The organism is Bradyrhizobium barranii subsp. apii, from assembly GCF_011516635.5.
In the GTDB taxonomy this organism is placed as follows: domain Bacteria; phylum Pseudomonadota; class Alphaproteobacteria; order Rhizobiales; family Xanthobacteraceae; genus Bradyrhizobium; species Bradyrhizobium barranii.
In genome coordinates, this window is record NZ_CP096255.1 from 2,691,236 (window position 1) to 2,806,578 (window position 115,343).

Genomic DNA, 115,343 nt, shown 5'->3' on the forward strand with positions numbered 1-115,343 from the left:
CATCAGCTCTCCGGCGGCATGGCGCAACGCGTCGCGCTCGCCCGCGCGCTCGTGAACGATCCAAAGATCCTGATCCTCGACGAGCCGCTCGGCAAGCTCGACTCGCTGACCCGCATCACCATGCAGGCCGAGCTCGTCTCGCTCTGGCAGCGCAAGGGCTTTACCACGCTGCTGGTGACGCATGACGCCGAGGAGGCGCTGGTGCTCGCCAACCGCGTCATCGTGTTCAGCGACCGCCCGGCGCGGGTGAAGGCCGACATCCGTGTCGACCGGCCCTATCCGCGCCATCGCGGCGATCCATATCTGGCGGATCTGCGCCGCCAGATCTTAGGTCTCTTGGGATTAGATGCCACATGGTGACTTCTGTAGCCAAAGGGCTCACCGCCTATAGTGAGCCAGACTACATTGCGCGCGCCGAGGCATTGGCCGAAGGCTTTGCCGCGCGTGCGGCGGAGCATGATCGCACCGGCAGCTTCGCCTTCGAGAATTTTCGCGAGCTGTCCGAGGCGGGCCTGCTGTCGCTGACGGTGCCGGCGGTCCATGGCGGAGCCGGCGCAGGCGCAAGATACACCGCGCGGGTCATCGGCATCATCGGCAAGGCCGACCCCTCGACCGCGCTGGTGCTGGCGATGCACTATATCAATCATCTCGTGATGGGGCGGAGCCCGACCTGGCCGGCGAAGCTGGCACGCAAGCTCGCGCGCGAGACGGTCGAGGGCCTCGCGCTCGTCAACGCGCTCCGCGTCGAGCCGGAGCTTGGCTCGCCCGCGCGCGGCGGCCTGCCGGCGACGATCGCGCGCCGCACCGAGACCGGCTGGCGCCTCACGGGTCACAAGATCTATTCGACGGGATCGCCGATCCTCGAATGGTATCTGGTCTGGGCCCGGACCGACGAAGCCGAGCCGCGCGTCGGGCAGTTCCTGGTACCGGCGGGACTGCCGGGCACCCGCATCGTCGAGACCTGGGATCATCACGGCCTGCGCGCCAGCGGCAGCCATGATGTCATCTTCGACGACGTCGTGATCCCGCTCGATGCCGAGGTCGATGTCCGCAATCCCCAGGAGTGGCGTGCGCCCGACATCGCGCAGGCGACGGTCCACACGGTGTTCGTCGCCGCGATCTATGACGGCATCGCCCGCGCCGCGCGCGACTGGTTCGTCCAGTTCCTGAAGCAGCGCGTGCCCGCCAGCCTCGGCGCGCCGCTTGCCACCTTGCCGCGCGCGCAGGAGATCCTCGGTGCCATCGAGGCCAGGCTCGCGGTCAATGCGCGGCTGATCGAGACGTTCGCCCGCGACTTCGATGACGGCGTCGCTCTCTCCACCGGCGAATCCAACGTGATCAAGCTGACGGTGACCAACAACGCCGTCGCCGTGGTCGAGGAAGCCTTGTCTCTGACCGGTAATCACGGCCTGTCCCGCACCAATCCGCTGGAGCGGCACTATCGCGACGTGCTGTGCGGCCGCGTGCACACGCCGCAGGACGATGCCACCCGCACCGGCCTCGGCCGCGCCGCATTGGGCCTCTAGCTTTCAGGAAAACAAACAGGGAGACGATCATGTCGATCGAGTTCATCGGCTTCATCAGCAACAACAATTCGTCCGAGACCGTCGTTCGCGAAGGGCCGGTCCTCAACCCCACCCATATCGAGACGGTGGCGAAGGCGCACGAAAATGCCGGCTTCGACCGCGCGCTGCTGGCGTTTCATTCGACGACGCCGGACGCGCTCCAGATTGCCCAGCACGTGCTGGGCGTCACCAACCGCCTCAATGTGCTGATCGCGCAGCGGCCGGGCTTCACCGCGCCGACGCTGCTGGCGCGCCAGTTCGCCGTGCTCGACCAGTTTTCCCGCGGCAGGGTCGCGCTGCATGTCATCACCGGCGGCAACGCGACCGAGCTTCGGCAGGATGGCAACACGCTCGACGACAAGGACGAGCGCTACGCCCGCACCTCCGAATTCCTCGATGTCCTCAAGCTCGAATGGACCAGCGACAAGCCGTTCACCTACAAGGGCAAGCACTACCAGGTCGAGAACGCGTTCTCGCAGGTGAAGCCGTATCGTCCCGAGGGCATCCGGATCTATTTCGGCGGCGCTTCGGATGCGGCGATCGAGGTCGCCGGCAAGCATGCCGACACCTTTGCGCTGTGGGGTGAATCCTATGCCCAGGTGCGCGACGTCACTTCCCGCGTCCACAACGCGGCGGTTCGTCAGGGACGGCCGACGCCGCGTTTCAGCCTCTCGGTGCGGCCGATCATTGCCCCGACCGAGAAGCAGGCCTGGGAGAAGGCGGAGGAGATTCTGGCACGCGCCACCGCGCTCCAGGACAAGACCGGCTACCGCAAGCCTGCCGACGGCCATGCCACGGCCGGCGCGCGGCGCCTGCTCTCGCTTGCCGACCAGGGCAGCCGCATCGACAAGCGGCTCTGGACCGAGATCGCAAAGCTGACCGGCGCCAACAGCAACACCACCGCATTGGTCGGCACGCCCGAGCAGGTCGCCGAAGTGTTCGGCGACTATTACGATCTCGGTATCAGCCACTTCCTGATCCGCGGCTTCGATCCCCTGATCGATGCCATCGAGTATGGCCGCGAGCTGATCCCGCTGACGCGCGAGCTGGTCGCCAAGCGTCAGGCCGTTCGCGGCGAGGCGGCGGAATGATCCGCCTCATGCTGGCCGGTGCGCTGCTGTTCGGCTCGTTCGAACTCGTGGCGGCGCAAACCACCTTGCGCGTTGGCGACCAGAAGGGCAATTCGCAGGCCGTGATGGAAGCGGCAGGTGTGCTCGAGGACGTGCCTTACAAGATCGAGTGGAAGGAGTTTCCGGCGGCGGCACCGCTGCTGGAGGCGCTCAGCGCCGGCGCGATCGAGACCGGTATCGTGGGCGATGCACCCTTCACCTTCGCCGCCGCCTCCGGCGCGCCGGTGAAGGCGATCGCCGCGATCCGTCAGACCCGCGAAGGACTGGCCATCCTCGTGCCCGAGAATTCGCCGATCAAGAGCTTCGCGGACCTGCGCGGCAAGAAGATCGCGACGGGGCGCGGCTCGATCGGTCATCAATTGATCCTCGCTGCGCTCGAGAAGAACGGCTGGGCTGCGTCCGACGTGCAGATCGCGTTCCTCGCGCCGTCCGATGCCAAGATCGCCTATACCCAAGGCTCGGTCGATGCATGGTCGACGTGGGAGCCTTATGTCAGCCAGGAAGAGGTGCTGTTCAAATCGCGCCGCGTCATCACCTCGGAGGGCCTGACGCCGGGGCTGAGCTTCCAGGTCGCGCGGCCCGACGCGATCCGCGACAAGCGCGCGGAGCTGACGGACTTCATCCGGCGCCTTACGGCGGCGCGGGCGTGGTCGCTGAGCAACGTCGACAGCTATGCCGCGACCTGGGGCAAGCTGATGAACATCCCGACCGCCGTGCCGCAGAACTGGCTGTCGCGCGCAAAGATCCGCATCGCGCCCATCGACGACGGCGTCGTCGCGGACGAGCAGAGCACGATCGACCTCTACTTCCGCTGGGGCCTGATCAAGCAGAAGCTCGATGCGGCCGAGATCGTGGACCGTTCGTTTGCGGACGCAATCGCCAAGGCGGGGCTGTAGTGCGCGCTTTCCCTCTCCCCTTGTGGGAGAGGGTGGCTCGCCGCGTAGCGGCGAGACGGGTGAGGGGTCTCTCTCCGCGTACCACCTCTCGCGATGGAGCTCGCGGATAGATACCCCTCATCCGGCGCTTCGCGCCACCTTCTCCCACAAGGGGAGAAGGAAGAACGCTCTCACGGGCGCTTCAAGGGATCGTGAGAAAAGGAGGACGTTTCCAGCGCAATCGCCTTCCTCGAAACATTCCTTCTGCATTTCGAACTGACGACAACACCCTCATTGCTATTTGTACCACCTCCCTTGCGGCACGCCGCACTCCGTCAAAGATCAGACAGACGACCACATCGGGAGACCGGCCATGGGCCTGCAAGAAACAAAAATCGAATCGCTTCCCTTCGTCACTGCCGAACTCAACTACCTCGCGCCGGTTTCCGGCAAGCCGCGCACCTATGCTTTCGATCCGCCGCCGGGCGAGCCCAAGAGCACGTCGTTGCCGGAGCCGCATCAGGTCCCGATCTTCGATGCGCGCCTGATCGCGGATAATTTCTCGCTCGATCGCGAGGGCTTTGCGCTCGTGCGTCACCCGACGCAGGTGAAGGATTTTTACAACGACGAGGAAATACGGGCGGTCTATTATCCCGCCGTCGAGGCGTTCTTGCGCGCGACGCTGAAGGCCGACCGGGTCGTCATCTTCGATCATACCGTGCGCAGGCGTGTCGAGGGGGCGGCGGATATTCGCGACGGCGGCCCGCGTCAGCCTGCGACGCGCGTCCATGTCGACCAGACCGCCGTCTCCGGCGCCAACCGCGTGCGCGAGCATCTGCCCGACGAAGCCGACGCGCTGTTGAAGGGGCGTGTGCAGGTGATCAACCTGTGGCGGCCGATCCGCGGACCCTTGCGGGACTCACCGCTGGCGATGGCCGACGGCACGACGGTTGCGCCCGACGATCTCGTCGCCTCCGATCTGATCTATCCCAATCGCCGCGGCGAGACCTATTCGGTGAAATACAATCCGAACCACCGCTGGTTCTATTTTCCGGAGATGACGCCGGACGAGGCGCTGCTGCTCAAGTGCTACGATTCCGCAACCGACGGCCGGACGCGTTTCGGGCCGCATACGGCCTTCGTCGATCCGACCACGCCGGCCGATGCGGCGCCGCGCGAAAGCATCGAGGTCCGCACGCTGGTGTTCCATAAACAGTAACAATGTGTGATGGCACTGCCGGGCGCGCCCGGCAGTGTTCCTGGAACTTACCGGAACAAATCGACGTTTGCAGCGCCGGGCAGGGCAACCGGGAGCGGTGCCGTGCGAACGCAGACGACGCTTTTCTTCAGTCTGGCCACTTTTTCGCTTTCTGCATTTTCTGTCGCGCAAGCCGAAAGCGGGCTTGCCTCATACTACGGCTACGGAAACGCCGGTAAGGGCAGCGAGTTGACCTGCGCTCACCGCACGCGTCCGTTCGGCACCGTGCTGAGGGTGTCCTACGGCAGCCGGTCGATCCAGTGCCGCGTCAATGATCGCGGCCCCTTCATCCGCGGCCGGATCGTCGATCTCTCGGTGCCGGCGGCCAAGGCGCTGGGCATGATGAGCGCCGGCGTGGTGCGGGTCTCGGTGGAATAGGCTGGCCGTCGCGCTATAGTGCCGCCCAACGCAAGGGTATGGGGGGTGCTATGGCCAGGATTCGGGTGGGACTTGTCGGCTGCGGCTTCGTCTCGGAGCTGCACATGTATGCGTTCCGCCGCGTCTACGGTGTGGATGTCGAGGTCGCGGCGGTCGCGGCGCGCGGCGATCATGTCGTCGAATTCGCCGGCCGCCACGGGATTCCGCGAGTCTATCGCAGCTTCGCCGAACTGATCGCGGACCGCGAGCTCGATGTCATCGACATCTGCACGCCGCCCAATCTCCATGCCGACATGATCGTCGCCAGCATGCAGGCCGGCAAGCACGTGATCTGCGAAAAGCCGTTCGCCGGCTATTTCGGCCGTGCAGGCGACGCGCAGCCGATCGGCAAGCATGTGCCGAAGGCGCTGATGTATGAGCGGGTGCTGGAGGAGATGGAGGCGACCCGCGCCGCGATCGAGCGCACCGGAAAACTCTTCATGTATGCCGAGGACTGGATCTACGCACCGGCGGTGACCAAGACCGCCGAGATCATCAGGGCGACCAAGGACAAGATCCTGTTCATGAAGGGCGAGGAGAGTCATTCCGGCTCGCACGCGGCGCATGCCGCGCAATGGGCGATGACCGGCGGCGGTTCGCTGATCCGCATGGGCTGCCATCCGCTCTCGGCTGTGCTTTATCTCAAGCAGGTGGAGGCCAGGGCGCGCGGCGAAACCATCCGCGTCGCCAGCGTCACCGGCGATGTCGGCAACGTCACGGCCGTCCTGAAGCCCGAGGAGCGCACCTACATCAAGGCCAATCCGGTCGATGTCGAGGATTGGGGCACGCTGACGGCGACCTTCTCCGACGGCACCAAGGCGACCGTGTTTTCCGGCGACATGATCATGGGCGGCGTCCGCAATCTGATCGAGACCTACACCTCGGGCGGTTCGCTGTTCGCCAACATCACCCCGAACACGCATCTGATGAGCTACCAGACCAGCGAAGAGAAGCTCGCCAGTGTCTACATCACCGAGAAGGTCGATCGTAAAACCGGCTGGCAATATGTCTGCCTCGAGGAGGAGTGGACACGCGGCTATCTCCAGGAGATCCAGGATTTCATGGAATGCGCCGCGAGCGGGAGGCAGCCGCTGTCGGACCTGGCGCTGGCGTATGAGACGATCAAGGTGAACTACGCGTGCTACTGGGCCGCGGAGGAGGGACGGCGGGTGGTGTTGTAGGGCCGCTGAAGAGACCGCAGGCACGCTGCCATCCCTTCTCCCCTTGTGGGAGAAGGTGGCGCGGAGCGCCGGATGAGGGGTCTCTCTCCACGAGTTCGAACGTAAGAGATTTGCTTGCGGAGATAACCCCTCACCCGCCTCGCCGTTACGCGGCGAGCCACCCTCTCCCACAAGGGGAGAGGGGAAGAGACCGTCCGCATCACCTCACGCCCCGTAGGTCGAACCCTTGGGCAGCGGAAACACCGGGTCCTGCGTGCGGATGTTCGTCGGCCACACCACCGAGATGCGCTCGCCGGCGTTCTGCATCACGACCGGCGTCGAGCGTTCGTTCTGGCCGGACAGCGGCGTGCCCGGCGGGAAGAATTTGACGCCGTAGCCCTGGATGGTGCCGCCGGCTGGAATGTCGACGTCGAGCGCGGCCTTGCGGATGGCCTCGGGATCGAAGCTGCCGTATTTCTCCTTGGCGACCGGCAGCACGTTGTTGAGCAGCACCCAGGTCTGGTTGAAGCCCATCGAGCAATGCGGCGGCACTTCGGTTGCACCGGTCTTGGCCTTGTAGCGCGTGACCATGGCGTTGGTCAGATCGCCGATGCCCGGCGCGAGCTTTGCGGGATCGAGCAATTGCGCGGGGACCGGATCGATGTTGCAGAAATTGTCGATGTCGGCGCCGAAGGTGGCGCGCAGCTTGTCGATCTGGCTGTAGCCGGCGCCGAACAGCATCTTGAAGCGCAATCCGCTCTCGCGCGCCTGGCGCAGGAACAGGGTGATGTCGGGGTTGTAACCGGCATGCGAGATCACGTCGGCCTTGGCGCGCTTGATTTTCGTAACGAGCACCGAGAGGTCGGGCGCCGAGGCGGAGTAGCCCTCGCGCAGCACCACCTGGATGCCGGCCTGCTTGGCGTAGGCCTCGTCGGCCGCCGCGACGCCGACGCCATACGGGCCGTCCTCGTGGATCAGCGCGACCTTGACGTCCTTCGGATCCATACCGAGCTTGCCTTGCGCATGCTCGGCGAGGAAGCTCGCGAAGGCCTGGCCATACTGGTCGGAATGGATCTGCGCGCGAAACACGTATTGCAGATTCTTGTCCTTGAACACGGCGGTCGAGACCGCGGTCGTGATCCAGAGGATCTTCTTCTGCTGCTCGACCTTGGCCGCGAGCGGCACCGCATGCGAGCTCGCATAGACGCCGTTGATGATGTCGATCTTCTCCTGACTGATCAGGCGTTCGGCCTCGTTGATCGCAACGTCGGGTTTGCTCTGGGAATCCGCGGCGACCGGAGCAATCTTGGTCTTGCCGCCGACACCGCCTTTTTCGTTGACGAGATCGATCGCGATCTGCGCACGATGACGTAATTGCGGTCGGCGCCCGCGGCTCGAAAGGTCCGCTATCTTCAAGCCTTCCCGCAATCTCGCGAATCGGAGGGGGCTATGAAGCAATATGTTGGGCTGGATGTCTCGCAAAGAGAAACGTCAGTATGTGTGGTCGACGAAGTGGGTCAGGTCTTGTTCGAGGGAAAGGCCAAGTCCGACCCCGGGGGCGCTCACGGCACTGCTTCGCAAGCGGGCGCCACAGGCGGAGCGCATCGGATTTGAGACCGGGGCGATGGCGAGTTGGCTATGGCATGAACTTCGTAGGGTTGATCTTCCGGTGGTCTGCATCGACGCGCGGCATGCCCACGCGGCTTTGTCCGTACGCATGAACAAGAGCGATCGGAATGATGCTCGAGGTCTGGCCGAATTGGTGCGGGTTGGCTGGTATCGAGAAGTCAAAGTCAAGAGTGAGGAAAGTCAGAAGATCCGCGCGATACTCATCGCGAGATCTCGGCTCGTGGCCATTCGTCGAGATATCGAGAACCAGGTCCGCAGTCTAATCAAAGAATACGGCTTGCTCTTCCCACGCGCGATCGGACTGAAGTTTCGCAATCAGGTCTGCGAGCTATTGGGCGAAGATCATCAACTCCTCGGTGTGATCGCGCCGCTTCTGTCGATCCATGAGCAGATCTGCAAGCAGCAAAGCAAGTTCGACGACGAAGTCCGCCAGTTGGCGAAGTCGGATGAGACGACGCGCCGCCTGATGACGGTTCCTGGTGTCGGCGTGGTGACCGCCTTGGCCTTCCGCCATACGATCGACGACCCATCGCGCTTCCGATCGGCATCAAGCGTCGGCGCCTATCTGGGTCTTACGCCCCGACGAAACCAGTCTGGTGAAACTGACATCAATGGCAAGATATCACGATGGGGCGACCGTCTTCTCCGAACGTACCTGTACGAGGCGGCGACCGTCCTGCTTTATCGAACGAAGAAATGGTCCTCTCTCAAGGCTTGGGGCATGAAGCTCGCCAATCGGATTGGCATGCGAAAGGCAAAGGTCGCCATCGCGCGCAAAATCGCCATCGTTCTTCACTGTATCTGGGTCGACGGCACATCGTTCGACTGGGGCCAGGCGAAGGAAGCCTGATCCGATCTTGTAAAGTTCCTGGTCCGGGCTGCCGGACTGGCGATGTCCCGCTGGGACGGTGTTGTGGCGACCTCGGTCAATCGGCTGGTGGCGGCTCGTCCGCACTCCGCTGCAAACGTTGAGGCGCCCGACCCGGACATCATCATGAGGCGCTGCGCGACCTCGGAAAGGACCGTGACCCCAGCGAAGACATCAACCAGCCCCGGCGATCCAATGCCTGGCCGGCAAAGCACGTATCAGCCGCGCCCGCGCCGTCTCCGCAACCCGGACCAGCTCCGACGGCGCGAGCACTACCTCCGTGCCGTGGGCGAGTTCAGAAATGTAAGCTTGACAACAAACCGCAATTAAAGGGCCGATTGACGAGGCGACCGAGCCGCCCGCCGCGAACGGGCCGGTGAGGTCGTAGATCAGGCCGATGCGCAAATTCTCGGCTTGCGCCTGGGCCCGGGTCCAATCGAGGCTGAGTGCGGCGGCGGCAGCCGCCGAGCTCTTCAGCAACTGCCTGCGTGAAGTCGGCATCCTATCCTCCCTCAGAACCCGTCTGTTGATTGGTCTTGTTTTTTTTACGAATTATGGGGAGCGGGACGATGGAAAGTCAACATGGCGAAAGGTCGATAGGCGGGTCATGGCGCAGAACGCAACTGCGAAGACGGACTGCATCGAGCGATCTGCCCGATCTCAGTTCGTGTCGGAGCGCATGGCCTCGAATACCGCAAAGCCTGCGCCGTCGAGCAACGGCACCACCCTCGCCAATCGGAATCCGGCCTGCTCCAGCAGGGATCGATATTCGGCGTCGGTGCGCTCCATGCCGGAAACATTGACCAGCATCTCCATGTCGATATGGAGCACGCGCATGGCGTCGCGATGATCTGGCTCGATCCGTCGTTCGATCAGCAGAACCCGAGCATGTCCTGGCATTGCCGCGCGAACATTTCGCAGGATCGCCAGCGATTGATCGTCGTCCCAGTCATGGATGATCTGCTTCAGGATGTAGGCGTCTGCGTCTGCTGGAACGGTTTCGAAGAAGCTCCCGCCGATGATCTCACATCGGTTCGTGCCTCCAATCGCCTCCAGAGACGCGCCGGCTACGACATCGGGAAGGTCGAACAGCACGCCTTGCATGGTCGGGTGGTTGGCCAGAATCGTTGTGAGCGTGAAGCCATGTCCGCCGCCTATGTCGACGATGCGGCCGATCCCGTGAAAATCGTAGTGCTTGAGAAGCGCGGTGGCCAACCGGGCGGAGCTGGTTGTCATCGTCGCGTTGAAAATCGCGGAGAGCTCTGCGTCCTCGCGCAAATAGTCGAAGACCCCCGTCCCGTGTGCGTGATCGAAGGCATGCTGGCCGGTCTGTACGGCGTGCAGAAGATGACTCCAGGATTGCCAGTGCGACTCGCTGAGCCATAGCCGCACCACAGGACAGATCGAAGCCGGGATATCGGCGCGGAGGGTAGACCCAAGCGGTGTCAGCGCAAATTGCCTTGGAGACGTCTCGTCGAGCAGGCCGGCACCGGCCAGGAAGCGAAGCAGCCGGTAAAGGGTCGGAGCATGGCTCCCGGTCGTTGTCGCCAGATCGTCGCAATGGCGCGGGCCTGCCGCCAGGTGATCCGGAATGCCAAGCTCGACGGCAACGCGCAGGGCCTGCGAAATGCGGTACCCACCGATCAGCCTGAAGATCTGGGCGAAATCTTGAGGTGCGGGAGATTGTCCGGGAGAGATGCCTGCGTCCATCTGAGATGCTCCGCTTCATCACCGGCGGGGTACATGGCGGAGGTTGCGGCAAAACGTCAACGTGACCCAAGGTCGCTACGGGCCGGCCGCGGCGCAGCATGTTTCCTGAAGGACAAAGATTCTTGAAGAACAAAGAAAAAGCCCACCGCTCGCGAACGAGCGGTGGGCCTGATGCCGGGACGAGCCGGTTACTGCGACAGCTTCACGAAGGCTGGAAACTTCAGCTTGCCTTCCGCGATCTTCTCGGGCCAGACCACGACCTGCTTGCTGTCCTGCCACTGGAAGACGAGGCCGGACACGGTCGTGGGACCGGACTTGATGCCGTGGGTGAACTCGTCGTCCTTGCCGTAGAACTGGATGCGGCCGATCGTGCCCTCGTAGTCGGTCTTCTCCAGTTCAGCGACCATCTTGTCGGGATCGGTCGAGCCCGCGCGCTTGATCGCTTCGGTGATGAAGTAGACCTCGTCATAGGCGGTGTAGCCGGTATAGGCCGGCGGCGTGCCGAACTTGGCCTTGAAGGCGGCCGCGAACGGCTTCGTCTTGGCGGTCACGGCGACATCGGGCGTCGCCACCGCGAGCGACGGCACGCCGTCGGCGGCGCCATTGGTGTCCTTCCAGAAGGTCGGGCTCAGCGCCTGCGCGCTGATGCCGAACATCGGGATCGGCACCTGCTGGTTCTTCCACTGCACCGTCGGCTGCACGCCGACATGCGAGATGCCGGTCACGATCACGTCAGGCTTCTTGCCCTCGATGTTGTTGAAGATCGGCGTGAAGTCGGTGGTATCGGGCGAGAAGCGCACATGCTCCACGACCTTCAGGCCCGCCTTGGGCAGGCAGGCCTCGTAGCCGACGTCGAGCGGCTTCGTCCAGGCGGCGTCCTCGCTCATGATCGCGACGGTCTTGAACTTGAGCTTGTCGACCAGCAGATCCTTGGCGGCATCACAGACGAGCTGGGCTTGCGCCGCCGACGTCAGATAGCCGTGGAAAGTGTACTTGTTCTTCTCGTAGTCGTTGTGGATCGCCTTGGTGATCTCGTTCGAGGCGGCGCCCGGCGTGATCAGCGGCATCTTCAGCCGCGCCGCCCAGGGTTCGAGCGCCAGCACGACCTCGCTGATATAGCTAGCGATCACGGCCGACACCTTGTCCTCGCTCACCGCGCGCTGGAAGGCTCGCACCGAGTCGGCCGACGAGCTCTTGTTGTCATAGGTGACGATCTCGACCTTGCGGCCGAGAATGCCGCCCTTGGCGTTAATCTCGTCGGCAGCGATCTGCGCGCCGCCCGGGGTCGCAGCGCCCGCGATCGACTGCACTTCGGCGATGACACCGATCTTGATCGGATCGTTCGACTGCGCGTAGGCGGGGGCGGCGAGGCACAGCGCCAGCGCGGAGGTGAGGAGGCTGCTGCCGAGGATTGAAGGTCGCATGGTCGTTTCCCTTTCTATGTTTTTTATTGATGTTGACGGACTTAAAGAAAATCGGCGCCGGCTTCGCTCGCGAAGCGGCCGGGATCGCCCTCCCAGACGATGCGGGCGTGCTCCAGCACATAGACGCGGTCGGCATGCGGCAGCGCGAAGGTGACGTTCTGCTCGCCGAGCAGCACCGTGATCGCGGTGGTCTGCCGCAGCTTCGTCAGCGCCTTGGACAATTGCTCGAGGATGACGGGAGCGAGGCCCAGCGTCGGCTCGTCCAGGATCAGGATCTGCGGCTGCATCATCAACGCGCGGCCGATCGCGAGCATCTGCTGCTCGCCGCCGGAGAGCGTTTGTGCCATCTGGCCCTGACGCTCCTTCAGGATCGGGAACAGCTCGAACAGCCAGGCGAGCTGCGCGGCGCGCTTGTCGTCGGAGAGATGCTGGCCGCCGAGATCGAGGTTTTCGCGCACGCTCATCTCGCCGAACAGCTCGCGCGATTCCGGGCATTGCACGAGGCCACTGCGCGCGATCTTCGCCGGGCTCGTGCCGCGCAGTCTGTCGCCGCCGCGCACGATCTCGCCGCTATAGGGCAGGAAGCCGGAGATGGTGTTGAACAGCGTGGTCTTGCCGGCGCCGTTGAGGCCGACGACGGAGACGAACTCGCCCTCGTGGACGTGGATTGAGACGTTCTCCAGCGCCTGCGCCTTGCCGTAGAACACGCTGACATTCTCGACCTGGAGCAGCGGCACCTTGTCCTTGAAGCTGGTCTCGGGCCGCGCATGGGTCTCGATGGCGCCGCCGAGATAGACCCGGCGCACCGTCTCGTTCTTCATGACGTCGTCGGCCTTGCCGGTGACGATCTCCTCGCCGAGATACATCGCGAGCACGCGGTCGACCAGCGCGGCGACGCTCTTGACGTTGTGGTCGACCAGCATCACGGCGCGGCCCTCGTCGCGAAAGCTGCGGATCAGGTCGGAGAAGACGTCGACCTCCGCCCGCGTCAGCCCGGCAAAGGGCTCGTCCACCAGCACGACTTTTGGGTCACGCGCGATCGCTTTCGCAAGCTCCAGCCGGCGGAGGTCGGCGAAAGGCAGCGTCGGCGGTCGGCGGTTCATCACGCTGCCCAACCCGACGCGGTCGGCGATCCATTTGGCGCGCTCGACCAGCGCCTTGTCCGGGAACAGCATGAACAGGCTGTCCGGCAGCAGCGCGACCATGATGTTCTCCAGCACTGTCTGCCGGTTCAGCGGCCGCGAGTGCTGGAACACCATGCCAAAGCCTTTGCGCGCGATCTTGTGCGCGGGCAGGCCGGCGACGTTCTCGCCCTCGAAGATGACCTCGCCCGATGTCGGGCGTTCGATGCCCATCACGCTCTTCATCGCGGTCGACTTGCCGGAGCCGTTCGGCCCGATCAGGCCGAAGATCTCGCCGGCGTTCACCTGGAAGCCGAGGTTCTTCACCGCCGTCAATCCACCAAAGCGTTTTGTCAGGCCGCGGACGTCGAGCACGGCCCGGTTTGCGATCATATCCATCACGAACGCGCCTCACGCGAGAGGGCCGCTCCGAGGAAGCCGCCGGGGAAGAACAGCACGACGAGCAAGGCAACCGCCGAGACGATGAAGGTCGCGAGCTCGCCAGTTGGCCTTAAGAATTCGCCGGCGACGATCAGGAAGATCGCGCCGAGCGCGGCGCCAAGCACGGTGCGCCGGCCGCCGAGCACGGCCGAGACGATCACGTTCACACCGACCGCGACGTCGACGACGGTGCCGACCGAGGCGGTGCCGAAATAGAACACCAGCAGCGCTCCGGATAAACCAGAGAAGAACGCGCTGACGATGAAGGCGGCAAGCTTGTGCTTGATGATGTTGAAGCCGAGCGCGCCGGCCTGCACCGGATCCTGGCCGCTGGCCTGGAGCACGAGGCCAATCGGGGATTGCGACAGGCCGTAGAGGATCGCCGCCGAGATCGTCATGAAGCCGAGCGCGATCCAGTAATTGGCGCCGGCGTTGATGGTGATGACGTCGGGGATGGTCAGGCCGATCTCGCCGCCGGTGAGATCGGCGAACACCACGATGAAATTCTGCAACATCAACACCGCGACCAGCGTGGTCAGGCCGAAATACGGCCCGCGCACGCGCAAAGCCGGCAACGCCAGCACGAGGCCGGCGATGACGGAGGCCAGCGCCCCCAGCACGATGCAGAGATAGACCGACCAGCCGAACTGTGCGTTGAGAATGCCGGCGGTGTAGGCGCCGACGCCGATCAGGAAAGTGGGCCCGAAATTGACCTCGCCCGCGAAGCCGAACAGCAGGTCCCAGGCCATCGCGAACACGCCGAAATAGAACGCGACGGTGAGCAGGCCGAGTACGTAGCCGGAGACGTAGAGCGGCAGCGTCGCCGCGACGATGACGAGTGCGACCGAGATGAAGAACAGGCGGGAGGTGAAGAAGGTGGACATCTCAGCGCCTCCCCAGAAGGCCCTGGGGCCGGATATACATCACGAACACGAGCAGCAGCAGCGCCGGAATGGTGCGGTAGGCCGGCGAGACCAGGTAGGCCGTCAGCGTCTCGAGATAGCCGACCACGAAGGCCGCGATCAGCGAGCCGGAGACGCTGCCGAGGCCGCCGAGCACCACGATCGAGAACGCGCTCGCGGTCAGGGGGCCGACGCTGTAGGAGCTGACGCCCAGAAACATCCCGAGCAGCACGCCGGCGATGCCGGCGAGGATCCCGTAGATTCCCCACACCACGATGTAGATGTTGGTGAGCTCGAGGCCGAGTAGCGTCACGCCGCGCGGGTTCATCGACGCCGCCAGCACCGCCTTGCCGGTGCGGGTGCGATTCACCAGCAACCACAGCAGTGCGATCACGAGGCAGCACACGATGGCGGTGAAGATCTCGTTCTTCGGCGTACGGACGCCGAGGATCTCGACCACGCCCTCGACGATCGGCAGCACGGTCTTGGCGTTGTTGGTGAAGAAATAGGCGATCAGCTCCTGGATCATGATGCCCCAGAGCAGCGTTCCCGTGAGGACGAAGATCTCCTTCTCCTCATTGGGGATGCGCCGGGAGTCCTGAATGGGCTTCACCACCGCGAAATAGGTCGCAAAGGCGGTGAGGAGGGCGACGGCGACCCCGACCAGCGCACCGGCATAGGTGCCGACGTTGAGGATGCTGGCAGCGGCCCAGGCCGCCACCGCTGCGGCCACCATGATGGCACCGTGGGAGAGGTTGAGCACGCCGGAGACGCCGAAGATCAGGGTGAAGCCGGTGGCACCGAGAGCGTAGAGAGCGCTGATGGCAAAGCCATCGATCAATATCTGGAAAGCTCGCATCTATGATTGGCCGGGTGGCAGCCGAGCTGCCGCTTTGAGGAAAGGTGCTGCGGAGAGCCGCATGTGGAAGCTCCCGGGAGGTGGTCCCGGGAGCATGTCCTGCTAGTTGCTGAGCTTGATGAAGCTCGGGAACTTGACGTCGACCTTGGCGACGTCCTTGGGCCAGACCGCGCTCTGCTTGCCGTCCTGCCATTGCAGCATCAGCCCGGTGATCAGGCCCTTGCCATATTTGATCGAGTGGGTGAACGGATCGTCCTTGCCGTAGAACTGGACGCGGCCGATCGTGCCTTCCCAGTCGGTCTTCTCCAGCGCGGCGACGAGCTTGTCGGCGTCGGTCGAGCCGGCGCGCTTCACCGCGTCGGCGATGTAGTAGACCTCGTCATAGGCGGTGTAGCCGGCATAGGAGGGATAATTGCCGAACTTCTTCTTGAAGTTCTCCGCGAACGGCACCGATTTCGGCGTCACCGCGACGCCTGGCCCGGAGACGCCCTGATAGAGCACGCCTTCGGCCGCCTGGTTGGTGTCCTTGCCGAAGGTCTCGTTGGTTGCCTGCGAGGAGATGCCGAACATCGGGATCGGCACCTGCTGGTTCTTCCACTGCACCGTCGGCTGCACGCCCACATGGGAGATGCCGGTGATGATCACATCGGGCTTGGAGCCCTCGATCTTGTTGAAGATCGGCGTGAAGTCGGTCGTATCGGGCGAGAAGCGGATGTGGTCGAGCACCTTCAGCCCGATCTTGGGCAGGCATTCCTCGTAGCCGACGTCGAGCGGCTTGGTCCAGGCGGCGTCCTCGCTCATGATGACCGCGGTCTTCATGTGCATCCTGTCGACGAGCAGGTCCTTGGCGCCGTCGCAGACCGAGAGCGCCAGCGCGGCGGAGGTCAGATAGCCGTGGAAGGTGTACTTGTTCTTCTCGTAATCGGCGTGGACGCTCTTGCTGATCTCGTTGGAGGCGGCACCCGGCGTGACGAACGGCGTCTTCAGCCGTGAGGCCCAGGGCTCCAGCGCCACCTCGCTGATATAGCTGGCGATGACCGCGTTGACCTTGTCCTCGTTCACCGCGCGCTGGAACGCACGCACTGAATCCGCCGACGAGGAGTGATTGTCGTAAGAGATGATCTCGATCTTGCGGCCGTCGACGCCGCCATTGGCGTTGATCTCGTCGGCGGCAAGCTGCGCCGCCTGTGGAATGGAGGCGCCGGCAATCGCCTGCGCTTCCGCGATCACGCCGATCCTGAGGGGATCGGCTGCAAGTGCCGCGCCTGACGCTGCCATCATCGCGCCTGTCGCGGCCGCACCGAGCGCTATTCGCAATGCAACAGAGAGTCGTTTTTTCATGTTGTTCTCTCCCTTTGAACAGGCCTCTTGCGAGCCATTATGTCGCAACTATAACGGCGACGGCATTCTCGGCAAGTGAAACCGCGTTCAGGATTGGGAGAGACGGACTAAAGTCTAGCGCTGCGCAAATTGCGGGCAGGATAGGTGCGAGACACTCATGACGCGCGCAGGCATGCAGATTCTGTCGGCGGGCATGCGTGAGCGTCGAAGCCTTGGAGTCGAAGCCTTGGAGCGTGCAGTAGCCTACAAGACGAGCACCGATGCCGGTTCAGCGCGCTTGCAGCAGTGATGGATCGAGCGGCCTCAATCGGGCCGGATCGAATGGCGACAAGTCTACACGCGTCGCATCCTTGGCGATCAGCTGCGCCAGCGCTTCGCCGGTGGCGGGCGCATTGAGGATGCCCCAGACATTGTGCCCGGTCGCAACATAGAGGCCTTCGCTCTGCGGCATCTTGCCGATCAACGGCAGGCCGTCCTCAGTCACCGGTCGAAAGCAGGCCTGCTGCGAGATGATCTTTTCGGGACGAAACAGTGGCGACAGCCGTTCGCACATGATTTGCAGGCGCGCGATCGCATCGACGTCCGGCGTTACGGCCGCCGGATCGAGCGGCAGCGGCGCGATGTCCGAGAGTGCGGTGATATGCGTGCTGCCGTCGGCGCGTGGAAAGACTTCGATCGAGACGACGCTGCCGTCCTCGTCATACTCCAGGAACAACGCATCGGCCGGCACGTGGGTGCCGACGTCGTACACGATGCTCGGGCTGCGCTGGCCATAGACAGCGGGCAAGCGCATCCATTGCGCGGCGAGCAATGACCATGGCCCCATCGCGATCACGACGGCATCCGCCTCAACGAGGCCGCCTTCGACCTCGACACCCTTCGCGGTCGTCCCATTCGCGTCGCGCACGATGCCCGTGATGCGGCCGATGCGAAGCTCGGCGCCTTGCGCGACTGCCGCGTTCATCACGGCCGACGTAAATTTGCGGGGATGAACGATCGCAGTCGTCTCAGTCGTACCGATGCGCTGCGCGATGACGACGCCGTTGGCGAGCCAGCCGAGCGCGGATGGTGCATTCCGGCGCGGATCCCCGTCGGACGCAACAAAGCCGCTATACGCGGTCATCGGGCGATAACCCCAATCGCCGGCGATCTCCTGCGCCAACTGCGCGTGAAGCGCAAAGCTTCGCCGCGCGAGTGCGTCGAGCGGCAAGCCGGCGCACCAGTCACGCGCCAGAAAGCCGCCGGCCTTGCCGGAGGCGGCGGCCGCGACCTCGGTCCGTTCGACCACGATGACCTCGATGCCGTGGCGCCGCAGGAAATAAGCGGTGCAGGCCCCGATCACGCCGCCGCCGCAGATCACAACGCGCATGGCTTGTTCCTTGGATAGTGCTGCGCTGATGTGCGCAACATCGCCTGTTCGGCACGATCGTTCAGGCCAAGATTGCCGCTTCGCCGCTAGAGGTGCAATTCTGTCGTATATCGAATGTCGTCACTCAACGATCATGCGAGCGTCATAAAGAATCACAAAAGCGTCATGCCGCAAGCGGCCAATGGAGCAGGCGCTGGGGCGGACACTCTACGGGGAGGGTAAACCATGGCGCTCAGATTCCGCAGCATCGACGGCTCCAACAACAATCGTGCGGATCCCACCTTGAACCAGGCCGACACCGACTTTGCTCGGCTGCGGCCGGCAAATTTCGTCGATGGGGTCAATGAAATGACGCCAGGTCCGAATCCGCGCGAGATCAGCAACATTGTCGTGGCGCAGACGGATATTGGCGATGGCGAGGAAGGCCCGCATCTGGTGGATGACGCCGGCGTCGCGCTGTCAGGCATGATGTATGCGTGGGGCCAGTTCATCGATCACGATCTGGATCTGCAGAAGGAGGGCACAGGCACGGATGATATCTCGATCAAGGTCCCGGCTGATGATGAGTTTCTGCCGCCCGGCAGCATGATCGCGTTGACGCGGGTGGCGATCGATCCTGCGACGGGGGTCACCGGGCATCCGGCAGCCGCGATCAATACGGTGACGGGTTGGCTGGACGGATCGCAGATCTACGGTTCCGACGCCGCCACCGCAGCGAGCCTGCGAACGGCCGACGGCCATATGAAGGTGTCGGCGGGAGACAATCTCCCGATCGTCGAGACCGAGCACGGCAACGTCTTTGCGGCCGGTGACGTCCGGGCGCAGGAGAATCCCGACCTGACCGCCTTGCAAGTCTTGTTTGTGCGCGAGCAAAATTACCAGGTCGATCGACTGCACGAGGACCATCCGAACTGGAGCGGCGACAAGCTATACCAGACGGCCAAGGCCATCACCACGGCCGAGATGGTCAACATCACCTACAACGAGTTCCTGCCGCATCTGTTGGGCGAGGACGCCATCAAGCCGTACCAAGGCTATGACCGCACGGCGGACGCGCGGATCACCGAAGAGTTTGCCGGTGCGGCCTTTCGCTTCGGTCACTCCATCGTCTCCGACGAGATCAGTGCGACCAGCAATCTGGGTGCCTTTACGTCGGAGCAGACGCTGGCGCAATCGTTCTTCGAAGACACGGCGACTTTCAAGGCGACTGGTGCGGATGGCCTGCTGCGGCATCTGTCGGGGGACCTGGCCAACCCGCTGGACGCTCACATTGTCGATGGCTTGCGAAACCTCCTGTTCGATCCTCCGGACGGCATGGATCTGGCAGCGATCAATATCCAACGCGGCCATGATCTTGGGCTGGGTACACTGAACCAAACCCGGGAGGCGCTGGGGCTTGCGCCTTACACCAGCTTCGATCAGCTCAGCTCTGATCCGGCGACGGCAGCAGCGTTCGAGAAAGCCTATGGTTCGATCGATGCCGTCGATTTGTGGGCCGGTGGATTGGCCGAGGATCATGCGTCAGGAGCCGTCATCGGGCCCACCTTCGTCATAATCATCGCCGACCAGTTCGCCGCTTTGCGCGATGGCGATCGCTACTACTTCGAGAACCAGGGCTTCGATAAGCAGACCCTGAATGAGATAAAGAACACCACGCTGTCGGACCTCATTCTGCGCGACACCGATACCACTGCGATGCAGAGCGATGCCTTCGTCGCCACCGAGCGGCACAGCGGCACGCTGGGTGGCGTAGACCCGACCGGAGAAGGCGCTGCAGCAGGCATGGCGCAGCTTGTGGTCGGATCTCCCGGCAGGGATACCCTGACCGGCGGAGATCTGGATGACACGCTGGTCGCCGCGGCCGGCCGCATGACCATGACCGGAGGTGCCGGTGCCGACACATTCGAATTCGACCTTGGTGTTCTCGCAGGTAAGCACAACACCGCGGTCATCACCGACTTCGATCCCAAACAGGACAAACTGCAATTTTCGAACGACGTTCACGTCACGAAATCATCTGACCATCATGGCGGAACGCTGTTGCAGGTCGGCTCCGAGACCATCGACCTGCTGGGCGTAAAGCAGCATGAGATGCATCTTCACGAATGGGGATAATGCTGGGTCGCTTCAAACGAGCAATACAGCATCATTCGGCGCCGGCGGGGCACGCCGGCGCCGTGTCGTGATCCTGCTCGTCCCGCGTCAGCCTGGGCCGGCGCCTTGCGTCGCCGTATACACCGCGTAGAGCGACTGGCTCGCGGCCATGAACAGGCGGTTGCGCTTGGGGCCGCCGAAGCAGACGTTGCCGCACACTTCCGGCAGGCGGATGCGGCCGAGCAGCTTGCCCGCCGGCGACCACACCGTCACACCGCTGTAGCCGACGGCGCGCCCGGCGTTGCTGGAGGACCAGACATTGCCGTTGACGTCGCAGCGCAGGCCGTCGGGCCCGCACTTCACCCCGTCGATCACGCAGTCGCTGAACTTCTTTCCATTGGAGAGCTTGTTGTCGGCGCCGACGTCGAACACGAAGATCTCGCCCTTGCCGCCGGGCCCGGTGTCACCCGGTCCCTTGCCGGTCGAGGCGACGTAGAGCTTCTTGTAGTCCGGTGAGAAGCACAGGCCGTTGGGATCGGGCACCTGGTCCTCGGTGACGACGAGGTCGATGCGGCCACTTGGATCGATGCGATAGCAGTTGGTCGGCAGCTCGCGCTTGCCCGGCACGAAGCCGGCCGGCTGTCCGATCCGCGGATTGAGCTTGCCGCCTGCATTGCTCGGGCCGCCCGCCACGTCGGGCTCGCCTTCATAGAGCTGGCCGCCATAGGGCGGGTCGGTGAACCAGTAGCTGCCGTCGGGATGCGCGGCGACGTCGTTCGGCGAGTTCAGGCGCTTGCCCTGATAGGAGTCCGCGAGCACCGTGGCCGTGCCGTCATGTTCGTACCGCGTGACCCGCCGGGTCAGATGTTCGCAGGAAAGCTGCCGGCCCTGGAAGTCGAACGAGTTGCCGTTGGAATTGTTGGAGGGCGTGCGGAACACGCTGACGCGGCCGTCGTCCTCGGTCCAGCGCATCTGCCGGTTGTTGGGGATGTCGCTCCACAACAGATACCGGCCCTGCGCGCTCCAGGCCGGGCCTTCGGCCCACAACAGTCCGGTGTAGAGGCGCTTGATCGCGGTGTTGGGCTGCGCCAGATCGTCGAAGGACGGATCGACGGTGATGATGTCGGGGTCCGAGAAATAAGTCGTCGGCGCGCCGTTGGGGCCGAAATCGCGCGGCGGGGTGGTGATCGTCGTTGGCGGTGCGGCAGGTCCGGTCTGGGCCAGCGCGGGGCCGGCTACGGTCGCCGCAGCGCCGAGCGCAAGTCCCCGCACGAGTGTTCGTCGTGAAAGCGCAGCATCCTGGTCACGCTGCTCTGGGCGTTTCATCGCGTCCTCCCGGTTATGTTCGGCTGGCCGGTTGATCCGGCCGAGCGGGCGAAGGTTAGTCCGGTCCGCGGCCGGTTGCGAGGGGCAGGTACGCATCCTCGGCGCGATGCCGCGAGAACGCCGCAACATCGCCGCATTGCGGCGTGCAAGGCGACAATTCGTCCCGCGCGGTTAACCGGACGCGGTTTTAGGGCCTGTCAAGCCTTGACCTCGCCCGCGATGCTGGCAGAACGTCGTCCGGGGAAGAAGGCCGGATCTCATGGTGCTAGGTGTCGTCGTCCTGATCATACTGCTCGCGATCGCGTTTGCGGCCGGCTATTTCACGCGCGACCACGTCTCCCGCAAACGACGCGCGGAGGCCCGCCGCTGGCGCGAATATTCCGAGCCGGATTGGCTTCGCGCCGCTGCACCTGCCAATACCAACGAGATCGCAAACACCAACGCGGCTGCCACCGGCGAGCTCGGCCAGATGCTGGACCGTTGGGAAAGCCGGGCGCGCGCCCGCCGCGCGGGATAGCCTGACCGCAACGCGGGCGACCTTCCCGCATATCGCTCCGGTCTCGCTTCCAGCCTACGTAATTCGGATTTGCCGTATGAGCCGTGCGATGACGGACCGGTCGTCGCGCCGCACATTGCAGATCTGGCGGCAGGTCAGTCCTCCTGACCATCTTTTGGCGTTGCGGTTGCTGCCATTTCTCGTCTAGAAACGGCGCATCGAGCCTCCCGGCAACCAACCGTCAACGGTTTTGACCGAGGATTTGAGGGCTCAAAAGGGTCTGGCAATGCTGATTCGCGGCCAAATCGATGGGATTTCGGGGGAGGTGGCTCTGGCCGCCGCCACGATCCCGGCCGCGCTGCTGCCCACCCTCCTGATTGGCGGCCTTCTTCTTACTTGCCCCTGAGGGCCGGCTGGGCGCCATGCGCCTGGGCGCTCAGGGGGTGGTCGAGATCACCGGACACCTCAAGCGCCCAGCAGACTGACGGCGCAAAAAAGCTCAAAAGGAATTTTGCAATGGCCCCCGTGAACAAGTCCGATAAGGACCGCGTCATCATTTTCGACACCACGCTGCGCGACGGCGAGCAGTGCCCCGGCGCCACCATGACGTTCGAGGAGAAGATCGAGATCGCCGAGATGCTCGACGACATGGGCGTCGACGTCATCGAGGCCGGTTTCCCGATCACCTCCGAAGGCGACTTCCAGGCCGTCAGCGAGATCGCCCGCCGCTCCAAGAACTCGGTGATCGCCGGCCTGTCGCGTGCCAACCCGAAGGACATCGACCGCTGCGCCGAAGCGGTGAAATTCGCCAGGCGCGGCCGCGTCCACACCGTGATCGCGACCTCGCCGCTGCACATGCGCGTCAAGCTGAACATGACGCCGGAGCAGGTGATGGAGCTCTCGATCGCCAACGTGACCCGCGCCCGCAACCAGATCGACGACGTCGAATGGTCGGCCGAGGACGCCACCCGCAGCGAGATGGACTATCTCTGCCGCATCGTCGAGGCCGTGATCAAGGCCGGCGCGACCACCGTCAATATCCCCGATACCGTCGGCTACACCACGCCCGAGGAATATGCCCGTTTCATGCGCACGCTGATCGAGCGCGTGCCGAACTCCGACAAGGCGGTATTCTCGGTTCATTGCCATAACGACCTCGGGATGGCCGTGGCGAATTCGCTGGCCGGCATTGCCGGCGGCGCGCGGCAGATCGAGTGCACCGTCAACGGCATCGGCGAGCGGGCTGGCAACGCTTCCCTCGAGGAAGTCGTGATGGCCATCAACGTCCGCAACGACGTGTTTCCGTGGTGGAACAAGATCGACACCACGCAGCTGACGCGCGCCTCGAAGGTCGTGTCGGCCGCAACCTCGTTCCCGGTCCAGTACAACAAGGCGATCGTCGGCCGCAACGCCTTCGCCCATGAGAGCGGCATCCATCAGGATGGCGTGCTGAAGGACGCCTCGACCTACGAGATCATGCGGCCCGAGATGGTCGGGTTGAAGCAGTCGTCGCTGGTGCTCGGCAAGCATTCCGGCCGCCACGCCTTCGTGCACAAGCTGGAGGAGATGGGCTACAAGCTCGGCGCCAACCAGCTGGAGGATGCGTTCACGCGGATGAAGGCACTGGCCGACCGCAAGAAGGACATCTACGACGAGGACATCGAGGCGCTGGTCGACGAGGAGATGGCGGCGTCGCACGACCGCATCAAGCTGACCTCGCTGACCGTGATCGCCGGCACCCATGGCCCGCAGCGCGCGACCATGAAGCTCGACGTCGACGGCCAGATCAGGATCGAGGAGGCCGAAGGAAACGGGCCGGTCGACGCGGTGTTCAACTGCATCAAGGCGCTGGTGCCGCATGAGGCAAAGCTCGAGCTGTATCAGGTCCATGCGGTGACCGAAGGCACCGACGCGCAGGCCGAAGTCTCGGTGCGGCTGTCCCATGACGGCCGTTCCATGACGGCACGCGCAGCGGATCCGGATACGCTGGTGGCCTCGGCAAAGGCCTATCTCGGCGCGCTCAACAAGATCGTCATGAAGCGCCAGCGCGATACGGTGACGACGGCAGCGGCGAGCTGACGCTTCATCCTCTCCAGTTCATCGGCAAACGCGGCGCCCTCGGCGCCGCGTTTTTCGTTTGGCACACGATCCCGTCATGTGGGGGTGCATCGCAATAAATATGTTATTAACATGTCATGTTAACATTCCATTAACCGGCAGCGTCGCGCGCCCTTGCTGCTGGAGAATTTGGAATGCCCCTTTCCGCTGGTTCGATCGCCTTCACCGGTTTCAACGGTGACGGCAACGATAATTTGTCCTTTGTCGCCCTGACCGACATCCCGCAGGGCACTGTCATCAATTTCACCGACAGCAACTGGAACGGCTCCGCCTTCGCAACCGGCAGCAACGCCGAAAGCACGATCGCCTGGACCGCGACCGGCGCGATTCCCGCCGGCACCGTCATCGACATCAACAACATCGGCAAGGGCACGTTCGGCACCAGCGCCGGCTCGGCCACCTTCACCAACGCCAACAATACCGGCCTGTCCAACGACAGCGAGGTCGTCTACGCCTATGTCGGCACCTCGACGGCGCCGACCTTCCTCGCCGCGATCTCCAATGTCGGCTATGCGACCTCAGACGGCACGCTGACCGGCACCGGCCTCGTTGCCGGCCAGACCGCGGTCAGCTTCACCGGCGGCCTCGACATCGTCGGCTATAACGGACCGCGCTCGGGCTTCGCCAGCTTCGCCGACTACCTCGCCGCGATCGGCAACACCGCCAACTGGGCCACCCAGAACGGCAGCGGCGACCAGAGCACCGACGGCACCACGCCCGACGCGCCGTTCCCGACCACCGCCTTCACCGTGGCCGCGCCCGCCACGCAGACGATCTCGTTCTCGTCGCCGAGCGTGTCGGTTGCCGAGGGGCAGAGCGGCACCAAGACCATGACTTTCACCATTGCGCGCACCGGCGGCACCACCGGCGTGCTCAGCTTCTCCGGCAGCTTCGCCGCTGGCACCACCGATGCGGCCGATTTCGGCGGCACGCTGCCGGCCTCGACCTTCAGCGGCAGCTTCGCCGACGGTGCGTCCTCGGCGACAATCACCATCACGATCTCTGGCGACACCACCGCAGAGCCCGACGAGAGTTTTGCGCTCACGCTCACCAGCGCCAGCAATCCGGGCGCGGCGGTTACGATCGGCACCGCGACGGCGACCGGCACCATCGCCAATGACGACGGCACCCTGGTCTCCGGCAACTCGTCGAACCCGATCACGCTGGCGAACAACGATCATCTGACCGTCCTCGCCGGCGCGACCCTGTCGGGCTCGACCCCGGTCACCTGGATCGGCGGCAGCACCTCGCCCGGCGCGCTGGTCGACAATTCCGGCACCATCACCGGCACCAGCCGCGCGATCGCCACCAGCGGTTCGACCAGCGGCAGCCTCACCATCAACAACAAGGCCGGCGCCACCATCACCGCGACCAAGGATGCGGTGAAGATCTCGAACCTGGTCTCGGGCAAGAGCGGCACCTTCACCGTCAACAACGAGGGCACGATCTCGTCGACGGGGACCGGCAGCAATGCCGGCCAGGCGCTCGATCTCGACGACATCAATTCGAGCGGCGCCAATACCGTCATCAACAACGCGGCAACCGGAATGATCTCGGCGGCCGATGCCGACGCGATCCGGCCCGGCGCCAACGCCACCATCAACAATTACGGCCAGATCGTCAGCCATAACGCTTCGGCGGCCTCGGACGGCAACGACGCGATCGACTTCCAGTCGGTCAACACCGGCGGCGTGGTCAACAACTACGCCGGCGGAATCATCGACGGCGCCCGCCACGCGATCACCGGCGACCAGCCGATCACCGTCAACAATGACGGCACGATCACCGGCCGCAGCGGCTCCGGCATCAACATGGACAGCGCGGCTAACACGACGACAACAGTGACCAACCGCGGCACCATCACCGGCACGGCGGTCGGCGGTGCTGACGCCGCGGCGTCGATGTCGACGGTCTGGTCTCGATCGACAATTTCGGGACGATCGCAGCGGTCGGCCTGACCAGCGGCGCCAACGGCCTCAACGAGGCGCTCGCGATCGGCGGCGGCTTCGTCCACAACGAGGTGGGCGGCCTCATCATCAGCGATCAGCGCGCGATCACCGTGGACGACAGCAATGACGGTAGCGCCTTCGGCGTCATGACCATCATCAATGACGGCACGATCCGCGGCAACAACGGCGAGGCGATCTCGATCGTCGGCACCTTCGGCGACACCGTTACCAACACGGGCGGCATTTTCGGCAGCATCGCCACCGACGGTGGCAACGATACGCTCACCAACAGCGGCTCCATCATCGGCGACGTCTCGATGGGCGCAGGCGACGACAGCATCAATCTCGCCACTGCTTCGATCGTCACCGGCACGATCGACGGCGGCGACGGCGTCGACACGCTGGTGCTGTCGGGAAGTGGCTCCGGTTCGCTCCTTGGCACCGTCGTCAATGTCGAGAAGCTCGACGTCCAGAGCGGCGTCTGGCGGATCAAGGATGCGTCCGGCTATTCCGACATCCAGGTCGAGAGCGGCGCGGCGGTCGTGCTGGAGGGCTCGGCCAATGGAATGGTGGTTGCCGCGGGCGCCGCGCAGCTGGTGTTCGGTCTGGCCTCGAACTCCGTGATCTCGGGCAATCAGTACATCCAGATTGGCGGCTCGGCCGACGGCACGACGATCGAAGCCGGCGGCGACCAGGATATCCTTGGCGGTGGTATCGCGACCAACACCACCGTGGACGGCGGTACCCAGAACGTCTTCGGCGTTGCGATCCAGACCACGGTCGCGAATGGCGGCTTCCAGCACGTTCACAACAATGCTTTCAACACCATCGTCAATGCCGGGGGTGAGCAGAACGTCTACATCGACGGCAGTGCGACCGGATCCACCATCAATGCCGGCGGCATCCAGATCGATTGGGGCTTCACGATCATCACGACGATCAGCGGCGGCGGTCAGTACGTGTTCGGCTCGGCGAGCCTCACGACGATCAATTCGGGCCTGCAGGCCGTCGAGAGCGGCGGCACGGCCTCGGACACGACGATCCATGGCGGCACGGTGGTCCAGACCACGATCAGCAATGGTGCCCTCCAGTCTCTCCACGGCAACGCGTCGATCACGACGGTCAACGCCGGCAGCCAGCAGAGCGTCTACGCCGACGGCACGGCGACCGGTACCACGATCAATGCCGGCGGAGTCCAGGTCGATTGGGGCGCCGCCAGCGCCACCATCGTCAACGGCGGCGTGCAATATGTGTATGGCAGCGCGATCGGCACGACGGTCCTGTCCGGCACGCAGTACGTGCAGGCCGGCGGCAGCGCTGACGACACCACGATCGGCTCGGGCGCGCTTGCCTTTGTCCATGCGGGCGGCACGATCGACGATGTGATCTTCGCCGGTCCCAATGCCTCGCTGGTCCTGGCCCAGGCGTCGGCCTTCACGGGAACGATCTCCGGCTGGCAGGACCATGACAGTCTCGATCTCGGCGACATCCTGTTCAGCGACGGTCTGACCTCGATGGCCTATGCGCAGAATGGCGACAACACCGGCGGCACGCTGACGGTCTCCGACGGCACCCACGTCGCGACGCTGCACTTGCTCGGTCAGTACAGCGCGGCCGATTTCGCGCTGTCCTCGGACGGGCACGGCGGCACCCTGATCACCGATCCGGCGGTCGCGCAGCAGGCCCAGCTCGCGCCGGCGCTGCACGGCTGAGGTTGCGAGAGGCGGCAGCGGCGATGGCAGGGTTTCCCTGCCATCGTCCAGCGTGAGCCAGTCCGGCAGATTTCCCCTCCGGATACCGCATTTTTGCAAACCGCCCCCTGCTAAGGGGCAATGGCGCCTGTGCCCGCTTCCCTATAATCCTGCCTTCAAGTCTTGAATCTAGGGCTTGGGGGCGACGGTTCGTCGCCCCACCAAAAAACGTGCGGGAGGAAGCATGCGGAAACTCATTTGGGCTGCGGCATCGGTTGCGGTCTTGACCGGGGCGTTGGCCCTGACCGGGCCGGCATCGGCCCAATCGCCGATCATCATCAAGTTCAGTCACGTCGTCGCCACCGACACGCCGAAGGGCAAGGCGTCGGAGAAGTTCAAGGAGCTTGCCGAGAAGTACACCGGCGGCAAGGTCAAGATCGAAGTCTACCCGAACTCGACGCTCTACAAGGACAAGGAAGAGCTCGAGGCGCTCCAGCTCGGCAGTGTGCAGATGCTGGCGCCGTCCAACTCGAAGTTCGGCCCGCTCGGCATCCGCGAATTCGAGGTGTTCGATCTGCCTTACATCCTTCCGGACCTGAAGACGCTGCGGAAGGTGACGGAAGGCCCGCTCGGCCTCCGGCTGCTCAAGCTGCTGGACTCCAAGGGCATCACCGGCCTTGCCTATTGGGACAACGGCTTCAAGCAGATGAGCGCGAACAAGAAGCTGGTCACGCCCGCCGACTACCAGGGCGTCAAGTTCCGCATCCAGTCCTCGCGCGTGCTGCAGGCCCAGTTCAAGTCGCTCGGCTCGCTGCCGCAGGTGATGGCGTTCTCGGAAGTCTATCAGGCGCTGCAGACCGGCGTGGTCGACGGCCAGGAGAACACCTGGTCGAACATCTATACGCAGAAGATGCACGAGGTGCAGAAGTACATCACCGAGACCAATCACGGCTACATCGGCTACGTCGTGATCGTGAACAAGAAGTTCTGGGACGATCTGCCGGCCGACATCCGCGACCAGCTGTCGAAGGCGATGAAGGAGGCGACCGACTTCAACAACGCGCAGTCGCAGAAGGAGAACGACGACGCGCTGGCCGAGATCAAGAAGAGCGGCAAGAGCGAGATCATCAAGCTCACGCCGCAGCAGGACGAGGCGATGCGCAAGGCGATGGAGCCGGTCTACAAGGACGCCGCAGGCCGCGTCGGCCAGCCGCTGATCGACGAGTTCCTCAAGGAATCGAAGAGCACGACGAACTGATCCGGATCGACCATCAATGAAGGGGCTTCCGTGCAGCCTGCGCGGAGGCCCTTTTTGTTGCAAAACATTTCAGTCTGCATCTGAATGGACATTCAGGGGAGTTACATCTTCGTAAGAACGCTCTCTCTGTCCAAGTTGTAAGTTGCGCGTCAGCCGTCCGGCGCTCATCCTCACCGGCATCCTTCCAGAGGAGGTCCGTATGAGGAAGTTCACCATCGCCGCCATCGCCGTGCTCAGCATCGCCGGCTCGGGCGCGGTCTATGCCCAATTTCATCGCCCGTGGATGGAGCACTTCCGCCACGTCCGCATGAACCCGGAGGACCGTGCCGCCTTCGTCGACGCGCGGATCGCCGCCGTCCATGCCGGGCTGAAGCTCAACGCCGACCAGGAGAAGCTCTGGCCGCCGGTCGAAGCTGCCGTGCGCGACTTCGCCAAGCTGCGCATCGACCGCGCCAACGCACGGATGAACGCCGGCCCCGGTGACGCCGGCAAGAACGCCGACAAGCCCGAGGATCCGGTCGCCCGCCTGCGCCAGCGCGCCGAGGACATGGGCGCGACCTCCGCCGCCCTGAAGAAGATCGCCGATGCCGCCGATCCGCTCTACAAGACGCTCGACGAGGGCCAGAAGCGGCGCCTTGCCGTGCTGACCCGCCACCGTGGCCCGTTTGGCGGCGGTGGGGACGGCCCGTCCCGACACTTCATGGAACGGGGCATGGACCGCATGATGGAGCGCGGCATGGACCGCTTCCACGGCGACCGTTTCGACCGTGACGGCGGCCCGGACCGGGATCGCGAGGGCCGGCTCTGAGCCACCCCGTATTTCCCGAGGAATTAACCCCGGGATTGGCCTTGGCGAAGCCGCTGGAATCCAGCGGCTTTTCGCATTTTCGGGCCTGTGGAAGAACCTTGGAAAACATGCGCCACATCGCTTGCCATACCCGGATCGCTTTGCTAAACGACCGGCCTCGCAAGGCATTGACCGCCTTTCGGGCGCATAGCTCAGTTGGTAGAGCAGCTGACTCTTAATCAGCGGGTCCCAGGTTCGAGCCCTGGTGCGCCCACCACCCTTAAGAGATTGGCCCGCAAGGGCTTTTTTAAATTCCGCGACAGAACAAACCGGGTCTCGTGCGACGCTTTTGATGGTCGTACGTCGTACGTCGTACGTCGCACGCCGTGCGACGAGTCGGATAATTGGGGCCGAAGCTCATCCACCGCTGAAACGCGCAGCAAAATGGAGACCTAATGGTCTGCGTTCAGCTCCCCATGCCTTCCTTCCGCACCTGCAATTCAAGCCTGTCGATACCGGAATCGGCACGAGCCGCATTGCGGGCGCGGTAGTGCTTCACGATAGTCTGCGCGCTTCGGTATGAATGCCCAGTGATGTCGCAGATCGTCAGCAAGTCGCAGCCAGCTCGATCCAGAAGCATGACGCAGGTATCATGTAGGTCTTGGTCGTGCTTTTGGTCGAGTTCGCCGGCGCCGTTGACGAACATCAGCGCGGGGCAAGGCCTTAGACGCCATGCCGTCTCATGGCCGTTGCTGTCGCGTGTGGTCTGCGCATCCAGCCACTCCGATAATGCGCTCTTGCGCTGATCGACCGCTCGAGCACGCTGCGCCCTATTCTCCTCATCGAGAGGAAAGGGGGCGAACAGCTTGTCGACGTTTTTAATCAGTTCGGCGTTCAGTCGCTCTGCACGTACAATTGCCTGGCGCGCGTTGTCGCGCGCGAGATAGCCGAAGGTAGCGACGGCCCTTGCCGTCGACACCCAATGGCGATAGGTACTCTCGTCGTAAGGCTCACCATTGTCCTCGTTGACCACGAGTTCGGGTGGGACCTTATCCAGTTGAAGCCGAAGCTTGAGTTCCTTTATTCGTGCACGCGAGGCATTTAGCCGTGCGCTGAGTTGTGGCGCCTCTTTGATATCGACAAGCTCGCCGGTCTTGCTCTGCCGGAACGCGTGCCGGCCCTCGACGTCGCTCTCATTGCGCATAATTAGACGGTCGGTCTGGCGTTGCCCGGTGAACAAAGCCAGATGGAAGCTGTCTCCGACCGAAGGCCGGTCGATGGCATCGGCCGCTGCGACCCACGCGGAAAATTCGGACATCGTCACCTGCACGATGCGTCCGTCTGGATGATCGAACTCCATGCCTTCTCGCGGGTTGGGTCCGAGGCGCCACAAGACGCTTTCCTGTCCCCAAGTGAATGCCGCTGAGAGTGTGGCTATCATCGAGAGCGCCATATGATGGCCGCGAGCCGATTTCGCATAATTATAGGAGGCGCGGAATTCCGGTTTGCCGATTGATGTCGGAGTGGCAGTTGCAATCGCCTCGAGTTCTCGTACGGGCTCGGCCACACCGAGCAGCTTGGCGGCACGGATCTCGGCACGCATCCTAGCCGCGGATTCACGTGATTGCGGTCGGTACAAGATGGCTGAGATACATTTGCGATAGGAAGATTGCGAGGCGGACGACAGCGCCTTGAATTCAACCGACTTACTCCAATCGTCCAATAGGTCTTCGATCGTAGAACGCTTCCGGATCGTAATTTTCTTCGGCAGCTTGCCGGCGCGGCGCGCCGCCTCGATTTCTGACTTTCGTTTGTCTGAAAAGTCTGATGCTTCTTGGAGATTGAACCACGCACCGACCGGACGTCCTTTTTCATCGTACGGCGGATGGCGCAAGTCAGCATCGACAAAGCCGAGAGCTCTGGCATAAGCGCCGTGCGACGAGCGAGGACGGCCATCACGCCACTTCACATGGGGAAACTTGGGATCGGCCATAAAGAGCCTCAGTGCCAGTAAGAGATGGCACCCATTGGAATCTAGCGCGATCTAGTCTGTCAAGAGTCGTGCTGGCCGTAAGCTCTCCGCAGCCGCTCGCGGTGATCCTGGTCGCTTGCTGCAGGCGGCGGCGCGAATGCGTCATTAGCAATCGTCTTTGGGCGCATAGGATGATGTCGGGTAACCCAAGCATCGAAGCCGGTGCGTTCCCATTTCAGCGGTCCTCGCTCGCTGATCGGCGAAGGCAAGCCATCGCGCTCGTGCCTGAGGCGGCGCGTGCGATAGAATGTATCCAAAGAGACGCCAATCCGCCGCGACCTCGGTCGAAGAATAGGGTGGCTGCATGCTCCCGGGGCGCAAATGCATATTGCCTCGCTGCTCCTGGCCTTTTGACGGAAGTCTTGGTGAAGCAAAATGAGCAGAAAAGACTACAGGCGAAAAGCATTCCCCTTCGCGCGGAGGGAATTCGGCTTCTTTGGAGTACGAATAGGATGCCCCGGTGCAACATGTCCGACATTCGTCGCCGCTTTCGGGGATTCGCGTAACTGGTGCGGTGAACGAACCCGCGCATCACGAGGGTGTAGATTTCACCGGCCGGTCAGCGGACTCGAACCTGCAACTAGACCGTTATGAGCGGCAGATCATTGATCAGCTTCGTTGATCTTGCTGCTTTTTCGTTTGGATTTGATCGTGTTCGCCCTGGTTTGTTCCGGCCGTTTCTGGTGCGAAACTGGTGCGGTTGCTTGGTTTGTGGTTCATGATGATGAACCACCGCGTTCGGCCGTGCTGACCACCTAAACTTGGCGAACTGTTGCAGGAGGTTGGATTCTGGAATCCTAAAGAGCGCTTGGCTTCAACGCAGTGATCTGCCCCTGGCCGCCAACAGAATAATACCATAACCGCATGAATTTACAGTGACTTTTATCGCCGATTGTTGCCGATACCGACAGAAATACCGACAAGCCGAGAAGCAGTATTCGCGACAAAAAAATAAAACAGCGGACCCCTCGGTCGCAGGCCAGGCCTTTGCCGCTCCGCCCTCTTCAAAGTTCCGAGCGGAATCAAACCCGGCTGAAAATCGAAATCCCAGGGGCGGGTGGCGACAATTTCGGGGAGACCACTGCGTTGCGCTAGGCGTCAGTCCGACGCAAAAAGGCGCCTATCGCCGCTGGACGTCCAACGTCCGATCGCGCGCATCAACATCGGGGCGCGATGAGGTGGTGCGGCACCAATTTGGGAAGGGCGATAAGGATAAGATCCACGGCGTCTATAATCGTGAGGCCTATCGGCCCACGTTCAATGCAACATCGGTCTAATTAGCTTAGCGCGACCGCGTGCATATCGTTTCGCTACGCAGACCGGCGGCTTAGTTTACTCTCGCTTCGACCCTCGGCAGCGAAGCATGATATTCGTCCACACTGTCGAGGTCGATCATGGTCTTGCCTCCCATCTTGTAGGCCCTGATCCTGTCCTGGCTGATCAGCTCATAAGCCTTAGTCCTTCCGAATTTGCCGTAGCGGCAGCCGTCCTTGAACTCGACCAACCGGCGCCGGTTGCTTTTTTCATTGTCAACCATGGTTCTCGCATGTGCCTCGATGATCTCCACGACAATCAATTAGAGCAGCTCTGAACGAGAAAGGATGGCCACGGCGCGATCTGCGTACCCTGGCGTGCAAATCGGATGAACTGGAAGCGCGGTTGGTAGGATAGTGCTCACCATTCCCAGAGCTCAATTGGCCTCATTGGGCGGCGCCGCCGGAAAGTGCAAGAGTTGGTGCTGCGACTATTCTCGATTTGAATTCGCTGCTGCGTCGCTCCGGGGATGCCAATGTACCCCGCTTTCACTTCCGTTCTCGGGCGAGACCAACATGTGGCCGGGCAGTGGCCAACGTGTTCGATGATGACCGATCTTGTACGGCACCATCGTCTCGGTGATCGCCCATGTCTCGTTCTCTCGCGTGGTTGCTTCGGGAACAAAATAGTTTGCGTAAACCCATCTGAGGCGTGAGGTCGTCGGCGCAAATGTTCTGGCTTGCATCGTGTTGAAGAAGTGACGGGCGAAATCAACTTCCGCCCCCGCCGAGCTCTCGATGCCAACGTGAATCACTCCCGGCCGGTCGCTCGGAAGCTGCCCCTCAGCTTTGGCGATGGTGCTGCGAAAGTGACGCGCTTTTTGACGTACGGCGGCATCTGATTTACTGACCCAGCTGACCACGCTGGCCTGGTAGACAGCGTCCGCATATGTGGGCCTCAAAGGGGCCGGACGCCACTTGGCTGCCATGCTGTGATCGGCCGTATGAACGTAGTGTCCGGCCAGAAGTTCGATCATTCGACTTCCATCAAAATAAATGTAGTCTTTTGCGAGAATTCGCCGAAGCAACGTCCAATCTATGGGACGCACTCGTCCGGTCGCCACCTCGTCCTTCCAAGGCGACAGCGATCGCCGCTCGATAGCCTGTCTCACATGTCGCACGAGATAGTCGTCCGCGATTTCGCGAAGCTCGACTTGGTACTTCACCTCGACAATGACGGATTCGCCAAGCTCCAGGCATAGTTCATGGATAGGTTGTGCGAGCCGCGTGCCCCGCGCCTTTTCGTGCGTGGCGTAAGTTGAAGGCACCAAGCGCTTGCACTCTGCCGCCCAGCTGCTTCCTGTCCGGAAGACGTGCATGTCCGGGGTTCGTCCGCGCCCGGGTGTTTCCGGAACGAACTCGACCCGTCTCCAACCTCTGCGTCGGTAGGCAAGTGCGACGAGCATCTCGAAAATGCTGCTGTCCGGCTGGCGTCTCTCCTGCAACATCATGCGAGCCGCTCGCTCTTCGACTCCCTTCACGCTGAGAAGAAGTTTCAGCTCTTTGCCGATACGCGTAAGGAAAGGCACAACTCGCATTGTGCCCTCTGGCGTCCACAGAGCCCGGTCGGTGGCAAAGGTCTCAGCCTGCAGTATGTACCAAGCGGCCGTATCCGCCGGGTCAAACAACGGTCCCATTATGCCGGCCCGCATGCGGTCTTGGGCAGTAAGAAGATTGGTCTTCGCGACGTCTAGCCTCTGCTCCATCTCCTTGCGAGGAACGAATGACTTTAGCCAGGCAACTGCCAGCATCAATTCGTCGTCGCGCCAATCCTGGTTAGTGCGCGGCGCGGTCCAATCTGGATTGTTCGCTTTCATGCTGCGGAATTCATCATTGCCACTACACTACGGTCGGCCATTTGCCCGGCAACTGTGACCGCGCAAATCGCGTGGCTTTTCATGGTCGGAATACGTGGAACTCCTAGAGCGATACTTATTGCACGTTTAACTTACAATGGTCTGGTCAATGGAGGAGAGCAAATGGATTTCGGTGGGGGCGCACGGAGAGATACTGCCGTCCATGAGTCCGGCCATGCTGTTGCCCGCGTTCTGTCGATAGGTCGCGTAGGCATCACCAATGAAAACGCCATTCGCTGGATAGAAATGAACGAGGACACTCCACACTGCTCCGTGTTCGAGCTGCCGCTTGGTATGCCCGAGCTTATGGAATTCGGGGAGCGCGAAGGCATCAGGGAAGGCATGCCATGGACGGCGGAGCAATGGCGCAAGCTATTTTGGTTTATGGGCATCGATCCACTGGAATAGGCGAGCGTGCGAGTTTTTGAGCTTACTGCCGGAGCAGCGGCACAAGCAAAATTTATGGACACTACCTTTGGCTCGGTTTGGCATGATTACGGGTGCAGCGATGATCGTCAGAACGTCATTGAGACTTGTCAAAGGATCGGCTTGAACGGATCAGAGGCAACAAGGCTCTTCGCAGGGCGGGCCGAAGAAGCATGCATCGCAATGGATAAGACCGACGTGTGGCGGGCGGTGCTAGCTTTGGCTGAACGATACCAACCACCGGCCGAATGCCGGGCAACAGGGTTGTTTCGATCGTTCAAAATGCATTGCGGGCCTTTTGAGTAAGAGGCATCCCCCAGCCAATCCCACTAGCAACTGCTGTCTGCTCTTGGCGGCCTTGAACTGAAGCCGGCTCGAAGGCGAAGCGGACAGAGGTTTCGCGCAAATGTGATAGCCGCGATTTGACCCTTAGTTGGCGAGGCAATTCCGCTTAATCTTCAGGCGGCCACGGTTCCGGCAGTTCAAGGATGTCGGCGAGCCGCGTCCCTTCTACGGGTGCGAACTCGCCTTCCTCGTTCAACTTCCAGCCCGGAAGTGGGAGTACTTCGTCCGGTAACGGGTGCGCCGCCCAAGGGTGTCGCATGATGAGTGGCTGCCATCGATCCTCTCGCAAGTCCCAGAGGTGCGGGCGCGGCAGAAGAATGGCGGCGCTCACGTTCGGATGGCGAGGACTGTCGGGACGGCCCCAGTAGCCGTTGTTGCGTCTCTTGTCTTCCGTCTCAATGGCTCCATCAGCAAAGGTACGGAACTCAGTGTAAACCGTGCCGTGAACGGCTTCGATAAAGTTGTCGGCGTTAGAGTCCCCTCCTGCTAGCTCGCCCTTGCAGTCGACGACAACGACGACATAGGGGTGAGCAAAGTCTCCGTATCGACTTCCTTTCTTTTTAAGCGCTGCGCGGATTTCCTCCTCCGCCTGCACCTGACGAGCGTCACCCATCGCGCTCCCGATCGAACGCTTGACGGGGATGTCCTTTTTAAAACCACCGACCAAGGTGAGTTCGATCTGCCAGTCGTCAGCCACGAACGTCTTGGCAGGCATGATTTCTGGGTCTTCCTGGGCGTTCTCGGCCGACCACTTCTCGATCTCTGCACATAGATTGTTCAGGTTCGGACTGCTGGCTCCGCGAGCAATCGCATCATAGCTCAATCTGAACCCGGCGGGCAGCTTGACTTTGTCGATCGCGTTGTAGATCGCCGCTTCGCGATTACTCATTCCAACAGCTTCGAGCGTTGGGCCGAACGTCGTGACCTCAACATAGGCGACGGGAGCGCCGTCTTGGGTTTTCACCAAAAAATCCGGCTTGCGGGTCGGATGCGGGCAGTCGGGGTGAATTTCGATCTGATAACCAAGCTTCGACAACGCGGCGTGGAGCGTCAATTCAGCGAGCGCAGCTTGATAGTGGGCGCTGTCGCTATCCTTCATTCGGGCGACCATCTCGGCCTGCTCTGCTTCCGGTAGCCCCGCGATCCAGCCGTTGACCAACTGGCGGTAGGTTTCCATCGAATGCCAAGCGCACGAATCGTAAAACGCGAAGTCGGCTTCGCCCTGCTTTTTCGGTTCCTGCCGTGTTCGCTCCTTGTCTTCGAACAGCTTCATGATCAGACCGTTTTCCAAGCTGGGCGTTCATCATATTAAGATGCCGAATAGCCAAAAGCAGTGGGAAGAAAGCACTTGCGCCAGACGTCTTCGTGCGTCTTTGGCAGTACGGACAGATGCCTCCACAACTCGAAAACGTCTCGCAAAGTGCTTTGCTGTTTCGTCCGGATGAAACCGGACGGCAGTGCTGCAGGCAATCTTCATGAAAACCGGGCTATCCGGTCTCGATAAACCGCCGCAACCCGGCTGTATCGTAAGGAATAAGGACGCCGGGGCAAGGAGCGCTGCCACCCCAGAGACCTACAGCAAGGTCGCGGACCAGTGTTCTCTCTCGGAGTCCGACCCCGGACGACCAAAGATCACGGGACAATTCACGCTCATTCTTGAAAAGACGGGCGAACGGCTCTAGATTCGACTCGCGCCGCCTTCGTCGGCTAGGCCGCTGCCCTGGCAAAGGACTCTTGGTCCAACGACTACTCCATCACCCAGCTCTCGCGACCGATTCCCCATCATTCGGCCGATGAGACGAGCAGCGCGTCTTGACCCGGCCGAGATGAAGGACGCTCGCATGTTCTCGACGCTCGAAGGGGCGAAGAAATTCGCTAAGAATCTCAAATCATTATTCGACGACAGCGGGATCATTTTTCCGCTTAATCGCTGCCAGAAAGCCGCTGCGATCGCAGGCGGCTTTCGAGATTGGCACGACCTCAGCAGATCATTGGCAGGGTCGGATCGACCTGTCGATCCTGGCGCATTTCGCCGCAGGCTGATCGCGTTTTTGCCCCAGCCGTGCTGGATACCCGCATTGTTTTGGTTGGATGAGGGGAAATTGGAGACAACGGGCGGCGACGGACTCTCGCACAACTACTACCGTGCCGTCGTGCCCTACGTCCTTTCGTCCTCTGTCATTCACCGAAGCAGGTCCGCTCTGCTTCGGCCTGGCTCCGGTCCGGGACAGCGGTTGCGGGAATCAATGGTCGTCTCTCTCCTACTCGGAGGAAAAGGCAGCAAGAAATTGATCCCGCAGCTCGAGCCAGACACCTTGGCGTTCGTCGTTTCCGGCGACACGGCAAGTCTTTTCGGCGTCGATGCAGAACATCCTCGATTCGAGAAGGATTTCGCCGCTCTCGTGGCGGCCGGCATATTCGAATGCGAAGATGGCATCCTGCGGGTCCTGCCTGCGGACAAGGACGAGGTCGCTGCGCACGCGGCGAGAGGGTTCACCGACCGCGCACAGTATTTTGCTGGCGTCGGAGGCGACGAGGCGATCGAAGCGCTCGCCGTGGCGCTCTCCGCAGCCGGAGTCGAGCAGGCTACGCATGTAGCGGAAGCCATCGTCGGCGAAGTTTCGGAGACACACGTCATCCCGTCGGCGCCAATTCTCGAACTATTGTCCAAGCTCGCAGAAGATGGACAACTGGTTGCCGTTGCCCGGGCTTGGCGCGTGTTTGCTATGATCCATCCAAAGAGCGCCAAGTTAGTGCACGACTCGGTGCCCGCGAAGATCTTGTCGCTCTATCTTGCCCGAAACCGTGGGATCGATGTCGATAGGACGGTCGGGTGGATGTCGACGAAATCAGAATGGGCAGAAGCGGTGAAGGCCGCCTTGAACGATCCTGCGCGCTTCAAAAAGACCGTCGACGAGATGGCTGACGCGATAGCGGTGACGGGTTAGACGGCGGGAATGCGTCGCCTTTAAGATTCGCGATTCCGGCAGCGATCGGGTATCGCTGCCTTCAGTCCGGCGATAGGGCGCGATATGCTAATTCATACTGTAGTCGTCGATGGGCCTTTAGCGCTGCGAATGCGGCGCCTCGATGCGGCTCGAGAAGGGGCCACTGGTCGGCAGGTCATGACGCTGCCGCTTCTCGCCGCGCGCCTTGCCGGCGGCTTTGTGTCACCAGCCTCGCAAGAGGTCTTGTATCTGGCAATAAGGCAGGCGCTCGAGGCGGGCGGATACGAGGACATTGGCAAGGTTTCCGAACTGCCGGGGATGCCCGCGGCTGCGCCGCTCCGAGACTGGTGGAACATGGATGCGCCGGCTTCTTTTCCCGATAATGCCCGGCTAAGGGACTTTGTGTTGCTCGAACGCCGCGTCCGAGACGAACTGCCGTCTGGAATGCTTACGCCTCCCGATTTGGTCAAAGCTGCTCTGGCGCGAATTCGTTTCGCTCCAAAAGTACTCGGCGCCGTCACTATTCAAGACGTCCCCAACATCCAGGCCGTTTGGCATCCACTCGTCCAGGCGCTCTGCGATGTCGTGCCAGTACGATGGATTGCATCGAAGCACAGTCGTCGCGACTGGTTCTCTGGGGACGCCCAAACGCGCCCATCGGGCACAGCATTGCTTGGCTCCGCAGATCTCTGTGCCGATCCGCGTAACGAAGTGCGGGAATCACTGCGCTGGGCGCGCGCGCTTGTGGCGGACGGAAAAGCCGCTCCCCACGAGGTCGCCATTTCGGCCGCCTCGCCTTCGGCTTGGGACGATGCGTTTCTGGTTCTATCGCGCGAAGCAGGGATGCCCGTGCATTTCACGCACGGCATTCCGGCGCTAGCGACCCGTGAAGGGCAGGCCTGCGCTGCACTCGCGGACATCCTGCTACGCGGGCTGTCTCAGGAACGTGTTAGGCTCCTATTTGCCAGGCTGCCGCGCAGCCCAGCCAAAGAAAATCTGCCCAGCGACTGGGCCAAAGGCTTGCGGCGAAGCGCGGCGCTGACCAGTCCGACGCTTTGGCGGCATGCTTTGGAGCAGACTCGAGACGAGCGGGCGAATGGTGACCTTGCGGAACGGGCATTGTTGCCGATTCTCGAAGACTTGGCCGGCGGGATTGCGTCGGCAGAAGGAGTAGGGCGGCGTCTTTTGATGGGGCCGGCGCTGAGCCTGTGGCGGGATGCTTTGCGCATGGCCCCCCCACAGGCAATTGAGCTCTCCTTGCAGGCTCTGCGCGTTGCCGACGGACGCGACCCGGGAAATTCTATCGCGTGGGGATCTGCCCGTCATGTGGCGGCGGCGCCGCGCGCATATGTTCGCCTCATCGGGCTCGATGCGAACGCATGGCCGAGACGGTCGAGCGAGAGCCCATTGCTGCCGCAGCACCTGATAGGGCAATTGCAACTTCCGTCCGCTGAAGCAGCCGAAAGTGACCAGACGATGCATGACATCATCGTCGGCCAATCGGCCAACTACACGCTGTCACGCGCCTACAGGAGTGCGACTGGATCGCTGCAAGCAGCCAGCACGTTGTGGCCGAAAAAAGAAGAGCGCGTGGTCGGGCGGAGCGCGATACCCTCTCACGCCTTCAGCGAAAGCGATCGTCTCTACGCCCGGCCCGTCGACGCGGGCAAAGACCCCCAAGTGCGGGCAAGTCGTGCCTGTTGGCGCGCGTGGTGGGATGGTGAGCAACACACCGCTCATGACGGGAAGGTTCGTGCCGACCACCCGCTGGTTGTCGATGCCCTTGTGGAAGTTCAATCCACGACCTCTCTCCATCGTCTTCTATGCGATCCGTTGGGATTCGTCTGGGAATATGCCCTTCACTGGCGCGAGCCGAATCTAGACTCTCAACCCCTCGCGCTCGATCACCGAGCGTTCGGCGAACTCGTTCACGCTCTCATCGGGGGCGTGTTGCGCAATGGCGCACCCAAAAATATCGATGAGATTAGCCTTGCACTCGATCGAGAGGTAGCCCGCCTCAACGAAAGTTGGCCGATCACCAGAGCCGTTCCACCCGGCCTTCTCTGGCGTCATACACTGGAGATGGCACGCGAACGAGCACTGCGAGGTCTCGGAGATGCACTAGGCGAACCGCGCGGTAGGAGCTGGACAGAGCTTTCCTTTGGCGAGCCTAGTGACGGACCTCATCCGTGGACCACGCTCTCGCCGGTCCCCATCGGAAAGACCGGAGTTGTCTTCCGTGGACGGATTGATCGCCTTGACGAAGACGCGGCACGCGGCGCGGCAGTCGTCACGGATTACAAAGTCGGCATGGCGCCCGAGCGGAAGAAGCCAGTCGTGTTTGATCGCGGCGCCGAACTCCAGCGGGTCTTCTACGGCCTCGCCGTACGATTCCTCCTTTCTGATGTTCGGAGCGTCAGCTCACAGCTAACGTATCTAAAGCACGACCCCGCGCGGACGTTAAGCCTTGCCAATGAGGAGCTTGAGAAGGCCATTGATCTTGCGGCCGCATTCACGGCGGCCGGCGTTCACCTGCAACGAAATGGGCAGATTGCGCCGGGGCCAGCGCCTGTATTCTTCGATCCGCTTGCTGTCGCCCTACCTGCGGACCTCGATTCTTACCGTCGCGTAAAGCGTCGTTTATTTGCTCAGGCGAACAGTGCACTAGACAAACTTTGGAGTAGCCCGTGAGCGTGCCTGACCTGGATGCCCGCCGACGCGCGCTCACTGATTGTGAGACTAACATGCTGGTCGAAGCTGCGGCTGGCACTGGCAAAACGTCGTTGATGGCCGCGCGCGTCGCGATGATGATAGCAAGTGGGATCGATCCTTCCAGGATCGCAGCGATTACCTTTACCGAACCTGCAGCGAGCGAGCTCGAGGCGCGGATACGCTGGACCGTTGAGGAGCTTCGCCACGGACGGCTGCCGCCGGCACTCGCTGGGATTCTCTCGCTGCCATTAGGTCCAGCAGAGCGCACGCATCTGGACGAGGCGGCGCCACGCGTCGGAGAAATCACTGCCACTACGATCCACGGCTTTTGCCAAGGCATTATTCGTGCGCACCGGATCGACGCTGGCCTTGATCCTGGTTCACGCGTCGTTGACGAAACCGTTGCCGATGCCCTTTTTGATGAAGTGCTTGCGAACTGGCTGAAGGAGGTGCTGACCGGGAACGACGAACAGGACGGTCCGATTTCTGTTCTTGCAAAGGACGACCCTCTGGGGGTGGTCAAGCGTGTGCGCGAGATTGCCATCCTCCGGCGAGACTATCGCAGCGCGACCGTGCCCGCGCCGGATTTCTCGACTCGTCCGGACCGGACCTTCGCAGACGCCGTCACTGCGTTTTCCCGCTGGCATGCCGCCGGACCAGGAGAGACGTGGACTGCGGGCCTCATCGCTGATCTTGAGCGTCTGTCTGCGTTCTTCGCGGGCGATCACGCGAGTGCTGGCTTTTCCGCGTTGTGGCGGCTGACCCAGCCGCCCCGTATCAGCATGATGCGGCAGAGAAGTATCGACTTGCTGCCCTATGACAGGATGCGCGCTTGGAAGCAGAGTCTTGGCGAGGCGGATGGACGGCGTCGCGCAGATGAAGCGGTCGAACACTTCGAGACGGTTCGCGAAGCCTATCGAGCGATGATTGGCTGCATTGCCCAAAGCCTAGCGCATAAACTCGCTGCGCACCTGAACGGGGTAATCGAGGCTTACGATCTGCGTAAACGCCAGGCGGCCGTCCTCGACTTCGATGACTTGCTTCGGCAAGCGCGAGCGCTTGTTTGCGAGAATCCCGACATTCGCGCCTGGCTTGGTAGCCGGTATCCCTACCTTCTCGTCGATGAATTCCAGGATACGGACCCCGTGCAGGCGGAGATCGTATTCTGCATAGCCGCGCAATCGCAGCCCTCGACTTGGAGCAGTGCAGTCTTGCGCCCCGGGGCGCTGTTCCTGGTGGGAGATCCCAAACAGGCGATCTATCGCTTTCGCGGCGCTGACGTAGAGTCTTACGCGCTCGCGAAGTCTACGATTGCGGAATCCCAAAACGGCTGCCTGCTTGCTATTATCGCGAACTTTAGATCCCGACCCGAGGTCATCGCGCACGTCAACCACGTGTTTCAGGACGTCCTTGCAAAGGCGGGACAACCGGGCTTCGTACCGCTCGCTCCGACGCTTACGCTGCCGCCGCTGCCGTTCAGTGCAGCAGCGAAGCTCACAATCGACGTTCCGCGTGACGCGAGCGCCGAGGACCAGCGCGAAGCGGAAGCGGCAGCCGTTGCCAAGCTGTGCGCGCGCCTGATTGGCGCCTTGAAAATCCACGGTCCTGACGGAACGGAACGATACTTGCGCGCAGGCGATATAGCGCTGCTTGCTCCGACGCACACCGATCTTTGGCGTTACGAACGCGCCCTAGAGGCGCAACGCATCGCGGTCGCCTCCCAGGCAGGCCACGCGCTGTTTCGGCGCCAAGAGCTTCAGGACATCCTCGTCCTGGTCCGTGCGCTGGCCGACCCGCTCGATACTCTGGCTTTTGGCGCGCTCATGCGAGGTCCCGTCGTCGGACTCACCGACGAAGACCTTCTTGATATTACGGCGGCACTCTCGCCCGACCAAGATGGGCGCCGGCGCTTCCAGTTGCGGACCTCAGCGGACGAGGTAATCAACCCCCTCGCAAAGGATGTTCTGTTAAAGCTCCAGGCGCTGCATCGACTTGCCGCCGAACTCACGCCGATGCAGCTCGTCGCCTTCGCAATCGAGCGCCTGAACCTGAGAGTGATCATGGCAGCTCGGCACAGCCAGCGCAACGCGCGCGCGCGCGCCAACCTTGACGCCATCGTCGAACTCGCCAGACCCTACAATGTTGCCGGGCTGCGTGCGTTCGCGCTCGATCTCCAGCGCGGATGGCAGAGCAAGCGCCGGCATCCGGAAGGGAGGGGCGACGCGTCCGAAGACTCGGTGGAGATCGTCACCATGCATAGCGCCAAGGGTCTCGAATGGCCTGTGGTCATCACCGTGAATTCGTCGACCCAGTTCAAACCTCAAGATCAGTTCGTCTACAGGCAGTCAGACAATACGATTCACTGGATCGTTGGAGGTATCGAGCCGCCGGCACTTGTCGCTGCCCGTGAGGAGGAGGAGTTTCGCGAGGCGCGGCAGCGCGAGCGGCTTTGGTACGTCGCAACGACGCGTGCCCGAGACCTCTTGGTGATTCCTGATCTGCCTGGCGCTCCCTCACGGTCCTGGTCACGGGTGATGGATCTGGGGCAAAAGCGACTTTCCGAGATCCGAGCTGACGTGCTGCCCGAGCCAATCGTAACCGCTCCGCAGCCCTTCGCAAACGATCAGACGGTGGCGGTCTTTGCTGCCGAAGGCGAGCGACTGGCCGCCGCTTCGCCGCCGATCGCATGGGACCGTCCGAGCGACCGCGATGCTGATCGGAGCGCCGACCTTGTTGATGCGTTCGTAGTTGATGCGGGGGCCGTTGTGACGGCACGGATTGTAGGAGCGGGCGCCCTCCGGGGCACGATCCTGCACAAGCTCATGGAAGAGCTTCTCACCGGCGAACTTGAGCACTTTCGTGAAGAGGCCATCCATCGCGCGACCGAATTGCTTGCTCAACTGCAATCCGATGACCCGACGGATGCTGCAAAGCCCGACGCGGTCGAGATGGCCGAAACGGCGCTGCGCACATTAGCCCTGCCGGAGCTCGCGCCCTTCCTAGCGAAACTGGTGCCAGAAGTTCCGCTCTGGGCGGCAAATCCGCCGTGTTTTCTTGCGGGGCGTGCGGATGCTGCCGCAATTGAGGGAGAGCGCATCGCACTCGTTGTCGACTGGAAGTCTGACGTGAATCCTGCGGCGACGACACACAGTGCGCATGTGGCGCAACTGCGCGACTATCTGCGCGTCACGGGTGCCGAGCGGGGCGCTATCGTCTATATGTCGGCCGCGCAAGTGTCTTGGGTCGAACGGCCGTAACCCGCCTTACCAGGGTGAGTTGAGGATTGGCGTTGGCGAGCATACCGAGACCCGGCACGATCCACGGCCCATCGCGACGTAGAGATTGCGTGCGTTGAGAGCGCCGGCATTGAGAACGACCGAGATGTCTGCTTCAAGACCTTTCAGTATCAGGGTGCTTCCGACGGAACGCTTGGCGAGCGGCCGGCCGATGAGCCGCGAATATTCTCGGATCGTCACCGTCGCCTCTCGAAACGATGGTCCCTCCGGTGAGGCTGCAAGTGGCAGAGCGCGCTGTGCTGCTGCCAGAACTGCAGGACGGTGTCCGTCGAATATGCGTCGACGAATGTTGGCGAACACCGCCGCCCTATCAAAAATCTCAACTGCTGCTCATGCCTCCTTCCATCGCTGCCTAAAGTGCGTCGTCTCCGACACGCTGATTGCCCGTTTGCTTGCGCGGGCTGTCGCGCATGTGAGAAGGCAATCTCCGCGATCGGCGCAGTTGAACGTTATTCGAACGGGGGCGCTCCACGCGAGGCGGACCAGCGCAAGCGGACTCAGAGCTCCGCATCATAGAGCTCATGCGCGAACATGCGGATCTCGTTCGACGCAGCATCGCCCAGCGCTGTGAGATAATGCAGAAATTCATTAGGATTGTTCATCGAGAAAATGTGCGCGCGGTAGTTCAGCTTGGAACGGAGCCGGCCTTGCCGTAACAAGGACGCGCATTGCCGATCGACGAACATGGCGTCGACATAGGGCGCATAGGTCGCGATCGCGGTAAAGTCGTTGAGGATGCCCGCACTCAATTTTGGGCTTTGCCCGGAGGAGACGCGCCAGCCGAGTGCAGCCATGAGATAGGCGAATATTTTGTGCGCCGGTTGCTGCTCGTTGCCTTTCCAATCAAGGAAGGTAGACACGTCCTTGCCGGGCACAGCTCGCTTGGCGAATAGGGCCGCTAGCTCCTTGTACCTGTTTTGCAGGCCGAAGCTCATATCTAGCACGCTGGATGGATCGTCGGATGCAAAAGCCGTATAGCTTCGCTTCACTTCCTCCTGGAGCGCATAGCGCATGGCGGGGCCGTAGCTTGTGAGTTCGTGCTTCAAGATCTGGTCAAAGGTCGCTCGGTTCTTCACCCAGCCTTCCGCCAGCTGTTTCAGGCTGTCCTCAGCCGTTGCCTTGCTCTTCCGCAAGCCCGGCGCGAACATCGAAAAATCGGAGTTCACTCCGATGTGATAGATCGGTAGCCAAACATTGCGATCGCCGGACAACACGTCGTCCACGTTGAAGGAAAGGGAAGGTGGTTCTTCTCCGTGGAGATAGGCCTCGGCAAAGATCCACTCCTGCAGCCGGGCGATGCTGTCGCTGTTCTCGAATCGCGTCACTCCGCTGAACATCTCGTGCGCGAGACGTAGTTCCTCCGGCGAATGGAAAACAATCGTCTCGTCGGAATGAAGGTTCGAGAAGGGAAAGATGACCTGTTGCCTCAAATACGCGCGGTTGGCGAACGCGTAGCAGTCTTGCCAGAATTGTTCACTAGGTGCGCCGGCGCGCCGTGTCCTTGTTTTGATCTTGTAGAGCTCACTGACGGCGAACTGGTCGAGGTAGACAACGCGCTTGTCCAGATCAGGAAGAATCTCTCCGTGCGAGTAGCGGCATTCTGCACAGCGCTTCTCCGCTACGGTGCCGCCGACGGAAAGCGTGCCAAACGCTTCTGCTTTGCATTTCGGGCATTTTCGATATGGCGGCAATTCAAACATGCGACGGTGCCAGGATCAAAAGCATCAATATAGTAGGAAAAGGCGTATGTCCGTCACGCGGCTGCTGCGACACTGCCGGGATTGAAAGCCTGCAGCGTGGGTCCCTCGATCGCAGTGAAATCTCGTGGATCACGCAGGTGAATAGATACGAGTTCGTAGGATTGTCCGCCCACACAGAGCCTCACAAGTTCACTGATGGCGAGCGCTGCGGCCACTGAACCGACAAACGGAGCGCCGATCGAGCGGCCAGCAAGCCTTATCGTCCCGCAGCGATCACCCGACTCCTCCAACATTGCGCGATAGGCAGGGAGGGTGATGTCCGCATCTGATGCTCCAGCCTGAGACCACACCTCTCGGGCGGGTCTGGACGACGGAAATGTATGCAGGTCGATCCCGAGGAAATCCTGCGGCCCTCGCCCCAGACCTGTTTCGATAACCCGGCCGAATCCCACGTCCTCGATCGCTTGCCGTGCAAGTGCCTTGTCCACGCCGATCAATGCTAGGCTGGGGTCCCGAGGCCCGACCACAAAATTGGGCGCAAAGTCTCGCTCGACAATTGAGGTCTCGAAGCCTCGGGCTTCAGCCCATTTTGCCATGGCACGAGTCTTCTTTGTGCGAAGCATGATGCGTGTGGTCAGCATAGACGTGCTCAGATTTGAAGGTGCGACAACATCAGTGTCTTGTAGGACCACGCGCAGGGCCTTGTGACCGTAGGGTAGAAGCCCGAGCGTCCAAAGGTAGGCCTGCCCGAGGTTACCCATACCCACCATCCAAATATCGGATGGAAGTCGATCCAGCGAAGGTCCGCTTGCTCCCGTCAGCCAGTCACGACGCAGGTCCCAAAGATCGAGTCCTACAGCTCGGCGGCAAGCGATCGGCGTACCGCCGCGCGCACGTTGGAACAACTCAGCAACACCCAGTGATCCCGCTAAAACTCCGGCCGGTGTGAACACACCCGTTTCAGCAAGGCGCAGTCCGCTACTTGCCGGCACGACCCCACCGCACCAGTCTGCAAATGTGATGCGCAACGCAAGGGGCTCGAGGTCGGCGCTGCCAATGGTCCCTATCACCAGCGTTGGCAGATCCTTGCGGACATCATTCGCTACGCGCCCGCCCAAGCCCGCAACCGCGCTCTCGATGCTGTCGAAGCCCGGGATCAAAACCAATAGGCCGCCTCGCGCCCCGACGACGCTGACGCCGCCGAGAAATGCACGTGCTCCGGAATTCACGGCAGTTAGCAGGGCGGCTTGCAATACCACGCTGTCCGCGATGTCTGGCCGCACGACGATTTGCATGCGATACCCGGTGAAGATGCGTTCGGCTTCCTCGATGGTGGAAGCCTCGCCGGTGTCGAGTGCGATCTTGACTAGACGGTTGAGCCCATCAGCCATCGCTTCGAGTTCAGTCATGCCGTTCATGTTATTCTCCAATCTTGAGGGTCGAACCGCGGCAGCCGCCGCGAGGCTGCCAACGATGATCACCCAGATATTCGTAAACCCCGACGCTCCATCGTCGGATAGGCGGCTTGGCCATGCGAGGCAGAATGATCGCTATGTGACCGGGGCGCGCAATCATCGGATTTTGGCGATCGGAGCTGCTTTGGTCGGCTCCAAGCGGATGAACGTGCGCGTCGGCTATGACCGTCATTTCCAGCTCTGAGCATCTGTCCCACAGCCTTGAGAAGGCGTCGGCGTGCAAAATGCAGACGCCCGAATCGTATGCGGCGCGATCGAGCTCGTCGTAGTAGAGGAGCTTCAAAGCTCGACGCTCACCTTCTGTACGATGACCAAGGAGAAATGCTCCGGACTCGTGTCGATTCTCCGTTTTGCGATGAAGCTCAAATGTGAGTTCGTTCCACAGGGGGCGTGCGATATGCAGAGTCATGTCAAGCCGCGTGCCCCAAATAGTCGCCGGAATTGAGCAAGTCGTGAACGATGCGCAGGTAGTGCACGATGCCGACCGACGGATCCCAAATCAGGCTGGGATGTTCGCCGTACCAGTTTGCATGGCCCTCGATGGATTGACGGTCGCACGGGAGGTAAAGACACGATCCGTTCTTCCATCCTGGATTGAAGGCCAACGGAATGCGGCTCCTTCCTTTGGGCCATTGATTGTTGGCCAAGGGCGCATCACGAGCGATGTCCCAAGGCCGTGCCGTTGGCGGCGTTCGCGGGTAGCCGCAACATTCAAAGCGAAGGCCGTATTCTACGCCGTCCGCGGCCCGTACGCCGAAGACAGCGTACGGCCAATTTACGGCGACCAGGCGCCATCTTCCTGACGAGGCGCCGAGCAGGAAGCTTCCGCTCGCGAGATGCGCGCGGAAGACATTTTCGTCCGGTGCTGCGACCGCCATGCGTCAGCCCTCCACCCGCTTCCGCGGCACAAGATCGAGCTCAACAGAACACGCCTTGCCACTAGTGAGAGCACCGATATGCACGTCTCGGTCAGGACGCTTTTGGGTGCCGCGGATTTCCAGCACATGTTCCGCAGCGTCGCGCGGGGAAAGGCCGAACTTTCGTCGCGCCGCCCAGTGATGGACCCGCCCGATCGTGGCGCTCGGCGGGAATTTGCGCTTGGCGACTTCCCCGTTGAACCGCACCGATACCTCGACATGACGGCATCGCGTCACGTGGAGCTTGAGCGGGATGAGGATCGCGTCCTCATCGGTGCAGAGGGGGAGCAGCTCCTCCACGATGGTCTCCAGACCGAGCGGCGCGTGCGCGTCCTCGACGAAGACCAGGAGTTCCTCGGGATTGCCGAGAGAAGGCTCAAAGTTCGCAAGAAGCTCGGCGATCGAGTGGATCGGAGCCGCCTGGCCGACCAGGATCTCGGCAATCTCTCCACCCTGGATAAACACGTCGATTGACTTCATTGTATGTCCCTTTGTTTCGCGCCGCCCGGCGATCGGAACAGCTGCTCAAAGGGTAAGTCGCGGCGTATTGGAAAAACCGGAAGTCGGGACGGTCAGTCTGGGACCGCGCTGCAAATGAAATAATGAGGGCAGCGCGGGCAGTCGTCAGACGGCTTAGCGGGGTAGGCTCCTTGGCCCAAGCCCAACATTGCAGCGGACGCTCGCTCCAATCGGTCGGGCATAACGCCATCCAGCTTAACAGGCATTTCATCGTCGGTGGACAGATAGCGAATCCGGAAGCTGCCCTTTCCACCGAGCGTTTGTTCCGAGGCTTCCAGCATCAGAGCATGCAGCAGCCGCTGGTCAGGCGTCGATGGCGCTCGCCCCGTTCGCAACCGTCGGACGATTAGATTGCGGCCGGTCTGTTCGATCTCATCGATTTCCAACCGTACCGAATGCCCACCAATGTTGACGGACACGGTTTCCGCGATGCGCATTCCCGCGCGCGGCCTATGCCGTTCGCGCTCAAGCATCTGCTCGGCCGAGGTCCGATAAACCAGTTCCAGCGGATTTCCCACGGGACCAGTCTCGGCCCAGCGCGCGTCGAACTCTGCCTTGATCTGTGCGGAATCAACCGCGCCGGTTTGCTGCGAGAGCCAGCGCAGCACTCGATAGACAGTGCGGTGAAAATGGACGAAGCCGTTGTCTTGGCGCGACCGGCTCACGATCTGCTTTCGCGAGCGGTAGTTTATGGCGAGCGCCTTTCGCTTGGCGTTCGGGTAATCTTTCTCGAAGTTGGTGGTGTTTGTCGGCGCGGCGCCGCGGAACCGGTAGATCGACTGCCGCGCATCTCCTACGACCCAAAGGGTCTTGCCTTCGCCTGCCAGCTCTTTCAGGAGCAACGCACTGGCGCGGTTTACATCCTGATATTCGTCGACCAGGATGTGCAGATATTGACCCCGGACTTCATCGCGAATCTCCGGATGGTTCCGAAGGATTTCGATCGGGCGGTTGATCAGGTCTGCAAAGTCAACAATACCCTCTGCGCGCAGGCGATCCTCATAGTGACGGTATTCGCCGAGGTGAGGGACACCCTAACGGCCGAGTACGCCCCTCTATTAGGAGACTTCAGTTTCGGCTCGAAGACCGACTTACCCCTCGCTATTTCGGATTCGCTAGCTTATGCAATTTTCAGACTTTCGGCGGGCTATTCAATCCATCCAACCGAGCCGAATGCCGCCGTGGTAGGACCCGCCGACCCTCCATACTACGTATCAAAGATCCCGCTGTCGCGAACGCTGATCGACGGGGGATGTCCCGGGTTCTGTTGAATTTCTGAAGAGGTCGGCGTTGCCCACCTTGAGCCGGTAGGCTCGGGGTGCTGATTCCACAAAGGAGAGCAACGCCATGACGAGAGATATCACACCGGCTGGTTGGCCGGCGACCGGGGCTGTGGAGAAATCATTTGCGGAAGTGCGAGCGAGCTTCGATCGGTTCTGCCTTGCGGCAGGAATCGAGGCGCTCGGCACGATGATGGAGGCGGATGTGACAGCGGCCTGCGGGCCGCGCCACGGTCGTGATGCGGCGCGGCGGGCGCACCGTTGGGGCCGAACGCGGGGGCGGATCGGTTTCCACGGCGGCAAGATCGAGGTCGGTCGCCCGCGGGTCCGGGGCATGGACGGCCGCGAGGTCACGATCCCGAGCTGGGAAACGGCGGCGCAGGAGGACTGGCTCGGTCGCTGGGCGATGAACCTGATGCTGATCAATGTGTCGACGCGCCGGTTCGGCCGCGCCGTCCGGCTGCCCGAGGGTGACGTGCCGGCACCGCCCGGATCGGGGATTTCGAAGTCGGCGGCCTCGCGGAGGTTCGTGGCTCTGTCGGCGGCGCGGCTGGCCGACTTCATGGCTGCCGATCTGTCCGCGCTCGACCTTCTGGTGGTCCAAATCGACGGGCTGCATCTCGACGACGATCTCGTGCTGGTGGCCGCGATCGGGGTTGACGGCGAAGGCAACAAGCATCCGCTGGCGCTGGTGGAAGGGGCGACCGAGAATGCAGCAACGGTTCAGGCCCTGCTGGACAACCTGGTCTCGCGCGGGCTCGACCCGACGGTGCCAAGACTGTTCATCGCCGACGGCGCGAAGGCGTTGTCGAAGGCGATCCGCCGCACCTTCGGTTCGGCCGCTGCGATCCAGCGCTGCCAGATCCACAAGGCGCGCAACATCATGGAACGCCTGCCGAAAGAGCATCATGCGGCCACCCGCCGGGTGCTGCGCCAGGCCTGGGAGCTCGATGACGCCGACAAGGCTGAAAAATTGATCCGCAATCTCGCGCGTCGACTCGACCAGCAATGGCCCGGCGTTGCGGCCAGTATCCTCGAAGGCCTCGACGAAATCCTGACTGTCGTCCGGTTGAAGTTGCCGAAGGAGCTTCGCCGATCGCTCGCCTGTACCAATATCGCCGAGAACATGATGGGCACCATTCGCCGCGTCACGCGCAACGTTAAACGCTGGCGGGATGCCGGTATGGCCTTGCGATGGGTCGCGGCCGGTATGATCGAGGCCAACAAGGGCTTCCGACGATTGAAGGCGCATAAGCAATTGTCGGTTCTGCGTGCGGCCCTTCAAGCTCACCACGATCGCATGACAATCAAGTCCGTTGCCCACGTCACGAGGGCTGCGTAATATTCATTCCGGCAACGTCGACCCGACGTAGTTCAACAGCGATCGGGACATCCCCGATCGACGAGAACACCCTGGCTAGGCTGCGCGATGAGCTTTGCATCCAGCTTCGCTAACCGCTTTGCGGGTCCGAAAATGAGCTAAGTGAAAGTGCCGATGCCACAGTACTAAAGGCTCTCTTGGGCGCGGAGCGGCGACCCGCGCGCAGCAGGCAATCTCATTATTTCTCGACGATCGAGATTTGGAGGATCGTTAGCGCTCAGCTTCAAAACTGGTCCGCCGTAAAAAATCCCCGGTGCTGACATTCCATAATCGGCTTTTCGAGAGGATGAGCCGGCGAGCTAGACTCTGCACGTTAAACACCTCATACGGGCCTAAGAGTCTGTCCGGAAAGATTACCTTGGATTGCATAGCTTTCGCAGCATGAGTCGGATGGAGGCCAGCTTGAGAAAGGCGAGCGCCCTGTGATTGAAGCATTCCCAATCTTTGGACAGTCTTCGGCATCGCCCGAGCCAGGCAAAGGTACGCTCGACGATCCAGCGTTTGGGCAAGACGACGAAACGGTGAGCCTGATCGGAGCGTTTGACGATTTCGAGGTTCACGCGCTTCAGAGCGCTACGCAGCCCCTTCTGGAAATGTGGCCCTTGATATCCGCCGTCGGCGTAGAGCTTCAGAAGAAAGGGATAGAGGCCGAACAACGTTGCCATCAGGAGCACGCCGCCGTCGCGATCCTGGATGTCCGCCGCATGCACGATGGCGTGCATCAAGAGGCCTTGCGTGTCGACGAGAATGTGCCGCTTCTTGCCCTTGATCTTCTTGCCCGCGTCGTAGCCATGGAGATCATGAGGCCCCCTTTTTCAGCGCTTTTCACGCTCTGGCTATCGATGATGGCGGCGGTGGGAGAAGCCTCGCGCTCGGCCCTTTCGCGACATTCGTAAGCGCGAATTTCTCCGCACCTTTTGCTTTTGAGTGCCCTGATGCATGAGGTGTCCACCAAAATAAGTGGACACCTTGTGATGAGCGACGATGATCAGAAACTGCGGGTCAGGCTTGTTGGCCGGAACGGTCGGCGGCGCTACGAGGCAGCATCGAAAGAGCGTCTTGTCACGGCCTGTCTTGAGCCTGGGGTTTCGGTATCGAGGCTTGCACTCGAATATGGGGTCAACGCGAACCTCCTTCGGAAATGGATCAAGAAGCACACCGCGACCAGGTCGCTGCCGCCGTCCTCACGCCCGGCGTTCATCCCGGTTCAGCTTGAGGGGTCCGCCGATCGGGCCTTGTCGCGGCAAGGCAGCGTGGCGGCGGTGGAGTTGCCGTCGACTTGCGATGAAGTGCGAGGGTCGGAACCCAAGGGAGCGCCAGCTTTTTGTTCTCCCGCCAAAGTGAGCGTGTCCTTGCCGAACGGCGTGAAACTCGCACTGGAATGCGGCGATGTGGATGCCTTGACGGCGATCATCGGAGCCCTTGGCCATGTTCAGACTGGGCGGTGACCTGCAGGTCTATCTGCACCGTGAGCCGATCGACTTCCGGGCTGGCATCAACAGCCTTGCGGTTCTGGTCCAGGAGACGATGGCACTCGATCCGTTCGCTCCGGCGGTTTTTGCGTTTTGCAATCGCCGTTGCGACCGGATGAAGCTGCTGTTCTTCGATCGGTCCGGCTTTGTGCTGGTCCTGAAGCGGCTGACCGAGGACAAGTTCCGATGGCCGCGCCGCCAAGAGGCGGTTGTCACGCTGACGACCGAGCAATTGCATTGGATTCTTGACGGCATCGATATCGATGCGATGGTCCGCCATCCGGTGCGGCAATATCAGGTTGCCGGCTGAGCTCTCGAGTTGAGCGGTTGACGCGTCGGTACGGTTCAGATTCAAGAATCCGATGAATCGAACCGGCGATCCGAGTGTTGAGGTGCTGTTGGCGCGCATTGCTGCGCTGCAGGCGGAGAACTGTCAGCTCACGGAGCGCGTCGTCAAGCTCGAGGAAGAACTGGCGCTGGCACGCCTGCATCGTTTTGCGCCGCGCAGCGAAAAGCACGTCGATCGTCTCTTCAATGAAGCCGAGCAGGCCGCCGATGAGGATGACGCCGGCAGTGAAACGAACGATATCGCGGAACTTCCGGACACGGGCTTGCCATCCGTCGAAAGCGCGCCGGGAAAGAAGCGCGGCCGCAGGCCGCTGCCGGCGAACCTGCCGCGCGAGCGCGTCGAGTATGACCTGCTCGACGATCAGAAGGCGTGTCCTTGCTGCCGTGGCCAGATGCATCGCATGGGCGAGGCTGTCACCGAGCAACTCCATATCGAGGTGAAGGCGAAGGTTTTACAGAATGTGCGCTTCAAATATGCGTGTCGCCATTGCGATCGCACCGGGATCAACGCACCTGTCGTGACCGCGCCGATGCCGACGCAGCCCTTGCCGGGCAGCGTTGCCACGGCCTCAACGCTGGCGTTTGCGCTGGTTCATAAATATGTCGATGGGACGCCGCTCTACCGCCTGGCGCAGGCCTTCGGACGCGCTGGAGTTCCTGTCAGCCGTGGCGCTTTGGGCCACTGGGTGATCGGCTCGAGCGAGAAGCATCTGCATCGCATCTACGACGCCCTGAAGCTGCGGCTCAGATCACAACCTCTCATCCATGGCGACGAGACGACGGTTCAGGTCCTCAAGGAGAAGGACAAAGAGGCCACCAGCACATCATACATGTGGGCTTATCGCAGCGGCAGGGACAGTCGCGAGCCGATCGTTCTTCTGGATTATCAGCAGGGCCGCGGTCAAATCCACCCGCAGACCTTCCTTGGCGATTACCGCGGCATCGTGATGAGTGACGGCTATACCGCATGGCGCACGCTGGAAGGGGCCACCCACATTGGATGCATGGCCCACTCCCGGCGGCGCTTTGTCGATGCCCTCAGGGCGAGGAAGAAGGGCGGCGGTCCGCCTGAGCAGGCGCTGCGGTTCTTCGACCAGCTCTACCGGGTTGAAAGGCAGGCGCGGGACGGAATACCGGAGAAGGGTAAAACACAGGCCGACTGCATTCGCCGCTTCCGCCAGCAACATAGTGTCCCCATCCTCAATGCTCTCAAGGTATGGCTCGATGACATGGCCCCGAAGGTCTTGCCTGACAGCAAGCTCGGCGACGCCGTATCCTACACCCGAAACCAATGGGAATATTTGACGCGCTACACCGGGGACGGCAGCATGCCGGTCGACAACAATCTTCTGGAGCGCGACATCAGGGTTTTTGCAACTGGCAGGAAGAGTTGGTTGTTCAGCGATACCGTGGACGGAGCCAAGGCCAGTGCCGTCGTCTACAGCCTGATGCTGACCTGCCGCGCCTCACGTGTCGAGCCGTTAGCATGGTTGCGCCACGTCCTCACCGAATTGCCTCAGCGCGCCGGCAACGCCGATATTACCGACCTGCTGCCCTTCAACTTCCACAAAACCGCCACTGCCTGAACGGCCCGGTATCGCCCGATACGAGGGCAATCCATCAAAAACGCCGCGTCAACGTGCGGGGAAAATCGCGCTTGCCGACATTCGACATAGAGGGCGTGATGAATTTTATCGAGCGTGCCGTTCCAGCTCCACAGATCGAAGTAGCCATACAGCGTCGAGCGCGGCGGCAGGTCCTTGGGGATCGCGCGCCACTGGCAACCTGTGCTCAGGATGTACATCAGCCCGTTGGCAATCTCGCGCAGGTCCACCGTACGCTTGTTGCCGCCGCGCTTGGCCGGCGGGATGCGAGGCGCGATCAGCGCCCACTCCTCGTCGGTCAAGTCGCTCGGATAGCGCAGGCAGCTGCGGTCGTAGCGTGCACGGTTCTCGGTAGTCCACATTGGCGGCGCGTCCCCATCGAATCAGGCCGCTCACCTTGAATCACAACCGATTCATTCGACTCAACATGTTTTGGAACAGACACTAAGAATGCTGAAACTTCACTGAAACCGTGTGCCGTCATGAAATTTCGAATGAAGCTGCTGAAGTGGAGTGCTTCAGGTATACTCAATTCCACATCACGAACGACTTGACCGTCGCTATACGGAGCCGGCGCCCCAAGTGTTGGTTTGATGCTTTCTTCCAGTATGGATTTATCACCCCTTACGATCCAATTCATCTTTTGACCAACGTCTATCCCCTCATTCTGTAGCCTCTCTTGCACATCTTTTAGCACAGCGGGGTTCCAGTCGCCGGCCAGAAACCGCGCTTTGGTAGCGCTTGATTTCACTTGAAGCTTAAGTTCTTCAATCGCTGAGAAAGCAAGGTTTATTGCTATCGAGGTGCTAACGTGGCTCGAGTAGAGTTCGGAATGCTTGTCAAAAATCTGTCCGTACCTTGGATGGGTTGACCACCACGTGATGCTTTCCGTTTCGAGGCTTCTCGATAGTTTGTGGATTGCATACACAAAAGCTTTGTCGGGCCACGCTGTTGCCGCCAACGCCACCGCAAGTGGGAAATCGAAGCTGTGGCTGAATTGCTCGAAGAAGCCACGACTTCGAAACACGTCGCGGAAAACGCCCAATTGCTCAGTTGGGTTTTCAGGCAGTTCAAAGGCTCTACGGAGCGTAGTCTCTCGCATAGGAATCCCTTCGATGATGTTGCTAGCCGCGCAGATGAGGCCAACAACATTGTTGGCCGTCGTCTCGTCCGCGTCGATCACCATCAATTGACCGGCAATAGAGTCCTCCGGCGGCGTGATGCGCGCAGCAGGATGCGAGATCTCCGTCAATCCACTTTTGTGAAACCAAAATCGTTCCGACGGATCGGGAATGAAGCGAATTGTGCTTCCAGTAGCGGAGCGCAACGAGTCGATCGCTTGGACGTGAGTCGGATCGAACACAAGGAAAGTACAGTACGATGTCATTCTAGTTTGGTCCGATTAAGATCAGGGGCCATGGAACGGATTGAGAAGGCTCACCCCGCGTCCCCCTTCAGTGGTTGGTAGTAGATGGCATCAAGCATGGCGACACGGATGTCCCACAGCTCCATTTCCCAGCCCGTCGGCCGCGACGCGTTGTACCACGGCGCCTGTTGGATAGGCTCGATCACCCGCTCCCAGTAGTTTTCGAGCTTGATGGTGGTGCGCGCAAACGCAAGTGCATCGGCGAGACCTGCCATGTTGCCACCATTCACGCAGACGAAGAAGTCGGGGCGTTTCATCGCGAGGAGCCGGGTTGCTGGAGCAAGTCGCGCGGTGCGCGACGACTGCGAGAACGCAGCCGTGAATGTTGCGACGTAATCGTTGAACTGCGCCTCGGTAACATTCCCACGCTTTGGAATTGCATCGAGGGCTGCAGCTAGCGTCAAGTTCTCTCGGCCAATCAGCTTGGCAAAGGTGCCCGCGCCGCCCATCGTACCGAACCAGCCCCAATCTAGATCGTTGAGGCCTGCACCCTCAGCTTCTACATGGCCAAGGACGCCTGCGACGCCCTTTGCTTCGGCTGTTGATAGGTCGGCGAACGAAGGAGTCTTTGCAAAGAGTTGTTGGATCGCGCGTACCAGTTTCAAACGCTTCTTGTAGTCATGAAATAGGTCCTGCCGGGCCTGCTTGGCAAATTCCTTCCATGACATAATGGCGAGGGGCGAATTGAAGCGTTTCCAGTGCCGTCTTTCGCCCGGCAGCACTGGATTGTTGGGCCTCGGTGAGCCGCCAGCGGCCCTAGATTGTCGGCGATAGCTGTCGGCCAACGGTTGGGCGATTGGAAGGCACAATGGCTTGTACCGATCGAGCTGGTTCCTGATTTGCTCGAAAAAGGAATCTTCAGCCGCACCTCTAACGTGCACGCCTGCCTCGAGGTTCGGTCCGAGGCCTCCCTTCGTGAAGTTAGCGCTGCCGACGATTGCTTCGGCATTGGTGCCCGTCTGGAAATAGAAGATCTTGGGGTGGAAGCAACCAGGCCGATTCCTGGCCACGAAGGCATTCGGAATATCAACTAGGCGATCAATGAGATCAGGATCTGTCGCGGAAAAATCGACACCTGGAAGGACGAATTCAAATTTAGCTCTGTTCGCGAGAAGTGTGTCCGCTACCGACATGATGCCGCCCCAGGCAACAGCGATAGAAATACGATTATGCTTCTGGATGAGCGCCGAGAGCCGGCGCGCAGTCGATTTCGCGTCCAACAGTGATACTTGCATGCCCCACGTTGCCCCTTGGTCTATTTGATATGACCCATCTTGGAAATTTCGCACAAGCGAGTACTCGCCTCATGGTGGCTGGTATCTTCGCGTTGATTGTTAATGCCAAGGGAATCGCATACAGGTAAGAAAGGCTGGCTGGCTATCTCGACTCGGTCAAGGAGACTTGAGAATGGGTGAGCTTTTAGCCAAGCGGTCCGGCGTGGCCATGTCCCACGAGACCGTTCCTGTCGCTGGCGTCGCACGGGGGCGGCGTAAGTTTTCCTTGTTGTTTCTTTTGCCGAGCCGGTTTCTTTCGCTGGCTTTGCTGTTCTTGCTTGGAGCCAGCGGCCTTGTTTTGATTGGGTATGCTGCGGCCTGGATCATGCCAGGCTTGGTGGATTCGGCAGACCAACGAGCTTCGCACCGAGCCTCACTTCATTCGGATCATACGGCGCTGACGACGCATGTGGTGCGAGTGTTCCCGACGCCAAAGACGCTTATCTATCGAGATCGAAACGGCAGTGTCTATCGCGCACTCGTCGACGAGACCGAACTTGATCGTTTCGTGAATGACACGCTCGCTTATCTCAAAATTGAACGCGCGAAGACTTTGGCCGAGCTACACGAGAACGTCGATGTTCTACTCTCGAATGCTTTTTCCGACAGACAGGACAGCATTGCGCGCTATGCCGATTGGTATTTTGGATGGGGGCAGTCCTACTATCTGCTTAAAGAGGCGAGCGTCGGTGCCTTGAAAGGCCTTGGCCCCAATAACGTCCAAGGGTTTGCCGAAGGAGCCCGAAACGAGGTCGCGGCATATCTTATTCGTAATTATCAGGACCACGTCCTCAAGCCTGACTTGCGCGAACCAGTCATCGAAGCTGGCGTTGCTCAGATTTTTGCCAAGGCCCACCAGCACTACTTGCAGACGCTGACGTCGCTGGACGACCGGCTGCAAACGTTTCTGAGCCAGTACACGCGGCATCTGGAAGTCGTCGACCCGCTTCAAAAGCCTGATCTCTCGATCGACTGGGACGCTCAGAAGTGGAAGGTGTCGCGCTACTCAGCAGAAAACGAAGCGTTCCAGGCGGTCATTCGAGGAACCGGCGGCATTGTTATCTCTGGGTTGATCGCTCGAGCGGTCGGACCCGCGGTCGAGCGCGCTCTAGCTCAGAGTTTCATGGAGATTGCTGGCCGAGCCGTTGCGAGCATGCAGCCCGAAATCTACGGCGCCGTCGCCGGATCATTTGCCGAACCCGGAGTTGGGACAGCCATCGGCTGGGCCGTCGGAGCCGGCGGTGGCGTTCTATTCGATTATGCGATCAATCGCGCGCGCGAACATCTCGGTCGGGCAGAGTTTGAGCAAGCCAGCAGAGACGCGTTGGAGGCGACAACCGGAGAATTGTCGCGCGCACTTCAACGTGATCTGTCTCAAGCTGTTGATGTATGGTTCGATGATACGAGAGCAATTGTCGCCGAGCAGAAGTTGCGCAAAAAGTAATGCCTTTGGCGATTGCGCGTGCGAAATGGTTTCATATTCAGCCGAGCTGGCCCAGCCACGCCTGCATCGCTGGCGGTCGTTTGTACTAGGTGACCGGTACCTGGTCTTCTTTGACGCCACGGGCGACGATCCTTAGAGTCTGTCCGGAAAGATTACCTTGGATTGCATAGCTTTCGCAGCATGAGTCGGATGGAGGCCAGCTTGAGAAAGGCGAGCGCCCTGTGATTGAAGCATTCCCAATCTTTGGACAGTCTTCGGCATCGCCCGAGCCAGGCAAAGGTACGCTCGACGATCCAGCGTTTGGGCAAGACGACGAAACGGTGAGCCTGATCGGAGCGTTTGACGATTTCGAGGTTCACGCGCTTCAGAGCGCTACGCAGCCCCTTCTGGAAATGTGGCCCTTGATATCCGCCGTCGGCGTAGAGCTTCAGAAGAAAGGGATAGAGGCCGAACAACGTTGCCATCAGGAGCACGCCGCCGTCGCGATCCTGGATGTCCGCCGCATGCACGATGGCGTGCATCAAGAGGCCTTGCGTGTCGACGAGAATGTGCCGCTTCTTGCCCTTGATCTTCTTGCCCGCGTCGTAGCCATGGAGATCATGAGGCCCCCTTTTTCAGCGCTTTTCACGCTCTGGCTATCGATGATGGCGGCGGTGGGAGAAGCCTCGCGCTCGGCCCTTTCGCGACATTCGACATAGAGGGCGTGATGAATTTTATCGAGCGTGCCGTTCCAGCTCCACAGATCGAAGTAGCCATACAGCGTCGAGCGCGGCGGCAGGTCCTTGGGGATCGCGCGCCACTGGCAACCTGTGCTCAGGATGTACATCAGCCCGTTGGCAATCTCGCGCAGGTCCACCGTACGCTTGTTGCCGCCGCGCTTGGCCGGCGGGATGCGAGGCGCGATCAGCGCCCACTCCTCGTCGGTCAAGTCGCTCGGATAGCGCAGGCGGCTGCGGTCGTAGCGTGCACGGTTCTCGGTAGTCCACATTGGCGGCGCGTCCCCATCGAATCAGGCCGCTCACCTTGAATCACAACCGATTCATTCGACTCAACATGTTTTGGAACAGACACTTAGTGATCCGTCCGGCAGGGGCCGCTGCAGCTTCAGGGCGTTGTCCGGAGGAGCGGTCATCCAGGTCTCGACTTCCTCCGGCGTTGTCAGGATGACCGGCATCGCTTTGGGGTGGATGGCGCCAACTTCGGCGTTCGGCTCCGTCGTGAGGAACGCGTAGAGGTCGTTGGTGGTCTCGCCTTCCTTGACCTTCCGGACCGACGTCCAGTTGGTCCAGATGCCTGCGAAGCAGGCGAGGGGGCGGGTCTCGTCGAGCGCGAACCAAATGTCGCCGCCTTCGGCATTGTTGAACTCGCTAAAGGAGTTGAACGGCACCACGCAGCGGTTCGCCGTTTCCAGCCATCGCGTCCAGTGCTTGCTCTTCACATTGCGGATGTTTGTCGTGCCGCCGTCCGGCTCCAGCCGCAGCAATTCCTTGAAATCGACCGACTTGCCCTTGGCCTGGAGCTTCTCGGCCCGCTTCTTCGTGGCGTCCATCAGCGCCTTCGACGACGACGGCATCCCCCACCGCGCCGTGGCGAGCTCGCGGCCCCCGGCTCCGTTGCGCGCGATCGGCGCCTGGTAGTCCGGAAACACACCGGGCATGGGTGCCAGATTGCCGACGTATCGGTTCACGACGCGAAACAGCGCGCTGATCGCCGCCTGGTTTGTCGTGATCGAATAGAGATTGCAGATGTGGACGGCCCCCACTTGTCAGGATGTTAGCAGACTTCTGACCTGATCGCTTGCTATCAGATGTCCGGCCTGTTTGCGCGGACAAGGTCCGCTGGCCGAGATGGTGTTCGCTACGCACGCTCCAAGCACATAGGCGACATCGATGATGCCAGTGTAATCTACGGAAGCTCGCGCGTATCGACCGATCGGTCCTTCCATCTACTGCGTCCTGCAAGTTCGTGGGCTATCCGCTGAGCAACCTCGCTCGCGGCGCCGATTTCAGATCAGATAGGCATAGCGGCTACCGGCCGGTTGTACACTCCGCCCGATATCATCAAGCGCCAAGCGATGCGGGCGAACTTGTTAGCCAACGCCACCGCGACCAACTTCGGCGGTTTTCGCTCCAGCAGCGAAGCGAGCCAGGGTGTGGGCTTATGACGACCCTTTCGGATATGCCTCAGCAGCGCGGTCGCACCGACGATTAACGTCGATCGTCGCGCTGAATCTCCGGCCTTTGTGATGCCGCCATGTCTTTGCCGGCCTCCAGTTGAATGATCCTTGGGCGTCAGTCCGAGCCAAGCCGCAAAGTCACGGCCTGATCTGAATGTCTCTGGCGGCGGTGCCTTCATGCTTAGCATGGAAGACCCAATCGGACCGACGCCGGGAATCGTCGCAATACGCCTGCTGACGTCATCCTCGCGGTGCCACATCATCAGCTTGGCCTCAATCTTTGCCAGACGAGCTTGGACCGCGGCATACTCTTCCGCCTGAAGGCGAAAGAGGTCTCGCGCCATTTCCGGCAAGCTGTCATCCTCGAGCACCCGCTTGATGAGTGCCGTGACGTTCTGCCGGCCGGCGGGGCCGACGATGCCAAACTCAGCTGCATAGCTCCTAAAAGCATTGGAGAGCTGCGACTTCACGCTGACCAAGCGTTCCCGCACGGTCATCAACATGCAGGCCGCTTGCCGTTCCTTCGACTTCACCGGTACAAACCGCATACTCGGCCGGGTGACCGCCTCGCACAATGCCTCGGCGTCGGCCGCGTCGTTCTTACCGCGCTTTACGTAAGCCTTCACGTACTGAGGTGGGATCAGCTTCACCTCGTGACCGAACGACTGCAGCAGGCGCGCCCAATGATGCGAGCTGCCGCAGGACTCGATGGCGACGAGAACCGGTGGAAGCCGCTCGAAGTAGCGGATCATCTCGGCTCGCCGGAACTGGCGACGGACAACCACCACCTCGTTCTCGTCAACACCGTGAAGCTGGAAAACCGACTTAGAAGTATCCATGCCGATGCGAACAGGAAGATTCATCAGACTTTCCTCTCATCTAGCTGTGACGCCGAGAGCGCCATAGAACCGTGGGGATGAGAGGCCGTCCACACCAGCACATCAGTCAGGCTTCGGTTCGAGGGTGGCGAGGCTGCCAAGCCAATTGTAGCAGAGTCGCGGATGGACGCCGGCCGGCCTTGGCGCATTTGCGGCAGCGTAGCCGGCTTGCGAGATCATGCACGAAGGTAGTCGGCGGGTGCTTCATCGCCGCGAGGTCGACGTCGCTCGGCGTCTTGCAGCGCGTGCACCTGATCTCGAGCCAAGGGAAGCCACCGTTCACGGCCTGGTCGATGGTGGGCGACGGATCGATCGGTTCGCCGTCTGACCACATGCGTTCGTTCCAGCTTTCGCAAAGCAGCCTGTCAGCTTGCTGGATTATCGCCTCGCCCTTGGCCCGCATCTCCACCGATTGGGCGGCCAGGATATTGGCCATCGCCCGTGCCTTGCCGAGCTCCTTTGCCAGAGCCTTGCGATCACCGCCCGACAAGGGCGTGGGGTGATACTTCGGGGCCATCCAGATATCCAGGCGCTAAGAGATCGGATCGGCAAGCTGCCATCGTTCTTGAAGATCTCGGCGCAATACACGACGCGAACGCCGTTCATCTTGCACAGGAACTCGTAGTAGGCGCTCTCGTCGGTGTCCTGAAAGCGTCCCCACCGGCTGACGTCATAGACGAGGATCTGATCGAAGTCGGCCTCGCCCGATTGGACGTCTTCGATCAGCTCGATAAGACCGGGCCGGCCTTTGATCCGCAGGCCGCTCCGGCCTTGATCCTCATAGGTCCGGACGACCGTGAGGCCGTTAGCTGCCGCATAAGCGGCAATGGCCGCGCGCTGGTTCTCGATCGAATAGCGCTGAAGCTCTCTCGACATCCGGACATATTGCGCGGCACGCTGCGTCCGCAGGCGCCTAGCCAGGTTCGTCCCCTTGCGCACGACCAATTCGTTGGCCATGACCCGCTCGCCTCAGAGCAGTACCTTGGTGGGATTACACCGCTAAGTCTCAGGTATTGCAAGTGAAAGGTAGCGCAGGTACCTCGTGAGCGCTCGTCACGATTTTCCAAGACCGCAATCCAGGTTGCGATACTGCGCCGTCGAAGGATGAAGAGAACGCCGAATATCCGCAACGGGGTCATTCGCGACTAGGCAAGCCGGCAGCGAGTCCAGTGACGTCCGCTGCGTCGCCGAAAGTGCCAATTCAGTCCTAGTTAGCCGATCTTGGTTCGCAGCGCATACGCGTGAAGCCCGCCGTCTCTCTGTGCATCGCTTGTATTCTGTGCGTGCGCTGCGGCTTGGTTGACCGCCGCGCGGCTGTGCCGGTCTTCAGGCGCGAGCTCCATGACGGCTCTGTGTAGTTCAGCCGGGATCGTCAGCGTACTTTCCCGTGGCTTGTCGGCCCATTGCCAAAAGCGATCGAATGCATCCATCACAGGTCCTCCCGCAGGCCCCGGAAAAACGGGTGCCTGACCTTTCCCTCGGCCGACTTCGCGCGATACTCGATCTCGGCCAGAAGCTTGGGTTCAACCCAGATGCCCTTGTGGTTGATGCGCTTGGCATAGGGCTGGGTCTTTCGGATCAGGGGTTTAAGCCGCTTCTGCAGATCGGCGGCCGAGACCTTGTCGAAGCCGTGGTCGACTTTGCCAGCGTAGACCAGATCGTCGCCCTTGCGCCGGCCCACATAGAGCCCGTCCCACTTCGTGCCATCGAGTGCGAAACCGGCAATGGTCAGCGTCTCCCGCTGCACGCAGGTCTTCTTGACCCAGTCGTTCGTGCGTCCCTTCGGATAGGCACTGTCCCGTACCTTAGTGTCTGTTCCAAAACATGTTGAGTCGAATGAATCGGTTGTGATTCAAGGTGAGCGGCCTGATTCGATGGGGACGCGCCGCCAATGTGGACTACCGAGAACCGTGCACGCTACGACCGCAGCCGCCTGCGCTATCCGAGCGACTTGACCGACGAGGAGTGGGCGCTGATCGCGCCTCGCATCCCGCCGGCCAAGCGCGGCGGCAACAAGCGTACGGTGGACCTGCGCGAGATTGCCAACGGGCTGATGTACATCCTGAGCACAGGTTGCCAGTGGCGCGCGATCCCCAAGGACCTGCCGCCGCGCTCGACGCTGTATGGCTACTTCGATCTGTGGAGCTGGAACGGCACGCTCGATAAAATTCATCACGCCCTCTATGTCGAATGTCGCGAAAGGGCCGAGCGCGAGGCTTCTCCCACCGCCGCCATCATCGATAGCCAGAGCGTGAAAAGCGCTGAAAAAGGGGGCCTCATGATCTCCATGGCTACGACGCGGGCAAGAAGATCAAGGGCAAGAAGCGGCACATTCTCGTCGACACGCAAGGCCTCTTGATGCACGCCATCGTGCATGCGGCGGACATCCAGGATCGCGACGGCGGCGTGCTCCTGATGGCAACGTTGTTCGGCCTCTATCCCTTTCTTCTGAAGCTCTACGCCGACGGCGGATATCAAGGGCCACATTTCCAGAAGGGGCTGCGTAGCGCTCTGAAGCGCGTGAACCTCGAAATCGTCAAACGCTCCGATCAGGCTCACCGTTTCGTCGTCTTGCCCAAACGCTGGATCGTCGAGCGTACCTTTGCCTGGCTCGGGCGATGCCGAAGACTGTCCAAAGATTGGGAATGCTTCAATCACAGGGCGCTCGCCTTTCTCAAGCTGGCCTCCATCCGACTCATGCTGCGAAAGCTATGCAATCCAAGGTAATCTTTCCGGACAGACTCTTAGTCTTACTGCGTCACAAACGGTGGTCTGTGAAATGGGCGAACTTGATTGCACAACAAGGACATCTCGACAACGTTCGGACCAGCCCTTGTTCGAGTCGCCGTCGCATCGTCGTGATCGAATTTGGAATGTGACGTTGGGTCCGTAGCGGCAGAACCGCGGGGTCTGTAATCCGCGGAAACGCGAGCGAGCGGGATCGGCCGGGCGCGCCGAGCGCCTGAGGGGGGAAACGCCTCCCGCTCGGAGATCAGGAATCCGAAGGCTGCAATGCACATCGTTGCGTGATGATGAAAGCCGCGCCAGCCGCGTCCCTCGAAGTGGCCAAGCCCGACCTCCTGCTTGAGTTCCTGATAGTCGCGTTCGATGCGCCAGCGCAATTTAGCCGTCTCTACGAGAGTCCGGAATGCCACATCCTCCGGCAATGTCGAGAGCCAGTATTTGGTAGGCTGGTCCTCGCCTTTCGGCCATTCGATCAGCAACCATTCCTCCAACCGCTGGGTGGTTTGCCAATAATCACGGTGCGCGGCACGGACCCGCACGCGGGCAAAGCGCGAGCTCAGCTTTTCGTTCGTTCCTTGCCGCCACGTGATGGTGCGCCAAGCTTTGGCCGGCAGGCCGATCGCGAGCGCTTTAACGGCGGCCGGCCGACGCTGACGGTTGCGGCGCATCAGTTTCGGGGGACGGCCGCGGCCCGACCATGGCTTCGGCGGCAAGGGACCGGTGCCGGGCGCCCATACCGTTGTGCTCGACAGAAGACCCGCCACATAGGTCAATCCCAGCGCCGTGATCTCCGTGCGCAGATCGCTGTTGTTGCCATAGCCCGCGTCCATCAGCACGACACCACGCGGAAGGCCGGTCGCACAGGCCCACCGCAACTGCTCCAGCGCGATCTCCGGCTTGGTCCGGAAGCCGACTTCGGCAGGAATGCCCACCTTGCGCCGCCGATCGCAATCCTCAGTCCATTCCTTCGGAAGATAAAGGCGGTAGGCAACAGGCAGGCTGGCGTGGTGATTGGCAATCGATAATGACACCGCCACCTGGCAATTATCCTGCTTGCCGAGCTGCCCGCAATATTGCCGTGCAACTCCAACCGAATGTCGCCCCTGCTTGGGAAATCCGGTGTCATCGATGATCCAAGCTTCGATCGGGCCCTGGCGTTCGATCGCCGGCAGGACCATCTCTCGTACCTTGCCCAGCACCTTCTCATCCGACCAGGCGCCGCTGCCGACGAAATGCAGCAGCGATTGATGTTGGGCGGCCGTCCGTTCCGGAGCCGTCATCGCCGCCATTGGCTCCACGCTCTTACGACCGCCACAGGCCATGAGGCCGACGCAATAGTCGCGCAGCGGTGCCTTCCGATCAGCATGACCGATGACGCTGGCAAGCCCTTCCAAATACGTCGCAAATCGCATCTCACTGGTCTTGGTGCCACGCCCGCTCATGTAGCCTCCTCGGCTGATGGTCCATGCTTCAACCATCGCTGATTCCGGCCGGATAAAGCCTGCGGTTTTGTGACTCAGTCGTTCTAGTCTTACTGAGTCAGAGTGTCGCGGCCCTTGTCGACAGGAATCATATATTTGAGAAGACTCACTTTTCGTCATGCGGGGGCTGAGATGAGTCTGACAAAATCGGGAGACGTAGCGTCGCGGTTTTCGGCATATATTGAGGGCCTTGCGAGTGTGATCGGCCATGCAGGACGCGCCAAACCGCTGCGCGACTACTGTACCGGGCTGATGATGCCATGCGATCGCAAGAGCGTCGAGCCGATGGCGGCAATCACGGCACCTGAGCGGACAGCAGCGCAACATCAGTCGTTGTTGCATTTAGTCGGTCAAGGTGACTGGTCGGATCAGCAGGTGTTGGCCAAGGTCCGTGAGTTAGTGCTGCCGGGCATCGAACGCTGCGGGCCGATCGAAGCGTGGATCATTGATGATACGGGCTTTCCCAAGAAGGGGCGGCATTCAGTCGGCGTTGCGCGGCAATATTGCGGCCAGTTGGGCAAGCAAGACAATTGTCAGGTGGCCGTATCTCTTTCGCTTGCGAACCATCATGCGAGCTTGCCGGTGGCCTATCGGCTCTATCTCCCAAAGGAGTGGGTGACGGACCGTACACGTCGGCGCAAAGCCGGAGTCCCCAAGGAAATCACCTTCAAGACCAAGCCGGCAATTGCACTTGATCATTTGCGCTGGGCCTGTGCGGTGGGCTTGCCGCGCGGCGTGGTCCTGATGGACGCCGGCTACGGCACCGACACCGCTCTGCGTGGGAGTATTACCGAACTGGGCCTGAGCTACGTGGCCGGCATCTTGCCACAAACCTCGGTATGGGCGCCCGGAACCGGACCGCGGCCGCCGAAGGCATGGTCGGGGAACGGACGACCTCCGAAACTGCTACGGCGTGACAGCAAACACCGACCGATTTCGGTCAAGAAGCTTGCGATCGGTCTGCCAGCACATGCTTGGCACAAGATCACGTGGCGTGAGGGTACGGCAGAACCGTTGTCTTCGCGGTTTGCCCGTGTGCGCGTCCGTCCGGCACATCGAGATTACTGGCTCGCCGAAAGCCGGCCCGAGGAATGGCTGCTGATCGAGTGGCCAGAGGGCGAGGCAGCACCAACCAAATATTGGTTTTCAACGCTTGCAGCCAACATTGGATTTCGTCAGCTGGTCGATATTGCCAAGCTGCGCTGGCGCATCGAGCGCGACTACCACGAACTCAAACAGGAGGTTGGCCTTGGTCACTTCGAGGGACGAAGCTGGCGTGGCTTCCACCACCACGCAACATTGTGCATTGCCGCCTACGGTTTTCTAGTCTCCGAGCGAGAGACGATTCCCCCCTCAGAAGCAGCCTCCACCAAAATCTTCAAGGAAGCTGCTATTCCCGCAACCTATCGGCCGAGGGGATCCGCCATTGCGGCCTGAACGACACGTTCCGAATTCGATTGCGACCGTCCGACGAAGATTGAGCGCTGCGCTCGTCGTCACACTATCTCGATGCCCTTGTTGCATCAGGGCACTCTCAAGTCAAAGTGGCTATCGAAATTTATGACGCAGTAAGATTAGTGTCTGTTCCAAAACATGTTGAGTCGAATGAATCGGTTGTGATTCAAGGTGAGCGGCCTGATTCGATGGGGACGCGCCGCCAATGTGGACTACCGAGAACCGTGCACGCTACGACCGCAGCCGCCTGCGCTATCCGAGCGACTTGACCGACGAGGAGTGGGCGCTGATCGCGCCTCGCATCCCGCCGGCCAAGCGCGGCGGCAACAAGCGTACGGTGGACCTGCGCGAGATTGCCAACGGGCTGATGTACATCCTGAGCACAGGTTGCCAGTGGCGCGCGATCCCCAAGGACCTGCCGCCGCGCTCGACGCTGTATGGCTACTTCGATCTGTGGAGCTGGAACGGCACGCTCGATAAAATTCATCACGCCCTCTATGTCGAATGTCGCGAAAGGGCCGAGCGCGAGGCTTCTCCCACCGCCGCCATCATCGATAGCCAGAGCGTGAAAAGCGCTGAAAAAGGGGGCCTCATGATCTCCATGGCTACGACGCGGGCAAGAAGATCAAGGGCAAGAAGCGGCACATTCTCGTCGACACGCAAGGCCTCTTGATGCACGCCATCGTGCATGCGGCGGACATCCAGGATCGCGACGGCGGCGTGCTCCTGATGGCAACGTTGTTCGGCCTCTATCCCTTTCTTCTGAAGCTCTACGCCGACGGCGGATATCAAGGGCCACATTTCCAGAAGGGGCTGCGTAGCGCTCTGAAGCGCGTGAACCTCGAAATCGTCAAACGCTCCGATCAGGCTCACCGTTTCGTCGTCTTGCCCAAACGCTGGATCGTCGAGCGTACCTTTGCCTGGCTCGGGCGATGCCGAAGACTGTCCAAAGATTGGGAATGCTTCAATCACAGGGCGCTCGCCTTTCTCAAGCTGGCCTCCATCCGACTCATGCTGCGAAAGCTATGCAATCCAAGGTAATCTTTCCGGACAGACTCTTAGAGACCACGCCTTCGAGGCCGATCTTGCAGGCGTGCGCGAACATCTCGCGGCCGTTTATCTCGAAACTTTCGCTGAACTGGATGTCGGTGCCATTCAGGATCTTCTTGAGTTCGGCCTTGCGCTGAAACAGCGGTAGTTTCCGAATATCGCGACCGTTCAGATAGATTAGATCGAAGGCCACAAGCACGATGCTCTTCGACTTGCCCTTGAGTTCGTTCTGCAGGACCGAGAAATCGGTCGTGCCGTCGGCGGCCGGTACCACGATTTCGCCGTCCACCACGGCCGAGGTCGCCTTGATCCGCCAGGCGTCATGGGCAACCTTCTTGAAACGATGCGTCCAATCGTGGCCGCGGCGCGTGAAGATCGTCGCCGCCTCATTGGCCAGGTGGACCTGAACACGGTAGCCGTCGAATTTGATTTCGTGGATCCAGCGGGCCCCTGACGGCACCTTGTCGATCGCGGATGCCAGGGCGGGCTCGACGAAGCCGGGCAGGGGCGCCTTGAGGCCGATCGCCTCGGGCCTTTTACGCTGAAACGCCACTGAAGGACTCCACGCTACAGCCGATTCAAATTGGCACAGTTCGAATCGTTCCGGAACCTCAGAATCCCATTCGCGTTGCTTGGATGTCATAACAGGAGGCACCCATGGCGGTAGCGAAGAAGATGGCGCGCGGACGAAAACAGGACCGGGCGCGGGTGGCCGGCGGGCAGAACTACGAAGTGCAGTACGAGGCAACGAAGACCAGAAAGTCGGCATCAGCCGTGAAAAAGGCCGTCAAAAAGGTCGGCAATGCGCGCAAGCGCGTGGAGAAGAAGCTGGGCCGTTGAAGTGGGAAGGCCGGGCTGGCTTGAGGCTCGGCTCGGCCTTCTAGTCCGGGGGACATTCAGGGCAGGTATCACCAATCGAGTTCAGCACGTCACGAACCTCGGCCGCCGCTGCATCACGGGAGACGCCTGCTGGCGGGTCGCCACGGGCGATATCAAAGGCCCGCTCCCGTGCATGCGGATCGGCGCGATCCTGCATCCAACCGTGTTCTTCGCACTCGCGGATGGCGCCAGCCTCCTGGAGCACGTGGATCGCCCATCCGCGCAGCGTCCGTATCGTTGGTCTTCGTTCGCGCGTCATCAGCATTGAGATAGCTCCTGATACGACGAATCCTTATGTCCGTCATTCGTTCCCCCGTTAGCACAGGGCCGGGATTCGCAATGACGAGCGAGCAAGGCTTGGTGCAATGCGACCACGAACTGTCCGCTTCTCGTTTGGGCGCGTGCGGCTTCGCCGCACCGGGCTCTCGTGTTGGGGTGGACGGCCCCCTTCCGCCACACTGCATGGCAAGAAGAGGTCGTCGCTGACCTCAAACGAAGGAGCCGCCCGTGGAAACGATTGTTCGCATCGGTCTGGATACGTCGAAGAGTGTGTTTCAGCTGCATGGCGTTGACGAGACGGAGCAGCCGATTCTACGGCGTAAGTTGAGACGTGGGCAGGTTTTGGAGTTCTTCAGTCGTTTGCCGCCTGCACTTGTCGCGCTGGAGGCTTGCGGGGCATCGCACTATTGGGCGCGGGAACTGCAATCGCTCGGGCACGAGGTGGCGATGATTCCGCCGCAATATGTCAAACCGTACGTGCAGCGCGGGAAATTCGACGCTGCGGACGCCGAGGCAATTTGCGAGGCGGCAAGCCGGCCGAAACTGCGCAAGAACTTTGTGCCTATCAAGAGCCCCGAGCAGCAGGGCGCACAGATGCTCGCGCGTGTGCGCAACCAGTTCATAGGCAGGCGGACCCAACTTGCCAATTCTATCCGCGGCTACGCCGCTGAATTCGGCTTTACCGCGCCTAAGGGACTTTCGCGGCTTCCGCAATTGCTGATCGATATCAAGGCCGATGCAACAGTCCCCGACTTGGCGAAGGAGTTGGTGGACGCCTTGGCGGCAGAACTGGCGCGCGTCGACGACCAGATCGCCACGCTCGACAAGAAGCTTATGCAACTCCACCGGAGTAACGAGATGAGCCGACGGCTGGCGGCTATCCCGGGCGTTGGTCCGATCGGTGCGACGCTGCTTTCAATCAAGGTCGTGGATGCTCGCGGGTTCAAGTCGGCAAGAAACTTTGCCGCCTGGCTCGGCCTGACCCCAAAGAATCACTCGACCGCCGGGAAGAACAGGCTCGGCGTGATTACACGCGCCGGCGACGGCATGTTGCGAACCGTTTTGGTGGCTGGCGCGACGGCCGTGATCGCAGATATGCGCCGACGGGAAACTCGGTCCTGGCCCTGGCTGAAAGACATCATCGCACGCAAGCCGCCGAAGCTCGTGGCCATAGCGTTGGCAAACAAGCTGGCGCGGATTGCCTGGAAACTGATGGTCAGTGGTGAGCGGTATCGACCTGCAAGCAGCGTTATGCCGATGCCAACATAGCCTTGAACGAAACGTAGAGCTTGGCGGCCAGACCGGCAGGTTTGACGCCGAGGGCGGAACTTGCAGGACAGGAAGAGGTGGTACGTTCGGCGCAAGCCGGTCAGTGAAATGCTCCGCTCGGTTTACCGGCAGAAAATGCCGCTCTCGTGTTTGGATCTCACTGTCCGCGAAGCCCATCTTGGCCGGTGGTCGCAAGACCCGAAAACAGGCCGGACATATGAGCGCAAGCGATCCGAGCATGCTGCCAGAGCCGTTCTTGCAAGTCGGGGGCCGTCCACATATGAACCGAGCGCGTTGCGTCTCGGCCATTCGGCTTCGATCCCTCACGCAAGCAGATATAATGTGTCGCTCGCCGGAGGCACTCGCACGAAGGGCTGCCGCTGCGCGGCACCGCTATCACTGCCCGTCGCGCGGGTGCCTTGTTAACCGGTCTCGCGACTGCACTCGGTCCCGGGTCCCGCCGCGTTCCGCGTCGGCGCTATGCTGACCCTCCTGCGGGTGCCCCTTTTGATTTTCTCACTCTTGCTCTTGTTTTCGATCTCTTGTTTTGGCCTGCGCTGACTTGCTCAACGTTCTAACGCTTGAGACCTAATGGGCGCTGCCCCTCGCGCGCGCCAGGGTAAAGCGCCGGCTGGCGCCGGCGCCGACCCGAGCGGTCTCCCCGGTCTTCCGTGCTTTCGAGGGCGTCACCTTCTCGAACGGCTGACATGCGCTCGTGCAGACCCGCGTCTATCGAGCGGCCCTTGCGGGCGGGCGATCCCTCCGCTCGGGTCGCCCTGGCGCTTGCTACCCCCGGTCTCGCCGACGGGCAGGGGTGCAGGCGCGTGGTGCGCGCTGCACCCATGGAAGCAAAAGGAAGAATGATCATGTCGGCCAAATCAGTTGAAATCATTCCCGCGAGCGGGACGGAGACTTTGATTCCGCTCAATAAGCTCAAGAAGTCCCCGAACAATGCGCGCAAGACGCCGCACAGCGAGACGGCGATCGAGGGCTATGCGGCGAGCATCGCCGCCAAGGGCATCCTGCAAAATCTGGTGGTTGAGCCCGAGCTGGACGGAGAGGGGACGGCCACGGGGTTCTATCTCGTGACCATCGGTGAGGGCAGGCGGCTCGCCCAGCTTTTGCGGGTCAAGCGGAAGGAGATCAAGAAGACCGAGCCGATCCGCTGCATCATCGACACCGCGAATGACCCCCACGAAATCAGCCTGGACGAGAACGTCACCCGCGAGAACATGCATCCCGCCGATCAGTTCGAGGCGTTCAGGAGGCTTGCGGAGGAGCGTGGCTTCGGCGCGGAGGAGATCGCCGCGCGCTTCGGGGTGACGCCGCATGTGGTGCGGCAGCGCCTGCGGTTGGGTGCGGTTTCGCCAAAATTGATCGAGCTCTATCGCGATGGCGAACTGATCTTGGAGCAGTTGATGGCTTTTGCCATCACTGACGATCAGGCTCGGCAAGAAGGCGTCTATGAGCGTCTGTCCTACGACCGTGATGCCAGCACGATCCGGCGTCTGCTCACCGAAACCCATGTCGCTGCAACCGATCGCCGCGCGGGGTTTGTCGGGCTCGAGGCCTATATCGAGGCAGGCGGTACGATCCTGCGCGACCTCTTTACCGAGGATCGCGGCGGCTATCTGGAAGACGTGGCGCTGCTCGATCTCTTGGTGACAGCACGGCTTGGCCGGGAGGCGGACGCCTTACGGGCAGCCGAGGGATGGAAGTGGACGGAGCCCCATCTCGACTTCCCGCACGCCCACGGCATGCGCCGTGCCTACCCGCATCCGGTCGACCTTTCCGCGGACGATCAGATCGCCCTTCAAGCCGTTCAATCCGAGTTCGATCGGCTGACCGAAGCGCATCAAACGGCTGAGGAACTGCCTGATGAGGTGGACGCGCGGTTCGGCGAGTTGGAGAACCAAATCGAGCAGTTAGAGGCGAAACGGCAGGCCTACGATCCCGGTGACGTCGCGCGCGGCGGCGCGTTCGTGATCCTCAATCACGACGGCACCATCAGGATCGAACGCGGGTTTATCCGCCCCGAGGATGAGAACCCTCATGCCGAAACCGAGCAGGAAGGCGACGCCCAGGCACCGGACGAGGAGGGTGAAGGAGGCGATCAAACCACGCGCGATGGTAAAGGAGAGGAGGGAGAAAACGAGGAGGAAGAGGAGGAACGGAGGCTGTCTGACACGCTCGTTCGCGACCTCTCCGCGTATCGCACCTTGGGGCTGCGCCTCAATCTGAGTGAGCAGCCAGACGTCGCCATCGTGGCGGCCACCCATGCGCTCGCCGCGCAAATCTTCTATATCGGGGCCAATGCCCATGTGGTTGGCGTTCAACCGGTCAAGACGGATTTGGCCACGCATGCGGTCGGAATCGAGGACGCTCCGGCCGGCAAAGCTTGGTCGGATCGCCATGCCAATTGGGCCAGGCAGATGCCGCGCGACACGGCTCAGCTGTGGGAATTCGTGGTCGAACTTGATCACGAAAGTCGCATGGCGCTGTTCGCGCATTGCACGGCGTTGACGGTCAATGCGGTCAAATTGCCATTTGACCTCAGGCCGCGCGCGTTGGCGACGGCCGGCCGTTTGGCCGAGGCCGTCGCCCTCGACATGACCGGATATTGGCGGCCGACGGTGCAGAGTTATCTCGGCCGGGTCACCAAGGCGGGCATCCTTGAGGCCGTCCGCGAAGGCGTCAGCGAGGAGGCCGCCGAACGTATCTCGGGAATGAAAAAGGTCGAGATGGCAGCTGCCGCGGAGCAACTATTGGCGGTGACCGACTGGTTGCCGCCGTTGCTCCGCACGGCCAAGACGGAGGATCAGGTCGGTGCGCCAGACAAGGCGCAGCGTAATGATTTCTGTTCGCAGGCAGCGGAGTAAGAGATGAGCCGGGGTCGCAAGGACGGCCCCGGCGCTCATTAAATTCCGGCCGCGCACCTGATGGCGCGCGGCCGTTTCAAGCAAAGTGAAGCGAGCGATTATTCACGCCAGCCCGTCTCCGCAGGCAGGCCGCGATCCCCCTGGTCTGCGCGGCTGGCAGCGGCCGGTGAGGCTGTGCCGCACCTCCCTTTCGTAGCGGGGAGGCGATCAGGTCGGGGCACTGATCGTATCCAGATCTAGCGTATTCAAAGCGCAATCGCGCGAACAATCCTGGCCGGCGCGGGGCTTCCCGATGCGCAAATGCAATCGAGCTTGCTGGTTTGTCCGGTGTATCGTGCTCGCGATTGATCCGCAGACGTCGGCTTTTCTCTGATCGATCCCGCCGTTTTCCAATGCTGTGGCGGGCGGTGGCAGCCATGGTCATCGCCGTCAGTTAGGTCATGGGCTCGCGTCCAACGCACCCTCGAATGGCTGATCAGGCCCGAGGGACGGCAAGAGCCTCGATCGCCTTCCCGCAACAGCTCACGTCTGCTTTTTTCCCCTGCCGCCAAGCGGCGGCATTCCTCGCGCAAGACAAAAAAGCAGGCTTTCGCCGTCCTCCGCTGCGCTGCGGGCCTGGTGGCTGCGGGCCGATCGCTCCCCGGGCCAAGGATCGCCATCGAGGCTGCGATGGGCGCGGCCCGAGCAACAGACAGACGGAGATGACCATGGCGACCATCGGCACTTTTACTGCTTCGGACAACGGCTACACCGGCTCGATCAAGACGCTGACGCTGAACATCAAGGCGAAGTTCGCTGCCTCCGAGAAGGACAACGACAAGGCTCCCGACTACCGCATTTTTGCAGGAGCGACCGATTATGCGGAGCGTGGCGTTATGCGGAGTGGCGTGATTTGAGCGCAGGTTTTTCGGCGCGTTTTGGATGGCGGCGCTCCGCATAATATCGTTGAGGAGAGCCGCGGCGCCTCGCGCGAGGCGAGACGCCGCAAGCCGAGGGTCAGCGCGACCAGACGAGCGCGTAGCCGTCATCGACCGCGACGAAGTTGGCGTAGATCGGCGCCGGGAAGGACGGGTCGTCGAGCTTCACCGAGTGATAGACGGTGTTCTCTTTCGAGGTCCGCTGCCACGCGGCGCCTATCTCAACGTTGCCGGCCGTCACGCGCAGGTCCGGCGCCTTCTCGTTACCGGAGGGTTCGGTCGGAAGGAAGCGTACCTTAATGTTGAGCAAAAGCGTCTTGATGGTGCCGGTGTACGAGCCATCTTCGGCGCGGGTGAAGGTGCCAATCTGAGCCATGGTGATCTCCTGTTGCTGTTTCCAAGCCCGCGACCATCGCGGCCTTGATGGCGATCTGTGAGCGCCGCAACGACCGCCCCGCAGCCTTGGCCCGCAGCGTCAGCGGAGGATGGCGGGCTGAGCGATCTTGTTGCCTCGCGAGGAATGCCGCCGCTTGGCGGCAGGGGAAGAAGATCGCGAACGAGCCATTGCGGGTAAAGGTCGGCGAGCGCAGCGAGCGTATTGTGGCGCGTGATCCGCCAGCAAAAGGCCGGTATGGACGTGAGCCCAAGCAGCTTCACAGGAGAGCATCGGCTCACAGGCATCACCAAGGCCAATGACGGCGTCACCGCACTAACCAGATTCACGCGCAACAAGAGCGTCCTTCTCCGGTTCCAAGATCGAACGGGAGAAGGCTCAACTTGCTGATGTGGCCGGCACGATCGTGCTGCCGCACCGAACGGACCGACGGCGCGTCACCGTAGCATGATAATGAAGCCTCACGTCGTGTCGGACGTAGATGCGTTCTCCAACAAAGAGGCGATCAATGCATCCGGCGCCCTGAACCGACCGCGGCGCAGCTCCGGCGGAACGACCGCTTCCACTGCCTCGAGCCTTTCCGAGGGATCCATGCGGAGATAGACCTCGGTTGTGCGGATATCGGCATGCCCAAGCCACAGCGCCACCTTCCGGATATCGTGCGTCGCCTGCAGCATGATCACCGCGCAGCTATGCCGAAGCTGGTGCGGAGAGATCGAACGACTGCGCAAGGACGGGCACGCCTCGGCCGCCGCACGAACGTGCTTGTCGAGCACGTACTCGAAGCCCGCACGGGTCATCGGCTCATCCTGTGCGTTGACGAACAGCTCCGGCACGCGGACTGCTCCCCTGACGCTCAACCAGGCGCGAAGGTCGCGCGCGGTGTCCTTCCAGAGTGGGAGGCAGCGTTCCTTGCGGCCCTTGCCCCGGATCGTCACGCTCGCTCCGTGCTGGAGCGACAGGTTTTCGGTCAGAACGCCGACCAGCTCGGAGACCCGCAAGCCCCCGGCAAAGCAGAGGTGCATCATCGCCCGGTCGCGCACGCCGGATCGTGTCGCAAGATCGGGGGCGTTGAGGATCGCGCGAACCTCCTCCATCGTCAGATGGCGGATGAGCTTCTGGTCGTGGCGCTTGACCGGGATGGCATGGACGCGACCGATCTGCTCAAGGGCGGAGGGCACCCGGTGCTCCACATAGCGCATGAACGTCTTGATGGCGGCGAGCCGCAGGTTGCGCGTGGCGGCGCCATTGCCGCGCTCCTGTTCGATGTGGGCCAGGAAGGCGACGATCAGCGGCGCGTCCAGGTCTTCGATCGTCAGCCGTGACGGACGCGTGCCGAGCCGTTTCGCGGCGAAGTCGAACAGCAGCTTGAAGCTGAACGCGTAGGTCTCGCAGCTTTCCGGACTGTAGCCGCGCTGGCGGGGCATGTAGTCGCGCAGGAAGCCTGTGATGAGAGGGGCGAGCTTCGTCATGCCACGCTCCCTCCAACCAGCATTTCCGCTGCCGAGGCGATATCCGCCATCATCTCCGGCGTCGCCTGGAGGTACCAGTAGGTGTTCTGGATATCGGCATGGCCGAGATAGGTCGACAGAGCGACGAAGTGCCGGGCGACCGCGCCACGCTCGACACCGCATTGTTCGAGCACGCGAGTTGCGAAGGTATGGCGCAGATCGTGGATGCGAGGCTGCTGGCTTCGCTCCGGTGCAATTCCCGCTCGCCGCAAGACGCAGCGGAATGTGTAATTCACCGTCGTCGAGTACAGCGCCCTGTGCCGGACGGATGGGAACAGCCAGTCGCTTGCGCCGGCGCGTTGGCGGCGGGCCTCGAGATAGCGGGCGAGCGCCTCGATGACCGTCGGATGCAGCGGCACGAGCCGGCTCTTGCGGAACTTGGTCTCGCGGATGTGCAGCACACCATCGGGCCCAATGTCATCAAGCTTGAGCGCAATGGCCTCCGAGATGCGCAGTCCCGTGGCGGCGATCAGCCCGAACAGCATGACGTAGAGCTGGTGACGCAGGGGATTGGGCTTCTGACGTCGGAGCCTGCCGGCGGCCTCGAGGATGCGGGCGATCTCGTCCGCGGTATAGATATAGGGAATCGGTCGCGTTTGCCGGTTCCGCGCGAAGTCGGCGCGCGGGATCTCATGCCGAGGATCTTCGGCATGCAGGAAGCGCGCGAACAGGATCAGGTCCGTCAGGCGCCGTTCGCGTGCGCCCGGCGTCCGGGCGACCGTCGGCAACCAGGCGAGAACGGATGCGGTGCGGATATGCGCTTCGTCCCGCCCGGCGGCGAAGCGCGCGAAGGCACGAAGACACCGCTCGGCCTTGACCAGCTTGTAACCGAGCGTGCGGCGAAGGGTGATGTAGCGGTCAGCGTCCTCGCTCAACATGGTAGCCTCCCGCCCCAGGGCTGCGCAATCTCCGACAAGAGGCCGATATCCACCTTGGCATAGAGCGCTGTGACCGATGGGGAGCGGTGCCGCAGCACGGCGCCGACACCGGCAAGGCTGGCGCCGTTGCGCAGCATGGTCGTCGCGGCGGAGTGGCGCAGAACATGAGCCCCACGATGGATGCTTTTGACGCCAGCCCTATCGAGGGCACGGCGCACGATGCATTTCACGGCGATGCGGCTGAGCGGCCTGACGGGCGCAGCACTCGTCAGGAAGACCCGCGTTGTCGCGACGCGCGGCCGTGCCCGCTCGATATAGGCGAGGATGGCATCGCCAATCTCCTGAGTCAGTGGCAGGCGCTCCTCGCGCCGAGCCTTGCCGGCAAGGGTTATCCTGCCAGCCACCCAGTCGATCTCACCGAAGGCCAGATTAGCGACTTCGCTTGCCCTGAGGCCCAAGCGGGCAAGGAGCAGAATGACGGCCCGATCGCGCAGCCGATCCTCGCCGTCACAAGCGGCAAGAAGGCGGCCGATGTCGGCTTGCCCGAGGAAGCGTGGCGTCGTCGCCAACTGCCAGTTCGCGAAGCTCGGAACAGCCTGTTCCCGGCCGACCGGGCACTGCCCTGTCGCCACAAGATATTTGAGGTAGGCGCGCGTGGCGACGGTGATGCCTTGCGCCCGTCCGCGTCCGTGCGGCTTCGCGCGATCGAGCACGAAGCCGCGGATCGCGGCGGCTGTGTACGGGGCCGGATCGGTGCCGAGCGACGCCAGCAGGTCGACCAGGATCGCCTGATAGGTGTCGAGCGTGGAGTCCTTGACGCCGCGCTGCTCCCGCATCCAGCGACGGAAGGCGGCCAGTGCCGGCCAGCTCTCCTCCAGCGACGGCCGCCGCTCCGGCGGCAGCACGTTCGTCTCACGCAGATAGGCGATGAACAGCGCGGCGGCGCCCTGTGGCGCACGAGTTGTCTTGCTACCCCGGAACACCGACGCCGATGCGGCGAAGCCGGCGGCGAGCGTTTCGATCTCGAAGCCGGACGCGCGGACCCAATCGGCCCACAGCGCGAGCAGGCGCGCCACCTCTGTTACTGTCGCCGGTGTGTATTTCCGCAGCGAGAGCCAGTCCTTGAAGTCATCGACATGCGGTTGCAGCCAGTTGATCCGGACATCAACGCTTCGGCGATGTCTGCGCTTTCGTTTTGTCACCACGTTTTCCTTCGAGTTGCTTGTTCACGCCGGGAGCGCCCGGCGCGTCGAGCAAACCGAAGGTTTCGATCCCATTCCATGCGATAGGCGTTTTGCCCACTGGATCCGAATCCGACATGTCCGTGGAGACCCGTCGGGCGCGGCGTGTGTCGTTGGGTCGGAGCATGCTGGCCGTAATGCCGGAGGGTTGACGCGCCGGCGGCGCCGAACGTGCTGAAGAGGCGCCGACCGCCAGCGTCGTTCTCTGCCGACAATGCCGGCGAAGCCCCCGATGCGGCCTCTCTTGGGGCTGGTCTGGCGCCGCTCCAGACTTGGCCTGCAACGGCTCCGCCGACCTTCTTCCCCTGCGGCCACGCCGCATTCCTCGCGCAACAACAAGCTCGGCTGCCGCCGTCCTCCGCTGACGCTGCGGCCCGAGGGTGCAGACGTCCGGTCCATCGCCTCACGACCGCCATCGAGGCTGCATCGGGCGGCTTCGGGGAACTCTCAGGAGATACGACAATGGCTCAGATCGGCACCTTCACCCGCGACGACAACGGCGCCTTCGCCGGCACGATCAAGACCCTCACCCTCAACGTCAAGGCCACCATCAAACCCTGCGACCGCGACAACGACAAGGCGCCCGACTATCGCGTCACCGCCAACGGTGTCGAGTTCGGCGCCGGCTGGAGCAGGACCGCCCGTGAGACTGGTGCCGAGTACCTCTCGCTCAAGCTCGACGATCCGTCCTTCACGGCTCCGGTCTACGCCTCCCTAGTTCAGGGTGACAAGGGCGAGCACAAGCTCATCTGGTCGCGATGACTGGCCCAACGGCGCTCCGCTCTCAGCGGGGCGCCACTACTCGATCACGTAGCCCAGCGCGCGATAACCCGCTCGTCGCTTCGCTCCCATCCGGGCCAGAACCGGGACGGTATTATCGACATAGTCGACGACCAAAACATCTTTCTTGCCATCATGCTGGCGATGCAGGCGGCCGACATACTGTGCCAATGTTCCCTTCCAGGCGATCGGCATCGTCAGGAACAGCGTGTCGAGTCGAGCGTCATCGAAGCCTTCACCAATGTAGCGGCCTGTTGCGAGTATCAGACGCTCATCATCATCAGGGACATTCAACACCGTGTTGGCTGTTTTGCGATCCTTCGCGGACATGCCGCCACGCAGCACCACGAGATTTTTCACGAATGGCGAGAATCTCTGACGAAGATATTCGAGATGGTCTTTTCGTTCTGTCAGAACGATGGGCGAACGCTTGGCTTCAAGCGATTTCAATACATCATCAAAGATCAGGTCATTCCGGCCACTGTCCTGCGCCAGGGCTGCATAGATCGCCGGCATTGACGGGCGTTCGGCCAACGCCAAGGACGGCGGCAATTCAAATTTCGTCGAGCGATCGCGGGCGCGGTGACGAATGCCACGTTCGGCAGCCTGAACTCTTGCATCGACCCGATGGCGAACAGGGCCGCATTGCATGAAGATGATGGGATGATGCCCGTCCTTTCGGGCAACGGTCGCGGACAGGCCGACGACGTATCGCGCCTTTGACCGCCGAGCGACAAGCTCAAAGCTTGCAGCGGACAGATGATGGCATTCGTCGACAATCAGATGACCGTAATCAGCAACGATATCAGCGACCTCTCCATTGCGGACGAGGCTCTGGATGAGCGCCACATCGATGACGCCGGTCGGCTTTCTTTTTCCACCCCCGATAACGCCGATCTGTTTCGGATCGATGTTCAAAAAGGAACTCAGGCGCTCCACCCATTGAGTGAGTAGTTCCCGGCGATGAACGAGAACCAGTGCGTTGCGGGCGCGATGTGCGATGAGTGCGGCTGCGACAACCGTCTTGCCGAAGGCCGTCGTGGCGGCGAGCACGCCGCTGTCGTGGGCAACGAGAGCATCGAAAGCCCGGGATTGTGGCCCTCGCAGTCCGCCCTGGAATGAGACGCCGGCAGGCAGCGCCGTTCCATCTTCGCGATGATCGTCCAAAATGGCGACCGCCCCGTGACTCTTGATGAGTTCGACAGTTTCGTCGAAGCAGCCGCGAGGCAGAGCTACATGTCGAGGATGGAGCTCGGCGCACGAGACGATTCGAGGCTTGCCGAATGTCGGCAAACGCATTGCTTGCGCGCGATAGAATTCCGGGTTCTGGAACGCTGCCAAGCGAACGAACTGCGCAATCAGGGCCGGCGGAAGTTCTGTCCTGTCGATGTAGATCTGATCAGCGACCACGATCCTGATCTGCTGTGGTATCGCAGCATTGATACGCCGTGGCTCACTACGGCGTGACGGCGACATCTTCCACGGCTCGTCAGCATGTTCGTCATCGACCGGCATCCGGACGCCCAACACCCGTCCTGACAGTTCCGCCTCGTTGGCGATCCCGAAGGCCGCATCAGCTGATAATCTTGGGAGAGAAGACAGATACGCCCATTGGTCGTCGTAAGGTCGCAGATCTCTGTCGACAAAAACGCTGTTGCCAACTTCGCGAGCTTTTCGTTGGAGGGGAAGTGCAATCAGATTGCCGAAGCCACCAAGTGGCATCGTATCCTGGTTGGGAAAGAACCGATCATAAGAGGAGAAGCCGATCTCGGGACGTTTCTCCATCGTCTCCGTGATCAGGGCCGCCCCCATCTGGCGCGCGGTCCGCGCCGGGATCGGTTCGCCGAAGAATATCCAGACATGGCCGCCATTTCCCGATCGGGACCGCTCGAGAGCGGCAGCGATGCCTCTGCCGCGGCAGGTTTGCAGGAGCGCCCCGGCGTCCTCCGCCCACGCCTCCTTGTCGAAGTCTGCGGCGAGGAACCAGCATGTTTCGTCCTGGAGCAACGGGTATACACCGGCGACAAAGTCACCGGTGCGGGTATCGCCGCCACGAAGGTGCTTTTCGATGATGTCCTCGGAAGGAGGAATGAAAGCCTGATGCGGGCATTCCCCACATTTTACCTTCGGTTTCCCGCAGATTTCTTTCGCCCATTCGTTGGAACAGGCCGGCGAATAACCGGAGCGTCCAGCTTTTCTATTTTCCCATCGCACCGGGAAAACATCGGGCCGCCCGGCGAACAGGCGCCGGAACAACTCGATTTTCTCGATAGATGAGGAGTTGTTGGTAACAGAGGCATCGGCAAAAGCGTGCCGTTCGGCCGCGCGGCTACCGGAGATCAGCTTTTGCTCAAGCGCTTCCAATTCACGCTCAAGCTCCATCCGCTCTGCATTCAGATCAGCTAACCGCCGTCGAATGCGTGCGATTTCCCCCGAAGCTTCATTCTTGTCGACCAACTTTGTAGCCTACGCCTAAATGTTCATGTCGCGCGCAAACATAGACCAAAGACGACCTCCGTTTAAGGCGGACTATGCGTCACGACGGCCCAAGGTGTTCGACATTATGCGGAGCAAAATCCACCAAAACCGGCGGAAATCCAGCCTCACAGGCCAACACTCCGCATAATGCCGCTCTACGCATAATCGGTCTTGGACGAACCCGCTCCGCGGGAGGGTATCCGCGTTGAGCGTGGGGTATCCCCCTTGAAGCCAGCCCGTGTCTCTGACCCCGACACCACCCGTACAGCGACGTAATCCATTCCATTTCAGACGCGCTTGCCCTTGGCAAGATGGTGTTGCTGCCCGCGCGCAGCGTCCCCCTTGCCAAGGAGTTCGCTATGACCTCGCTTCGGTTACGCATGATGGAAGACATGCAGGTACGCAACCTGTCGCGACACACACAGGATTCGTATTTGCTGCAGGTTTCGCAGTTCGCCCGGCATTTCGCTAAATCGCCGGCTTTGCTAGGCCCGGAGGATATCCGAGCCTACCAGGTCTATCTGACGAACGAGAAAAAGCTGGCGCCACGTTCGGTGCACGTGACCGTCGCAGCGCTTCGATTCCTCTACCGCGTCACGCTCGGCCTCGATTGGGATTTCGACCAGGTCATTCCGTGCCCAAAGGCGCCAAAGACACTGGCCGTCATTCTCAGCCCCGAGGAGGTGCTGCACTTCCTTGGCTGCATCGAGAGCTTCAAGCACCAGGCGATCCTGACGACATGCTATGCCGCCGGCCTGCGTATTTCCGAGGCGACCCGCCTGAAGCCTGAGGCCATCGATCGCCAGCGCATGGTGCTGCGCGTCGAACAAGGCAAGGGACAGAAGGACCGCTACGTCATGCTATCGGCCAGGTTGCTGGAGGTGCTGACGGACTATTGGCGCGCCGTGCGACCCACCGGGGGTTGGATGTTTCCCGGCGCCGTTACTGGAGAACCGATATCGACAAGCGCCGTGGATGCCACCTGCCGCAAGGCACATCGGGTGTCGAAACTCTCCAAGCCGGTGACGCCGCATTCGCTGCGGCACGCATTTGCGGTGCACCTGCTCGAAGCCGGAACCGATCTCCGCACCATCCAGCTCCTGCTCGGCCATCGCAGCCTGTCGACGACCGCCCAATATTTGCGGATCGCTACCAACAAGGTCTGCGCGGCGACGAGCCCGCTTGAACTGCTGCCGCGCCCAATCCCCAAGGCTTCCTCGCCGCCAACGCCCGAACATTTCTGACGGCCAACCTCATGGGCCGCTCAAGTCCGGAGGTCGCGGATATATTCCGTCGCTACGGTGCTGCCTGGCGAGAGCAGCACCGGGCCTCGCTATCGACCGAACGACGCGCAGCGATGACTGCCATCGAGCGCTGCCGAACGTCGGCGCTCGGAGGGCATGTCGAACAGTGTGACCGCTGTAGTGAACGACGGATCGCGTACAACAGCTGCCGTTCCCGCAGTTGCCCCAAGTGCCAGTGGCTCGCCCGAGCGGAATGGATCGAGGCTCGGCGGGAAGAGCTTCTCGATACGCAGTACTTCCATGTCGTCTTCACCGTTCCCGACGAGATCGCCGCGATTGCCTTCCAGAATGCCAGCACGGTCTACAAGATCCTGTTCCACGCAGCCGCCGAGACTTTGCGCACCATTGCTGCCGATCGGCGACATCTCGGCGCGGAGATCGGGTTTTTCGCGGTGCTTCACACCTGGGGTCAGAATCTCAGCCATCATCCCCATCTCCACTGCGTCGTGCCCGGCGGCGGGCTGTCGCCTGACGGGAGCCGCTGGATCGCGTGTCGTCCCGGCTTCTTCCTACCAGTCGCCGTGCTCTCCCGACTCTTCCGGCGATTGTTTCTCGAAGGCCTGCAAAGAGCATTCGATGCCGGTGAGTTGCGATTCTTTTCGTCATTGGAACGGCTGCACGATCCCGTCGCATTCCGGCGCTATCTGGATCCCGCCCGCCAGGTCAACTGGGTGGTCTATGCCAAGCCACCCTTCGCGGGCGCTGAGCAGGTTCTGGAATATGTCGGACGCTATACACACCGGGTGGCAATCGCCAACAACCGGATCGTCGATATCGAGGATGGCAAGGTACGCTTCCGGTGGAAGGACTATCGCAACGAGAACCGGCAAAAGGTGATGACGCTCGACGCCGGGGAGTTCATCCGGCGTTTCCTCGTCCATGTCTTGCCCGAGGGATTTCAGCGCATCCGTTATTACGGTTTCATGGGCAACCGCTACCGCAAGCAAAAGCTCGCCCGCTGCCGCGAACTGCTCGGAATGCAGCAGTCCGATACGCCGGTAAAACCGAAGGAAGGGCGCGATTATCGCGACAAGGTCGAGGAGCTGACCGGAGTTTCCCTGCGAGAATGTCCCTTTTGCCGTCAAGGGCAGATGGTGTGCATCGAGGTGCTCGCGCCCGTTGCGTCACACGACCCACCTCTTATGGACACTTCATGACGGTCGGGCTTTTCAACTCATTGATCATCGTGCTTTCCGTCTGCCAAGGCAGACAGCAGGCGTCCTATTGTCACGCCTCCGACATCGAGCCCTCCAGGCGCTGGCGTCGCCGGTCCTTTCGTCCGGGAGACCATATCTCGATTAGAATGTTTCGCATCAAGACCGCATCCAGCATGTCCCCGAAGCCCCGGCGACGGCGCTGTCCATCGGGAAGCAGCATCCAATTTCCATAGCGGCAGCTGCGCGCTAGGCGGCTTCGTCCAACACGTTTTTAGATTACCGGCGCACTCGCAGCTGCGCACTTTGAAGTTTCGGTACCGCGCCGCCAATCTAAAAACGCTCTCTATTATGTCGTGCACCACATAATGTCGAATTCGGCGCCGCCTGGAAGAAGACGGTTCGCGACAGCGACCGCGAATATCTCTCGGTCAAACTCGACGATCCGAGTTTCCCGGCTCCGATCTACGCCTCGCTGGTCAAGGTCGAAGGCGAGGCGGATTTCACCCTGATCTGGTCGCGCCGCAGCGGCGACTGACGCCAGGGATCATCGGCCCCGCCTCCTCGGAGGCGGGGCCTTTTTTCGTTTTCTGTGCTGCTTTTAAGAGTAAGGAGAAGAGCATTTTCTGTCTCCAACGGGAGGCGCGCAGCCGCGGATTTGCGGGACGCCTCAAGCAAGATTCGAGGCGCTGAGTCGCAAATTTATCGAGCTTTGGATGAGCCTTTGTTGGACGGATCATGAGTTCAATCGCCATCTGCGCGGCCAACTAATAGCGCCGGATTCGACTTGATAGCCGGCACCAGGGCCACGCCTCGGATGCGAAACCGAGCCGCATTCCCGGTGAGATAATCGGCTCTGGATCGCGGGAGACTCGAGAGGTAACGCATACGTCGAAGCGTTGCCCAGGCGCCGTTTGTGCGGGTGAACAGCGCTCTGCAGCAAGGCCTGTCTCCCTCGTCTGAAGGGCACGATTCCCTGCTTATGGCGCTGCGACCTATGGCAGCCGTCCCCCATCCGAAACCCTCGCACGCTCCTTTTTTCCCCGCCGGCAAGCCGGCTCCTCGCGGCCGCTTCGCTCCAAAAAAGGAGGGCGCTCGGGTGCGCCGCTGCGCTTCGCCCCAAGGGTTCGGATGCGGGCCGGCCGCCATGACGGTCTCGCCATCGCAGGGCATCGGCCCTGCGGCAACGAGGAGACAGACCATGACCGCGATCGGATTCGTCACCCGCACAACTTACGGCGGCTTCAGGGGCCAGCTCAAATTCCTGCCCGTCCGCGCCGACATCGACATCGTGCCAAACCGCGATAAGTCAGGCGATGACCCGTCAGACTTCCGCATCTTCACCCAGGGGCTCGAGGTCGGATCCGGTCGGATTTTGACCGGCGAGAGCCCCGGATCGGACTACGTCAGCCTGTCACTCGCAGCACCTGGCCTTGGGGTCCGCAAGCTCTGCGCCAACCTTGGTCGAACGGTTGGCCTTTACGCTGACGGCAGCTTCTTTCTCATCTGGAATCCTATCGACTAGGTCAAATGCTGGGCTCCCGCGCATCGCGCGGGAGCCCTTCTCATGTCCCGGAAATCAGGTTTTGAATATCACCGACTAGTGTGAGAACGCTCCCAACTGGGCGCGCGTAGAAGAACGAACGCGGCTTAACAGCCTGCGGGACATCCCATTACGATCGAAGAAACGCACTTGCACGGGGCCGAATTTTGCCTGGAGCGAAGGGTCGTTCAATGGCTCTTTCTCTTCGTTCCGATGCAGAAAATCGCTCCATCGCCATTGGAATTCGCGTCAATCTATGGACAGCTGAGAGGCTAAAACTGATGGCTTGGACACGTGCCGAGCGGTCGATTTTGCTGTGTGCCTCGTGGATCGGCAGATGGGTTGCGGCAAGATGAGGAAGGGTTAGCGAGTAGCAACGAGCAGAGGTATGCGTCCGGATCCTGCACATGAGCTCAGGCCTTGACAGGATGCTGAGCGTTCCAAGCCCACGGCAGCAGTTCGTCCAGACGGTTGATCGGATGTCCGTCGACCATTCGCTGCAGCACGTCACGCAGGTATGCGTAAGGCTCGACGTCATTGAGTTTGCACGTCTCGATCAGCGAACAGAGGATTGCCCATCGTTCCCCGCCGCCGTCGCTACCGGCAAAGAGATGGTTCTTGCGGCCGAGCGCCACAGGTCGGATCGCCCGCTCGACGGGGTTCGTGTCGAGTTCGATGCGGCCGTCATGGAGGAAGCGGGTCAATCCATCCCAGCGCGACAGCGCGTACCGGATCGCTTCGGCGAGATTGCCGCGGCCGGGCAGTTGCGGGAGCTGAACCTCGAGCCAAAGGCGAAGGCTGTCAATGATCGGCTTGGCGAGTGCGCGCCGCGTGGCCAGCCGATGCGCTGGCGATTGACCACGCACCTGCGCTTCGACGGCATAGAGGCTGGCGATGCGGCGCAGGGCCTCGTGCGCGATGGGCGTGTCCTCGGCTTGCGCAACCTCGTAGAACCTGCGCCTGGTGTGCGCCCAACATGCGGCGAGAGTGATGTTTCCGGCGCCAGTCAGCCGCTCGAATCCAGCGTAACCGTCGACGTGCAGAACGCCCCTAAAGTGCGTCAGATGCGCTGCCGGGCGCTCCGCTTTTCCGGTCGGGCGCGAACACATAAACCGCAGCTGGCGGCTCAGGCCCAGCCCAGCTCCGTTGATCGCGGGCATACACCCACAGCCGTCCGGTTTTGGTGCGCCCGCGGCCAGGATCGAGCACCGGGATTGGAGTGTCGTCGGCAAACAGGTGATCCGACGCGAACATGTGCTCGCACAGCCGATCGTGCAGAGCCGCAAACCACCAGCACGCGCCGCCGACCCATCCGGCCAATGTCGAGCGCTCCAGTTCGACGCCATGGCGGGCAAAAATCTGCGCCTGTCGATAGAGCGGTGTGTGGTCGCAGTATTTGCTGACCAGCACCTGCGCGAGCATGGCTGGCGTGGCCAAACCGCCGGCGATCGGTCGTTCGGGCGCCGGTGCCTGGGTGATCGTTCCGCAGCTGCGGCAGGCATATTTCGGGCGGCAGACGCGCACCACGCGCAACTGCGCGGTACCCAGTCCAGCATCTCGCTGACACTCTCACCGATCGCATGCAGCGCGCCGCCGCAGCACGCACATTTCTCGCTATCGACGTTGAGCACGACCTCTTCGCGGGGCAGATGATCCGGCAGTGGCTTGCGCTTCGGCCGCAGTTTCTGCGTCGGCGCAGACGCCTCCACCGAGGCTTGATCTGCCTCGACAGCCGACAGATCGACGTCCAGGTCTTCCAGTCCAAGGGCGAGTTGATCGGCGTCGAGACGCTCGGAACGTCGTCCAAATTGTGCACGCTGAAGCTGTTTGATGATTGCCTGGAGACGCTGGATCTCGCTGTTCCGATGCGTGATGACCGAAGCAATGTCGCGCACCAGGCGATGCAGAAGCGCAGTATCCGACGGCAGATTGTCGAGATCGAGCTGCATGACCGATTCTACTCGGACACGCTGATTCGACGAAGCAACTTCGCTATATTCTATGCGTGTTTTTGCGATTCAACCCGCGATGACCGGGCGCCAACGACGCTCGGGTGTGCGCCAATCGATGCCTTCGATCAGCATGGCAAGCTGCGCCGGGGACAGCGTCACCGTGCCGCCCGGATCGCTCATTCTCGGCCAGATGAAGCCGCCTTGGTCGAGCCTTTTGCTGAACAGACAAAGGCCGTTGCCGTCCCAGAACAGGATCTTAAGCGTGCTTGCCTTCTTGCCTCGGAAGGCAAACAGGTGGCCGGAGAATGGGTCCTTCTTGAGGTGTTCCTGAACGAGAGCGGCGAGGCCATCCAGGCCCTTCCGCATGTCGGTATATCCCAAAGCCAAATGCACTTTCACGCCGGCCGGCACGATCATCATCGGGCAGTCTCCTGCTCAATGACGTGGCGACGGACTGCATCCGGATCACTGCCGATCGGTGCGAAGACGCGACGCCCATCGTCCAATTCGACAACCGTCATGCCGTTAGGCGGCTGCAACAGATCGTTCAGGACGAGCGTTGCGGATTGTGCGCCGGCGACCCTCACAGCCGCCAATTTCGCCGGCACTCGCTTGCTGAACCCGAACTGTACCCGCCACCGGAACAACATGCTCGTGACGATGCCGTGGCGCCGGCAAACCTCGGCAGCGGTGGCACCGGGGAACTCGGACTGGGTCACAATCGCGAGCTTTTCCTCCTCACTGAAGCGACGCCGGTTGGCGCGTTCGTCGCTCGGCGGATCGACGGCTGGTGCATCTGTCAAGCGGCTTCTTGCGCGAGACCCCTTAGCAGCGCTGCTAACACTAGTGCTTATTAGTGGGCGGGCACTCGGATGAAGTTGCGTCCGCCAGTCGATTTCCACCTCATTGGCGTCGATCAGATCGCGCCACCGTTTCAGGCTGTGCTGCGATATGCCATGTGCCCGGGCATAGGCTTGCATGCTCAGTCCACACCACCTCATCGCTTCAACGTGCATTGTCCAGAACGCTTGGACGGCTCTGCAGCGCTGGTCCTTCGACACTGGACTCCGCTTCTTGCGAAGCCGCTCCCGACGTTCCTCGCGACGCAATTCCGCACGTACTTTCAGCGTTTCGGCGTCAATCAGATGCCGCAGCCAGCGATCGAATGTGCCGCCACTGAGACGATGCTGACGACAGTATTTGCGCTTGCTGAGACCGCTTCGCCGCCACGCCTCAACGTGTACCGACCAAAAAGAGCGACGCGCTTCGTTCTTGAAATATTCCGTACCCACCGGAGATCCTCCAATGCAGCAAGGAACCCGATATGGAACGACAACGCACTCTCGGAAAGTCGTTCAAATCGGGCTTCGAGATACCGGTGCACGGGGATAAGACGTCCGTGGCCGAATCCGGAGCCTGGTGCAACGATTTAGAGGGGCGTTGCCACAAGGGAGAGCTCCGATGAAACTGTACGTTGGATTGGACGTCGGCCTTGAAGAAACCAGCGTTTGCATCGTCGATAGCGAGGGTCTCACGATCCGCGAAGCTAAGGTCAGCACGGAGCCAGAGGCGATCCGCTGCGCTGTAGAGGGCTACGCGGATCGCCTCGATAGGGTGGGGGTCGAGGCGTCATCGCTCGGTATCTGGCTGTATCGCGAACTACAGCCGGCCGGGCTTCCAATCATTGTTGTGGAAGCGCGCCATATGCGCGTTTCGCTGTCGACAATGCGCAACAAAACCGACCGAAACGATGCGCGCGGCATCGCTCAGATGATGCGGTTGGGCTGGTACCGCGCCGTGCATGTCAAGAATATCGACATGCAAAAAATGCGCACGTTGTTGACCAACCGGAAGCTGCTCAAGCGCAAATTGATCGACCTCGAGAACCATGTTCGGGGCGCACTGCGGGCTTATGGATTGCTCGTCGGAGCGGTCGCGCGAGGTGCCTTTGAGGCCCGCATCCGCGAGCTGATCGAGCACAGCGACCCGATTTTTGTGATGTCTATCCAGGTCATGCTGGACGTGCGCCGGGCCCTCCTCGAGGGCTACGATCGGCTGCATCGCGTGCTCCTGCAGGTGGTCCAGCATGATCCTGTTTGCCGGCGTCTGATGACGGTTCCAGGCGTCGGTCCGGTCGTCGCCTTGTCATTCAAAGTCGGCGTTGATGACCCTCATCGCTTTGCCCGATCCCGCACAGTGGGCGCGCATTTTGGCCTGACGCCGAAGCGCCACCAGTCCGGTACATCGATCGATTTTGAGGGGCGGATCAGCAAACAGGGCGATATCTCCGTGCGGGAGGCGCTGTGTGAAGCGGCTGCAAGTCTGCTGCTACGGGTCAGAAAATGGTCGGCATTGCGAGCATGGGGCCTGCGGATCGCCAAGCGGTCGAGCATGCTGTGTGCGATTGCCGCGGTCGCGCGAAAGCTCGCGGGCATTCTCCACCGGATGTGGGTCAGCGAGACTGATTTCCACGTTGGGTTCGGTGCCAAGATCACGCAGCGGCTGCGCCTAAGGCCGGCGCAGTAGTAGCTACGTAGACGAGCACAGGGAAGCGCTGGGATTACTCCCAGCATGCTGAGGAGGGAACGGAATTAGGGATCCGCGCGCGCGGTGAGCGTCCCCTGGCGGGGCCGCGAAACGGGGAATGTCCGCTATCTCTTGCCTGCTGCCGTCCTTCGGGAACGAGAGCGCCAGACTGCTTGGACAGCCCTGTTTACGAACCTGATGAAGAGCATGCGACGGCCGAAGTGCTGAACGCGAAGGAACGCATGGACCCCGCCTGGTGAATGCTGATCGCAGCGTTGCGGTAGCGCGTGCGCGTCGTCGATGCAGGGAGTCTGTCATGGCTGAAGTGCGAAGAGTCGCAGAAAAGCGTAGGAATGAGTTGACTTTGAACGCCCGATTAGGAAGGCCGGCGCAGTAGTAGCTACGTAGACGAGCACAGGGAGGCGCTGGGATTACTCCCAGCATGCTGAGGAGGGAACGGAATTAGGGATCCGCGCGCGCGGTGAGCGTCCCCTGGCGGGGCCGCGAAACGGGGAATGTCCGCTATCTCTTGCCTGCTGCCGTCCTTCGGGAACGAGAGCGCCAGACTGCTTGGACAGCCCTGTTTACGAACCTGATGAAGAGCATGCGACGGCCGAAGTGCTGAACGCGAAGGAACGCATGGACCCCGCCTGGTGAATGCTGATCGCAGCGTTGCGGTAGCGCGTGCGCGTCGTCGATGCAGGGAGTCTGTCATGGCTGAAGTGCGAAGAGTCGCAGAAAAGCGTAGGAATGAGTTGACTTTGAACGCCCGATTAGGAAGGCAAGATAAAAGCACTGTCGCCGAGGGGTGGCTAAGTCATTGTCTGCACATCCAAGATCTGGCGCTCTCAGGATCCTCGCTGTCGCCACGTTCGACCTAACGCGATGGCGGCCTTGCGCAATTGCGTCTGCGTCTCCTCGGCCTCACAAATTGCCGGCACGTTCAACGCCAGATGCGCCGCGGTTGAAGACCGTGCCGAACCGACGTGTCGCGGAGGTTTGCAGTCGGCTTGTCGCAACCTTAGACGATCTCCTCCGCCGGGCACTCCGGGCATGTATCGCCGATCGATTCCAAGACTTCGGCAATCGCAACCGCGGCGGCCTCCGGAGAATATCCTTCCGGTGGGTACTGTCGCGCTACATCGAACGCACGCTCATGGGCGTGCGGGTCCCCGCGATCTCGCATCCAGCCGTGCTCCCCGCACTCGCTGATGGCTTCGGCCTCGTTGAGGACCGAAATGGCCCAGCCGCGCAGCATGCGGATCGCAGGCCGTCTTTCCCTAGACATCAGCATGAATTCGCTCCACCGAGACGAACCCTCGTCTCTCGCCCTCGTTCCGGCCGGTTAACACAGGGCAGGGATTCGAAATCGTCGGCACTGGATCTTGTCCACGTGTTCCGCCTTCTTTTGCACAACGCTAGGCTGCCGCCGGGTCTTCCTTCTCGCCGGTCGCCACGATCTTCAGCGCGCCGTCCGGGAGCGGCCGCTGCAGCACCTTTGCCTCGTCCCAAGGCGCGCGCATCCAGGTGTCGTGCTCCTCGGCCGTTGTGAGGATGACCGGCATCGCCTTCGGGTGGACGCGCTTCACTTCCGCATTGGCATCACAGGTCAGGAACCCAAAGACATCGGCCGTGACCTCGCCTTCCTTTGCCTTTCGCACAGACGTCCAGTTGGTCCAGATTCCGCCGAAGGCGAGCAGGGGGCGGCTCTCATCTGGGGAGAACCATACAGGGACCTTCTTTCCATCGATGGTGTCGTACTCGCTGAAGCTAGTGAATGGCACCAGGCAGCGATTGTCCGGCTCGAGACAACGGTTCAGGTCCTCAAGGAGAAGGACAAACGGGCCACCAGCACATCGTACATGTGGGCTTATCGCAGCGGCAAGGGCAGCCACGAGCCGATCGTTCTTCTGGATTATCAGCCGGGCCGCGGCCAAATCCACCCGCAAGCCTTCCTCGGCGATTACCGTGGCATTGTAATGAGTGACGGCTATACCGCATGGCGCACGCTGGAAGGGGCCACCCACATTGGATGCATGGCCCACTCCCGGCGGCGCTTTGTCGATGCCCTCAAAGCCAGGAAGAAGGGCGGCGGTCCGCCCGAGCAAGCGCTGCGGTTCTTTGAACAGCTCTACCGGGTTGAAAGGCGGGCGTGGGACGGAATACCGGAGAAGGGTGAAACACAGGCCTACTGCATTCGCCGCTTCCGCCAGCAACATAGTGTCCCCATCCTCAATGCTCTCAAAGTATGGCTCGATGACATGGCCCCGAAGGTCTTGCCTGACAGCAAGCTCGGCGACGCCGTATCCTACACCCGAAACCAATGGGAATATCTGACGCGCTACACCGGGGACGGCAGCATGCCGATTGACAACAATCTTCTGGAGCGCGACATCAGGGTTTTTGCAACTGGCAGGAAGAGTTGGTTGTTCAGCGATACCGTGGACGGAGCCAAGGCCAGTGCCGTCGTCTATAGCCTGATGCTGACCTGCCGCGCCTCACGTGTCGAGCCGTTAGCGTGGTTGCGCCACGTCCTCACCGAATTGCCTCAGCGCGCCGGCGACGCCGATATTACAGACCTGCTGCCCTTCAACTTCCACAAAGCCGCCACTGCCTGAACGGCTCGGTATCGCCCGATACCAGGGCAATCCATCAAAACCGCCGGCGTGCGAAGAAAATCGCGCTTACGCTCAATCGGCAGACGGGCCACCGCATCAAGTACATCAAGGTGGACCAGGACACGGGCGATGAGGTGTCCAACGAAGACATCGTCAAGGGCTATGAGCTGGAGAAGGGGCAGTTCATTGAAGTGACGAAGGAGGAGCTCGAAGAGATCGCGTTGGAATCGACCCGAACGATCGAAATCGATGAGTTCGTCGACAAGTCAGAGATCGATCCGCGCTACCTGATCCGACCCTACTACCTTCGTCCGGACGGCAAGGTCGGCCACGACGCCTTCGCGGTGATCCGCGAGACCATCCGCGAAATGAACAAGGTCGCCATCGGTCGTGTCGTATTTCGGATCTCCCCTGGAGCGCGAGCGCGCGTTTCAGGTGTTCGTTGACGCTCTTGTCGCCGCCTCGCGCAAGCAGCCGATCCTCGGGATCGTCGAGGACGTCCAGTGGATGGACCCGACCACCATCGAACTGCTGGTACGCGTGATGGCTCGCTGTCCTGGCGAGCGGATCATGGTCCTGATCACGCATCGCGATGATTACAAGGCCGACTGGTTGCCAAGCACGGCAATTAGACGGATCCCCCTCCGGAAGCTGGCAGCGCATGAATGCGAGCAGATGGTCGCAGCCGTCGCGGGCAGCGATTTCGTGCCGCGCCAGATTACCAGCCAGATCGTGGAAAGGACCGACGGCGTGCCACTCTTTGTCGAGGAGTTCACGCGGGCCGTCGTCGATGCCGGTGCGGTCCCGCCGGCCGCCGAAAGCCCAGTGCCGAAGTTGCCGGAACCCCTGGTGCCGTCAAGTATTCACGATTCCCTGATGGAGCGCCTTGATCGTCTCGGTCCTGCCAAGCGCGTCGCCCAGATCGCCTCCGTTTTCGGAAGGCGTTTCGACTATGAAGGCATTTTCAACGTGTTTCCGGATAAGAGCCAAACGCTGCCACAGGCGTTGCGAGCTCTCGAGAGAGCGGGGATCGTGTATCGCAGCAAGGAACCTCAAGGCGAGGTCTTCACGTTCAAACATGCGATGATACAGGAAGTCGCCTACTCCTCGTTGCTCATGGAGGAAAGGCGTGAACTCCATGCGCGCGTGGCATCGTGGCTGCTCCAGGAAGCCTCCATTGAAGAAAGCGGCCAGCCGGCGGTATTAGGCTATCATTATGCGCGCGCAGGCAACATTCCGGAGGCGATCGAGGCCTGGCTCCAGGCTGGAAAATCCGCGCTGCGCAGATCTGCCACCAAGGAAGCCGTGGCTCACCTTCGCGAAGGCCTCTCGCTGATATCCAAGATGCCGGCGTCGCCACGGCGCTTCGAGGCTGAAATCGGACTGCAATCCAATCTGGCGATGGCGTACACGGCCAACGCCGGATGGTCCGACCCGAACGTCTATGGCCCCTACAGTCGTGCACTCGAGCTTTGCGCGAGCCATGGCACCATTCGCGAGAAGGCGACGGTGCTGTGGGGAAGTACCATAGCCAAGCTGGTCAACTGCGAGCTCACCAAGGGCCTCGAACACGCGGAAAATTTCGTCCGGCGGGCAGAAGAGTGGCGCAACGACGAGGCCGCCCTCATGGCCTACACCGCCGCCGTGATCGCCAATTTCTTCCTCGGTCGTTTGCAGCAGGCGAGTGAGCTCGCGGCTCTGGTCAGCGCTCGCTACAATCCGCGCGAGCACGGCAAGCTGGTCCAGATCTATCAGCATGATCCATTAATTGTATCGCTCGTCTATTCCGGACACATTGAATGGCTGTTGGGCCGGCCCGGCCGGGCCAGAGAGTGCTGCGTGACGGCGCGGCAGCTTGCGAACGAGATCGGACATCCGTTCATGGTGGCTTTTGCCTCCATTCTCGGCGTCGCCGATCACTGGTATGAGGGTGACCTTGCGGAGAACCTTGCCAGCGTGAAGCGTGGTCTGAAGGTCGCTGACGAGTATGGCTATCCGATGTACCGGGTCATCGGTCCATTGTGGGCAACCGCAGCGTTGGCGGCACGAGGCCCCGCGCCGGACGCGCTCGAGAAGCTATGCGGCCTGCTCGATAAGCTGCCCGCCGAGAACCGGTGCATCCAGATGCCGCTCTATCGAATTCTGCTTGCCACGGAATTCGGACGGATCGGGCAGATGGGCAGGGCTCGAAACTTCGCTGCCTCGGCTGAGGCCCTGGTGAAGCAAACCGGCGAGCGCTGGGCAGCTCCCGAGATCTACCGGATCCACGGCTCGCTGCTGTGTCGCGATCCATCGCGGGACGACCGGGCCGCCATGCGCTTGTTCAAGCGCTCGCTTGCCACTGCCAGGAAGTTCGGGGCGGTCGGTTGGGAATTGCGCACGGCGATCAGCATCGCGCGCCTGGTCAGCGCAGGCGAGAGCGCATCCGGACGCACTGAGGCACGAGACCTGCTAATATCGACCCGGGCGAAATTCGCATCCGCGGAAACTTCCCGCGATCTGCGCGAGGCTGATGATCTGGTGAGAGTGTTGAACTAGTATTGGCGCCTGAGATTGGACCGTTGGAGCCGGTGATGCGCAGAGCCTGGAGGCCAAGATTCAGCCCAATCGCAGGACATAGCCTCGAACTTGGCGCCGACGCACAAAGTTAGCCGAATGAAGCGCCGCGCAATTCGAATCGAATTGCAAGGTTCGACTACCGATGGTACTCGCGCGCACTGACAAAGTGATCGGCTGAGTGCGTATCTTGTTGCGCTGCATGAGTCCGGATGTGACCCTTCGCGGACCTGAACCGCGGATCCGGTGATGTCCGCTCACAGTGGCAGAGCAGACCATCTACCATGGACCCGCCGACTTCCGAGCTTGACCCGAAGGCGACGTTCGGCCGGCTACCGCAATGGTAGCCTTCGTGAGGATCAGGGCCATGGCTTCCCACAGCCGGGACAATCGTCAGAGCGCGACTGTTTCCTCGACCACATGGTTCAGCGGCGTCCCCTCCGCGGACAAGGTCATTCGCAGTTTGAGCTTGCCACTCTTCACCTCTCCGCTACGCACTAGGTTCTCAATTTCACGCTGCGATGTAACTCCGACATGCTTCAGAAATTTACGGATAGCCATATTGAAGCGGTCTTCATCGAACTCGGCGGTCATGGCTGTTCTCCCTGATCGGGCAGGCGAAGTCTAGCACGAGGCGTGCAATGACGAAACATCGAGGCCTCGCTCGCGTCGCCACCGACTTCCTCCTCAACCTGATTGCCTGCAACCTCGGCCCGAAGCTGAAGACTACACCTGGAAGCGAAATCTCACTTAGTGGAGTGCTTCCGCTTCTGGCCCTTCGCGGACCTGAACCGCGGATCCGGTGATGTCCGCTCACAGTGGCAGAGCAGACTATCTACCATGGACCCGCCGACTTCAGAGCTTGACCCGAAGCTGACGATGGACAGTGCACCGGCTGAGGGCAGCTTTTGGGTGGTGGGTCGGTTTGATTATGGCAGCCGGACGGGCTGGAAACGGGGCGACTCCAAGCGCATATTGATAGGACATGACGCGGAGCAACCCCGTGGCCTTGATCAGATGGGTGTTAGGCGCAGCCTTGGTTGGAATTACATTCGGTGGCTACCCCGCTAAATGGTGGTCCGCCTCCATTGCCGTCGCGCTCTGTGTCGCGGCTGCCTTTGCCCTTCACTTCGTCGCGCCCTAGTCCCCGCAACAAACTTGTTTCAGTTGACTTGAGCCGGACGCCCGCTGTTAGAATTTGCAAGCATGCATTCCTGCCGCCTAGCCTGGCGAACTTCCTGTGCAAGACGCTGCCGAAGGTCGCCACGGAGATGGCGCGGTGTGCGCTGACCTGCAATCTGACGCGCGAGCGCCGTCACATGAGGATGGAAGATCGCGATTTTTTTCCCGCGGCACTTAAGGTTCTCAAGCCTCAAGATTGGACTGAGATCGCTTCAACCGCAACGAGTCACAATGACCCGCTATTCAGCGACGTTGCCGAGGAGCGGTTTGACACACTGCGCGCACATATTTTGCGGCTTGAGCAGGAGGCTGACGCGGAGCGTAAGTAATCGCTATGGCGTCGCGCAGTGCATTGTGCCGCGCGACGCTGAGCACGCTGAGGTCAAGCGCGCAAGGGACAGTTAGAATTGGGCTGTGCCTTTGCTACCGCGCTCACATACGCTTGTGGCCCGAAGCAGGAGGCTATGATGCCGCTCCACACCGAAAATCTCGAATCGACCATGCGCTATGCATTGCTGACAACGCGTGCTATAGCGCTCTGTCCTTTCCATCCAGAAGTCATGATCCGCGTCGGAGACAGCGACGCCGAAACCCATGCTTATTACCGCGCCAGAAGCATCACCCGGAGTGACGGCACGTGTTGGGAGCGTGAAGATCTCATGGAGGAGATTGTGCGCCAACTCACGGATGCGGCCGACGGCGTGTGTCCTCGGTGTGCGCAGCTGGTTGCTTCCCATAACTGACGGGCCGCGCCGTCAGGACACCGGAAAAGGAAAACCGAGGCAAGAAACCTTAGTGTTGGCTAAATGAGGGAGGAACTGCCCGACAAGCGAAGGCGTGTGCCCAGAGGAAGAAGCCGATGACCTGTTCGACTAACTTTCATGTCAAGACGCGAGGATCGGACTAAATTACAAACGTCGTGCCAAGATTGAGGACCATCTTTACCATCCACTGGCCCTTGATCGTAAAGGTCATGGAGCTCGGGTTTGGTATCTCGAAATTAAAAAAGACGCTTCCGCTCTTATTAAACGCCGCGCCCGACAACGCATCAGGAAAAAATGACACGTTTTGCGTGACGTCACCTCGGTGGCCCTTGACGTCCTTCAATGACCATGGACCGCTGATGTAGCGCATAAGTTGCGAATCTAGTTGGAAGTCCGTGTCCGAAACACCGCTTCCAGAGATTGGTCCGGAGCAACCTAAAAGTGGGGGATGTCCCGGGTTCTGTTGAATTTCTGAAGAGGTCGGCGTTGCCCACCTTGAGCCGGTAGGCTCGGGGTGCTGATTCCACAAAGGAGAGCAACGCCATGACGAGAGATATCACACCGGCTGGTTGGCCGGCGACCGGGGCTGTGGAGAAATCATTTGCGGAAGTGCGAGCGAGCTTCGATCGGTTCTGCCTTGCGGCAGGAATCGAGGCGCTCGGCACGATGATGGAGGCGGATGTGACAGCGGCCTGCGGGCCGCGCCACGGTCGTGATGCGGCGCGGCGGGCGCACCGTTGGGGCCGAACGCGGGGGCGGATCGGTTTCCACGGCGGCAAGATCGAGGTCGATCGCCCGCGGGTCCGGGGCATGGACGGCCGCGAGGTCACGATCCCGAGCTGGGAAACGGCGGCGCAGGAGGACTGGCTCGGTCGCTGGGCGATGAACCTGATGCTGATCAATGTGTCGACGCGCCGGTTCGGCCGCGCCGTCCGGCTGCCCGAGGGTGACGTGCCGGCACCGCCCGGATCGGGGATTTCGAAGTCGGCGGCCTCGCGGAGGTTCGTGGCTCTGTCGGCGGCGCGGCTGGCCGACTTCATGGCTGCCGATCTGTCCGCGCTCGACCTTCTGGTGGTCCAAATCGACGGGCTGCATCTCGACGACGATCTCGTGCTGGTGGCCGCGATCGGGGTTGACGGCGAAGGCAACAAGCATCCGCTGGCGCTGGTGGAAGGGGCGACCGAGAATGCAGCAACGGTTCAGGCCCTGCTGGACAACCTGGTCTCGCGCGGGCTCGACCCGACGGTGCCAAGACTGTTCATCGCCGACGGCGCGAAGGCGTTGTCGAAGGCGATCCGCCGCACCTTCGGTTCGGCCGCTGCGATCCAGCGCTGCCAGATCCACAAGGCGCGCAACATCATGGAACGCCTGCCGAAAGAGCATCATGCGGCCACCCGCCGGGTGCTGCGCCAGGCCTGGGAGCTCGATGACGCCGACAAGGCTGAAAAATTGATCCGCAATCTCGCGCGTCGACTCGACCAGCAATGGCCCGGCGTTGCGGCCAGTATCCTCGAAGGCCTCGACGAAATCCTGACTGTCGTCCGGTTGAAGTTGCCGAAGGAGCTTCGCCGATCGCTCGCCTGTACCAATATCGCCGAGAACATGATGGGCACCATTCGCCGCGTCACGCGCAACGTTAAACGCTGGCGGGATGCCGGTATGGCCTTGCGATGGGTCGCGGCCGGTATGATCGAGGCCAACAAGGGCTTCCGACGATTGAAGGCGCATAAGCAATTGTCGGTTCTGCGTGCGGCCCTTCAAGCTCACCACGATCGCATGACAATCAAGTCCGTTGCCCACGTCACGAGGGCTGCGTAATATTCATTCCGGCAACGTCGACCCGACGTAGTTCAACAGCGATCGGGACATCCCCTAAAAGTGCTGCGATATTAGCTACTCTGCTGCCAATCTTAAACGATATCGATGCGGTGCCCGACGACGTGCGTACCCTCAGCACGTGCGCAGCAATAAACCAGTCGTCCGCCTTTGTGTCTGCTGCCACGGCCGCCTCCCGCTGTAACTGAAACCTCTCGCCAGCGACTGGAGATTAACCGTCTTGATGTCATACCCATGTGAAGAGGTTCACACGACGTAAAACGACATCCTGGGCTCGCGTACACCTCCGGCGCATGAGCGCGGTTGCGACCAGCCTTTCTTTCGTCGAAATTCGGGCACTAGTTTTGCTTTTTGGAAAATGGAGAAGTTAAGTGGCAATGGGGACGGTAAAGTGGTTCAACCCGACGAAGGGCTACGGGTTCATTCAACCTGACAACGGCGGCAAAGATGTGTTTGTCCATATCTCGGCAGTCGAGAAGGCTGGTTTCACCTCACTCGCAGAGGGAGCCAAGGTTAGTTTCGACGTCGTGAACAATCGCGGAAAAGACTCGGCGGAAAATCTACGAATCGGGTGATGCGCCCATTGTGTTGTTCAACAGAAAGGCCGCAGCGGCGAACCACTGCGGCCTGCTGCCGGGTTAAAATTTATAAGTGAAATATGGGTCCAGCCCCGGCGAGATGAAGCCTACAGCGCGGGGCGGGGCGCAATGTCGTCGATGTCACACTTTGAGACAATTAAATGCGTCAGCTGTTCTTACTGAGGAGGGCCCGCCGGGGCTGGGAAGGCGAGCCCTCAACCCAAAGGCCGCAAAAGCTCTCCGGCAGCCCTGACGGACGCAGCAGTCTGCACCTGATCGGCAGATGTGAGCGTTAAAACAATATCGAATTCTGGCGGGCTCGCTCAACGAACTTGGTGCGATCAAGCCAGCGGTCCAATCACCGCTGATGGCCTAAACCAACTCCCAATACGAGCGCCTTCTGACGGAGCGCGCCCTCGGTTCGCTTGGTCATCTTGGCTATTTTGACGACAGGCGTCCGCGCCTTGGAGTGCGCCTTCAAGTCTCTGATATCGGCAGCAGTCCACTCGCGACGAACAGTCTTCTTTGTCTTCTTGGCCAAGGCGGCGCTCCATCAATGTTGATGGCGCGGTCTAGCACACGGAAGGTACGACCGTCACGCGGGATGGTGTGACGCAACGCGCGGTGCACACCTGGCCTGAGGATAGAGCGGGAAGGCCGGTGAGGCCGCGACGAGCGGTGAGGGCGAGGAGGGCGGCGCGCAAAGTTGGTCAATCCTGTCGGGAAATTAGGAAAGCCATCGGAACGCTAGAGAGATGGTGCTCGGAGCTAGACATCAGCAGAAGACGATTAACGTTGTTATGTTGTATGCCGCCTGACGGAAACGCGCTGGTGATCTGCGAAGCGATCGGCCAATTCATTTTTTTCCCAAGCGATGCTTGTGCGGTCGAATGCAATCGCGAAACTCGCGCAGCGAGGCGATCTTCCACGTTGGGCTTTGGCATGCCGCTATTGTTCGCTCTGAGTAGATATTTGAAGATATCAGCCATCAGGGCCGGATAGGTTGCGGTAGTTCCTTCACTATCGAATTTACGGCATCGACTACCGTTGTTGGCATCTGGAACGTGGTGCTTTTGAAGTTGGATGAAAGCTTAGCAAGGCGCGCTTCCTTGCTGGCAATAGCGCCTCTGATCTCGCGCCATCGATACGCGCTGTCGGTAAAAATGCTCGACCCCGTCAGTTGGGCGAGCGAAGTCGGCCGATGTTCAAAAGCATTGAAGGTGATTGTGCGGCCGTCTGCCAGCACCTTTTCGTCTGGGGTCAAATCGAGGTAAGCGAGAACGTTTCGTCTCTCCTCGAAGAACCCTTCTTGGTGCCATTGCGGGACATAGTGATTGTTTCGTGTTTTAGCTGCGCTGGGAATCATCGAACATAAGACTTGATCAGGCTCGCGCAGTAAGGAGCAACGCTCTGCTCTGAGCGAGGGGGGATGTCCCGATCGCTGTTGAACTACGTCGGGTCGACGTTGCCGGAATGAATATTACGCAGCCCTCGTGACGTGGGCAACGGACTTGATTGTCATGCGATCGTGGTGAGCTTGAAGGGCCGCACGCAGAACCGACAATTGCTTATGCGCCTTCAATCGTCGGAAGCCCTTGTTGGCCTCGATCATACCGGCCGCGACCCATCGCAAGGCCATACCGGCATCCCGCCAGCGTTTAACGTTGCGCGTGACGCGGCGAATGGTGCCCATCATGTTCTCGGCGATATTGGTACAGGCGAGCGATCGGCGAAGCTCCTTCGGCAACTTCAACCGGACGACAGTCAGGATTTCGTCGAGGCCTTCGAGGATACTGGCCGCAACGCCGGGCCATTGCTGGTCGAGTCGACGCGCGAGATTGCGGATCAATTTTTCAGCCTTGTCGGCGTCATCGAGCTCCCAGGCCTGGCGCAGCACCCGGCGGGTGGCCGCATGATGCTCTTTCGGCAGGCGTTCCATGATGTTGCGCGCCTTGTGGATCTGGCAGCGCTGGATCGCAGCGGCCGAACCGAAGGTGCGGCGGATCGCCTTCGACAACGCCTTCGCGCCGTCGGCGATGAACAGTCTTGGCACCGTCGGGTCGAGCCCGCGCGAGACCAGGTTGTCCAGCAGGGCCTGAACCGTTGCTGCATTCTCGGTCGCCCCTTCCACCAGCGCCAGCGGATGCTTGTTGCCTTCGCCGTCAACCCCGATCGCGGCCACCAGCACGAGATCGTCGTCGAGATGCAGCCCGTCGATTTGGACCACCAGAAGGTCGAGCGCGGACAGATCGGCAGCCATGAAGTCGGCCAGCCGCGCCGCCGACAGAGCCACGAACCTCCGCGAGGCCGCCGACTTCGAAATCCCCGATCCGGGCGGTGCCGGCACGTCACCCTCGGGCAGCCGGACGGCGCGGCCGAACCGGCGCGTCGACACATTGATCAGCATCAGGTTCATCGCCCAGCGACCGAGCCAGTCCTCCTGCGCCGCCGTTTCCCAGCTCGGGATCGTGACCTCGCGGCCGTCCATGCCCCGGACCCGCGGGCGATCGACCTCGATCTTGCCGCCGTGGAAACCGATCCGCCCCCGCGTTCGGCCCCAACGGTGCGCCCGCCGCGCCGCATCACGACCGTGGCGCGGCCCGCAGGCCGCTGTCACATCCGCCTCCATCATCGTGCCGAGCGCCTCGATTCCTGCCGCAAGGCAGAACCGATCGAAGCTCGCTCGCACTTCCGCAAATGATTTCTCCACAGCCCCGGTCGCCGGCCAACCAGCCGGTGTGATATCTCTCGTCATGGCGTTGCTCTCCTTTGTGGAATCAGCACCCCGAGCCTACCGGCTCAAGGTGGGCAACGCCGACCTCTTCAGAAATTCAACAGAACCCGGGACATCCCCGAGCGAGGATCGGGAAGGCAATAGAGGCAATAGCGCGCCGCATCCTCACCGGAATAATCGGGGTCCGACGCGCCACTCAGCATGATGGTCGCCGTGTTGAATCGCACGTCAAAAATGAAACCTCGCGAACCGACATAGCCGCCATAGCTGTTTTTGGAATTCACTGCCCCGCAAACGAACTCACCCTCTTTGGTCTTTACCTTGAAGAGATCGGCCCACTGTGCGGACATGGGGTCTTTTAGTTTGCGCTCTATGACGGCTTTTGCTGCGGTGAATTCAGGGGACGCGACAACGTTTTTAACGCCATGGGGCTTCTGCGCCACAGGCCGGTCAAAGCACGCCAAACGCGCCTGTGGATCGGCGATAGATTTGCAGTCGGCTGCATTGGCTGAGTTGGCGCACGCCGCAAGCAGCGCGAGCGTTGAGAAAAATATCTTCATTGAAATCCCCCAGACCCACCGCAACTTTACGGCGTGGGTACGGGGTTGGGCAACTAGGATTTTGGTCGACCGTGACCTGAGACGGTATCTCCGATAGACTTTCGCCGGAAGCATGGAGTGCCGTGATGGCGAATGAGCGGGATAATTGGCCGGGCCAAATAGCGCGGATCGAAATCGACGAGTCTGCGGCGATCTGCGTTGAGCAAATCGACGACGAAAACACCGTTGCCATCGCGAGCGTTGTCGGCATCCATTTCCAGGTGACGGCGGATCAGGCGCTTGAGTTGTCTCGGGCCTTAGCTGTAGCCGCTGAAAACGCGGCGAAACCCCGCGTGAGAGTCGGGTCGTAGTGGCTACTTCTTAATGGAGTGCTCCCGCATATAGCGCGCAGCCCTAACGCGCGCTCGTTCCAACATATCTTCCTTCGCTTTAGCGGCGGCTAGGTCTGATTCAAGGCGCTCGAAGAGCGGCAGATAGACTTCACCGCCTTGTGGCGCGCGGTGCATTTCATAGGCCAACCGGTCGAGGCACCGTTCGAGCAGGTCGATTGTGATTGGTTCGTCGGCGGAAATACGGTGCGGCTTGTGCCTGCCCATTTTGTTACTCGTTATACAAACTTTCGTACCGCCACTTACACGCCCCGAGGGCCTTCTTGATTTCGTCCATCGGGATTTCGGCGTCTTTTGTAGACCTGTTGGCCTCGAACGTGATTTTTCCGTTCGGATCACCCGGATTCATAGACAAGCTGACTACGGTGCCATCACCGAAGCTCTTTGTAGCGAAGCAGTCGGCTTCAGTTTCCCACGCTTGCCCGAGAACAATCCATCCCTTCACGTCCTTCTTATAGAAGACACTAGCTTTCGAGTGCGCGGAGCCCGTAAGCGCGACAAACATAGCTGCGGCAATCAGCGGAACGCGGTTAACGAAGCGCATGGGCTTCGACAACTTGACGCTATTGGTTCTGGTAATTGAACAGTTCATTTTGATGATCGGTCCCGGAATCGGCCGCCGCTGACGCGATAACTATAGGGAGCCGGGTGGGATGCGAAAGTGCCACGTTGCGAGATCAACCTTGGGAAAAATACGGGTAACGCCCTAACGTGCAACGTCTAGCCGTAAAACCCCACGATAAAACGGATGGCAAAGAACGCCCCAGCGGCGACGGCCACTGTCGCTCCGATCGCAAGCATCACCCTCAAGCTCTCGTCCATGGTACCTCGCATGCAGAACGGCCCCCGCGGGGCAACGCGGAGGCCGCTGTTGAGGCGCCTCAGGCCGGGGGAAACCTGAAGCAAGAGAGAAATCTCTGGCCCGCAGGATGGTTCCTGTGCCTTTGACGGCGAAATGCGAATCAGCTCTCGGCGTCAGGGTATCTTGACGCGCAAGGCAGCGAGGCCTGTTGGCGTAATCCGGTACGCTCCTGCCGTGCTCCCACGTTCAATCCAGCTCTTCGACAGCATGTTTGCGATGGTGCGCTGACCGGTGGGCTCAAGGGCTCTCAGTGTCAGCTCGCGACCCGCTCGCAGTTTCTGCAATGCATCTCGCTCCGAGCTGGTCGGCAGATGACTGGCACGTGCTGGCATCTATTTCTTGGCCTTCAGTCCGAGTCGCCCGTGGGTTAGAGCGGCATATCATTGATCGGCTCACGCGGCTTGCTCTTGCATAACGCGTAAGGCTAAACGCGCGATCGCCTAAGGTCACGAGTAGGTGGTAATCACTGGAAGCTTGCCGGGTTGGGCTTGTCGCTTCGCGTTCTCTAGTGCTTTCAGCCGCTCGGTGGGTGCACCCCGCATCAGATCCAAGCAATCACCGGCCACGACAACCTCGCCGAGATCGAGACCTACACGAAAGCGGTGAGTCAGAAGCGTTTGGCGCAGATCGCAATGGACAGTTTGGCTACCCCAAAAACCGGGTTAGCCAATTTCGACGCTAATGCATTGAAATTACTAGAAGCTTTGGCGCTCCCTAGCGAAATCGAACCGCTCTCTCCACGGTGAAAGGATTGATATAGGCCTGTTCAGCGATGCTGGTCAGCCAAGCCGGCCGCGGTTTGGTAATCGCGCAGTGATCCGGGAATACTGGACCCCGTGGCCTTTTCGAGGACCGCCACTTGGCGGGCGAAGATTCACGGCCTCCTGGACCAGAAGGGCGAGGAGTCAATTCTTGCGAATCCGATTCAGCGCTGATGCGAACCGATAAAGAGTTCGAACGCCGGGGCAGGAAGCAGGACTCGAACCAGCAACCAGACTGTTACTGGCAGGCAGCTCTAACCATTGGGTAGGGAAGGTATTCGCTGCTCCAGTCCAGACATATGTGGCGCCGAGTCCAGCCTGGGTGGCACGAGTCCAAGCTTTCATGGCGTCCAAGAATAATCTTGGTGGGTCTGGCAGGACTCGAACCTGCAACCAGACCGTTATGAGCGGTGGGTCTGACCTGACCTCGCATAGGGCAGGGCTCGTCTTCAGCGGTTCGGCCAAAAGGCACTTTGGTGCGCGAAATGCACCTCAGTTCGTTTCTCGCCTCTAACCTATTGAGATCGCGCAAAATCCGAACGCCCTCCGAGCGCACCACAATCCCCCGATGCAATTGCGTTGCTAGAGCGGATTCTCTGTTGGTCTAGGCTCCGAGTGAGACTAGCCGCAAGCTCAAGCAACCGGGTGCCGCGTCGCCTGCATCGACGGCCGCACCTCGAAGCTGGCGAGCCATGCGGCGCATTTCGGATGGCGCGAGCGCCAGCCGAAATCGGGGAAGCGCAGATCAAGATAGCCGAAGGCGCAAGCGAAGCTGATTGTGCCGATGTCGACGCGCTCGCCGAACGTGGGGGCAGCCTTCTCAATCGCGGAAATCGAGGTTTCGACCTTGTCCAACTGGCCATCGAGCCAGGGCTGCCAGAGCTTCTCGGGAGGACGGACCGCAAGCTCGTAGCGCGAGAGCAGCGCGGCGGCCAGAATGCCGTCGGCAGTGCTCTGATCGCCCAGCGCTCGCCAACGTTGCGCCTGCGACTTCGGAAACAGTTTTCCGCCGGCGAGGTCATTGAGATATTCGCAGATAACGCGGCTGTCAGCGAGGGCGGTCCCGTCATCCAGCAGCATGGTCGGCACTTGGCCTAGCGGGTTATGCGCGATGATGGTCTGATCGCGGTTGATCGGATGCGCTGCGCTGGGAAGCCGCTCGATGCGGTCGGCAAGGCCAATCTCGTGCGCTGTGACTAGCACCTTGCGGACGTACGGCGAAAAGGGCGAATAATAAATCTTCATGGCTACGCCTCATCTTGTTTTGCGTTGGCGAGTTCAAGCCCGGCGATGTAACCGAAGGTCAAAGCTGGGCCGAGTGTGATCCCGGCACCCGGATAGGCGCCGGCCATGATCGAGTTCATGTCGTTGCCGGATGCGAACAGCCCCGGAATGGGACGGCGATCGTTGTCCAGCACACGGGCCTTTGCATCTGTCTTCAGACCGGCGGCCGTCCCGATGTCGCCGGGGAACACGCGCACCGCGTAGAACGGCGGTGTCTCGATCGGCCCGAGGCACGGGTTTGGCTTGTGCGCGGGATCGCCGAGATAGCGGTTATAGGCGGTGCTGCCTTTGCCGAATGCGGGATCGTTGCCGCTGGCAGCGGCATTGTTCATCTGGGCGATACTCCCGGCAAGATTGGCTGCATCGAGGCCGAGCTTGCGTGCCAGCTCGTCCACCGTGTTGGCGGCAACGAGATAGCCGCTGTCGAGGAAGCGCGAAAGCGAACGTGCGGCCGGCCGCACCAGGCCGAGACCGTAAGTGCGCAGGAAGCTGGCGTCGCAGACGAGATAGGCCGGGATCGTCGGCTCGCTCTCGTGAGCGCGATGCATGGCCTCGACGAACTCGTGATACGAGGTTGCTTCGTTGACGAAGCGCCGGCCGGCCTGGTTGACGGCGATCACACCCGGCTTCTGGCGGTCGAGGATGAGATGGGGGAAGCGGATCTCGCGGCCGTCACGGTCGCGCATGACCGAGACCGGCGTCCAGAACGCGTTGCCGACATTGTCCGTCTCGATCGATGCGCCGGCCTCGCGTCCGAGTTTGAGGCCGTCGCCGCTGTTGCCGATCGGGGCCATCGAATAATGCTGATCGGCATGTGGCAGCATGCCGGCCCGCATCGCGGCGTTCGCGGGAAAGCCGCCGGTCGCGAGCACCACGCCCCGTCGCGCTCCGATGCGCAAGACGTGTCCATCGCGCTCGACTTCGAGCCCAATGACACGCGGCCCGTCCAGCAACAGCCTGGTTGCGGCCGTTCCCGTCCGCAGTGGGATCTTTCGATCGAGTGCGGATTTCAGCAGCCGCGCCGCGAGCGCGTTGCCCATGAGCAGTCTTGTGCCGCGTGGGTAGCGCAGGCGGTCGAGGCCGTAGCGCAGCAGCAGCTTTGTGGAGTCGCGAAAATTGGCCCGGGAGGATCGGATGCCGAGCAGGCTGTCGATGTCCTTCCGCCCGACCATCATGCCGCCAAACACCAGGAATTCGGCGATCGGATTCCGCAGCATATTGAAATGCTCGCCGAGCTCGCGGCCATCGAACGGAGCTGGGTCGATGGTGCGGCCGCCGCTCGATGCTCCCTCCAGGTTCGACTGGTAGTCGGGTGACAGGGCGCGTGGGATGAAGCGCAGGGCGGTGTTGCTCTCCATGAAGCTGACCATGCGCGGGCCGGCGTCGAGAAAGGCGTCGATCATGTCGCGACGCATGCGATTGCCAAGGATGGCCTGGAGATAGTTGAGCACCGCCTCCCGGCTGTCGTCGACCCCGACCTCGCGACTGTGCGGATTCATGGGAATCCAGACCGCTCCGCCGGACACCGCCGTGCTGCCGCCGATGCTGTCGGTCTTCTCAACGACGAGAACGTCGAGGCCGTGATGCGCCGCGGTGAGGGCCGCGGCCATTCCGCCGGCGCCGGAGCCGACGACCACGACGTCGTGCTCTTCATCGAAACCAGGCGAAAACTGAGCTGCTGACATGTCTAGATTCCAAGGCCACCGCCAAGCGATTTGCCGCCGTCGACCAGCAGGACCTGACCGGTGATGAAATCCATGCGCGGCGAGGCAAGGAAGGAGACGGCGTTGGCGATATCCTGCGGCCGTCCAGCCTTTCCGGTCGGCTGAAGGGCGAGCTGCGCCGCCAGGCGTTCGGGTGTGAGCGCCGCCAGAAGCGGCGTGTCGATCAGTCCGGGCGCTATGGCGTTGACCAGGATGCCGCGCGGCGCCAGTTCCATCGCGGTTGCGCGGGTCAAGCCGACGACGGCGGCCTTCGAGGCCACGTAGTGGGCATGGTTGCGTGCGCCGAGAAAGGCGCGGGAGGCGATGTTGACGATCTTGGCGCCGGACTGCATGCGCGCGGCGGCCGCCTGGGATAGGCTGAAGAGAGCGATGAGGTTGATCTCGTACATGCGACGGAAGTCCTCCGCCGTGAGATCGAAGAACGGGCGCTCGTCGAAGATGCCGGCATTGTTGACGAGGGCTGACAGTGGACGTTCCCCTGCAATCAGCGATGTGACCGCATCGTGCTGACGCAGATCGACGGCGGCTGCGCGTGACGTCACATTGGCCGTGGATATTTCGGCGGCGCAGGCTTCGGCCGCCGCGCGATCGAGGTCGACAACGAGGACCTCGAATACGTCCCGGGCCAGTCGGGCTGCGATCGCCTTGCCGATGCCGCGCCCGCCGCCGGTCACGAGTGCAAGTGGTGGCTGGGTTGAAGGATCTGTCATGGTGTCTTCTCCATGTTTCTTGAATTGGCGTCGGCACGCGCGAAATCGGCCCCGTGGCGGTGGGTCAGGAAGCCGGCGGTGAGTCCGCCGTCGACTTCGAGCACGGCGCCATTGACGTAGGAAGCTTCGTCGCTGAGCAGGAACGCGATGGCCGACGCGATCTCGGCTGGTTGCGCCAGCCGGCCGTGCGGCGTGCGATCCAGCATGACGTCGTTGAGAAAGGCGGCGGGAATGCCGTCGCGGATCATCGGCGTGTCGACGCCGTTTGGCGCCACCGCATTCACGCGCACGCCGCGATGGCCCCATTCCACCGCCAGCGTTTTGGTGAGGCCGACCAGTCCCCATTTCGACGCCGCGTAGTTGGCCCGGCCCGGCTGACCGCCCTTGGCGGTGATGGAGGCGATGGTAACGATCGCGCCGTGACCTTGCGCGAGCAGCACCTCGCCGACGGCGCGGCAGGTGTAGAAGACGCCCTTCAAATTGATGTCGAGCACGTCAGAGAACGTCTTGTCGTCCATCGTTTCCGCGGCTGCAGCACGGGCGATACCTGCGCAAGGGATGGCGCCGTCTAGCCGGCCGAGTTGTCGTACGGCATCCGCGACGAAAGCGCTGGTCGCGCCTGCGTCACGCGTGTCGAAGGCCTGAACGACCACCCGGGCGCCTGCGGACTGCAGTGAAGCCTGCAACGCCGACAGGCCTGCCGGGTCGAGATCAGCTGCCGCGATGTCCGCACCCTCGCCGGCGAGCTGATGAGCGACGGCCTCACCGATCCCGCGTGCGGCTCCGGTTATGAGATAAGCCTTGCCGGCGAGGCGTCCGGGTCGAGAGGCCATGATCAGCTCCCGAGATAAGTGCGCTTGATCGCTTCGTTCTGGCGCAACGCACCGGATGCGCCTTCGAGCACGATCTCGCCGTTTTCGAGGACGTAGGCATATTGCGAAGCGGCCAGCGCGACCGCCGCGTTCTGTTCGACCAGGAGGATGCTGAGGCCGTCGGCGTGCAACCTGGCGATGATGTCGAAGATTTTCTGCACCAGCACGGGCGACAGGCCGAGTGAGGGCTCATCGAGCAGGAGCAGCCGCGGCCGTGCCATCAACGCGCGGGCGATCAGCAGCATTTGCTGCTCGCCTCCGGACAGCGTGCCCGCCTTCTGCTTCAGCCGTTCGCGAAGCACCGGGAAGTAGGCGAAGACGTGATCGAGATCGCTGCGGACGCCCGCGGGATCGCTGCGGCCATAGGCGCCCATGTCGAGGTTCTCGCGCACGCTCATGTCGCGGAAAACCTCGCGGCCTTCCGGCACCTGGGAGATCCCGGCCTTGACCACGTGATGGGATTGCAGCCGGTTGAGCGGCTGGCCTTCAAAGCGGATGGAGCCGCTCTTCAGCGGCACCAGCCGCGAAATAGTATTGAGCGTCGTGGTCTTACCGGCCCCGTTGCCACCGAGCAGGGCCACGATCGAACCGACGCTCATTTTGAGGTTGACATTGCTCAGGGCCTGGATGCGCCCGTAGGCGGCCGAAACGGCTTTGACTTCGAGCAGGTCAGCCATGGGCAGCCTCCTTGCCGAGATAGGCTTCGATCACCGCCGGATCGTTGCGCACCTCCTGCGGTGTCCCCTCGGCGATCTTGGTGCCGAAGTTGAGCACCGTGACCCGATCCGAGATCGACATCACGAGCTGCATGACGTGCTCGACGATCAGAATGGTGAGCCCGTCCGTCCTGACGAGGTCGGTGAGTAGGCGGTCGAGGGACGTGATTTCTCGATTGCGGAGGCCCGCGGCCGGCTCGTCGAGCAGCAGGAGACGTGGCCGGATCGCAAGCGCGCGCGCCAGCTCGAGCAGTTTCTGATGGCCGAAGTCGAGATTCCTGGCCTTGTGCTCGCGATAGGGGCCAAGGCCGGTGCGTTCGATGACGCTCTCGATGTGGCGCATCACCGCCGGCGGCTTTGCCTGGAGCCAGTCCCGCAACGAACCGCCACAATGGACGTGCGCGCCGATCATGACGTTCTCGAGCACGGTCAGTTCGTTGAAGAGCTCGAGATTCTGAAACGAGCGTGCGATGCCGCGGCGGGCCATCTCGGAGGCTGGTGCCCGGGTGATGTCGGTACCGTCGAACACGACCCGGCCGGAGGTCGGCTGATAGAAGCGGGAAATGCAGTTGAAGGTGGTCGACTTTCCGGCGCCGTTGGGGCCGATCAGCGCATGGATGGTCCCCTGCGCGACGTCGAGGCTGAAATCACTGACCGCGACAAGTCCGCCGAACCGGACGGTGACATTCTCGACCTTGAGCAGGGCGTCAGGCACGGGCGAACCTCTTCAAATTGTCGCCGACGAATGCGAACAGGCCGCGCGGTGCAAACATCATGAAGACGATGAGGATCAGTCCGTAGATGATCTCCTGGTAGGAAGGGGCCTGGCGCAGCAGCTCGGAGATCAGGCCGAAGACGATCGCGCCGCCGATCGCGCCGGAGAAGGAGCCGAGCCCGCCGACGACCACCATGGTGAGCACCAGGATGGTGGTTTGGAAGCCGAGGCTATCAGGATGGATGTAGGTCGAATAGATCGCGAACATGGCGCCGGCCACGCCCGCGAAGAAGGCTGAGAGTGCGAAGGCTGCGAGCTTGGTGGTCCGGACCGGCACGCCCATCGCAAGTGCGGCGACCTCGGACTCGCGCACGGCCCGGAAGGCGCGCCCGAGCCGCGATCGTGCAATCACGACCGTCGCCCAGATCATCAGCAAGGTGATGGCGAGCACGACGGGGTAGGCCTGTCTGTCGCTGATGATCTCGAAACCAAACAGGCTGGCCGGTGGAATACGCAGGCCGTTCGGCCCGCCAGTGACCGGCGTCCAGCTCAGGAACACCCATTGCATGGCCTCGCCGAATGCAAAGGTGGCGAGCGCCAGGTAGATGTCGCGCATTCTCAGCGCGAGCGTCCCGATACACAGCCCCACCAGCGCGGCGACGAGACCCGATGCGAGGACCGACAAGGGGAACGGCCAGCCGAAGGCGGCGTTGGCAAGACCGCTGGTGTAGATGCCGATACCGTAGAAGGCCGCCTGCGCGAGCGAGAACTGGCCGGCTTCGCCGATGACGATGTGCATTCCGAGACAGAGCACGGTGAAGGTGAGCAGCAGATTGGCGAGGTAGATGACATAACCGCTGGAAACCATCGGCAGCACGATCAAGCCCGCTAACGCCACGAGAAGGCCGATGATGCGCATGGCGGCTCAGACCTTCTTGATCACGATGCGGCCGCCGAAAAGGCCTTGAGGCCGCAGGATCAGCACCAGCATGATGGCAAGGAACGGAGCGAGCGTGATGGCGCGCGACGATACGAACAGCCCGACCAACTGCTCGACGATGCCGATGATGAAGCCGCCGACCACGGCGCCGGGCAGGCTGGCGAAACCGCCGACGATCGCGGCCGCGAAGCCGAGCGTTACGACCGTGCCCATGTCCGCCGTCATCAGCAGCTTGGGTGAAATCAGCAGCGCCGCGATCGCCGAGATCGCGCCTGACAGGCCCCAGATGATCGTGTGGATCCGGTTGAGATTGACCCCGACGAGCTGAGCCGCTTTGGGATTCATGCCGACCGAGCGCATGGCGCGGCCGAGCTTGGTGTAGCCGAACATCCAGAAGAAGGCCGCCATGACGGCGATTGCGGTGCCCAGAATCACGAGATCGAGCCGGGTCACGCTCGCCTGTCCGATCATCAGTGAATCGGTCGAGACCAGTGCGGGAAACGAGCGCGGCGTGTCGCCAAAGCCGGTCTGGCGCACGAGGCCCTTCAGCACATAGGAGAGACCGAGCGTCGCAATCACGAGGTTGACTGGGCTACCGCTCGCATGGGCGACCTGGGCGAGGACGACGCGGCGGAACAACGCCGCTCCGGCGAACGCGACGACGATGGTCATCGGGATCGCCGCCCAGGCCGGCACCGCGCGAAACACGAGCAAATAGAGCGCGACATAGCCTGCCGCCATCAGCATCTCGCCTTGCGCGAAGTTCGGCACCTCGGACGTCCTGAAGATGATGACGATCGCGAGCGCCAGCAGCGCGTAGACGCTGCCGACGACGAGGCCGGAGGCGACGCCCTGTTGCAGGAAAAGGAGGGCGAGTTGCAAATCCATGAATGCGCCGTTCGAGAACCGGGTTGGGGAAGAGGATGCGAGGCAGCGCGGATAGAGCGCGGCCTCGAGCGGTTCAGCCCTTGAATTGCCAGCGGCTGGTATAGACGCCGGGCTGGAGTACCTGGTTCGTGCCGTCGAACTTGATGAAGATGGTCGACTTGTTCGCAGCGCGCTCCTGTGGGCCGAATACGACGGGCCCGGCCATCACGCCGCTGTCGAAGTTCTGCTTCTTTAAGGCGTCGAGCACCTTTTCGCGCGTCGGCTGCGGACCGGCGTCCTTGAGGGCGTTGACGATGCTCATCGCGGAGGGAATGCCGTAGGGCATATAGGCCTGCGGGTGGTCCGGCTTGGCGGCAAGGTCGGGGTAGGCCGCCTTGTACATGTCGTAGACCCATTTGATCTTCGGTCCGCCAGGCAGGTCGGCCAGGACGTCCTGCACGTAGAAGTTATTCAGCGCGTCCTTGCTACCGACATTCTCCGCGAGCTGCGACAGGTTGGCCGTTCCGGTGACGGACAGGATGATCGGCTTGTTGAAGCCGAGCTCGTAAGCCTTCTTGATCAGCAGGGCGGCGGGGCGCGCATAGGTGACGATCGCGATCGCGTCCGGATTGGCGGCGCGAAGCTTGAAGAACGGCGCGGTGACATCGGTGATGGTCGGGCTGATCGATTCGACCAGCAGATCGACCTTGTGCGCTTCCGCGTCGGCCTTCGATCCTTCCAGGTTCCATACGCCATAGGCGTCGTCGTGGTTGATGTAGGCGATCTTCTTGGCGCCAAGGGTTTTTGCCGCGAAATCGATGATCGCTCCTCCGACCGCGTACTGCGAGATCGAGAAGGCGCCGAAGATGTAGTCGGTCGGCGGATAGAGCGCCCCGTCACCCGAGGCGTTCAGCATGATCAGCGGAATCTTGGAACGGACGACATAGTCCTTTGCGGCGACGACCGCGGCCGAGCACGATCCGCCATTGAGCAAGAACACCTGGTCCTGCTCGACGAGCTTCTTCACCGCGGCGACCAGATCGTTGGCATTGCAGCGGTCATCTTCGAGGACCACCTCGATCTTGCGGCCGTTGATGCCGCCGTCCTTGTTGATCTTGTCGTAATACATCCGCGCCGCGTTCGCGACGTCGAAGCCATAGGCCATGTTCGCTCCCGACAGCGGTGCGAACATGCCGATCTTGATGGTCTTGTCGGTGATGCCTGGTTCCTGCGCGAAGCTGGCTACCGGCAGGCTCATGGCGGCAAAACATGCGGCGGCCAGTGCGGCTAGCCGGCCGGGTGCTCTGATCGACATTCTTGTTCCTCCCCTTTTTTGTTGAACCCGTTATT

The 115,343-nt window shown here is 61.5% G+C and carries 92 protein-coding genes, 1 tRNA gene and 14 pseudogenes (2 of these 107 running past the window's edge); 46 read left to right on the top strand and 61 right to left on the bottom strand.

Annotation, left to right across the window (positions count from 1 at the left end):
* From HAP41_RS12835 to HAP41_RS12865, 7 genes are all read left to right on the top strand, one after another.
* Positions 1–360, top strand: the final stretch of a protein-coding gene (locus HAP41_RS12835; RefSeq protein ID WP_166101479.1) for an ABC transporter ATP-binding protein. It extends 441 nt beyond the left edge of the window; 360 of the gene's 801 nt are visible here — the last part of the coding sequence; its start codon lies beyond the left edge, outside the window; its stop codon occupies positions 358–360.
* A complete protein-coding gene (locus tag HAP41_RS12840) occupies positions 354–1,526 on the top strand; it encodes an acyl-CoA dehydrogenase family protein (RefSeq protein WP_166101475.1) in 1,173 nt (390 codons plus the stop codon). Before HAP41_RS12835 ends, HAP41_RS12840 begins: the two co-directional genes overlap by 7 nt.
* Positions 1,527–1,555: 29 nt before the next feature.
* Positions 1,556–2,656 (top strand): LLM class flavin-dependent oxidoreductase, encoded by a 1,101-nt coding sequence (locus HAP41_RS12845; protein ID WP_175618137.1) that lies wholly within the window; start codon positions 1,556–1,558, stop codon positions 2,654–2,656.
* Positions 2,653–3,591 carry an ABC transporter substrate-binding protein gene (locus HAP41_RS12850; protein ID WP_166101470.1) on the top strand — a complete coding sequence of 313 codons (939 nt, stop codon included), beginning with the start codon at positions 2,653–2,655 and terminating at the stop codon, positions 3,589–3,591. Before HAP41_RS12845 ends, HAP41_RS12850 begins: the two co-directional genes overlap by 4 nt.
* Before the next feature lie 352 nt (positions 3,592–3,943).
* Positions 3,944–4,789 carry a CmcJ/NvfI family oxidoreductase gene (locus HAP41_RS12855; protein WP_166101467.1) on the top strand — a complete coding sequence of 282 codons (846 nt, stop codon included), beginning with the start codon at positions 3,944–3,946 and terminating at the stop codon, positions 4,787–4,789.
* A 102-nt stretch (positions 4,790–4,891) separates the two neighbouring features.
* Complete coding sequence (locus HAP41_RS12860; RefSeq protein WP_166101465.1) at positions 4,892–5,206, top strand: septal ring lytic transglycosylase RlpA family protein; 315 nt, start codon at positions 4,892–4,894, stop codon at positions 5,204–5,206.
* A gap of 50 nt (positions 5,207–5,256) precedes the next feature.
* A complete protein-coding gene (locus HAP41_RS12865) occupies positions 5,257–6,426 on the top strand; it encodes a Gfo/Idh/MocA family protein (protein ID WP_166101458.1) in 1,170 nt (389 codons plus the stop codon).
* A 204-nt stretch (positions 6,427–6,630) separates the two neighbouring features.
* Here the strand turns inward: HAP41_RS12865 and HAP41_RS12870 are convergent, their stop codons facing one another.
* The gene (locus HAP41_RS12870) at positions 6,631–7,821 is read right to left on the bottom strand and encodes an ABC transporter substrate-binding protein (RefSeq protein WP_224580871.1); all 1,191 of its coding nucleotides are present in this window, start codon (positions 7,819–7,821) and stop codon (positions 6,631–6,633) included.
* 33 nt (positions 7,822–7,854) lie between these two features.
* Here HAP41_RS12870 and HAP41_RS12875 point away from each other — a divergent pair.
* A pseudogene (locus tag HAP41_RS12875) lies at positions 7,855–8,884 on the top strand (IS110 family RNA-guided transposase).
* A 192-nt stretch (positions 8,885–9,076) separates the two neighbouring features.
* Here HAP41_RS12875 and HAP41_RS12880 read toward each other — a convergent pair.
* The 8 genes from HAP41_RS12880 to HAP41_RS12915 all read right to left on the bottom strand — a co-directional run bounded on the left by HAP41_RS12880 (position 9,077) and on the right by HAP41_RS12915 (position 18,069).
* Positions 9,077–9,403, bottom strand: a complete 327-nt coding sequence (locus HAP41_RS12880) for a twin-arginine translocation signal domain-containing protein (protein WP_224580870.1) — start codon at positions 9,401–9,403, stop codon at positions 9,077–9,079.
* A gap of 159 nt (positions 9,404–9,562) precedes the next feature.
* The gene (locus HAP41_RS12885; RefSeq protein WP_166101455.1) at positions 9,563–10,612 is read right to left on the bottom strand and encodes a methyltransferase; all 1,050 of its coding nucleotides are present in this window, start codon (positions 10,610–10,612) and stop codon (positions 9,563–9,565) included.
* Positions 10,613–10,800: 188 nt separating this feature from the next.
* A complete protein-coding gene (locus HAP41_RS12890) occupies positions 10,801–12,036 on the bottom strand; it encodes an ABC transporter substrate-binding protein (RefSeq protein WP_063981672.1) in 1,236 nt (411 codons plus the stop codon).
* 41 nt (positions 12,037–12,077) lie between these two features.
* A complete protein-coding gene (locus tag HAP41_RS12895; protein WP_166101450.1) occupies positions 12,078–13,556 on the bottom strand; it encodes an ATP-binding cassette domain-containing protein in 1,479 nt (492 codons plus the stop codon).
* Entirely contained in the window at positions 13,556–14,482 is a 927-nt protein-coding gene (locus HAP41_RS12900; protein WP_166101447.1) for a branched-chain amino acid ABC transporter permease, read from the bottom strand. Before HAP41_RS12900 ends, HAP41_RS12895 begins: the two co-directional genes overlap by 1 nt.
* 1 nt (position 14,483) lies before the next feature.
* Complete coding sequence (locus HAP41_RS12905) at positions 14,484–15,359, bottom strand: branched-chain amino acid ABC transporter permease (RefSeq protein WP_166101441.1); 876 nt, start codon at positions 15,357–15,359, stop codon at positions 14,484–14,486.
* Positions 15,360–15,461: 102 nt separating this feature from the next.
* The gene (locus HAP41_RS12910) at positions 15,462–16,640 is read right to left on the bottom strand and encodes an ABC transporter substrate-binding protein (RefSeq protein WP_224581039.1); all 1,179 of its coding nucleotides are present in this window, start codon (positions 16,638–16,640) and stop codon (positions 15,462–15,464) included.
* Between the two features lie 328 nt (positions 16,641–16,968).
* Entirely contained in the window at positions 16,969–18,069 is a 1,101-nt protein-coding gene (locus tag HAP41_RS12915; RefSeq protein WP_166101432.1) for an NAD(P)/FAD-dependent oxidoreductase, read from the bottom strand.
* A gap of 225 nt (positions 18,070–18,294) precedes the next feature.
* Here HAP41_RS12915 and HAP41_RS12920 point away from each other — a divergent pair, with 225 nt between their 5' ends.
* Positions 18,295–20,184, top strand: a complete 1,890-nt coding sequence (locus HAP41_RS12920; protein ID WP_166101425.1) for a peroxidase family protein — start codon at positions 18,295–18,297, stop codon at positions 20,182–20,184.
* A gap of 87 nt (positions 20,185–20,271) precedes the next feature.
* Here the strand turns inward: HAP41_RS12920 and HAP41_RS12925 are convergent, their stop codons facing one another.
* Positions 20,272–21,489 carry an SMP-30/gluconolactonase/LRE family protein gene (locus HAP41_RS12925; protein WP_135214161.1) on the bottom strand — a complete coding sequence of 406 codons (1,218 nt, stop codon included), beginning with the start codon at positions 21,487–21,489 and terminating at the stop codon, positions 20,272–20,274.
* Between the two features lie 262 nt (positions 21,490–21,751).
* Between HAP41_RS12925 and HAP41_RS12930 the strand changes: the two genes are divergently transcribed.
* The 7 genes from HAP41_RS12930 to HAP41_RS12960 all read left to right on the top strand — a co-directional run bounded on the left by HAP41_RS12930 (position 21,752) and on the right by HAP41_RS12960 (position 30,065).
* The gene (locus HAP41_RS12930) at positions 21,752–22,006 is read left to right on the top strand and encodes a hypothetical protein (protein WP_166106051.1); all 255 of its coding nucleotides are present in this window, start codon (positions 21,752–21,754) and stop codon (positions 22,004–22,006) included.
* Positions 22,007–22,501: 495 nt separating this feature from the next.
* Positions 22,502–24,064 carry a 2-isopropylmalate synthase gene (locus HAP41_RS12935; RefSeq protein ID WP_063981681.1) on the top strand — a complete coding sequence of 521 codons (1,563 nt, stop codon included), beginning with the start codon at positions 22,502–22,504 and terminating at the stop codon, positions 24,062–24,064.
* Between the two features lie 173 nt (positions 24,065–24,237).
* Complete coding sequence (locus tag HAP41_RS12940; RefSeq protein WP_166101410.1) at positions 24,238–26,061, top strand: beta strand repeat-containing protein; 1,824 nt, start codon at positions 24,238–24,240, stop codon at positions 26,059–26,061.
* A 62-nt stretch (positions 26,062–26,123) separates the two neighbouring features.
* Positions 26,124–27,764, top strand: a complete 1,641-nt coding sequence (locus tag HAP41_RS12945; RefSeq protein ID WP_166101403.1) for a beta strand repeat-containing protein — start codon at positions 26,124–26,126, stop codon at positions 27,762–27,764.
* 223 nt (positions 27,765–27,987) lie between these two features.
* Positions 27,988–29,001: a TRAP transporter substrate-binding protein gene (locus HAP41_RS12950; protein ID WP_063981683.1), complete on the top strand. Its 1,014-nt coding sequence runs from the start codon at positions 27,988–27,990 to the stop codon at positions 28,999–29,001.
* A gap of 199 nt (positions 29,002–29,200) precedes the next feature.
* The gene (locus tag HAP41_RS12955; RefSeq protein WP_155794966.1) at positions 29,201–29,809 is read left to right on the top strand and encodes a Spy/CpxP family protein refolding chaperone; all 609 of its coding nucleotides are present in this window, start codon (positions 29,201–29,203) and stop codon (positions 29,807–29,809) included.
* Between the two features lie 180 nt (positions 29,810–29,989).
* Positions 29,990–30,065, top strand: a tRNA-Lys gene (locus HAP41_RS12960).
* 189 nt (positions 30,066–30,254) lie between these two features.
* Here the strand turns inward: HAP41_RS12960 and HAP41_RS12965 are convergent.
* The 3 genes from HAP41_RS12965 to HAP41_RS12975 all read right to left on the bottom strand — a co-directional run bounded on the left by HAP41_RS12965 (position 30,255) and on the right by HAP41_RS12975 (position 34,950).
* Positions 30,255–31,781, bottom strand: coding sequence for a site-specific integrase (locus HAP41_RS12965; protein WP_166051048.1), 1,527 nt, complete (start codon positions 31,779–31,781; stop codon positions 30,255–30,257).
* A gap of 1,366 nt (positions 31,782–33,147) precedes the next feature.
* On the bottom strand, positions 33,148–33,387 hold the full coding sequence (locus HAP41_RS12970) for a MerR family transcriptional regulator (RefSeq protein WP_224581038.1): 240 nt from the start codon (positions 33,385–33,387) through the stop codon (positions 33,148–33,150).
* 177 nt (positions 33,388–33,564) lie between these two features.
* Positions 33,565–34,950 carry a hypothetical protein gene (locus tag HAP41_RS12975; RefSeq protein ID WP_166101400.1) on the bottom strand — a complete coding sequence of 462 codons (1,386 nt, stop codon included), beginning with the start codon at positions 34,948–34,950 and terminating at the stop codon, positions 33,565–33,567.
* Positions 34,951–35,112: 162 nt separating this feature from the next.
* Here HAP41_RS12975 and HAP41_RS12980 point away from each other — a divergent pair, with 162 nt between their 5' ends.
* Positions 35,113–35,397 carry a hypothetical protein gene (locus HAP41_RS12980; protein ID WP_224580869.1) on the top strand — a complete coding sequence of 95 codons (285 nt, stop codon included), beginning with the start codon at positions 35,113–35,115 and terminating at the stop codon, positions 35,395–35,397.
* A gap of 469 nt (positions 35,398–35,866) precedes the next feature.
* Here the strand turns inward: HAP41_RS12980 and HAP41_RS12985 are convergent, their stop codons facing one another.
* Positions 35,867–37,033 carry a hypothetical protein gene (locus tag HAP41_RS12985; protein ID WP_166101397.1) on the bottom strand — a complete coding sequence of 389 codons (1,167 nt, stop codon included), beginning with the start codon at positions 37,031–37,033 and terminating at the stop codon, positions 35,867–35,869.
* A gap of 568 nt (positions 37,034–37,601) precedes the next feature.
* Between HAP41_RS12985 and HAP41_RS12990 the strand changes: the two genes are divergently transcribed.
* From HAP41_RS12990 to HAP41_RS13000, 3 genes are all read left to right on the top strand, one after another.
* Positions 37,602–38,708 carry a hypothetical protein gene (locus HAP41_RS12990; RefSeq protein ID WP_166101392.1) on the top strand — a complete coding sequence of 369 codons (1,107 nt, stop codon included), beginning with the start codon at positions 37,602–37,604 and terminating at the stop codon, positions 38,706–38,708.
* 177 nt (positions 38,709–38,885) lie between these two features.
* Complete coding sequence (locus tag HAP41_RS12995; RefSeq protein ID WP_224580868.1) at positions 38,886–41,399, top strand: PD-(D/E)XK nuclease family protein; 2,514 nt, start codon at positions 38,886–38,888, stop codon at positions 41,397–41,399.
* A gap of 53 nt (positions 41,400–41,452) precedes the next feature.
* A complete protein-coding gene (locus HAP41_RS13000) occupies positions 41,453–44,677 on the top strand; it encodes a UvrD-helicase domain-containing protein (protein WP_166101386.1) in 3,225 nt (1,074 codons plus the stop codon).
* Between the two features lie 536 nt (positions 44,678–45,213).
* Here HAP41_RS13000 and HAP41_RS13005 read toward each other — a convergent pair.
* From HAP41_RS13005 to HAP41_RS13030, 6 genes are all read right to left on the bottom strand, one after another.
* On the bottom strand, positions 45,214–46,416 hold the full coding sequence (locus HAP41_RS13005; RefSeq protein WP_166101383.1) for a hypothetical protein: 1,203 nt from the start codon (positions 46,414–46,416) through the stop codon (positions 45,214–45,216).
* Between the two features lie 53 nt (positions 46,417–46,469).
* Positions 46,470–47,834 (bottom strand): thiamine biosynthesis protein ThiF, encoded by a 1,365-nt coding sequence (locus tag HAP41_RS13010; protein ID WP_166101380.1) that lies wholly within the window; start codon positions 47,832–47,834, stop codon positions 46,470–46,472.
* 1 nt (position 47,835) lies between these two features.
* A complete protein-coding gene (locus HAP41_RS13015; protein ID WP_166101374.1) occupies positions 47,836–48,300 on the bottom strand; it encodes a hypothetical protein in 465 nt (154 codons plus the stop codon).
* Between the two features lies 1 nt (position 48,301).
* On the bottom strand, positions 48,302–48,769 hold the full coding sequence (locus HAP41_RS13020) for a DUF7665 family protein (RefSeq protein WP_166101370.1): 468 nt from the start codon (positions 48,767–48,769) through the stop codon (positions 48,302–48,304).
* Between the two features lie 3 nt (positions 48,770–48,772).
* A complete protein-coding gene (locus HAP41_RS13025; protein WP_166101365.1) occupies positions 48,773–49,288 on the bottom strand; it encodes a hypothetical protein in 516 nt (171 codons plus the stop codon).
* A gap of 92 nt (positions 49,289–49,380) precedes the next feature.
* Positions 49,381–50,319: a UvrD-helicase domain-containing protein gene (locus HAP41_RS13030; protein ID WP_224581036.1), complete on the bottom strand. Its 939-nt coding sequence runs from the start codon at positions 50,317–50,319 to the stop codon at positions 49,381–49,383.
* Here HAP41_RS13030 and HAP41_RS13035 point away from each other — a divergent pair.
* Positions 50,221–50,598, top strand: coding sequence for a hypothetical protein (locus HAP41_RS13035; protein WP_166101358.1), 378 nt, complete (start codon positions 50,221–50,223; stop codon positions 50,596–50,598). The two genes, HAP41_RS13030 and HAP41_RS13035, sit on opposite strands and share 99 nt — an antisense overlap.
* 76 nt (positions 50,599–50,674) lie before the next feature.
* A complete protein-coding gene (locus HAP41_RS13040) occupies positions 50,675–51,949 on the top strand; it encodes an IS256 family transposase (protein ID WP_166080342.1) in 1,275 nt (424 codons plus the stop codon).
* Positions 51,950–52,341: 392 nt separating this feature from the next.
* Here HAP41_RS13040 and HAP41_RS13045 read toward each other — a convergent pair.
* A pseudogene (locus tag HAP41_RS13045) lies at positions 52,342–52,880 on the bottom strand (IS5 family transposase); the annotation flags it as partial.
* 82 nt (positions 52,881–52,962) lie between these two features.
* Between HAP41_RS13045 and tnpA (HAP41_RS13050) the strand changes: the two are divergent.
* From tnpA (HAP41_RS13050) to tnpC (HAP41_RS13060), 3 genes are read left to right on the top strand one after another with little or no spacing between them, the layout of a single operon-like run.
* Entirely contained in the window at positions 52,963–53,436 is a 474-nt protein-coding gene (gene tnpA, locus HAP41_RS13050; RefSeq protein ID WP_166096489.1) for an IS66-like element accessory protein TnpA, read from the top strand.
* On the top strand, positions 53,417–53,770 hold the full coding sequence (gene tnpB / locus HAP41_RS13055) for an IS66 family insertion sequence element accessory protein TnpB (protein ID WP_148750250.1): 354 nt from the start codon (positions 53,417–53,419) through the stop codon (positions 53,768–53,770). The genes tnpA (HAP41_RS13050) and tnpB (HAP41_RS13055) overlap by 20 nt, the downstream gene beginning before the upstream one ends.
* Positions 53,771–53,822: 52 nt before the next feature.
* A complete protein-coding gene (gene tnpC / locus HAP41_RS13060) occupies positions 53,823–55,394 on the top strand; it encodes an IS66 family transposase (RefSeq protein ID WP_166100179.1) in 1,572 nt (523 codons plus the stop codon).
* A gap of 68 nt (positions 55,395–55,462) precedes the next feature.
* Here tnpC (HAP41_RS13060) and HAP41_RS13065 read toward each other — a convergent pair.
* From HAP41_RS13065 to HAP41_RS13075, 3 genes and pseudogenes are all read right to left on the bottom strand, one after another.
* Positions 55,463–55,774, bottom strand: a pseudogene (locus HAP41_RS13065) (transposase); the annotation flags it as partial.
* The gene (locus tag HAP41_RS13070; protein WP_166101348.1) at positions 55,711–56,664 is read right to left on the bottom strand and encodes a hypothetical protein; all 954 of its coding nucleotides are present in this window, start codon (positions 56,662–56,664) and stop codon (positions 55,711–55,713) included. The pseudogene HAP41_RS13065 and the gene HAP41_RS13070, both read right to left, overlap by 64 nt.
* 185 nt (positions 56,665–56,849) lie before the next feature.
* Complete coding sequence (locus tag HAP41_RS13075; protein ID WP_166101345.1) at positions 56,850–58,073, bottom strand: phospholipase D family protein; 1,224 nt, start codon at positions 58,071–58,073, stop codon at positions 56,850–56,852.
* 172 nt (positions 58,074–58,245) lie between these two features.
* On the opposite strand from HAP41_RS13075, the gene HAP41_RS13080 reads away from it, so the two are divergent.
* A complete protein-coding gene (locus tag HAP41_RS13080) occupies positions 58,246–59,556 on the top strand; it encodes a hypothetical protein (protein WP_166101342.1) in 1,311 nt (436 codons plus the stop codon).
* A gap of 152 nt (positions 59,557–59,708) precedes the next feature.
* Here the strand turns inward: HAP41_RS13080 and HAP41_RS13085 are convergent.
* From HAP41_RS13085 to HAP41_RS13115, 7 genes and pseudogenes are all read right to left on the bottom strand, one after another.
* A pseudogene (locus tag HAP41_RS13085) lies at positions 59,709–60,544 on the bottom strand (IS5 family transposase).
* Positions 60,545–60,604: 60 nt separating this feature from the next.
* Complete coding sequence (locus tag HAP41_RS13090) at positions 60,605–61,303, bottom strand: SOS response-associated peptidase (RefSeq protein WP_166106047.1); 699 nt, start codon at positions 61,301–61,303, stop codon at positions 60,605–60,607.
* Positions 61,304–61,566: 263 nt separating this feature from the next.
* On the bottom strand, positions 61,567–62,595 hold the full coding sequence (locus HAP41_RS13095; protein WP_166101335.1) for an IS110 family RNA-guided transposase: 1,029 nt from the start codon (positions 62,593–62,595) through the stop codon (positions 61,567–61,569).
* Positions 62,596–62,677: 82 nt separating this feature from the next.
* The gene (locus HAP41_RS13100) at positions 62,678–63,046 is read right to left on the bottom strand and encodes a hypothetical protein (RefSeq protein WP_166101332.1); all 369 of its coding nucleotides are present in this window, start codon (positions 63,044–63,046) and stop codon (positions 62,678–62,680) included.
* Positions 62,989–63,567, bottom strand: coding sequence for a recombinase family protein (locus HAP41_RS13105; protein WP_166101329.1), 579 nt, complete (start codon positions 63,565–63,567; stop codon positions 62,989–62,991). Before HAP41_RS13105 ends, HAP41_RS13100 begins: the two co-directional genes overlap by 58 nt.
* A gap of 254 nt (positions 63,568–63,821) precedes the next feature.
* The gene (locus HAP41_RS13110; protein WP_166050974.1) at positions 63,822–64,040 is read right to left on the bottom strand and encodes a hypothetical protein; all 219 of its coding nucleotides are present in this window, start codon (positions 64,038–64,040) and stop codon (positions 63,822–63,824) included.
* Positions 64,040–64,429: pseudogene (locus HAP41_RS13115) on the bottom strand (ATP dependent DNA ligase); the annotation flags it as partial. The gene HAP41_RS13110 and the pseudogene HAP41_RS13115, both read right to left, overlap by 1 nt.
* 72 nt (positions 64,430–64,501) lie before the next feature.
* Between HAP41_RS13115 and HAP41_RS13120 the strand changes: the two are divergent.
* A pseudogene (locus HAP41_RS13120) lies at positions 64,502–65,337 on the top strand (IS5 family transposase).
* A 23-nt stretch (positions 65,338–65,360) separates the two neighbouring features.
* Here the strand turns inward: HAP41_RS13120 and HAP41_RS13125 are convergent.
* Positions 65,361–66,797 carry an IS701 family transposase gene (locus HAP41_RS13125; RefSeq protein WP_166105276.1) on the bottom strand — a complete coding sequence of 479 codons (1,437 nt, stop codon included), beginning with the start codon at positions 66,795–66,797 and terminating at the stop codon, positions 65,361–65,363.
* Between the two features lie 171 nt (positions 66,798–66,968).
* Here HAP41_RS13125 and HAP41_RS13130 point away from each other — a divergent pair, with 171 nt between their 5' ends.
* Entirely contained in the window at positions 66,969–68,273 is a 1,305-nt protein-coding gene (locus HAP41_RS13130) for an IS701 family transposase (protein ID WP_166065882.1), read from the top strand.
* Between the two features lie 223 nt (positions 68,274–68,496).
* Positions 68,497–69,332 (top strand): annotated as a pseudogene (locus tag HAP41_RS13135) (IS5 family transposase).
* Positions 69,333–69,348: 16 nt separating this feature from the next.
* Here HAP41_RS13135 and HAP41_RS13140 read toward each other — a convergent pair.
* Positions 69,349–69,894 (bottom strand): annotated as a pseudogene (locus HAP41_RS13140) (ATP-dependent DNA ligase); the annotation flags it as partial.
* A gap of 104 nt (positions 69,895–69,998) precedes the next feature.
* Here HAP41_RS13140 and HAP41_RS13145 point away from each other — a divergent pair.
* Positions 69,999–70,181: a DUF3606 domain-containing protein gene (locus HAP41_RS13145; RefSeq protein WP_166101324.1), complete on the top strand. Its 183-nt coding sequence runs from the start codon at positions 69,999–70,001 to the stop codon at positions 70,179–70,181.
* Between the two features lie 40 nt (positions 70,182–70,221).
* Here HAP41_RS13145 and HAP41_RS13150 read toward each other — a convergent pair whose 3' ends face one another.
* Positions 70,222–70,485, bottom strand: a complete 264-nt coding sequence (locus HAP41_RS13150) for a hypothetical protein (RefSeq protein ID WP_166101321.1) — start codon at positions 70,483–70,485, stop codon at positions 70,222–70,224.
* A gap of 242 nt (positions 70,486–70,727) precedes the next feature.
* Between HAP41_RS13150 and HAP41_RS13155 the strand changes: the two genes are divergently transcribed.
* The 3 genes and pseudogenes from HAP41_RS13155 to HAP41_RS13165 all read left to right on the top strand — a co-directional run.
* Positions 70,728–71,768, top strand: a complete 1,041-nt coding sequence (locus tag HAP41_RS13155) for an IS110 family RNA-guided transposase (RefSeq protein WP_166101318.1) — start codon at positions 70,728–70,730, stop codon at positions 71,766–71,768.
* Positions 71,769–72,634: 866 nt separating this feature from the next.
* Positions 72,635–74,647 (top strand): ParB/RepB/Spo0J family partition protein, encoded by a 2,013-nt coding sequence (locus HAP41_RS13160; protein ID WP_175618135.1) that lies wholly within the window; start codon positions 72,635–72,637, stop codon positions 74,645–74,647.
* A gap of 707 nt (positions 74,648–75,354) precedes the next feature.
* A pseudogene (locus HAP41_RS13165) lies at positions 75,355–75,507 on the top strand (DUF736 domain-containing protein); the annotation flags it as partial.
* A gap of 136 nt (positions 75,508–75,643) precedes the next feature.
* Here HAP41_RS13165 and HAP41_RS13170 read toward each other — a convergent pair.
* The 4 genes from HAP41_RS13170 to HAP41_RS13185 all read right to left on the bottom strand — a co-directional run bounded on the left by HAP41_RS13170 (position 75,644) and on the right by HAP41_RS13185 (position 79,549).
* The gene (locus HAP41_RS13170; protein WP_166101310.1) at positions 75,644–75,940 is read right to left on the bottom strand and encodes a DUF736 domain-containing protein; all 297 of its coding nucleotides are present in this window, start codon (positions 75,938–75,940) and stop codon (positions 75,644–75,646) included.
* Positions 75,941–76,419: 479 nt separating this feature from the next.
* On the bottom strand, positions 76,420–77,430 hold the full coding sequence (locus HAP41_RS13175) for a tyrosine-type recombinase/integrase (protein ID WP_166101305.1): 1,011 nt from the start codon (positions 77,428–77,430) through the stop codon (positions 76,420–76,422).
* Entirely contained in the window at positions 77,427–78,347 is a 921-nt protein-coding gene (locus tag HAP41_RS13180; protein WP_166101298.1) for a tyrosine-type recombinase/integrase, read from the bottom strand. Before HAP41_RS13180 ends, HAP41_RS13175 begins: the two co-directional genes overlap by 4 nt.
* Positions 78,341–79,549, bottom strand: a complete 1,209-nt coding sequence (locus tag HAP41_RS13185) for a tyrosine-type recombinase/integrase (RefSeq protein WP_166101295.1) — start codon at positions 79,547–79,549, stop codon at positions 78,341–78,343. Before HAP41_RS13185 ends, HAP41_RS13180 begins: the two co-directional genes overlap by 7 nt.
* 501 nt (positions 79,550–80,050) lie before the next feature.
* Between HAP41_RS13185 and HAP41_RS13190 the strand changes: the two genes are divergently transcribed.
* On the top strand, positions 80,051–80,350 hold the full coding sequence (locus HAP41_RS13190) for a DUF736 domain-containing protein (protein ID WP_166101292.1): 300 nt from the start codon (positions 80,051–80,053) through the stop codon (positions 80,348–80,350).
* Between the two features lie 36 nt (positions 80,351–80,386).
* Here HAP41_RS13190 and HAP41_RS13195 read toward each other — a convergent pair whose 3' ends face one another.
* Positions 80,387–82,825: a TOTE conflict system archaeo-eukaryotic primase domain-containing protein gene (locus HAP41_RS13195; RefSeq protein ID WP_166101286.1), complete on the bottom strand. Its 2,439-nt coding sequence runs from the start codon at positions 82,823–82,825 to the stop codon at positions 80,387–80,389.
* Positions 82,826–83,205: 380 nt separating this feature from the next.
* Here HAP41_RS13195 and HAP41_RS13200 point away from each other — a divergent pair, with 380 nt between their 5' ends.
* From HAP41_RS13200 to HAP41_RS13215, 4 genes and pseudogenes are all read left to right on the top strand, one after another.
* Positions 83,206–84,090, top strand: coding sequence for a tyrosine-type recombinase/integrase (locus HAP41_RS13200; RefSeq protein ID WP_166106044.1), 885 nt, complete (start codon positions 83,206–83,208; stop codon positions 84,088–84,090).
* A gap of 11 nt (positions 84,091–84,101) precedes the next feature.
* Entirely contained in the window at positions 84,102–85,307 is a 1,206-nt protein-coding gene (locus tag HAP41_RS13205) for an IS91 family transposase (protein ID WP_166101280.1), read from the top strand.
* A gap of 370 nt (positions 85,308–85,677) precedes the next feature.
* A pseudogene (locus HAP41_RS13210) lies at positions 85,678–85,842 on the top strand (DUF736 domain-containing protein); the annotation flags it as partial.
* A 663-nt stretch (positions 85,843–86,505) separates the two neighbouring features.
* Positions 86,506–86,829: a DUF736 domain-containing protein gene (locus HAP41_RS13215; protein WP_166101274.1), complete on the top strand. Its 324-nt coding sequence runs from the start codon at positions 86,506–86,508 to the stop codon at positions 86,827–86,829.
* A gap of 431 nt (positions 86,830–87,260) precedes the next feature.
* Here the strand turns inward: HAP41_RS13215 and tnpC (HAP41_RS13220) are convergent.
* The 3 genes and pseudogenes from tnpC (HAP41_RS13220) to tnpA (HAP41_RS13230) form a co-directional block, all read right to left on the bottom strand.
* Positions 87,261–88,796: pseudogene (tnpC, locus tag HAP41_RS13220) on the bottom strand (IS66 family transposase).
* Between the two features lie 69 nt (positions 88,797–88,865).
* The gene (gene tnpB, locus HAP41_RS13225; protein WP_045003380.1) at positions 88,866–89,219 is read right to left on the bottom strand and encodes an IS66 family insertion sequence element accessory protein TnpB; all 354 of its coding nucleotides are present in this window, start codon (positions 89,217–89,219) and stop codon (positions 88,866–88,868) included.
* Positions 89,216–90,091: an IS66 family insertion sequence element accessory protein TnpA gene (gene tnpA, locus HAP41_RS13230; RefSeq protein ID WP_166101269.1), complete on the bottom strand. Its 876-nt coding sequence runs from the start codon at positions 90,089–90,091 to the stop codon at positions 89,216–89,218. The genes tnpB (HAP41_RS13225) and tnpA (HAP41_RS13230) overlap by 4 nt, the downstream gene beginning before the upstream one ends.
* Before the next feature lie 169 nt (positions 90,092–90,260).
* On the opposite strand from tnpA (HAP41_RS13230), the gene HAP41_RS13235 reads away from it, so the two are divergent.
* A complete protein-coding gene (locus HAP41_RS13235) occupies positions 90,261–91,325 on the top strand; it encodes an IS110 family RNA-guided transposase (RefSeq protein ID WP_166101263.1) in 1,065 nt (354 codons plus the stop codon).
* A 1,021-nt stretch (positions 91,326–92,346) separates the two neighbouring features.
* On the opposite strand, the gene HAP41_RS13240 is transcribed toward HAP41_RS13235, so the two are convergent.
* Together HAP41_RS13240 and HAP41_RS13245 are read right to left on the bottom strand one after the other, a co-directional pair.
* Complete coding sequence (locus HAP41_RS13240; protein WP_166101260.1) at positions 92,347–92,619, bottom strand: hypothetical protein; 273 nt, start codon at positions 92,617–92,619, stop codon at positions 92,347–92,349.
* A gap of 124 nt (positions 92,620–92,743) precedes the next feature.
* Positions 92,744–93,139 (bottom strand): annotated as a pseudogene (locus HAP41_RS13245) (SOS response-associated peptidase family protein); the annotation flags it as partial.
* On the opposite strand from HAP41_RS13245, the pseudogene tnpC (HAP41_RS13250) reads away from it, so the two are divergent.
* The 3 genes and pseudogenes from tnpC (HAP41_RS13250) to HAP41_RS13260 all read left to right on the top strand — a co-directional run.
* Positions 93,131–93,943, top strand: a pseudogene (gene tnpC / locus HAP41_RS13250) (IS66 family transposase); the annotation flags it as partial. The pseudogenes HAP41_RS13245 and tnpC (HAP41_RS13250) sit on opposite strands and share 9 nt — an antisense overlap.
* A 65-nt stretch (positions 93,944–94,008) precedes the next feature.
* A pseudogene (locus HAP41_RS13255) lies at positions 94,009–94,341 on the top strand (Ku protein); the annotation flags it as partial.
* Positions 94,334–96,481 carry an ATP-binding protein gene (locus tag HAP41_RS13260; RefSeq protein ID WP_224580867.1) on the top strand — a complete coding sequence of 716 codons (2,148 nt, stop codon included), beginning with the start codon at positions 94,334–94,336 and terminating at the stop codon, positions 96,479–96,481. The pseudogene HAP41_RS13255 and the gene HAP41_RS13260, both read left to right, overlap by 8 nt.
* A 411-nt stretch (positions 96,482–96,892) precedes the next feature.
* Here the strand turns inward: HAP41_RS13260 and HAP41_RS13265 are convergent, their stop codons facing one another.
* Entirely contained in the window at positions 96,893–97,093 is a 201-nt protein-coding gene (locus HAP41_RS13265) for a DUF6494 family protein (RefSeq protein ID WP_166101257.1), read from the bottom strand.
* Between the two features lie 1,055 nt (positions 97,094–98,148).
* On the opposite strand from HAP41_RS13265, the gene HAP41_RS13270 reads away from it, so the two are divergent.
* The 3 genes from HAP41_RS13270 (at position 98,149) to HAP41_RS13280 (ending at position 100,856) form a co-directional block, all read left to right on the top strand.
* Entirely contained in the window at positions 98,149–98,424 is a 276-nt protein-coding gene (locus HAP41_RS13270; protein ID WP_224580866.1) for a hypothetical protein, read from the top strand.
* Positions 98,425–98,988: 564 nt separating this feature from the next.
* A complete protein-coding gene (locus HAP41_RS13275) occupies positions 98,989–100,263 on the top strand; it encodes an IS256 family transposase (RefSeq protein ID WP_166064748.1) in 1,275 nt (424 codons plus the stop codon).
* Positions 100,264–100,652: 389 nt separating this feature from the next.
* Entirely contained in the window at positions 100,653–100,856 is a 204-nt protein-coding gene (locus HAP41_RS13280) for a cold-shock protein (protein ID WP_028141284.1), read from the top strand.
* A gap of 361 nt (positions 100,857–101,217) precedes the next feature.
* On the opposite strand, the gene HAP41_RS13285 is transcribed toward HAP41_RS13280, so the two are convergent.
* The 4 genes from HAP41_RS13285 to HAP41_RS13300 form a co-directional block, all read right to left on the bottom strand.
* On the bottom strand, positions 101,218–101,400 hold the full coding sequence (locus HAP41_RS13285; RefSeq protein ID WP_028154091.1) for a hypothetical protein: 183 nt from the start codon (positions 101,398–101,400) through the stop codon (positions 101,218–101,220).
* A 447-nt stretch (positions 101,401–101,847) separates the two neighbouring features.
* Entirely contained in the window at positions 101,848–102,225 is a 378-nt protein-coding gene (locus HAP41_RS13290) for a hypothetical protein (RefSeq protein ID WP_248577198.1), read from the bottom strand.
* Between the two features lie 114 nt (positions 102,226–102,339).
* Complete coding sequence (locus HAP41_RS13295; protein ID WP_166064748.1) at positions 102,340–103,614, bottom strand: IS256 family transposase; 1,275 nt, start codon at positions 103,612–103,614, stop codon at positions 102,340–102,342.
* A 68-nt stretch (positions 103,615–103,682) separates the two neighbouring features.
* Positions 103,683–104,153 (bottom strand): hypothetical protein, encoded by a 471-nt coding sequence (locus HAP41_RS13300; protein ID WP_166101242.1) that lies wholly within the window; start codon positions 104,151–104,153, stop codon positions 103,683–103,685.
* 125 nt (positions 104,154–104,278) lie between these two features.
* Here HAP41_RS13300 and HAP41_RS13305 point away from each other — a divergent pair, with 125 nt between their 5' ends.
* A complete protein-coding gene (locus tag HAP41_RS13305; RefSeq protein WP_166101237.1) occupies positions 104,279–104,503 on the top strand; it encodes a hypothetical protein in 225 nt (74 codons plus the stop codon).
* Between the two features lie 3 nt (positions 104,504–104,506).
* Here the strand turns inward: HAP41_RS13305 and HAP41_RS13310 are convergent, their stop codons facing one another.
* From HAP41_RS13310 to HAP41_RS13365, 12 genes are all read right to left on the bottom strand, one after another.
* Entirely contained in the window at positions 104,507–104,749 is a 243-nt protein-coding gene (locus HAP41_RS13310) for a hypothetical protein (protein WP_166101234.1), read from the bottom strand.
* Positions 104,750–104,753: 4 nt separating this feature from the next.
* The gene (locus tag HAP41_RS13315) at positions 104,754–105,086 is read right to left on the bottom strand and encodes a hypothetical protein (protein WP_166101230.1); all 333 of its coding nucleotides are present in this window, start codon (positions 105,084–105,086) and stop codon (positions 104,754–104,756) included.
* A 1,712-nt stretch (positions 105,087–106,798) separates the two neighbouring features.
* Positions 106,799–107,410 carry a glutathione S-transferase gene (locus HAP41_RS13320; RefSeq protein WP_166101223.1) on the bottom strand — a complete coding sequence of 204 codons (612 nt, stop codon included), beginning with the start codon at positions 107,408–107,410 and terminating at the stop codon, positions 106,799–106,801.
* Between the two features lie 2 nt (positions 107,411–107,412).
* Positions 107,413–109,134, bottom strand: a complete 1,722-nt coding sequence (locus HAP41_RS13325) for an FAD-dependent oxidoreductase (protein ID WP_166101218.1) — start codon at positions 109,132–109,134, stop codon at positions 107,413–107,415.
* 2 nt (positions 109,135–109,136) lie between these two features.
* Positions 109,137–109,883 (bottom strand): SDR family NAD(P)-dependent oxidoreductase, encoded by a 747-nt coding sequence (locus tag HAP41_RS13330; protein WP_166101216.1) that lies wholly within the window; start codon positions 109,881–109,883, stop codon positions 109,137–109,139.
* Positions 109,880–110,716: an SDR family NAD(P)-dependent oxidoreductase gene (locus HAP41_RS13335; protein ID WP_166101211.1), complete on the bottom strand. Its 837-nt coding sequence runs from the start codon at positions 110,714–110,716 to the stop codon at positions 109,880–109,882. Before HAP41_RS13335 ends, HAP41_RS13330 begins: the two co-directional genes overlap by 4 nt.
* Positions 110,717–110,718: 2 nt before the next feature.
* Positions 110,719–111,432, bottom strand: coding sequence for an ABC transporter ATP-binding protein (locus HAP41_RS13340; protein WP_175618134.1), 714 nt, complete (start codon positions 111,430–111,432; stop codon positions 110,719–110,721).
* Positions 111,425–112,186, bottom strand: coding sequence for an ABC transporter ATP-binding protein (locus HAP41_RS13345; RefSeq protein WP_166101208.1), 762 nt, complete (start codon positions 112,184–112,186; stop codon positions 111,425–111,427). Before HAP41_RS13345 ends, HAP41_RS13340 begins: the two co-directional genes overlap by 8 nt.
* A complete protein-coding gene (locus HAP41_RS13350) occupies positions 112,179–113,105 on the bottom strand; it encodes a branched-chain amino acid ABC transporter permease (protein WP_166101205.1) in 927 nt (308 codons plus the stop codon). Before HAP41_RS13350 ends, HAP41_RS13345 begins: the two co-directional genes overlap by 8 nt.
* Positions 113,106–113,111: 6 nt before the next feature.
* Entirely contained in the window at positions 113,112–114,014 is a 903-nt protein-coding gene (locus HAP41_RS13355) for a branched-chain amino acid ABC transporter permease (protein ID WP_166101202.1), read from the bottom strand.
* 73 nt (positions 114,015–114,087) lie between these two features.
* Complete coding sequence (locus HAP41_RS13360; RefSeq protein ID WP_166101199.1) at positions 114,088–115,308, bottom strand: ABC transporter substrate-binding protein; 1,221 nt, start codon at positions 115,306–115,308, stop codon at positions 114,088–114,090.
* 30 nt (positions 115,309–115,338) lie between these two features.
* On the bottom strand, positions 115,339–115,343 hold the 3' end of the coding sequence (locus HAP41_RS13365) for an SDR family NAD(P)-dependent oxidoreductase (RefSeq protein ID WP_166101196.1). It continues 772 nt past the right edge of the window; only the last 5 of its 777 coding nucleotides appear in the window; the start codon falls outside the window, past its right edge; it ends in the stop codon at positions 115,339–115,341.

What these genes read in the sequence shown, in the direction of transcription:
- HAP41_RS12840 (WP_166101475.1), top strand. Translation starts at nt 354, where the DNA reads ATGGTGACTTCTGTAGCCAAAGGGCTCACCGCCTATAGTGAGCCAGAC.
- HAP41_RS12845 (WP_175618137.1), top strand. Translation starts at nt 1,556, where the DNA reads ATGTCGATCGAGTTCATCGGCTTCATCAGCAACAACAATTCGTCCGAG.
- HAP41_RS12850 (WP_166101470.1), top strand. Translation starts at nt 2,653, where the DNA reads ATGATCCGCCTCATGCTGGCCGGTGCGCTGCTGTTCGGCTCGTTCGAA.
- HAP41_RS12855 (WP_166101467.1), top strand. Translation starts at nt 3,944, where the DNA reads ATGGGCCTGCAAGAAACAAAAATCGAATCGCTTCCCTTCGTCACTGCC.
- HAP41_RS12865 (WP_166101458.1), top strand. Translation starts at nt 5,257, where the DNA reads ATGGCCAGGATTCGGGTGGGACTTGTCGGCTGCGGCTTCGTCTCGGAG.
- HAP41_RS12880 (WP_224580870.1), bottom strand. Translation starts at nt 9,403, where the DNA reads ATGCCGACTTCACGCAGGCAGTTGCTGAAGAGCTCGGCGGCTGCCGCC.
- HAP41_RS12885 (WP_166101455.1), bottom strand. Translation starts at nt 10,612, where the DNA reads ATGGACGCAGGCATCTCTCCCGGACAATCTCCCGCACCTCAAGATTTC.
- HAP41_RS12890 (WP_063981672.1), bottom strand. Translation starts at nt 12,036, where the DNA reads ATGCGACCTTCAATCCTCGGCAGCAGCCTCCTCACCTCCGCGCTGGCG.
- HAP41_RS12895 (WP_166101450.1), bottom strand. Translation starts at nt 13,556, where the DNA reads ATGGATATGATCGCAAACCGGGCCGTGCTCGACGTCCGCGGCCTGACA.
- HAP41_RS12900 (WP_166101447.1), bottom strand. Translation starts at nt 14,482, where the DNA reads ATGTCCACCTTCTTCACCTCCCGCCTGTTCTTCATCTCGGTCGCACTC.
- HAP41_RS12905 (WP_166101441.1), bottom strand. Translation starts at nt 15,359, where the DNA reads ATGCGAGCTTTCCAGATATTGATCGATGGCTTTGCCATCAGCGCTCTC.
- HAP41_RS12910 (WP_224581039.1), bottom strand. Translation starts at nt 16,640, where the DNA reads ATGATGGCAGCGTCAGGCGCGGCACTTGCAGCCGATCCCCTCAGGATC.
- HAP41_RS12915 (WP_166101432.1), bottom strand. Translation starts at nt 18,069, where the DNA reads ATGCGCGTTGTGATCTGCGGCGGCGGCGTGATCGGGGCCTGCACCGCT.
- HAP41_RS12920 (WP_166101425.1), top strand. Translation starts at nt 18,295, where the DNA reads ATGGCGCTCAGATTCCGCAGCATCGACGGCTCCAACAACAATCGTGCG.
- HAP41_RS12925 (WP_135214161.1), bottom strand. Translation starts at nt 21,489, where the DNA reads ATGAAACGCCCAGAGCAGCGTGACCAGGATGCTGCGCTTTCACGACGA.
- HAP41_RS12935 (WP_063981681.1), top strand. Translation starts at nt 22,502, where the DNA reads ATGGCCCCCGTGAACAAGTCCGATAAGGACCGCGTCATCATTTTCGAC.
- HAP41_RS12940 (WP_166101410.1), top strand. Translation starts at nt 24,238, where the DNA reads ATGCCCCTTTCCGCTGGTTCGATCGCCTTCACCGGTTTCAACGGTGAC.
- HAP41_RS12950 (WP_063981683.1), top strand. Translation starts at nt 27,988, where the DNA reads ATGCGGAAACTCATTTGGGCTGCGGCATCGGTTGCGGTCTTGACCGGG.
- HAP41_RS12955 (WP_155794966.1), top strand. Translation starts at nt 29,201, where the DNA reads ATGAGGAAGTTCACCATCGCCGCCATCGCCGTGCTCAGCATCGCCGGC.
- HAP41_RS12965 (WP_166051048.1), bottom strand. Translation starts at nt 31,781, where the DNA reads ATGGCCGATCCCAAGTTTCCCCATGTGAAGTGGCGTGATGGCCGTCCT.
- HAP41_RS12975 (WP_166101400.1), bottom strand. Translation starts at nt 34,950, where the DNA reads ATGAAAGCGAACAATCCAGATTGGACCGCGCCGCGCACTAACCAGGAT.
- HAP41_RS12980 (WP_224580869.1), top strand. Translation starts at nt 35,113, where the DNA reads ATGGATTTCGGTGGGGGCGCACGGAGAGATACTGCCGTCCATGAGTCC.
- HAP41_RS12985 (WP_166101397.1), bottom strand. Translation starts at nt 37,033, where the DNA reads ATGAAGCTGTTCGAAGACAAGGAGCGAACACGGCAGGAACCGAAAAAG.
- HAP41_RS12990 (WP_166101392.1), top strand. Translation starts at nt 37,602, where the DNA reads ATGTTCTCGACGCTCGAAGGGGCGAAGAAATTCGCTAAGAATCTCAAA.
- HAP41_RS12995 (WP_224580868.1), top strand. Translation starts at nt 38,886, where the DNA reads ATGACGCTGCCGCTTCTCGCCGCGCGCCTTGCCGGCGGCTTTGTGTCA.
- HAP41_RS13000 (WP_166101386.1), top strand. Translation starts at nt 41,453, where the DNA reads ATGCTGGTCGAAGCTGCGGCTGGCACTGGCAAAACGTCGTTGATGGCC.
- HAP41_RS13005 (WP_166101383.1), bottom strand. Translation starts at nt 46,416, where the DNA reads ATGTTTGAATTGCCGCCATATCGAAAATGCCCGAAATGCAAAGCAGAA.
- HAP41_RS13010 (WP_166101380.1), bottom strand. Translation starts at nt 47,834, where the DNA reads ATGAACGGCATGACTGAACTCGAAGCGATGGCTGATGGGCTCAACCGT.
- HAP41_RS13015 (WP_166101374.1), bottom strand. Translation starts at nt 48,300, where the DNA reads ATGACTCTGCATATCGCACGCCCCCTGTGGAACGAACTCACATTTGAG.
- HAP41_RS13020 (WP_166101370.1), bottom strand. Translation starts at nt 48,769, where the DNA reads ATGGCGGTCGCAGCACCGGACGAAAATGTCTTCCGCGCGCATCTCGCG.
- HAP41_RS13025 (WP_166101365.1), bottom strand. Translation starts at nt 49,288, where the DNA reads ATGAAGTCAATCGACGTGTTTATCCAGGGTGGAGAGATTGCCGAGATC.
- HAP41_RS13040 (WP_166080342.1), top strand. Translation starts at nt 50,675, where the DNA reads ATGACGAGAGATATCACACCGGCTGGTTGGCCGGCGACCGGGGCTGTG.
- tnpA (WP_166096489.1), top strand. Translation starts at nt 52,963, where the DNA reads ATGAGCGACGATGATCAGAAACTGCGGGTCAGGCTTGTTGGCCGGAAC.
- tnpB (WP_148750250.1), top strand. Translation starts at nt 53,417, where the DNA reads ATGTTCAGACTGGGCGGTGACCTGCAGGTCTATCTGCACCGTGAGCCG.
- tnpC (WP_166100179.1), top strand. Translation starts at nt 53,823, where the DNA reads ATGAATCGAACCGGCGATCCGAGTGTTGAGGTGCTGTTGGCGCGCATT.
- HAP41_RS13075 (WP_166101345.1), bottom strand. Translation starts at nt 58,073, where the DNA reads ATGCAAGTATCACTGTTGGACGCGAAATCGACTGCGCGCCGGCTCTCG.
- HAP41_RS13080 (WP_166101342.1), top strand. Translation starts at nt 58,246, where the DNA reads ATGGGTGAGCTTTTAGCCAAGCGGTCCGGCGTGGCCATGTCCCACGAG.
- HAP41_RS13095 (WP_166101335.1), bottom strand. Translation starts at nt 62,595, where the DNA reads ATGAATCTTCCTGTTCGCATCGGCATGGATACTTCTAAGTCGGTTTTC.
- HAP41_RS13100 (WP_166101332.1), bottom strand. Translation starts at nt 63,046, where the DNA reads ATGGCCAATATCCTGGCCGCCCAATCGGTGGAGATGCGGGCCAAGGGC.
- HAP41_RS13105 (WP_166101329.1), bottom strand. Translation starts at nt 63,567, where the DNA reads ATGGCCAACGAATTGGTCGTGCGCAAGGGGACGAACCTGGCTAGGCGC.
- HAP41_RS13110 (WP_166050974.1), bottom strand. Translation starts at nt 64,040, where the DNA reads ATGGATGCATTCGATCGCTTTTGGCAATGGGCCGACAAGCCACGGGAA.
- HAP41_RS13125 (WP_166105276.1), bottom strand. Translation starts at nt 66,797, where the DNA reads ATGAGCGGGCGTGGCACCAAGACCAGTGAGATGCGATTTGCGACGTAT.
- HAP41_RS13130 (WP_166065882.1), top strand. Translation starts at nt 66,969, where the DNA reads ATGAGTCTGACAAAATCGGGAGACGTAGCGTCGCGGTTTTCGGCATAT.
- HAP41_RS13145 (WP_166101324.1), top strand. Translation starts at nt 69,999, where the DNA reads ATGGCGGTAGCGAAGAAGATGGCGCGCGGACGAAAACAGGACCGGGCG.
- HAP41_RS13150 (WP_166101321.1), bottom strand. Translation starts at nt 70,485, where the DNA reads ATGCTGATGACGCGCGAACGAAGACCAACGATACGGACGCTGCGCGGA.
- HAP41_RS13160 (WP_175618135.1), top strand. Translation starts at nt 72,635, where the DNA reads ATGTCGGCCAAATCAGTTGAAATCATTCCCGCGAGCGGGACGGAGACT.
- HAP41_RS13170 (WP_166101310.1), bottom strand. Translation starts at nt 75,940, where the DNA reads ATGGCTCAGATTGGCACCTTCACCCGCGCCGAAGATGGCTCGTACACC.
- HAP41_RS13175 (WP_166101305.1), bottom strand. Translation starts at nt 77,430, where the DNA reads ATGACGAAGCTCGCCCCTCTCATCACAGGCTTCCTGCGCGACTACATG.
- HAP41_RS13180 (WP_166101298.1), bottom strand. Translation starts at nt 78,347, where the DNA reads ATGTTGAGCGAGGACGCTGACCGCTACATCACCCTTCGCCGCACGCTC.
- HAP41_RS13190 (WP_166101292.1), top strand. Translation starts at nt 80,051, where the DNA reads ATGGCTCAGATCGGCACCTTCACCCGCGACGACAACGGCGCCTTCGCC.
- HAP41_RS13200 (WP_166106044.1), top strand. Translation starts at nt 83,206, where the DNA reads ATGACCTCGCTTCGGTTACGCATGATGGAAGACATGCAGGTACGCAAC.
- HAP41_RS13205 (WP_166101280.1), top strand. Translation starts at nt 84,102, where the DNA reads ATGGGCCGCTCAAGTCCGGAGGTCGCGGATATATTCCGTCGCTACGGT.
- HAP41_RS13215 (WP_166101274.1), top strand. Translation starts at nt 86,506, where the DNA reads ATGACCGCGATCGGATTCGTCACCCGCACAACTTACGGCGGCTTCAGG.
- tnpB (WP_045003380.1), bottom strand. Translation starts at nt 89,219, where the DNA reads ATGATGATCGTGCCGGCCGGCGTGAAAGTGCATTTGGCTTTGGGATAT.
- HAP41_RS13235 (WP_166101263.1), top strand. Translation starts at nt 90,261, where the DNA reads ATGAAACTGTACGTTGGATTGGACGTCGGCCTTGAAGAAACCAGCGTT.
- HAP41_RS13240 (WP_166101260.1), bottom strand. Translation starts at nt 92,619, where the DNA reads ATGCTGATGTCTAGGGAAAGACGGCCTGCGATCCGCATGCTGCGCGGC.
- HAP41_RS13265 (WP_166101257.1), bottom strand. Translation starts at nt 97,093, where the DNA reads ATGACCGCCGAGTTCGATGAAGACCGCTTCAATATGGCTATCCGTAAA.
- HAP41_RS13270 (WP_224580866.1), top strand. Translation starts at nt 98,149, where the DNA reads ATGCCGCTCCACACCGAAAATCTCGAATCGACCATGCGCTATGCATTG.
- HAP41_RS13275 (WP_166064748.1), top strand. Translation starts at nt 98,989, where the DNA reads ATGACGAGAGATATCACACCGGCTGGTTGGCCGGCGACCGGGGCTGTG.
- HAP41_RS13290 (WP_248577198.1), bottom strand. Translation starts at nt 102,225, where the DNA reads ATGATTCCCAGCGCAGCTAAAACACGAAACAATCACTATGTCCCGCAA.
- HAP41_RS13295 (WP_166064748.1), bottom strand. Translation starts at nt 103,614, where the DNA reads ATGACGAGAGATATCACACCGGCTGGTTGGCCGGCGACCGGGGCTGTG.
- HAP41_RS13300 (WP_166101242.1), bottom strand. Translation starts at nt 104,153, where the DNA reads ATGAAGATATTTTTCTCAACGCTCGCGCTGCTTGCGGCGTGCGCCAAC.
- HAP41_RS13305 (WP_166101237.1), top strand. Translation starts at nt 104,279, where the DNA reads ATGGCGAATGAGCGGGATAATTGGCCGGGCCAAATAGCGCGGATCGAA.
- HAP41_RS13310 (WP_166101234.1), bottom strand. Translation starts at nt 104,749, where the DNA reads ATGGGCAGGCACAAGCCGCACCGTATTTCCGCCGACGAACCAATCACA.
- HAP41_RS13315 (WP_166101230.1), bottom strand. Translation starts at nt 105,086, where the DNA reads ATGCGCTTCGTTAACCGCGTTCCGCTGATTGCCGCAGCTATGTTTGTC.
- HAP41_RS13320 (WP_166101223.1), bottom strand. Translation starts at nt 107,410, where the DNA reads ATGAAGATTTATTATTCGCCCTTTTCGCCGTACGTCCGCAAGGTGCTA.
- HAP41_RS13325 (WP_166101218.1), bottom strand. Translation starts at nt 109,134, where the DNA reads ATGTCAGCAGCTCAGTTTTCGCCTGGTTTCGATGAAGAGCACGACGTC.
- HAP41_RS13330 (WP_166101216.1), bottom strand. Translation starts at nt 109,883, where the DNA reads ATGACAGATCCTTCAACCCAGCCACCACTTGCACTCGTGACCGGCGGC.
- HAP41_RS13335 (WP_166101211.1), bottom strand. Translation starts at nt 110,716, where the DNA reads ATGGCCTCTCGACCCGGACGCCTCGCCGGCAAGGCTTATCTCATAACC.
- HAP41_RS13340 (WP_175618134.1), bottom strand. Translation starts at nt 111,432, where the DNA reads ATGGCTGACCTGCTCGAAGTCAAAGCCGTTTCGGCCGCCTACGGGCGC.
- HAP41_RS13350 (WP_166101205.1), bottom strand. Translation starts at nt 113,105, where the DNA reads ATGCGCATCATCGGCCTTCTCGTGGCGTTAGCGGGCTTGATCGTGCTG.
- HAP41_RS13355 (WP_166101202.1), bottom strand. Translation starts at nt 114,014, where the DNA reads ATGGATTTGCAACTCGCCCTCCTTTTCCTGCAACAGGGCGTCGCCTCC.
- HAP41_RS13360 (WP_166101199.1), bottom strand. Translation starts at nt 115,308, where the DNA reads ATGTCGATCAGAGCACCCGGCCGGCTAGCCGCACTGGCCGCCGCATGT.